Source organism: Qipengyuania sp. CAU 1752 (genome assembly GCF_054482615.1).
Window position 1 is genome coordinate 449,299 of record NZ_JBTLRE010000001.1, and the last position, 110,187, is coordinate 559,485.

General features: G+C 62.3%; 113 protein-coding genes and 2 tRNA genes (2 of these 115 cut by a window edge). 71 read left to right on the forward strand and 44 right to left on the reverse strand.

Features of this window, described 5'->3' with window-relative positions; all coding sequences use genetic code 11:
• Positions 1–85 carry the end of a GDP-mannose 4,6-dehydratase gene (gene gmd / locus ACXYL9_RS02135; protein WP_459037942.1) on the forward strand. It extends 986 nt beyond the left edge of the window, so only the last 85 of its 1,071 coding nucleotides appear in the window; its start codon lies beyond the left edge, outside the window; the stop codon is at positions 83–85.
• 19 nt (positions 86–104) lie between these two features.
• Here gmd and ACXYL9_RS02140 read toward each other — a convergent pair whose 3' ends face one another.
• A complete protein-coding gene (locus ACXYL9_RS02140) occupies positions 105–896 on the reverse strand; it encodes a class I mannose-6-phosphate isomerase (protein ID WP_459037943.1) in 792 nt (263 codons plus the stop codon).
• Positions 896–1,912 carry a mannose-1-phosphate guanylyltransferase gene (locus ACXYL9_RS02145; RefSeq protein ID WP_459037944.1) on the reverse strand — a complete coding sequence of 339 codons (1,017 nt, stop codon included), beginning with the start codon at positions 1,910–1,912 and terminating at the stop codon, positions 896–898. Before ACXYL9_RS02145 ends, ACXYL9_RS02140 begins: the two co-directional genes overlap by 1 nt.
• Before the next feature lie 92 nt (positions 1,913–2,004).
• Here ACXYL9_RS02145 and pdxH point away from each other — a divergent pair, with 92 nt between their 5' ends.
• The 3 genes from pdxH to ACXYL9_RS02160 are packed head-to-tail and all read left to right on the forward strand — an operon-like array spanning position 2,005 to position 4,378.
• Complete coding sequence (pdxH, locus tag ACXYL9_RS02150) at positions 2,005–2,631, forward strand: pyridoxamine 5'-phosphate oxidase (protein ID WP_459037945.1); 627 nt, start codon at positions 2,005–2,007, stop codon at positions 2,629–2,631.
• Positions 2,628–3,575 (forward strand): cation diffusion facilitator family transporter, encoded by a 948-nt coding sequence (locus tag ACXYL9_RS02155; RefSeq protein ID WP_459037946.1) that lies wholly within the window; start codon positions 2,628–2,630, stop codon positions 3,573–3,575. Before pdxH ends, ACXYL9_RS02155 begins: the two co-directional genes overlap by 4 nt.
• Positions 3,572–4,378, forward strand: a complete 807-nt coding sequence (locus tag ACXYL9_RS02160; RefSeq protein ID WP_459037947.1) for a PhzF family phenazine biosynthesis protein — start codon at positions 3,572–3,574, stop codon at positions 4,376–4,378. The genes ACXYL9_RS02155 and ACXYL9_RS02160 overlap by 4 nt, the downstream gene beginning before the upstream one ends.
• Here the strand turns inward: ACXYL9_RS02160 and ACXYL9_RS02165 are convergent.
• Positions 4,363–5,490, reverse strand: coding sequence for a serine hydrolase domain-containing protein (locus ACXYL9_RS02165; RefSeq protein WP_459037948.1), 1,128 nt, complete (start codon positions 5,488–5,490; stop codon positions 4,363–4,365). The two genes, ACXYL9_RS02160 and ACXYL9_RS02165, sit on opposite strands and share 16 nt — an antisense overlap.
• Before the next feature lie 14 nt (positions 5,491–5,504).
• Between ACXYL9_RS02165 and ACXYL9_RS02170 the strand changes: the two genes are divergently transcribed.
• The gene (locus ACXYL9_RS02170) at positions 5,505–5,888 is read left to right on the forward strand and encodes a hypothetical protein (protein WP_459037949.1); all 384 of its coding nucleotides are present in this window, start codon (positions 5,505–5,507) and stop codon (positions 5,886–5,888) included.
• On the opposite strand, the gene fcl is transcribed toward ACXYL9_RS02170, so the two are convergent.
• Both fcl and mnmA read right to left on the reverse strand, forming a co-directional pair.
• Positions 5,885–6,829: a GDP-L-fucose synthase gene (fcl, locus tag ACXYL9_RS02175; RefSeq protein WP_459037950.1), complete on the reverse strand. Its 945-nt coding sequence runs from the start codon at positions 6,827–6,829 to the stop codon at positions 5,885–5,887. The two genes, ACXYL9_RS02170 and fcl, sit on opposite strands and share 4 nt — an antisense overlap.
• A 5-nt stretch (positions 6,830–6,834) precedes the next feature.
• Positions 6,835–7,989 (reverse strand): tRNA 2-thiouridine(34) synthase MnmA, encoded by a 1,155-nt coding sequence (mnmA, locus tag ACXYL9_RS02180; protein ID WP_459037951.1) that lies wholly within the window; start codon positions 7,987–7,989, stop codon positions 6,835–6,837.
• 173 nt (positions 7,990–8,162) lie between these two features.
• Between mnmA and ACXYL9_RS02185 the strand changes: the two genes are divergently transcribed.
• From ACXYL9_RS02185 to ACXYL9_RS02210, 6 genes are all read left to right on the forward strand, one after another.
• Entirely contained in the window at positions 8,163–8,474 is a 312-nt protein-coding gene (locus tag ACXYL9_RS02185) for a hypothetical protein (protein ID WP_459037952.1), read from the forward strand.
• The gene (gene sciP, locus ACXYL9_RS02190; protein ID WP_459037953.1) at positions 8,471–8,770 is read left to right on the forward strand and encodes a CtrA inhibitor SciP; all 300 of its coding nucleotides are present in this window, start codon (positions 8,471–8,473) and stop codon (positions 8,768–8,770) included. The genes ACXYL9_RS02185 and sciP overlap by 4 nt, the downstream gene beginning before the upstream one ends.
• A 159-nt stretch (positions 8,771–8,929) precedes the next feature.
• On the forward strand, positions 8,930–9,193 hold the full coding sequence (locus ACXYL9_RS02195; protein WP_459037954.1) for a GlsB/YeaQ/YmgE family stress response membrane protein: 264 nt from the start codon (positions 8,930–8,932) through the stop codon (positions 9,191–9,193).
• Positions 9,194–9,438: 245 nt separating this feature from the next.
• Positions 9,439–10,644 (forward strand): efflux RND transporter periplasmic adaptor subunit, encoded by a 1,206-nt coding sequence (locus ACXYL9_RS02200; RefSeq protein ID WP_459037955.1) that lies wholly within the window; start codon positions 9,439–9,441, stop codon positions 10,642–10,644.
• Positions 10,645–10,650: 6 nt separating this feature from the next.
• Entirely contained in the window at positions 10,651–14,118 is a 3,468-nt protein-coding gene (locus ACXYL9_RS02205) for an efflux RND transporter permease subunit (RefSeq protein WP_459037956.1), read from the forward strand.
• A gap of 65 nt (positions 14,119–14,183) precedes the next feature.
• Entirely contained in the window at positions 14,184–15,392 is a 1,209-nt protein-coding gene (locus ACXYL9_RS02210; RefSeq protein ID WP_459039839.1) for a DUF445 domain-containing protein, read from the forward strand.
• 51 nt (positions 15,393–15,443) lie between these two features.
• On the opposite strand, the gene ACXYL9_RS02215 is transcribed toward ACXYL9_RS02210, so the two are convergent.
• Positions 15,444–16,295, reverse strand: a complete 852-nt coding sequence (locus ACXYL9_RS02215; RefSeq protein ID WP_459037957.1) for a sterol desaturase family protein — start codon at positions 16,293–16,295, stop codon at positions 15,444–15,446.
• Positions 16,296–16,550: 255 nt separating this feature from the next.
• Between ACXYL9_RS02215 and ACXYL9_RS02220 the strand changes: the two genes are divergently transcribed.
• Both ACXYL9_RS02220 and ACXYL9_RS02225 read left to right on the forward strand, forming a co-directional pair.
• Positions 16,551–17,354 (forward strand): archaeosortase/exosortase family protein, encoded by an 804-nt coding sequence (locus ACXYL9_RS02220; RefSeq protein ID WP_459037958.1) that lies wholly within the window; start codon positions 16,551–16,553, stop codon positions 17,352–17,354.
• Complete coding sequence (locus ACXYL9_RS02225; RefSeq protein ID WP_459037959.1) at positions 17,332–17,844, forward strand: hypothetical protein; 513 nt, start codon at positions 17,332–17,334, stop codon at positions 17,842–17,844. The genes ACXYL9_RS02220 and ACXYL9_RS02225 overlap by 23 nt, the downstream gene beginning before the upstream one ends.
• Here ACXYL9_RS02225 and ACXYL9_RS02230 read toward each other — a convergent pair.
• Entirely contained in the window at positions 17,828–18,757 is a 930-nt protein-coding gene (locus ACXYL9_RS02230; RefSeq protein WP_459037960.1) for an electron transfer flavoprotein subunit alpha/FixB family protein, read from the reverse strand. The genes ACXYL9_RS02225 and ACXYL9_RS02230 overlap by 17 nt on opposite strands.
• 31 nt (positions 18,758–18,788) lie before the next feature.
• A complete protein-coding gene (locus tag ACXYL9_RS02235) occupies positions 18,789–19,535 on the reverse strand; it encodes an electron transfer flavoprotein subunit beta/FixA family protein (protein WP_459037961.1) in 747 nt (248 codons plus the stop codon).
• Positions 19,536–19,737: 202 nt separating this feature from the next.
• Between ACXYL9_RS02235 and ACXYL9_RS02240 the strand changes: the two genes are divergently transcribed.
• Entirely contained in the window at positions 19,738–20,619 is an 882-nt protein-coding gene (locus ACXYL9_RS02240; protein ID WP_459037962.1) for a DUF6265 family protein, read from the forward strand.
• Positions 20,620–20,683: 64 nt separating this feature from the next.
• On the opposite strand, the gene sucC is transcribed toward ACXYL9_RS02240, so the two are convergent.
• Positions 20,684–21,883: an ADP-forming succinate--CoA ligase subunit beta gene (sucC, locus tag ACXYL9_RS02245; RefSeq protein WP_459037963.1), complete on the reverse strand. Its 1,200-nt coding sequence runs from the start codon at positions 21,881–21,883 to the stop codon at positions 20,684–20,686.
• A gap of 107 nt (positions 21,884–21,990) precedes the next feature.
• On the opposite strand from sucC, the gene ACXYL9_RS02250 reads away from it, so the two are divergent.
• On the forward strand, positions 21,991–22,794 hold the full coding sequence (locus ACXYL9_RS02250) for a 3'(2'),5'-bisphosphate nucleotidase CysQ (RefSeq protein ID WP_459037964.1): 804 nt from the start codon (positions 21,991–21,993) through the stop codon (positions 22,792–22,794).
• 72 nt (positions 22,795–22,866) lie between these two features.
• Here ACXYL9_RS02250 and ACXYL9_RS02255 read toward each other — a convergent pair whose 3' ends face one another.
• Positions 22,867–23,562, reverse strand: a complete 696-nt coding sequence (locus ACXYL9_RS02255) for an OmpA family protein (RefSeq protein WP_459037965.1) — start codon at positions 23,560–23,562, stop codon at positions 22,867–22,869.
• Between the two features lie 167 nt (positions 23,563–23,729).
• Here ACXYL9_RS02255 and ACXYL9_RS02260 point away from each other — a divergent pair, with 167 nt between their 5' ends.
• Entirely contained in the window at positions 23,730–25,034 is a 1,305-nt protein-coding gene (locus ACXYL9_RS02260) for a hemolysin family protein (protein WP_459037966.1), read from the forward strand.
• A gap of 42 nt (positions 25,035–25,076) precedes the next feature.
• Here ACXYL9_RS02260 and ACXYL9_RS02265 read toward each other — a convergent pair whose 3' ends face one another.
• The 9 genes from ACXYL9_RS02265 to ACXYL9_RS02305 are packed head-to-tail and all read right to left on the reverse strand — an operon-like array spanning position 25,077 to position 32,771.
• Entirely contained in the window at positions 25,077–25,487 is a 411-nt protein-coding gene (locus ACXYL9_RS02265; protein WP_459037967.1) for a DUF3035 domain-containing protein, read from the reverse strand.
• 5 nt (positions 25,488–25,492) lie between these two features.
• Complete coding sequence (gene lspA, locus ACXYL9_RS02270; protein ID WP_459037968.1) at positions 25,493–26,032, reverse strand: signal peptidase II; 540 nt, start codon at positions 26,030–26,032, stop codon at positions 25,493–25,495.
• Positions 26,032–28,872, reverse strand: a complete 2,841-nt coding sequence (ileS, locus tag ACXYL9_RS02275) for an isoleucine--tRNA ligase (RefSeq protein ID WP_459037969.1) — start codon at positions 28,870–28,872, stop codon at positions 26,032–26,034. The genes lspA and ileS overlap by 1 nt, the downstream gene beginning before the upstream one ends.
• A gap of 59 nt (positions 28,873–28,931) precedes the next feature.
• Positions 28,932–29,855, reverse strand: coding sequence for a bifunctional riboflavin kinase/FAD synthetase (locus ACXYL9_RS02280; protein ID WP_459037970.1), 924 nt, complete (start codon positions 29,853–29,855; stop codon positions 28,932–28,934).
• Positions 29,855–30,319: a dihydrofolate reductase gene (locus tag ACXYL9_RS02285; protein ID WP_459037971.1), complete on the reverse strand. Its 465-nt coding sequence runs from the start codon at positions 30,317–30,319 to the stop codon at positions 29,855–29,857. The genes ACXYL9_RS02280 and ACXYL9_RS02285 overlap by 1 nt, the downstream gene beginning before the upstream one ends.
• Positions 30,320–30,347: 28 nt before the next feature.
• Positions 30,348–31,403, reverse strand: a complete 1,056-nt coding sequence (locus tag ACXYL9_RS02290; RefSeq protein ID WP_459037972.1) for a 5-(carboxyamino)imidazole ribonucleotide synthase — start codon at positions 31,401–31,403, stop codon at positions 30,348–30,350.
• A 1-nt stretch (position 31,404) separates the two neighbouring features.
• Positions 31,405–31,890: a 5-(carboxyamino)imidazole ribonucleotide mutase gene (purE, locus tag ACXYL9_RS02295; RefSeq protein ID WP_459037973.1), complete on the reverse strand. Its 486-nt coding sequence runs from the start codon at positions 31,888–31,890 to the stop codon at positions 31,405–31,407.
• Positions 31,887–32,579 (reverse strand): 2,3-diphosphoglycerate-dependent phosphoglycerate mutase, encoded by a 693-nt coding sequence (gpmA, locus tag ACXYL9_RS02300; RefSeq protein ID WP_459037974.1) that lies wholly within the window; start codon positions 32,577–32,579, stop codon positions 31,887–31,889. The genes purE and gpmA overlap by 4 nt, the downstream gene beginning before the upstream one ends.
• Before the next feature lie 33 nt (positions 32,580–32,612).
• Complete coding sequence (locus ACXYL9_RS02305) at positions 32,613–32,771, reverse strand: hypothetical protein (protein WP_459037975.1); 159 nt, start codon at positions 32,769–32,771, stop codon at positions 32,613–32,615.
• Positions 32,772–32,873: 102 nt separating this feature from the next.
• Here ACXYL9_RS02305 and ACXYL9_RS02310 point away from each other — a divergent pair.
• From ACXYL9_RS02310 to ACXYL9_RS02320, 3 genes are all read left to right on the forward strand, one after another.
• Positions 32,874–32,948: transfer RNA gene (locus tag ACXYL9_RS02310), tRNA-Thr, on the forward strand.
• A 44-nt stretch (positions 32,949–32,992) separates the two neighbouring features.
• A complete protein-coding gene (locus tag ACXYL9_RS02315; RefSeq protein ID WP_459037976.1) occupies positions 32,993–33,562 on the forward strand; it encodes a PH domain-containing protein in 570 nt (189 codons plus the stop codon).
• Positions 33,559–35,163, forward strand: a complete 1,605-nt coding sequence (locus tag ACXYL9_RS02320; RefSeq protein WP_459037977.1) for a PH domain-containing protein — start codon at positions 33,559–33,561, stop codon at positions 35,161–35,163. Before ACXYL9_RS02315 ends, ACXYL9_RS02320 begins: the two co-directional genes overlap by 4 nt.
• On the opposite strand, the gene ACXYL9_RS02325 is transcribed toward ACXYL9_RS02320, so the two are convergent.
• The gene (locus tag ACXYL9_RS02325; RefSeq protein ID WP_459037978.1) at positions 35,160–35,471 is read right to left on the reverse strand and encodes a GNAT family N-acetyltransferase; all 312 of its coding nucleotides are present in this window, start codon (positions 35,469–35,471) and stop codon (positions 35,160–35,162) included. The two genes, ACXYL9_RS02320 and ACXYL9_RS02325, sit on opposite strands and share 4 nt — an antisense overlap.
• Before the next feature lie 50 nt (positions 35,472–35,521).
• On the opposite strand from ACXYL9_RS02325, the gene ACXYL9_RS02330 reads away from it, so the two are divergent.
• Positions 35,522–36,517: a threonine aldolase family protein gene (locus ACXYL9_RS02330; RefSeq protein WP_459037979.1), complete on the forward strand. Its 996-nt coding sequence runs from the start codon at positions 35,522–35,524 to the stop codon at positions 36,515–36,517.
• A 7-nt stretch (positions 36,518–36,524) separates the two neighbouring features.
• Positions 36,525–37,469, forward strand: a complete 945-nt coding sequence (locus ACXYL9_RS02335) for a DMT family transporter (protein WP_459037980.1) — start codon at positions 36,525–36,527, stop codon at positions 37,467–37,469.
• Here the strand turns inward: ACXYL9_RS02335 and ACXYL9_RS02340 are convergent.
• Positions 37,453–38,244, reverse strand: coding sequence for a Rossmann-fold NAD(P)-binding domain-containing protein (locus ACXYL9_RS02340; RefSeq protein WP_459037981.1), 792 nt, complete (start codon positions 38,242–38,244; stop codon positions 37,453–37,455). The genes ACXYL9_RS02335 and ACXYL9_RS02340 overlap by 17 nt on opposite strands.
• A 66-nt stretch (positions 38,245–38,310) precedes the next feature.
• Here ACXYL9_RS02340 and pepN point away from each other — a divergent pair, with 66 nt between their 5' ends.
• From pepN to ACXYL9_RS02380, 8 genes are all read left to right on the forward strand, one after another.
• On the forward strand, positions 38,311–40,944 hold the full coding sequence (gene pepN / locus ACXYL9_RS02345) for an aminopeptidase N (protein WP_459037982.1): 2,634 nt from the start codon (positions 38,311–38,313) through the stop codon (positions 40,942–40,944).
• On the forward strand, positions 40,937–41,725 hold the full coding sequence (pgeF, locus tag ACXYL9_RS02350) for a peptidoglycan editing factor PgeF (RefSeq protein WP_459037983.1): 789 nt from the start codon (positions 40,937–40,939) through the stop codon (positions 41,723–41,725). Before pepN ends, pgeF begins: the two co-directional genes overlap by 8 nt.
• Positions 41,726–41,935: 210 nt before the next feature.
• Complete coding sequence (gene petA / locus ACXYL9_RS02355) at positions 41,936–42,481, forward strand: ubiquinol-cytochrome c reductase iron-sulfur subunit (protein WP_459037984.1); 546 nt, start codon at positions 41,936–41,938, stop codon at positions 42,479–42,481.
• 20 nt (positions 42,482–42,501) lie between these two features.
• Positions 42,502–43,794, forward strand: a complete 1,293-nt coding sequence (locus tag ACXYL9_RS02360; protein ID WP_459037985.1) for a cytochrome b — start codon at positions 42,502–42,504, stop codon at positions 43,792–43,794.
• Positions 43,795–43,816: 22 nt separating this feature from the next.
• Complete coding sequence (locus tag ACXYL9_RS02365; protein WP_459037986.1) at positions 43,817–44,665, forward strand: cytochrome c1; 849 nt, start codon at positions 43,817–43,819, stop codon at positions 44,663–44,665.
• 92 nt (positions 44,666–44,757) lie between these two features.
• Complete coding sequence (locus tag ACXYL9_RS02370) at positions 44,758–45,294, forward strand: adenine phosphoribosyltransferase (RefSeq protein ID WP_459037987.1); 537 nt, start codon at positions 44,758–44,760, stop codon at positions 45,292–45,294.
• Positions 45,295–45,365: 71 nt separating this feature from the next.
• Positions 45,366–47,234 carry a cation:proton antiporter gene (locus tag ACXYL9_RS02375; RefSeq protein ID WP_459037988.1) on the forward strand — a complete coding sequence of 623 codons (1,869 nt, stop codon included), beginning with the start codon at positions 45,366–45,368 and terminating at the stop codon, positions 47,232–47,234.
• Positions 47,231–47,839, forward strand: a complete 609-nt coding sequence (locus tag ACXYL9_RS02380; protein ID WP_459037989.1) for an OmpA family protein — start codon at positions 47,231–47,233, stop codon at positions 47,837–47,839. Before ACXYL9_RS02375 ends, ACXYL9_RS02380 begins: the two co-directional genes overlap by 4 nt.
• On the opposite strand, the gene ACXYL9_RS02385 is transcribed toward ACXYL9_RS02380, so the two are convergent.
• From ACXYL9_RS02385 to cysD, 3 genes are all read right to left on the reverse strand, one after another.
• Complete coding sequence (locus tag ACXYL9_RS02385) at positions 47,836–48,570, reverse strand: 3'(2'),5'-bisphosphate nucleotidase CysQ (RefSeq protein WP_459037990.1); 735 nt, start codon at positions 48,568–48,570, stop codon at positions 47,836–47,838. The genes ACXYL9_RS02380 and ACXYL9_RS02385 overlap by 4 nt on opposite strands.
• Before the next feature lie 68 nt (positions 48,571–48,638).
• Positions 48,639–50,564: a sulfate adenylyltransferase subunit CysN gene (cysN, locus tag ACXYL9_RS02390; protein WP_459037991.1), complete on the reverse strand. Its 1,926-nt coding sequence runs from the start codon at positions 50,562–50,564 to the stop codon at positions 48,639–48,641.
• Complete coding sequence (gene cysD, locus ACXYL9_RS02395) at positions 50,564–51,502, reverse strand: sulfate adenylyltransferase subunit CysD (RefSeq protein ID WP_459037992.1); 939 nt, start codon at positions 51,500–51,502, stop codon at positions 50,564–50,566. The genes cysN and cysD overlap by 1 nt, the downstream gene beginning before the upstream one ends.
• 71 nt (positions 51,503–51,573) lie before the next feature.
• On the opposite strand from cysD, the gene ACXYL9_RS02400 reads away from it, so the two are divergent.
• Positions 51,574–52,656, forward strand: a complete 1,083-nt coding sequence (locus tag ACXYL9_RS02400; RefSeq protein ID WP_459037993.1) for a helix-turn-helix transcriptional regulator — start codon at positions 51,574–51,576, stop codon at positions 52,654–52,656.
• Positions 52,657–52,715: 59 nt separating this feature from the next.
• Positions 52,716–52,789: transfer RNA gene (locus ACXYL9_RS02405), tRNA-Gly, on the forward strand.
• Here ACXYL9_RS02405 and panC read toward each other — a convergent pair.
• Positions 52,778–53,683 carry a pantoate--beta-alanine ligase gene (panC, locus tag ACXYL9_RS02410; RefSeq protein WP_459037994.1) on the reverse strand — a complete coding sequence of 302 codons (906 nt, stop codon included), beginning with the start codon at positions 53,681–53,683 and terminating at the stop codon, positions 52,778–52,780. The two genes, ACXYL9_RS02405 and panC, sit on opposite strands and share 12 nt — an antisense overlap.
• Before the next feature lie 75 nt (positions 53,684–53,758).
• Here panC and ACXYL9_RS02415 point away from each other — a divergent pair, with 75 nt between their 5' ends.
• From ACXYL9_RS02415 to ACXYL9_RS02435, 5 genes are read left to right on the forward strand one after another with little or no spacing between them, the layout of a single operon-like run.
• Positions 53,759–54,571, forward strand: a complete 813-nt coding sequence (locus ACXYL9_RS02415) for a division plane positioning ATPase MipZ (protein ID WP_459037995.1) — start codon at positions 53,759–53,761, stop codon at positions 54,569–54,571.
• Between the two features lie 7 nt (positions 54,572–54,578).
• Positions 54,579–54,872, forward strand: a complete 294-nt coding sequence (locus ACXYL9_RS02420; protein WP_459037996.1) for a molecular chaperone DnaJ — start codon at positions 54,579–54,581, stop codon at positions 54,870–54,872.
• Positions 54,869–56,281 carry a phosphoglucomutase/phosphomannomutase PgmG gene (gene pgmG, locus ACXYL9_RS02425; protein WP_459037997.1) on the forward strand — a complete coding sequence of 471 codons (1,413 nt, stop codon included), beginning with the start codon at positions 54,869–54,871 and terminating at the stop codon, positions 56,279–56,281. The genes ACXYL9_RS02420 and pgmG overlap by 4 nt, the downstream gene beginning before the upstream one ends.
• 27 nt (positions 56,282–56,308) lie before the next feature.
• Positions 56,309–57,175: a DUF2059 domain-containing protein gene (locus ACXYL9_RS02430; protein WP_459037998.1), complete on the forward strand. Its 867-nt coding sequence runs from the start codon at positions 56,309–56,311 to the stop codon at positions 57,173–57,175.
• A gap of 54 nt (positions 57,176–57,229) precedes the next feature.
• Positions 57,230–59,671 carry a ligase-associated DNA damage response DEXH box helicase gene (locus ACXYL9_RS02435; protein WP_459037999.1) on the forward strand — a complete coding sequence of 814 codons (2,442 nt, stop codon included), beginning with the start codon at positions 57,230–57,232 and terminating at the stop codon, positions 59,669–59,671.
• 104 nt (positions 59,672–59,775) lie between these two features.
• Here the strand turns inward: ACXYL9_RS02435 and ACXYL9_RS02440 are convergent, their stop codons facing one another.
• From ACXYL9_RS02440 to ACXYL9_RS02455, 4 genes are all read right to left on the reverse strand, one after another.
• Positions 59,776–60,234, reverse strand: a complete 459-nt coding sequence (locus ACXYL9_RS02440) for an ExbD/TolR family protein (RefSeq protein WP_459038000.1) — start codon at positions 60,232–60,234, stop codon at positions 59,776–59,778.
• Between the two features lie 32 nt (positions 60,235–60,266).
• Positions 60,267–60,797 (reverse strand): ExbD/TolR family protein, encoded by a 531-nt coding sequence (locus tag ACXYL9_RS02445; protein WP_459038001.1) that lies wholly within the window; start codon positions 60,795–60,797, stop codon positions 60,267–60,269.
• A 79-nt stretch (positions 60,798–60,876) separates the two neighbouring features.
• The gene (locus tag ACXYL9_RS02450) at positions 60,877–61,674 is read right to left on the reverse strand and encodes a MotA/TolQ/ExbB proton channel family protein (RefSeq protein ID WP_459038002.1); all 798 of its coding nucleotides are present in this window, start codon (positions 61,672–61,674) and stop codon (positions 60,877–60,879) included.
• Positions 61,675–61,714: 40 nt separating this feature from the next.
• Complete coding sequence (locus ACXYL9_RS02455) at positions 61,715–62,443, reverse strand: energy transducer TonB (protein ID WP_459038003.1); 729 nt, start codon at positions 62,441–62,443, stop codon at positions 61,715–61,717.
• Between the two features lie 338 nt (positions 62,444–62,781).
• Between ACXYL9_RS02455 and ACXYL9_RS02460 the strand changes: the two genes are divergently transcribed.
• The 4 genes from ACXYL9_RS02460 to ACXYL9_RS02475 all read left to right on the forward strand — a co-directional run bounded on the left by ACXYL9_RS02460 (position 62,782) and on the right by ACXYL9_RS02475 (position 67,230).
• A complete protein-coding gene (locus ACXYL9_RS02460) occupies positions 62,782–63,651 on the forward strand; it encodes a hypothetical protein (RefSeq protein ID WP_459038004.1) in 870 nt (289 codons plus the stop codon).
• A 78-nt stretch (positions 63,652–63,729) separates the two neighbouring features.
• Entirely contained in the window at positions 63,730–65,052 is a 1,323-nt protein-coding gene (locus tag ACXYL9_RS02465; RefSeq protein WP_459038005.1) for a homoserine dehydrogenase, read from the forward strand.
• A gap of 116 nt (positions 65,053–65,168) precedes the next feature.
• The gene (gene glpX, locus ACXYL9_RS02470) at positions 65,169–66,176 is read left to right on the forward strand and encodes a class II fructose-bisphosphatase (protein ID WP_459038006.1); all 1,008 of its coding nucleotides are present in this window, start codon (positions 65,169–65,171) and stop codon (positions 66,174–66,176) included.
• 118 nt (positions 66,177–66,294) lie between these two features.
• Entirely contained in the window at positions 66,295–67,230 is a 936-nt protein-coding gene (locus ACXYL9_RS02475) for a ribose-phosphate pyrophosphokinase (protein ID WP_459038007.1), read from the forward strand.
• A 21-nt stretch (positions 67,231–67,251) separates the two neighbouring features.
• On the opposite strand, the gene ACXYL9_RS02480 is transcribed toward ACXYL9_RS02475, so the two are convergent.
• The gene (locus tag ACXYL9_RS02480) at positions 67,252–68,199 is read right to left on the reverse strand and encodes an AraC family transcriptional regulator (RefSeq protein ID WP_459038008.1); all 948 of its coding nucleotides are present in this window, start codon (positions 68,197–68,199) and stop codon (positions 67,252–67,254) included.
• Between the two features lie 90 nt (positions 68,200–68,289).
• Between ACXYL9_RS02480 and hisN the strand changes: the two genes are divergently transcribed.
• The 13 genes from hisN (at position 68,290) to ACXYL9_RS02545 (ending at position 82,555) form a co-directional block, all read left to right on the forward strand.
• A complete protein-coding gene (hisN, locus tag ACXYL9_RS02485; RefSeq protein ID WP_459038009.1) occupies positions 68,290–69,060 on the forward strand; it encodes a histidinol-phosphatase in 771 nt (256 codons plus the stop codon).
• Positions 69,057–69,806: an SDR family oxidoreductase gene (locus tag ACXYL9_RS02490; protein WP_459038010.1), complete on the forward strand. Its 750-nt coding sequence runs from the start codon at positions 69,057–69,059 to the stop codon at positions 69,804–69,806. The genes hisN and ACXYL9_RS02490 overlap by 4 nt, the downstream gene beginning before the upstream one ends.
• Positions 69,807–69,963: 157 nt before the next feature.
• Complete coding sequence (gene rpmI, locus ACXYL9_RS02495; protein ID WP_459038011.1) at positions 69,964–70,167, forward strand: 50S ribosomal protein L35; 204 nt, start codon at positions 69,964–69,966, stop codon at positions 70,165–70,167.
• Between the two features lie 27 nt (positions 70,168–70,194).
• Positions 70,195–70,557, forward strand: a complete 363-nt coding sequence (rplT, locus tag ACXYL9_RS02500; protein WP_459038012.1) for a 50S ribosomal protein L20 — start codon at positions 70,195–70,197, stop codon at positions 70,555–70,557.
• 129 nt (positions 70,558–70,686) lie between these two features.
• On the forward strand, positions 70,687–71,583 hold the full coding sequence (locus ACXYL9_RS02505) for a helix-turn-helix domain-containing protein (RefSeq protein ID WP_459038013.1): 897 nt from the start codon (positions 70,687–70,689) through the stop codon (positions 71,581–71,583).
• Between the two features lie 138 nt (positions 71,584–71,721).
• Positions 71,722–72,822 carry a phenylalanine--tRNA ligase subunit alpha gene (gene pheS / locus ACXYL9_RS02510; RefSeq protein WP_459038014.1) on the forward strand — a complete coding sequence of 367 codons (1,101 nt, stop codon included), beginning with the start codon at positions 71,722–71,724 and terminating at the stop codon, positions 72,820–72,822.
• Positions 72,819–75,218, forward strand: a complete 2,400-nt coding sequence (gene pheT, locus ACXYL9_RS02515) for a phenylalanine--tRNA ligase subunit beta (RefSeq protein ID WP_459038015.1) — start codon at positions 72,819–72,821, stop codon at positions 75,216–75,218. The genes pheS and pheT overlap by 4 nt, the downstream gene beginning before the upstream one ends.
• A gap of 20 nt (positions 75,219–75,238) precedes the next feature.
• Positions 75,239–76,783 carry a peptide chain release factor 3 gene (locus ACXYL9_RS02520; protein WP_459038016.1) on the forward strand — a complete coding sequence of 515 codons (1,545 nt, stop codon included), beginning with the start codon at positions 75,239–75,241 and terminating at the stop codon, positions 76,781–76,783.
• A gap of 32 nt (positions 76,784–76,815) precedes the next feature.
• Positions 76,816–77,391, forward strand: coding sequence for a pyridoxamine 5'-phosphate oxidase family protein (locus ACXYL9_RS02525; protein WP_459038017.1), 576 nt, complete (start codon positions 76,816–76,818; stop codon positions 77,389–77,391).
• On the forward strand, positions 77,388–78,098 hold the full coding sequence (locus ACXYL9_RS02530; RefSeq protein ID WP_459038018.1) for an endonuclease/exonuclease/phosphatase family protein: 711 nt from the start codon (positions 77,388–77,390) through the stop codon (positions 78,096–78,098). The genes ACXYL9_RS02525 and ACXYL9_RS02530 overlap by 4 nt, the downstream gene beginning before the upstream one ends.
• A gap of 129 nt (positions 78,099–78,227) precedes the next feature.
• On the forward strand, positions 78,228–78,566 hold the full coding sequence (locus ACXYL9_RS02535; protein ID WP_459039840.1) for a P-II family nitrogen regulator: 339 nt from the start codon (positions 78,228–78,230) through the stop codon (positions 78,564–78,566).
• 17 nt (positions 78,567–78,583) lie between these two features.
• Positions 78,584–79,903, forward strand: coding sequence for an ammonium transporter (locus ACXYL9_RS02540; protein WP_459038019.1), 1,320 nt, complete (start codon positions 78,584–78,586; stop codon positions 79,901–79,903).
• Positions 79,904–80,155: 252 nt separating this feature from the next.
• A complete protein-coding gene (locus ACXYL9_RS02545; RefSeq protein WP_459038020.1) occupies positions 80,156–82,555 on the forward strand; it encodes a TonB-dependent receptor in 2,400 nt (799 codons plus the stop codon).
• Between the two features lie 63 nt (positions 82,556–82,618).
• Here ACXYL9_RS02545 and ACXYL9_RS02550 read toward each other — a convergent pair whose 3' ends face one another.
• Genes ACXYL9_RS02550 through ACXYL9_RS02560 form a run of 3 tightly spaced genes read right to left on the reverse strand, consistent with a single transcriptional unit; the run spans position 82,619 to position 85,576 of the window.
• Positions 82,619–84,205 (reverse strand): GMC family oxidoreductase, encoded by a 1,587-nt coding sequence (locus ACXYL9_RS02550; protein ID WP_459038021.1) that lies wholly within the window; start codon positions 84,203–84,205, stop codon positions 82,619–82,621.
• Between the two features lie 26 nt (positions 84,206–84,231).
• The gene (locus ACXYL9_RS02555; protein ID WP_459038022.1) at positions 84,232–85,179 is read right to left on the reverse strand and encodes a sterol desaturase family protein; all 948 of its coding nucleotides are present in this window, start codon (positions 85,177–85,179) and stop codon (positions 84,232–84,234) included.
• The gene (locus ACXYL9_RS02560) at positions 85,172–85,576 is read right to left on the reverse strand and encodes a hypothetical protein (protein WP_459038023.1); all 405 of its coding nucleotides are present in this window, start codon (positions 85,574–85,576) and stop codon (positions 85,172–85,174) included. The genes ACXYL9_RS02555 and ACXYL9_RS02560 overlap by 8 nt, the downstream gene beginning before the upstream one ends.
• Positions 85,577–85,670: 94 nt before the next feature.
• Between ACXYL9_RS02560 and ACXYL9_RS02565 the strand changes: the two genes are divergently transcribed.
• On the forward strand, positions 85,671–87,095 hold the full coding sequence (locus ACXYL9_RS02565; protein ID WP_459038024.1) for an amidohydrolase: 1,425 nt from the start codon (positions 85,671–85,673) through the stop codon (positions 87,093–87,095).
• A gap of 31 nt (positions 87,096–87,126) precedes the next feature.
• On the opposite strand, the gene ACXYL9_RS02570 is transcribed toward ACXYL9_RS02565, so the two are convergent.
• Positions 87,127–87,567, reverse strand: a complete 441-nt coding sequence (locus ACXYL9_RS02570; protein WP_459038025.1) for a protein tyrosine phosphatase family protein — start codon at positions 87,565–87,567, stop codon at positions 87,127–87,129.
• Positions 87,564–88,364: a TerC family protein gene (locus ACXYL9_RS02575; RefSeq protein ID WP_459038026.1), complete on the reverse strand. Its 801-nt coding sequence runs from the start codon at positions 88,362–88,364 to the stop codon at positions 87,564–87,566. Before ACXYL9_RS02575 ends, ACXYL9_RS02570 begins: the two co-directional genes overlap by 4 nt.
• 297 nt (positions 88,365–88,661) lie before the next feature.
• Between ACXYL9_RS02575 and ACXYL9_RS02580 the strand changes: the two genes are divergently transcribed.
• From ACXYL9_RS02580 to ACXYL9_RS02610, 7 genes are all read left to right on the forward strand, one after another.
• Positions 88,662–89,414, forward strand: coding sequence for a cold-shock protein (locus ACXYL9_RS02580; RefSeq protein WP_459038027.1), 753 nt, complete (start codon positions 88,662–88,664; stop codon positions 89,412–89,414).
• Positions 89,415–89,548: 134 nt separating this feature from the next.
• The gene (locus ACXYL9_RS02585) at positions 89,549–90,742 is read left to right on the forward strand and encodes an acetylornithine transaminase (RefSeq protein ID WP_459038028.1); all 1,194 of its coding nucleotides are present in this window, start codon (positions 89,549–89,551) and stop codon (positions 90,740–90,742) included.
• On the forward strand, positions 90,742–91,671 hold the full coding sequence (argF, locus tag ACXYL9_RS02590; protein ID WP_459038029.1) for an ornithine carbamoyltransferase: 930 nt from the start codon (positions 90,742–90,744) through the stop codon (positions 91,669–91,671). The genes ACXYL9_RS02585 and argF overlap by 1 nt, the downstream gene beginning before the upstream one ends.
• Before the next feature lie 60 nt (positions 91,672–91,731).
• On the forward strand, positions 91,732–92,637 hold the full coding sequence (gene hslO / locus ACXYL9_RS02595) for an Hsp33 family molecular chaperone HslO (protein WP_459038030.1): 906 nt from the start codon (positions 91,732–91,734) through the stop codon (positions 92,635–92,637).
• Positions 92,638–92,722: 85 nt separating this feature from the next.
• A complete protein-coding gene (locus ACXYL9_RS02600) occupies positions 92,723–93,130 on the forward strand; it encodes a hypothetical protein (RefSeq protein WP_459038031.1) in 408 nt (135 codons plus the stop codon).
• Positions 93,131–93,176: 46 nt separating this feature from the next.
• A complete protein-coding gene (gene queC / locus ACXYL9_RS02605; RefSeq protein ID WP_459038032.1) occupies positions 93,177–93,881 on the forward strand; it encodes a 7-cyano-7-deazaguanine synthase QueC in 705 nt (234 codons plus the stop codon).
• 21 nt (positions 93,882–93,902) lie between these two features.
• Positions 93,903–95,504 carry an MFS transporter gene (locus ACXYL9_RS02610; protein WP_459039841.1) on the forward strand — a complete coding sequence of 534 codons (1,602 nt, stop codon included), beginning with the start codon at positions 93,903–93,905 and terminating at the stop codon, positions 95,502–95,504.
• Between the two features lie 36 nt (positions 95,505–95,540).
• On the opposite strand, the gene ACXYL9_RS02615 is transcribed toward ACXYL9_RS02610, so the two are convergent.
• From ACXYL9_RS02615 to ACXYL9_RS02635, 5 genes are all read right to left on the reverse strand, one after another.
• Positions 95,541–96,065: a superoxide dismutase family protein gene (locus ACXYL9_RS02615; protein WP_459038033.1), complete on the reverse strand. Its 525-nt coding sequence runs from the start codon at positions 96,063–96,065 to the stop codon at positions 95,541–95,543.
• Positions 96,066–96,158: 93 nt separating this feature from the next.
• Entirely contained in the window at positions 96,159–97,274 is a 1,116-nt protein-coding gene (locus ACXYL9_RS02620; RefSeq protein WP_459038034.1) for an OmpA family protein, read from the reverse strand.
• 188 nt (positions 97,275–97,462) lie between these two features.
• A complete protein-coding gene (locus ACXYL9_RS02625; protein ID WP_459039842.1) occupies positions 97,463–97,837 on the reverse strand; it encodes a DUF2793 domain-containing protein in 375 nt (124 codons plus the stop codon).
• A 377-nt stretch (positions 97,838–98,214) separates the two neighbouring features.
• Positions 98,215–99,501: a DNA-packaging protein gene (locus ACXYL9_RS02630; RefSeq protein ID WP_459038035.1), complete on the reverse strand. Its 1,287-nt coding sequence runs from the start codon at positions 99,499–99,501 to the stop codon at positions 98,215–98,217.
• Entirely contained in the window at positions 99,498–100,010 is a 513-nt protein-coding gene (locus ACXYL9_RS02635; protein ID WP_459038036.1) for a hypothetical protein, read from the reverse strand. The genes ACXYL9_RS02630 and ACXYL9_RS02635 overlap by 4 nt, the downstream gene beginning before the upstream one ends.
• A 219-nt stretch (positions 100,011–100,229) precedes the next feature.
• Between ACXYL9_RS02635 and ACXYL9_RS02640 the strand changes: the two genes are divergently transcribed.
• Both ACXYL9_RS02640 and ACXYL9_RS02645 read left to right on the forward strand, forming a co-directional pair.
• Entirely contained in the window at positions 100,230–100,892 is a 663-nt protein-coding gene (locus ACXYL9_RS02640; RefSeq protein ID WP_459038037.1) for a YqaA family protein, read from the forward strand.
• Between the two features lie 164 nt (positions 100,893–101,056).
• Positions 101,057–101,944 (forward strand): MBL fold metallo-hydrolase, encoded by an 888-nt coding sequence (locus tag ACXYL9_RS02645; protein WP_459038038.1) that lies wholly within the window; start codon positions 101,057–101,059, stop codon positions 101,942–101,944.
• Positions 101,945–101,946: 2 nt separating this feature from the next.
• On the opposite strand, the gene spt is transcribed toward ACXYL9_RS02645, so the two are convergent.
• The 3 genes from spt to ACXYL9_RS02660 form a co-directional block, all read right to left on the reverse strand.
• Positions 101,947–103,197 carry a serine palmitoyltransferase gene (gene spt, locus ACXYL9_RS02650; protein WP_459038039.1) on the reverse strand — a complete coding sequence of 417 codons (1,251 nt, stop codon included), beginning with the start codon at positions 103,195–103,197 and terminating at the stop codon, positions 101,947–101,949.
• Positions 103,194–103,439 carry an acyl carrier protein gene (locus ACXYL9_RS02655; RefSeq protein WP_459038040.1) on the reverse strand — a complete coding sequence of 82 codons (246 nt, stop codon included), beginning with the start codon at positions 103,437–103,439 and terminating at the stop codon, positions 103,194–103,196. Before ACXYL9_RS02655 ends, spt begins: the two co-directional genes overlap by 4 nt.
• 119 nt (positions 103,440–103,558) lie before the next feature.
• Positions 103,559–103,921 carry a response regulator gene (locus ACXYL9_RS02660; RefSeq protein ID WP_459038041.1) on the reverse strand — a complete coding sequence of 121 codons (363 nt, stop codon included), beginning with the start codon at positions 103,919–103,921 and terminating at the stop codon, positions 103,559–103,561.
• A gap of 58 nt (positions 103,922–103,979) precedes the next feature.
• On the opposite strand from ACXYL9_RS02660, the gene ACXYL9_RS02665 reads away from it, so the two are divergent.
• The 5 genes from ACXYL9_RS02665 to ACXYL9_RS02685 are packed head-to-tail and all read left to right on the forward strand — an operon-like array spanning position 103,980 to position 107,196.
• Positions 103,980–104,258, forward strand: a complete 279-nt coding sequence (locus tag ACXYL9_RS02665; RefSeq protein ID WP_459038042.1) for a DUF3572 domain-containing protein — start codon at positions 103,980–103,982, stop codon at positions 104,256–104,258.
• The gene (locus tag ACXYL9_RS02670) at positions 104,255–104,881 is read left to right on the forward strand and encodes an HAD family hydrolase (RefSeq protein WP_459038043.1); all 627 of its coding nucleotides are present in this window, start codon (positions 104,255–104,257) and stop codon (positions 104,879–104,881) included. The genes ACXYL9_RS02665 and ACXYL9_RS02670 overlap by 4 nt, the downstream gene beginning before the upstream one ends.
• Complete coding sequence (locus tag ACXYL9_RS02675; RefSeq protein ID WP_459038044.1) at positions 104,878–105,339, forward strand: RidA family protein; 462 nt, start codon at positions 104,878–104,880, stop codon at positions 105,337–105,339. Before ACXYL9_RS02670 ends, ACXYL9_RS02675 begins: the two co-directional genes overlap by 4 nt.
• On the forward strand, positions 105,332–106,060 hold the full coding sequence (locus ACXYL9_RS02680; RefSeq protein WP_459038045.1) for a glycerophosphodiester phosphodiesterase family protein: 729 nt from the start codon (positions 105,332–105,334) through the stop codon (positions 106,058–106,060). The genes ACXYL9_RS02675 and ACXYL9_RS02680 overlap by 8 nt, the downstream gene beginning before the upstream one ends.
• A complete protein-coding gene (locus ACXYL9_RS02685) occupies positions 106,057–107,196 on the forward strand; it encodes a GNAT family N-acetyltransferase (RefSeq protein WP_459038046.1) in 1,140 nt (379 codons plus the stop codon). Before ACXYL9_RS02680 ends, ACXYL9_RS02685 begins: the two co-directional genes overlap by 4 nt.
• 1 nt (position 107,197) lies before the next feature.
• On the opposite strand, the gene ACXYL9_RS02690 is transcribed toward ACXYL9_RS02685, so the two are convergent.
• The gene (locus ACXYL9_RS02690; RefSeq protein ID WP_459038047.1) at positions 107,198–107,536 is read right to left on the reverse strand and encodes a hypothetical protein; all 339 of its coding nucleotides are present in this window, start codon (positions 107,534–107,536) and stop codon (positions 107,198–107,200) included.
• 297 nt (positions 107,537–107,833) lie between these two features.
• Here ACXYL9_RS02690 and dksA point away from each other — a divergent pair, with 297 nt between their 5' ends.
• From dksA to ACXYL9_RS02705, 3 genes are all read left to right on the forward strand, one after another.
• Positions 107,834–108,292 carry an RNA polymerase-binding protein DksA gene (dksA, locus tag ACXYL9_RS02695; RefSeq protein WP_459038048.1) on the forward strand — a complete coding sequence of 153 codons (459 nt, stop codon included), beginning with the start codon at positions 107,834–107,836 and terminating at the stop codon, positions 108,290–108,292.
• 165 nt (positions 108,293–108,457) lie between these two features.
• Complete coding sequence (locus ACXYL9_RS02700) at positions 108,458–108,838, forward strand: PilZ domain-containing protein (protein WP_459038049.1); 381 nt, start codon at positions 108,458–108,460, stop codon at positions 108,836–108,838.
• Positions 108,839–108,882: 44 nt separating this feature from the next.
• Positions 108,883–110,187: the 5' portion of an ABC transporter substrate-binding protein gene (locus tag ACXYL9_RS02705; RefSeq protein ID WP_459038050.1), read on the forward strand. 165 nt of this gene lie beyond the right edge of the window; 1,305 of the gene's 1,470 nt are visible here — the first part of the coding sequence; the start codon lies at positions 108,883–108,885; its stop codon lies beyond the right edge, outside the window.

The window sequence follows — 110,187 nt, forward strand, 5'->3', positions numbered from 1 at the left end:
CAAGATCAGTGCGCGCGAACTGGCCCGCGAGATGGTCGAGGCTGACCTTGACGTCATGCGGAGCGACCCGATCGCAAAAGACTGACGTGCTGCAGAATTGATGGTCAGCAGGGCTGGGCGATCAAGGCCTGGCCCCGCACGCATTCTATGGCCACGATATTATCGACAAGCGCGCAGGCTCCAGCCGCGACAGGTGAGCCGCCGACGCGATAGTCGCCTTTTATCGGGACCAGCAACACCGGGCCACGATAGCGTCCAGAAAGCTCAACGCTGGGCGCGCCCTCGATCCTGACGAGCCGAAAATGCGGACCGTCGACCAGTTGCACCTCGCCGCTCGCTAAACCCGTGTGGCGAAGATCTTTGGCATAGGGTTCGGGTCTCGCCACTTCCAGCGCGAGGTCGAGATGCAGTTCGCGCGGGCGCCCGTAGTCATAGAGGCGATAGGTGATGTCGCTGTTCTGCTGGACCTCGATCAGCGAAATACCTGGCCCGATGGCGTGAATCGTCCCCGCGGGCAGGTAGAAGAAATCACCAGCCTTCACCTCGTGCCAGGCCAGTAGGTCTTCAATCGAACCGTCGAGCGCGGCGAGACGCAGCTCGGTTGTCGAGCACGCGCGGTTGAGCCCGACGGCGAGCCGGGCGCCGGGTTCGGCATCGATAATGTACCAGCATTCTTCCTTGCCGCTTGCCCCATCAGGCGCTTGTTCGCCTCCGGGATGGACCTGGACCGACAGCTTCTCGCTGGTGAACAGGTATTTCACCAGCAATTGCGGCAGGTTCGGCGGTGGATCGAACCAGATCTCGCCGGTTCGGCCATTGCCGGCCTGGCAGAAAGGCGCGGGAAGTTGGTCCCGGCCCCAGATTTTCTCGACATGGTGGGTAGACAGCAATTGCATCAGCGGCCCTGCGCCCCGGGCAGCGTGCCAACTTTCTGCGCATCCTTGGCGGTCGTGACCAGCACTTCGTCGCCATCAACCACGATAATGATGTTATCGAGCCCCACTACGGAGACGCGCGGGCCATCGCTGTCTACGAAAACGTTGTTGGCTTCCAAAAGGTCACATGTCCCGTTCAAAGCGCCGCCGCGCGCCTCGGCTAGGGCCTGCCAGTTGCCGATGTCGGACCAGCCAATGTCGGCCGGTATCATGGCCGCGCTACCGGTTGGCTCCATCACTGCGTAATCGATAGAATCGCCCTCAATGGCTTCGAATGCCGCCGGGGCCGGGCGAAAGACCTGGTCGGTCTCTCTGCCGTCGCGCGCCGCTTCGGCGACATGCTTCGCCATGGTCGGGCGATGGGTGGAAAGTTCCTCGATGAAGCGACCGGCCATGAACAGGAAGATGCCCCCGTTCCAGCTGTAGCTTCCTTCGGCAAGGAACCGCTCGGCTGTGGCAAGGTCCGGTTTCTCCACAAATTGATCAATTCGGAAACCCTGGCCGAGCGGCTCCCCGCGCTTGATGTAGCCATAGCCTGTCTCTGGCCGGTCGGGCGTTATGGAGAGGCTGACTAGATAACCGTCCCGCGCCAGAACACCGCCGGCCTTGGCCGCTGCCACGAACGCTGGGACATCCTCGATATAGTGGTCGCTCGGGCACACCAGCATGACCGTGTCAGCCGGTACGCGATGCGCTGCCAGCGCAATGGCCGGCGCAGTGTTTCGCCCGACGGGTTCGGCCACCAGCGAGAGGCTTGCCCCGGCTTGCTCGCGCACCAGCGGCACGTGGGCTTCTCCTGCAACCACCACCGGTGAAGCAAAAACGCTCTGTTCTCCCACCCGGTCGAGAGTCTGTTGGAACAGTGTCCGCTCGCCTAACAGTTGTAGGAACGGCTTCGGCTTGTGCGCGCGGCTACGCGGCCACAGCCGCGTGCCTCCGCCGCCGCACAAGATAACAGGCTGGATCAGATCGCTCATTGCGTTGGGGCAATAGCACGAAATTTCAGAATAAAAGGTTCAATTGATATGACCTGCGCGAGGGGGTAGGTCGCGCTTCGAAGGACGGTGCCGTGAGCGAACACAATACCAGCGAAATTCCTGCAACCGATCCGATCGCGCTGTTTGGCGAATGGCTGGCCGATGCGCGTGAGAGCGAGCCCAACGATCCGACCGCGATGGCTCTGGCGACCGCCACCCCCAACGGTGCGCCGTCGGTGCGGATGGTGCTGCTCAAGGGCCACGGGCCGGACGGGTTCACGTTCTACACCAATGCGGAGAGCCGCAAGGGACGCGAGATTCGTGCCAACGGCCACGCTGCGCTCCTGTTCCACTGGAAGAGCCTGCGCCGACAGATCCGCATTGAAGGCAGCTTGAGCGAAGTCGGAGCGGAAACCGCCGATGCATATTTCCACTCGCGCGCCCGCGATTCCCAGATCGGCGCGGTTGCCTCCGACCAGTCGCGGCCACTTGAAGACCGTGCCGCTTTCGTGGCGAAATTCGCCGAGGTTGAAGCGCGCTTTTCTGGGTCCGAGGTCGAGCGCCCCGCTCACTGGACCGGCTTCACGCTCGATCCGGAGCGTATCGAATTCTGGCTCGACCGGCCCAATCGCCTGCATGACCGTCGCCTGTTCACTCGTCATCCGGCCGACAGTGCCCGTGGCACTCCGCGGTGGTCCAACACACTGCTTTACCCGTGACGGATAGCGCCGACTCCCGCCGCGCCTCGCTGACCCGCTCGGCTGCCTACGCCTCGATCGCGACGGCGCTGTTCCTGGTCGGGCTGAAGGTATGGGCAACATGGCGGACCGGTTCGATGGCGATGCTCGGCAGCCTGGCTGATACCGCGCTCGACCTGATAGCCAGCATCGCCACACTGATCGGCGTCTGGATCGCTTCGCTCCCGGCCGATCGCAATCACCGCTTCGGCCACGGCAAGGCCGAATCGCTGTCGGCGATCTTCCAGGTCATGCTGATTGCGCTGTCTTCCGCTGCGATTGCCTTTCGTTCGCTGCTCAATCTGGTCGAGGGAAGCAGGGTCACAGGGGCGCAGGACGGCATCGCGGTTTCCTTGATCGCGATTGTCGCCACGTTGGCGCTGCTGGCGTGGCAACGTCACGTGATCGCCCAAACGCAGTCGGTCGCAATCAGGACCGATCATCTCCATTACCAATCGGATCTCATGCTCAATGCGGCGGTGATAGCGGCCCTGGTGCTCGACCAGTATCTCGGCCTATCCGGGGCCGATCCGCTTTTCGGCCTCGCCATTGCCGGATGGCTGCTGCTCAGCGCTTGGCGTGCCGGCGGCGAGGCGGTCGACAATCTGATGGACAAGGAGTGGCCCGAGAAAAAGCGCCAGCGCTTTGTCGAGGTTGCAGCGCGCCATCCGGAATTGTCAAACCTGCACGATCTGCGCACGCGCACGGCGGGAGCGCGCGACTTCGTGCAATTCCACGTCGACCTGCCCGAAGAGATGACCGTGGGCGAGGCGCATGACATCATCGAACGGGTAGAGGAGGACTTGCAGAAGGCCTTTCCCGAAGTCGACCTACTGATCCATATCGACCCTGCCGGCCATGTCGACGAGCCCGACAACCCGCTGGTCGAGGAAGACGAGTTTGCCAAGCTCGAGGACAAGCCATGACTGGGTCGCGCACACTACCCTATTGGCACGTCGATGCCTTTGCCGATCGGCCCTTCGCCGGCAACCAGGCGGCGGTGATGCCGCTGGAAGATTGGCTGCCCGATGATGTGTTGCAGGCGATCGGGGAAGAGAACAATTTCGCTGAAACCGCCTTTGTCGTGCCCGATGCCAGCGGCGAAGCCGATTACGAATTGCGCTGGTTTACGCCCGCTTGCGAAATACGCCTGTGCGGTCATGCAACACTGGCCTCGGGTCATGTCCTGCTCGCCCGCGATGGGGGCGAACGGGTCACCTTTCGGACCCGCAAGGCCGGCTGTCTCGAGGTCCGGCGCAGCGATGCGGGCTATGAATTGGCGCTTCCGGCCATTCCCACCGAAAAGGGACAGTGGGATGAGGCCGCCGACCTGCTCGGTGCCGCGCCGAAAGAAGTTTGGCTCAATCCCGATGGCTACGGCATTTACCTGTTCAGGGACGAGGACCAGGTGCGCGCGCTCGACCCCGATGTCCGCGGGTTGGGAATGCTCGGCGACGACCAGTTCATTTGCACCGCGCCGGGGCGCGAGACTGATATTGTCAGCCGTGTGTTCGTTCCCGGCGGCGGGGTCGACGAAGACAGCTTCACCGGATCGGCCCATGCCGTACTGACCCCGTTCTGGGCCAGTCGTCTGGGCCGCGACAGTTTCACCGCCTTCCAGGCCTCGCAGCGTGGCGGTCATGCCGCTTGCCGGCTCGACGGCACGCGCGCCTGGCTTGGCGGATCCTGCGTCACCGTGGTTGAGGGGGTGTTCTATCTTTCGGGGTAGAGCTCGATGATATCATTCATCTGGCGCAGCAATGCGCTGCGCTGCGGGCCATCGGAATGACCCAGCCGCACTATCGTCAGCCGTTGGCGCGGCGAGACCACCACATACTGCCCCATGTGCCCGATCATCGCGAACACGCCTTCAGGCCGGGAAATAGGGTGCAGCGCATTTTCGGGATCGGCGGCTCCGAAATTGAGCCATGTCTGCCCGCCATAAAACTCCGCCCGGGGGCTCGAGCCGGTCATAAACCGCACCCAGCGTCGGGGAAGGATCTGCGCCCCGGCGATCGAGCCACCGTTGCGCAGAAACTCGCCGAACTTGGCCCAGTCGCGCGCGGTCGCGTGGATGAGGCTGCCGCCGATGAGCGTGCCGCTGGCATCGAATTCGGGCACCGCCGAGGTCATCCCCAGCGGCCCGAACAGCCGCGCATCGAGAAACTCGCTTACCGCGCGGCGACGGGTTTCGGGGTCGTCGCTCCCCTTGGCAATGACCCGTGCGGCGATGTCGGCGAGGATGACAGTGGTATTGCTCGAATATTCGAACTTGGCCCCTGGCTCTGACTCGAGCGGCTGCTCCTTCGCCCAGCGAGCCATGTCGTCGCGCCCGTCGAGAAAGAGCATCCGCACCTCGGACGAATCATAAGGCGGGTCGCCGGCCTCGGTATGGCGCAGCCCGGAGCGCATCTGCAGCAATTGGCGCAAGGTGATCTCCCCGCGCGGATCTCCGGGACGGCGCCATGCAGGAAGGGGCGGGCTGTCATCGAGTTCGAGCTGTCCGTCGGCTTCCAGCAACCCGATCATCACGGCGGTTACGGTCTTGGCCATCGACCAGCTAACGAAACGGGTGTCGGCATCATAGCCGGGGGCATAGCGTTCGGCGGCGATCTCTCCACCATACATGACGATGGCGGCGCGGGTTTCTCCCACGGCTTCGTCAGTGAACAAATGGTCGAACTGGCGCGCCAATTGCTTTGTCGGGGCGCCCGGATCCTCGCTCATTGCCGCCAGCGCTTCTTCACTCAGTGGTGGTTCGGACGGTGCGGAGTCGGAGCAGCCGGCAAGGCTTGTCGCAAGCGCCAGCATGGCGATAAGGGGAACGGAGCGAAGGCGCATGGTGCGGCTTTCGCATGACGGGAATTCGATTGGCAATGGTGAAAAGATCGGCAGCTTCCAGGATCGCGCGCTCGACCCGTCCCGCGCGCCGCTGGCCGTGGGCCGCGCTGGCGCTACTAGCGGTGGTGGCTGCGCTGTTGTACTGGTTCTGGACGCCGATCACCGGTTATGCGCAGGTTTCGACCGCCTACAGCGCGCGGGTGGCTTGTTCGTGCCGCTTCGTCGCAGGACGCACACTGGATGATTGCGCCAAGGACAAGCTGGCAGGCATGGAACTGGTTTCGCTCAGCGATGACGAGGACGAACAAAGCGTTACTGCACGTTTCCTGCTCGTCGCCAGCGACACCGCGCGCCTACGCGATGGTTATGGCTGTGTGCTCGATCCTTGGGACGGCTAGGCCCTCAAGCCAGTCACGTTTTCGAGGAACCAGCGATAAGTGGCGGCCATGCCGTCTTCGAGTGAGACGCGCGGTTTCCAGCCGAGGCCAGCGATCTTCGACCCGTCCATCAACTTGCGCGGGGTGCCGTCGGGCTTGCTGCGATCGTGCTCGATACGCCCCTCGAAACCGACAGCCTTGCACACTGCCTCGGCCAGTTCGTTGATGGTCAGGTCGGTGCCGGAGCCGAGATTTACGTGGCTCTCGTCCGAGTAATTCTCGAGCAGGAAGATACAGCCGTCGGCGAGGTCGTCGACATGCAGGAATTCGCGCCGCGGTGTGCCGCTTCCCCACAGGGTGATGTTGTCCGCGCCGCTGAGCTTTGCTTCATGCGCCTTGCGCATCAGGGCCGGCAAGACATGGCTGGTCTCGAGATCGAAATTGTCGCCCGGCCCGTAAAGATTGGTTGGCATGGCGCTGATGAAGTCGCGCCCATATTGCCGGCGATAGGCCTGGCACAGTTTGATCCCGGCGATCTTGGCCACTGCATACCATTCATTGGTGGGTTCTAGCGGACCGGTCAGCAGGGCGTCTTCGCCAATCGGCTGCTCGGCATGTTTGGGATAAATGCAGGACGAGCCGAGAAACAGCAGCTTTTCCGCCTGGTGACGGTGCGCGGCCTCGATCAGATTGGCCTCGATCATCAGGTTGTCATAGAGAAACTGGGCTGGGTAGCTGTCATTGGCGAGGATTCCGCCGACCTTGGCCGCGGCCACGATCACCACATCGGGTTCGTTCTCCGCAAACCAACCGCGCACATGCGCCTGCTCGCGCAGATCGACCGAGCGATCTGCGGTGAGGATCAGGCAGGATTCGGACTGCAGCCGGCGTACCAGCGCCGAACCGACCATGCCCCTGTGTCCCGCGACGTAAACGCGCTTCCCGGCAAGGCTGTATGTCATTGTGTTCAGTCTACTTTCTGTGTGCTTTCGATCCAGCCGCCGCCAAGCACCCTGTCACCGGCATAAAGCACTGCTGCCTGTCCCGGTGCAACGCCATACTCGGGGGTCGCGAACCGGATGGTCGTGGCCAGGCCTTCACCCAGCGGTCCATCGAGAACGATTGGGACGGGCTTCGCCAGCGAGCGGACCTTGGCAGTGATGGGCGTGTCGGGCATCGGCCCGATCCGGTTGGTTTCGATAACCCGGGCGGCATTTACTGCCAGCATCGGCTTGGGACCGACCCGGACTTCACCAGCTTCTGCATCCAGCCCAACCACGTAGAGCGGTTCCGGCTGGCCGCCGATGTCGAGGCCGCGGCGCTGGCCCACGGTATAATGGATGATGCCCTTGTGCTCGCCCAGCACCGTGCCGGTGCGGGCGTGGACGATCTTGCCGGGCTGCCCGCCTTCGGGACGCATCTTGCGCACGATCTTGGCGTAGTCCCCGTCGGGCACGAAACAGATGTCTTGGCTGTCGGGCTTGGCAGCGTTGCGCAGGCCCGCCGCCTCGGCCAGCTCGCGGACCTGGCTCTTGGGCAGGCCGCCCAGCGGATAGCGCAGATAGGAAAGCTGTTCGTCGGTCGTGGCGTAGAGAAAATAGGACTGGTCGCGGGCCGGATCGATCGCGCGGTGCAATTCGGGGCCGGCCGGGCCGATCACCCGGCGGACATAATGCCCAGTGGCGAGGCAGTCCGCCCCCAGTTCGCGCGCCATGCGCAACAGGTCTGTGAACTTGGGACCCATGTTGCAGCGAATGCAGGGCACCGGCGTGCGTCCGGCGAGGTAATCGTCGGCAAACTGTTCAACCACCTCGTCGCGAAAAGCGCTTTCGTGATCATAAACATAGTGGGCGATGCCGAGCCGGTCAGCCACCGCGCGAGCATCGCGGATATCGTCGCCAGCGCAACATGCGCCGGTCCGTCCGGTGGCAGCACCATAGTCATAGAGCTGCAGCGTAATGCCGATGACTTCGGCCCCGGTGGCGTGGGCCAGCGCTGCGACAACCGACGAATCGACCCCGCCCGACATCGCCACGACGATCCGGCAATCTGCGGCCGGACGCGGCAGGTCGAACAGGTCTGCTGCCTGCGCTGCAGGGGGGAGGAGGGCGGGGGCTGTCATGATCGGCGCGCCATACACCGGGTTGCCGCCTGGATAAAGGGGGCGCTGCACCTGTATGCTGTGCCGCCCTCAAGCAGTGTTCGACAATGGTTTACGGGCCGTTCGTCAATCCTAACTGCGGGTAAACCGGCGCTTTACCCGATCTTGACGCCTGCGGGTGTAGAGCCCTGATCATGTTCGAAGGAAATATTCAATTACACGAACCCGGCCAGTCCCGCCACGGCGGCGATTTGCAGGCGGTCACGTGGCCGGATCTGGTCGCCAAACTGGCTGCCCGGCGCGATCTGCGCGGCATCCTGATGGCGCGCGGACCAGGCAGTCGCGCCGCCAGCTTCAATGCCGGGGCCGCCGCTTTGTTGGCCGGCCAACTCGACGAAATACCGGATGTTAACCGTGATGCTTTAAGCGATGGCAAATATCCGGGACCACAACAGGCCGGCGCCGCAGTATTCGGGGCTACACAGGGCGACCGAGAGACACGATGATCGAGAACCAGAAAATTCGACCGGCACAGGTAATCGGCCCGCTAGGCGAGCCGCTGACGATCGACGACCTCCCCAAGCCCAACACCAAGCGCTGGGTCGTGCGCCGCAAGGCCGAAGTCGTGGCCGCCGTGAATGGCGGGATGCTGACGATCGACGAAGTGCTCGAGCGCTACAACCTCACGCTGGAAGAGTTTGCTTCCTGGCAGCGTGCGGTTGATCGCTCGGGAATGCAGGGCCTGCGGGTCACGCGCATCCAGCATTATCGCGATCTTTACGAGCGCCAGCTCAAATACTGACGCCTGCTTTACCCACATCCAGATTAGGCGAAAGCGCGCATCTGCGCTAACCAGCGCCTTGCCTGACGGGGCCAAAAAAGGCTTCGGGAACCGGTTTGCCGGGTCCTTCGTTGGGAGAGGGACTGACCTTGGGGTCAGATAAGCAGGGAGTTTATTCGCATGGGCTGGATTATAGCAATTATCGTTGGCGGTGTCATCGGCTGGCTGGCAAGCCTGGTCATGAACCGCGATGCTTCAATGGGCATCTTCTGGAACATCGTTGTCGGCGTTGTCGGCTCGTTTCTCGGTAGGTTCATCGGATCGCTCATCGGCGTCGGTGCGACTCTTACCGAATTCAGTGTACCGGGTCTGTTGATGAGCCTTGTAGGCGCCATCGTGCTGCTCGGCATTGTCAACTTGGTTCAGCGCGGCAAGGTGCGGTAAGCACTTCGACCACGCGAGCAATATGACGGGGTCGCCCTTGTGGGCGGCCCCGTTTTGCATTGTGCCTCTCCTGTCCGGTGCTTCGTCCAGCGTATATTGCTGTTGGTAGACGATACGATTGCGCTCGCCGGGTGCCGCGACTAGGCCTTATGGAAACTGGGTTGCATTGCGCGCACTGACTTGCACTAGGTGACTTAGGCAGGTAATACAGCCCCGGCCCACTCTCGGGCAGCGACGGGAACACGATGAATCAGCAGAGCGAGATACGCGGCGATACGCCGGTCGAACTGGGCAGCGACGGGATCGACAGCGCCGCATGGAACGTGCAGCGCAAACGCCCTTGGTTGTGGGTGATGGCCGCGCTTCTGCTGATTGGCGCCATCGGCGCGGCCGGTTGGTATTTCACACAAGGTTCCGGCGCGGCTGTGCCCGCGGCTGACAAGGATGATAGCCAGGCTCCACGCATCACGGTGATCACGCCAGGCCAGGCAACCATCGAAGGCACTGTTACGGCGACCGGCACATTGGCCGCGCGGCGCGAAATGCCCGTCGGCATTGTCGGCGAGGGCGGGCGCGTCGTCGCCGTCCCTGTCGAACAGGGTCAGTGGGTACGCGCAGGCCAAGTTCTCGCTTCGATCGATCGCTCGGTGCAGAACCAGCAGGCCCGCGCGCAGGCCGCCCAGATCGAGGTCGCAAAATCCGACGCCAACCTGGCTCAGTCCAATCTCGACCGGGCGCTTCAACTTGTCGAACGCGGCTTCATCTCCAAGGCGGATGTCGACCGGCTTACGGCCACGCGCGATGCTGCACGCGCGCGCGTGCAGGTAGCGCAGGCCCAGTATAACGAGCTGCTGGCCCGCAACGCCCGTCTCAATGTCGTTGCGCCAGCCTCCGGGTTACTGCTCGAACGCAATGTCGAACCCGGCGCCACCGTCAGTGCCGGCTCCGGCCCATTGTTCCGCATCGCCCGTGGCGGTGAGATGGAATTGATGGCGCAGGTCGGCGAAAATGAACTGGCTCGCCTTTCTAGCGGGGTCAGTGCCACGGTCGTTCCGGCCGGTACCAGCAAGCAATTCAGCGGCCAGATCTGGCAGCTCGAACCGACCATCGATGCGCAGACCCGGCAGGGCACGGCGCGGATTGCCCTGCCCTATGCCCCCGAACTGCGCCCGGGCGGCTTCGCAACCGCCAGAATCGCCAGTGGCACCATCGTCGCACCGATGCTGCCGGAGTCGGCCATCCTGTCGGACGATGAAGGCAGCTTCGTCTTCATCGTCGACAAGGATAACAAGGTTCGCCGGCGGGGGGTCACCACCGGTATCGTGACGCCGGGCGGGGTGGCAGTCATCGAAGGGCTGAACGGCAGCGAGAAAATCATCCTGCGCGCTGGCGGCTTTGTCAGCGAGGGGATCGTGGTCGTGCCCCAGCTCGAAGGCAAGGGCGGGAGCTAGCCCGATATGAACTTCCGGAACATTTCTGCCTGGTCGATCCGCAACCCGGTGATCCCGCTGGTGATGTTCACCGCGCTGCTGTTCGCCGGTTTGATCAGCTTTTCGCGGATGGACGTGGTCAACAATCCAGATATCGAGTTCCCGGCAGTCACGGTCAATATCTCGCAACCCGGCGCTGCGCCGACCGAGATCGAGAACCAGATCACCCAGCGCGTCGAATCCGCCGTGCGCTCGATCAATGGCGTCAACACCATCAATTCGACCGCCAGCGAAGGCAACTCCAATACCTTCATCGAGTTCGAAATCGGCACCGACGTCAATGATGCGGTGTCCGAGGTCAAGAACGCCGTCGACGGCGTGCGCGGCAGCCTGCCCGACGGCATTCTCGAACCGCGTATCAGCAAGGTCGAGATCGCAGGCGGCTTCTTGGGCATTTTCGCCGTCGAAGCCGACGACATGACGATCGAGCAGTTGAGCTGGTTCATTGACGATTCCATCGCCAAGCGGTTGCTGGCGATCGAAGGGATGGCCGAAATCAACCGTTTCGGCGGGGTCGACCGCGAGATCGAGGTCATTCTCGACCTGCCCAAGATGCAATCGCTGGGGGTCACCGCAAGCCAGATCAACGGCGTGCTGCGGCAGACCAATATAGACGCGGCCGGCGGCGCCACCGAAGTCGGCGGCACCCGCCAGTCGGTACGCGTATTGGGCGCGACCGAGAGCGCCTACCAACTCGCGGAGCAGCCGATCCAGCTCGGCAACGGTCGCACCATCAAGCTGTCCGAAGTCGCCACCGTGCGCGACGGTTACAGTGAGCGCACCTCGATTTCCGAAGTGCGCGGCAAGGAAGTCGTCAATTTCGCCATGTCGCGCGCCAAGGGCGCATCCGACGTGACCGTATTCTACGAAGCGCAGGATGCCATCGCCGAGATCGAAGCCGACAATCCCGGGGTGCGTTTCATCCCGTTGTTCAACACGGTCAAATACACCGAAGAGCAATATGAAAGCTCGATGGCGGCAATGATCGAAGGCGCAATCCTGGCCGTGGTGGTGGTGTTCTTCTTCCTGCGCGACTGGCGCGCGACGGTCATCTCGGCCATCGCCATCCCGCTGTCGGCCATTCCGACCTTCTGGTTCATGGACCTGTTGGGTTTCAACCTGAACCAGCTCTCGCTGCTGGCGCTGGGCCTGGTGGCGGGGGTGCTGGTCGACGATGCCATTGTCGAGATCGAGAACATCGTGCGCCACATGCGCATGGGCAAGACCGCCTATCAGGCCAGTATTGATGCGGCCGACGAGATCGGCCTGCCAGTGGTGGCGACCAGTTTTTGTATCGTCGCGGTGTTCCTGCCGGTCGGCCTGATGCCGGGAATTTCGGGCCAGTTCTTCAAGAATTTCGGCATCACCGTCGTCATCGCGGTGCTGATGAGCCTGGCGGTGGCGCGCATGATCACGCCAATGCTGGCGGCCTATTTCCTCAAGGCCAAGGGTCATGCTGCGCATGGCGAGGGACCGATGATGGACCGCTATATGGGCGTGCTGCGTTGGTCGCTCAATCGCGGCAAGATGTATGCTGCCCGCGCCGACCTGCCCGGTCCGCGCAACAGGTTTCTGTATGTGCTAACGTTTATCCTGGTTCTGCTGGCGTTGATGGCAGTACCGGCGGCTGCAGTTTTCGCCGCCTGGGGCGCGCTGGCGAAGCTCGCCTATCCCACCGCCATCGCCACCGGAATCTTTGGCGATGCGGGCGAGGGGGTTGGCTTCATTCTCGACCGGCTGCTGAGCATGCTTCAGATGACCCTGGTATTGGCTCTTGGCCTCGTTGCCGGATACCTGTTTCTGAAACTGCTGGGCTTGTTGAGCCGGATCTTCGGTCAGCGCATTCGCGACGTTTGGACCTACCTCTCTGCGCGCTTTCTCGACCATCGGGTGTGGATGCTGGCGACCGGCTACTTCGCCTTCCTGCTCACCATCCTGCTGTTCATGAGCACGCCGACCCAGTTTCAACCGACCATCGATGATGACAACAGTCGCGTCGAAATCGAGATGGTGCCTGGCACCACGCTGGAAACGACCAAGCGGGTGGCCGACCAGGTCGCCATCCTGCTGCACGAACAGCAGGAGGTGGAGCGCGCGCTCAAGCGGGTGCGCCAGGGTAATGCCACGATCTATATCTCGCTGCGCGATGATCGCGAGCGGACCTCGATCGAATTCGAGCGCGATCTTGCGCCGACCCTGTCGCAGATCGCCGATGCGCGGGTGCGGTTCCAGTCGCAATCGGGTGGGTTTGGCAGCGGGCGCGACCTGACGGTAATGCTGGCCGGGTCCAATCCCGAACTGCTGGATGAAACCGCCGCCACGCTGGTCGAGCAGATGAAGGCGATCGACATGCTGGTCGCCCCGCGGATCAGCGCCGACATCAACCGGCCAGAGCTTGTCATAACACCGCGCCCCGAGATCGCTGCAGAACTGGGCGTTACTACCGCCGCGCTGAGCCAGACGATCCGGATCGCCACGATGGGCGAGATCGAGCAGAACGCGGCCAAGTTCTCGCTGTCGGACCGGCAGATCCCGATCCGCGTCAAATTGCCTGAAAGCTCGCGTGAGAACCTGGTCACCATCGAGAACCTGCCGGTCCAGACCCGTACCGGCGGCTCTGTTCCGTTGGCGCGCGTGGCCGACATCAGCTTCGGTTCTGGACCGACCGCGATCCAGCGCTACAACCAGAACCGGCGCGCGCTGGTCGGTGCCGATCTCGCACAGGGTGTGGTCAAGGGTGAGGCACAAGCGGAAATCGACAAGTTGCCGATCCTGCAGAACTTGCCTCAAGGCGTGGTGCGGGACGTCGTCGGCGAGGATGCCTGGCAGCAGGAATTGATCAACAGCCTGATCATTGCGGTCATCTCGGGCGTGCTGCTGGTCTTCGCCGTGCTGGTATTACTCTACAAGAGACTGATGAGTCCGCTGGTCAACATGACCAGCCTCGCGCTCGCGCCACTGGGTGGCATCCTGCTCGTCTGGCTGGTCGGCCAGGCGCAATCGATGCCGGTTTATATCGGCATCCTGCTTTTGCTGGGCATCGTGTCCAAGAACTCGATCCTGCTGATCGATTTCGCAATCGAGGCGATGGACGCAGGCGTGCGCAAGTTCGATGCCATCGTCGATGCCGGGCACAAGCGCGCCCAGCCGATCGTCATGACCACGGTAGCGATGACCGCGGGCATGGTGCCGATCGCCTTTTCCGGCCTGCTCGGCTCGGGCGATGGGGCATGGCGCGCGCCGATGGGCACAATGGTTATCGGCGGACTGATCATGTCGACGTTGCTTACTCTGCTGATCGTCCCCGCAGGCTTCAGCTTGGCGGACGGGCTGGAGAAACGTATGGGGCCATGGATGCGCCAACGTTTCCTCACATACCGGCCCGGTGACGACACGCGTCCGCTCGGCGAGCCGGAGGTTGCTCCAGCCGAGTGAAGCCGCTCTCTCGCCAGCCCGAAGATGTGGCCGCCGCCGACCTGCTGGCCGACCGCGCGCGGTCCATGCGGATTACAGCGACATTGATGCTGGTGGTGATGGCGGCGATCTTCGTGGTCACCCATCGCCTGCTCGATCTCCACCCGGCCTGGGGCTACGTCAACGCGTTTGCTGAAGCGGCCATGGTCGGCGGACTGGCCGACTGGTTCGCCGTCACGGCCCTGTTCCGTCACCCGCTCGGCATACCTATCCCGCACACTGCGATCATCCCGTCCAACAAGGACCGGATCGCCGACACGATGGCGCAGTTCCTGCGGTCCAATTTCCTCACCCCGGCGGTCGTCGCTCGGCGGATGCAGGCGATGAATGTCGCCCGCGGCGTCGGCGAATATCTCGTCACACCGGGTGACGAGAACCGCTCGCGTATCACCGGCGGGGCGGCCGAGCTGATGGCCGAAGTGCTCGAATCGCTCGATCCCGACCGCCTCGGCAACCAGGTCCGCACCGGGCTTGCCGGGCAGTTGGCCAAAATCGACGTCTCGCCGCTGGTTGGGCGGATGCTCGAAGGGGCGATCACCGACAATCGGCACATGCCCCTGGTGGACGGGTTCATTCGCTGGGCCGGGCTGACGCTGGAAGACAACGAGGAAACGGTGCGCGAGATCATCCACCAGCGTGCCAATGCCGTGCTACGCTGGACCGGGCTCGACGAGCGTATTTCGGCCTCGGTTCTCGATGGGCTGTACCGACTGCTGGCCGAGGTGCTGGTCGATCCCGAACATCCCTTGCGCAGCAAGATCGAAGAGGGGCTGCAAAAACTCGCCGATGACTTGCAGTCAGATCCCGAAACGCGCGCGAAGGTCGAAACGATCAAGCGCGATCTGCTGGAAAATCCGGCGGTGGCCGAGTGGTGGATGGGGGTGTGGGAGCGTATCCGCCGCTCGCTGATCCGCCGTGCGCGCGAGCCCGACAATGTGCTGGGCGAGGAAATGCGCAAAGGGTTGGCCGAACTGGGCAACGCGCTGCTCGGCGATGCCCGGCTACAGCACCAGATCAATCGCTTCGCCCGTCGCACCGCGGTCGGCATCGCCACTCGCTATGGCGACGAGATCGTCCGGCTGGTGTCGGAAACGGTCAAGCGCTGGGACGCTACCACTGTTACCGACCGGATCGAGGGCGCGGTCGGCCGCGACCTGCAGTTCATCCGCATCAACGGCACACTGGTGGGTGGGTTGGTCGGGCTGACGATACATTTTCTGGTGAAAGTCACCTGAGCCGATGGTTCGGCAGGCCTGAGATCGCCCGCGGACGCGCCGACCGTCGCGCTAATTCGCTTCGGGCATGGTTTCCGTCCGGTCGGCTCCATGTTCGCCCGGGTTGCGCAGCGGGAGCATGAGCTGGGCCAGCAGATTGCCAGCCAACCGGTCATCGAGTTCACCCAAGCCGATGCGTCGTGGCTCGCCTTCTGCCGGTTCGACAAAGCTGCCAAACAGCCGGTCCCAGATTATCAGCAGATTGCCGTAATTGCTGTTGGTTTGCCGATGCTGGGCGCTGTGATGGATGCGATGGATTTCGGGGGTTGCGAGGAACCGGCCCAGCGCCTTGGCCAACCGTGGATGCATCTGCCCGTCGATATGCTGCCAGTAATGGGCAGCCACCAGCAGCATGTCGACTATCGCCACGGCCCAAACGGGAAACCCGAACAACACCGTCACGCCGGCAAACACCGCCAGGCGGGGGACCAAATCAAGTGGATGCTCACGCAAGGCCAGTGACAGGTCGACATGCGTGTCGCTGTGATGGACCCGGTGGATCCGCCACAGGAGCGGCCAGGCATGGCTGGCCCGATGGTACCAGTATTGGGTAAGTGTCCTCACCAGCACTGCCGCGGCGAACACTGCCCACCACGGAAATGAAACGAGGTTGAACAATCCGTAGCCTGCATCCATCGCCCATGCTGCGGCAATTATGCTGCTGAACGGGATGACGAGACCGAACAGTGCCGTGCAGGCTATCAAGCCGAAATTGGCGACCAGCCGACCGTTCCCCGCAGGGTATTCCTGGTCATGACCTTTGAGAATGGCCTCGAGCAACATGGCTACAAGGAAGCAGGCAACGATAAGCAGAGCCATCGATTGCACGATCCATTCGCCAATCATCTCAAGCCCGTACTGCATGCTATTCCCTTGTCCGCCATCATAGGGTCTGCCACAAGAATGTGGCCGCGCCTAGTTGCGGGACATGGAGAGAGAATATGCAAAGCCGGATTTGTTTTGTTTTGGCCGCGGCAGCGATTGCTGCACCTGCTTCCGCCGGAGCAGCTGTACCGACACCTGAAGCTGGCGCAGGATTGCTTGCTCTTGCGGCCATCGGCGCAGGCTATGCATGGATGAGGAAGCGGACCCGCTAAACCCAGCGGCCTGTTTCAAGTGATGATTTCGCGTGCGCCAGCCTATGCTGTGGCGCTCGTTCTGCTGATCCTCAACGCCGACCCGCTCCCGATATTGTCAGCTTGGGGAACCTCGTGGAGCGAGATGACTTTCTCGTTGTTCGGGATCAACGCCATCGTCTGGCTTGCCCTGGCCACGATTCTGGTCCTGGCAACCCGCGCGAAGAATGACGATCGGCTAAGACCCGTGGACTGGTTGTTCCTGACTGGCGCAGCCATCGCATGCCTGCTGCCAATCGGGGCGCCTGCCGCAGTCGTATTGCTGGGTATTGCCGTGTGGCTGTTGTGGGACTCACCGCGCAAAGACGCCGTGTGGGGCATGGGCCTGATAGCACTGGCAGTCACCGGGCGAGTGTTCTGGAGCAAGGTCGGGCTGGCGCTGTTCGGCGGCCTGATTACCAGTGCGGAAGCCTATGTGATCCCGGCTCTGACAGGGGTGCCCACCAGCGGTAATGTCTTCTCGGCAAACGATGGCACGATGAACTTCGTGGTGATCGGTGGATGCTCTTCGCTGGCAAATCTCTCGCTGGTTGCAATCCTGGCGGTCGCGGTGACCCAGCTTTTCGATCTCAGGTTCGGGCGCGAAATGTGGATCGCGGTGGCGCTGGGCGCGATTGCCACGATCGCGATCAATGCAGTCCGGCTGGGCTCCTACGCCTACCGGCCGGATCTCTACGATTATCTGCATGTCGGGACGGGTGCGGTCCTGTTCGGCCACGCCACTTTCCTGGCCATCGGCGCGATCGTGCTCTGGGGGGCGCACCGTGCAATTCCTGCGGCTCGCTAGCATTGCGATCTTGCTTGCCGGAGCGACCCTGGCTCTCAAGCTGGAAGCGCAGGAGAACTGGTCGGCAGCCGATCAGGCTGGCCTCTATCGTGACATAGCAAAGGACATGCACGGTGACGGCTACAGTTCGGCAATCGCCCCTCACATGCTGTTCGCCTATCTCACGCTGGAGCGTGATGGCTGCCGCGCCCTCATCGCGGAAATCGACCCGGACGGAACCACGCTGGCGCGCATGCGCCGCGATGCCCGTGAGGTCGGGCCAGCTAAACTAGTGTTTCGGGGCAGCGAGGTGGACGCCATACCTCGCTTCGGCCCCCAGTTTCGTACGCTGATCCAGCGCAATGCCGCCGTGTTCGGGGTCAAGATGACGCGCGACCCGGTCTTGCTTCTTGCCACCAATGGTCGCTGCAAAGTTGGGCCGCGCGATCTTGCGGGATATGAGATAACGATGAAAAGCCGCGCCGAAGGCGTGCTCAAAGCTTCTCGGTAAGCTCCGGAACCACCTTGTAGAGGTCGGCGACCAAGCCGATATCTGCCACCTGGAAGATCGGCGCGTCCTCGTCCTTGTTGATGGCGATGATGGTCTTGGAATCCTTCATACCTGCAAGGTGCTGGATCGCGCCGGAGATACCGATGGCGATATAGACTTCCGGTGCCACGATCTTGCCGGTTTGGCCGACCTGATAATCATTGGGCACATAACCGGCATCGACCGCAGCACGGCTGGCGCCGATGCCTGCACCCAGCTTGTCGGCCAGCGGGGTGATGATCTGTTCGAAGGTCTCTGCATTCTTCAATGCACGGCCACCCGAAACAATGACCTTGGCGCTGGTCAGTTCGGGGCGCTCGCTCTTGGCGATCTCCTGGCTGACGAAGGTGGACAGGCCGGCATCGCCTGGGCCTGAAATCGCTTCAACAGTACCCGAACCACCTTCGGGGGCGGCCTTGTCGAAGGCCGTACCGCGCACGGTGATGACGAGCTTTTCATCGCTCGACTGGACGGTAGCGATGGCATTGCCGGCATAGATCGGGCGAGTGAAGGTCTTGTCGCCCTCGACAGACAAAATGTCCGAGATCTGCATCACGTCGAGCAGCGCGGCCACGCGCGGGGCGATATTCTTGCCGGTAGTTGTGGCAGGCGCGACGAAGGCGTCGTGGTGGCCCATCTGGTCGGCGACCAGCGGAGCGACATTTTCAGCCAGCGCGTGCTCATAGGCCGGATCGTCGGCGAGATGGACCTTGCCGACACCGGCAATCTTGGCTGCTTCATCGGCAACTGCCGCGCAGCCCGAGCCGGCGACCAGCAGGTGCACTTCGCCCAGTTGCGATGCGGCGGTGACGGCCGCGAGGGTCGCGTCCTTGACGCTCTGGTTGTCGTGTTCGACCCAAACGAGAGTTTTCATAACTGAATCCTTGTGTTCTGTGTCGGCCGCCTCAGGCGATGCCGAGGGCCTTGATCTTGGCGACCAGTGCGTCAACGTCTTCGACCTTTTCGCCAGCCTGGCGGACGGGCGGTTCGGCCACGTGGGTGGTGGTCAGGCGCGCAGTCGTGTCGACCCCGAAATCGGCCGCCGTCTTGGTGTCGAGCGGCTTCTTCTTGGCCTTCATGATGTTGGGCAGCGAAGCATAGCGCGGCTCGTTGAGACGAAGGTCAGTGGTGATGATCGCGGGCAGCGTCAGCTTGACGGTTTCGAGACCGCCGTCGACTTCGCGCTTCACGGTGACGGCGTCGCCTTCGACCTCGACCGTATTGGCAAAGGTGCCCTGCGGACGGCCCATCAGGGCTGCCAGCATCTGGCCAGTCTGGTTCGAATCGTCGCTGATCGACTGCTTGCCGAGCAAGACGATGCCGGGCTGTTCTTCGTCGGCGATGGCCTTGAGAATCTTGGCGACAGCCAGCGGTTCGATTTCATCATCGGTTTCGACAAGGATCGCGCGGTCGGCGCCCATGGCAAGCGCGGTTCGCAGCGTTTCCTGCGCCTTGGCCGGGCCGATCGAAACCGCGATGATTTCTTCTGCCTTGCCCGATTCCTTGATGCGGATGGCTTCCTCGATCGCGATCTCGTCGAACGGGTTCATGCTCATCTTGACGTTGGCGAGGTCCACGCCCGAACCGTCGGCCTTGACCCGCGGTTTGACGTTGTAATCGATCACCCGTTTGACGGGGACGAGGATTTTCATGGGAGTTCCTTCCTCTGGACAAAAGCTCTGGCCACGACCTAGCTTGCGTTTACGTAAACGTCAAGTAAGCCCTCGGCGCGGGGTCTATCGGTTCAACACTTGGTGAACCCCTCGCGTTCCGCGAAGCCGAGGTCAACATCTTTGGCGCTCGGATGTGCTACACTTGCTTCCGAGTCATGAAAGGGGGAAGGACGCCTTGACCATGTGGAAGGTGATTTTGATGCCGATTCTGGCGCTGTCCGGGGCCCAGGTATCAGCGCAGGAAACGCGCATGGGCGAGGAAGGCTTCGAATCGCCGCCCGCCACGATTGCGCAAATGGACTGGCTGGTCGGCCAATGGTCGGGCACCGGCATTGGCGATGCACCGGCGCAGGAAAGCTGGCTGCCCCCGGTTGGTACCACAATGGTCGGCACCTTCGTGCAGGCAGATGAGGCAGGAGCGATTCGCTTCACCGAGCATCTCTATCTGTCCGAGGAAAACGGCACGCTGGTGCTGCGGCTCAAGCATTTCAATGCCGATTTGACCGGGTGGGAAGAGAAGGACGACATGCTGACCTTCCGCCTTGTCGCAGTCGAACCGTGCGCTGCCTATTTCAACGCGCTCACCCTGCGCTGCGCCGATCCGGAGATTCCGGGCACGGGGATCGTCGCGGCGGTGCGGATGAAGAGCAGCAAGCCCGAACCGCAGGAACTGGTGTTTCGCTTTGATGCAGCGAAGGGCGCCGAACCAGCGCGTTGTCCGGACGCCATGACGACAGTCGGGATCAACGAATGCCTGGGGACGGTCATGGGCAGGGCCGACATGAGGCGCCGGCAGTATCTCGGCGCTGCCCTGGAACGTCACGGCGACAATCTCGAGCTGCGCTCCCTCATCGAGGCGAGCGGCGTCCTGTTCCTGCGTTACCGCGATGCAGAATGTCGTGCCGTGGCAGAAGATTGGCAGGAGGGAACGATTGGCACTGCCATGATACTATCGTGCTTCATCGAGATGACTGATCGACGCACGCATGCCATCTGGCAGAACTGGCTGACCTTCATGGACAACACACCGCCACTCCTGCCCGAACCGCACCCGACGCCGTAGACAGCAAAAAAGCCGCGCCGATCTCAAACCGGCGCGGCTCTTGCCGTTCGGTTGATCAGGTTGGCTAAGCCGCCTGCTTGACCTCGGCGACGATCTTGCGGGCGGCGTCGCCCAGATCGTCGGCGCTGACGATGGGCAGGCCGGAATTGTTGAGGATTTCCTTGCCCGCTTCGACATTGGTGCCTTCAAGGCGGACCACCAGCGGGACGGACAGGTTCACGTCCTTGGCCGCCTGTACGATGCCGTTGGCGATCACGTCGCACTTCATGATCCCGCCAAAGATATTGACGAGGATGCCTTCGACCGCCGGGTCCTTGAGGATGATCTTGAACGCAGCCGTCACCTTTTCGGTGGTCGCGCCGCCGCCAACGTCGAGGAAGTTGGCCGGGAAGGCGCCGTTCAGCTTGATGATGTCCATCGTCGCCATCGCCAGGCCTGCGCCATTGACCATGCAACCGATGTTGCCGTCGAGCTTGATGTAGGCGAGGTCATATTCGCTGGCTTCGACTTCGGCCGGGTCTTCCTCGGTCTCGTCGCGCATCGCCTCCACGTCCTTGTGGCGGTAGAGCGCATTGCCGTCGATGCTCATCTTGGTGTCGAGCACCAGCAGGTTGCCGTCCTCGGTTTCGACCAGCGGATTGATCTCGAGCATTTCGCAATCGAGATCGACGAATGCAGTATAGAGCTGCTTGGCCAGCTTCTGTGCCTGCTTGTTGAGATCGCCCTTAAGCTTCAATGCGAAGGCCACCGCGCGGCCGTGGTGGGGCATGAAGCCCTGCGCCGGGTCGATGGTGATGGTGGTGATCTTTTCAGGCGTCGAATGCGCGACTTCCTCGATATCCATCCCGCCTTCGGTGGAGACGATCATGCCAACCTGGCCACTGGCGCGGTCAACCACCATCGAAAGGTAGTATTCCTTGGCAATGTCGACACCGTCGGTGACATAGAGGCGGTTGACCTGCTTGCCCTCGTCGCCGGTCTGCACGGTTACCAGCGTGTTGCCGAGCATCTCCTTGGCATTCGCTTCGACATCTTCGATGCTCTTCGACAAGCGCACCCCGCCCTTGGCATCAGGGCCGAGCTCCTTGAACTTGCCCTTGCCGCGGCCACCGGCGTGGATCTGGGCCTTCACCACATAGAGCGGGCCGGGAAGCTGCTTTGCTCCCTCGACGGCTTCCTCGACAGACAGGGCTGCGTGGCCGGCCGGGATGCCGATACCGTATTTCGCGAGGAGCTGCTTGGCCTGGTATTCGTGGAGATTCATGGCGGGATCCTGTCGCTTGTGACTCGGGAGAATTCTTTCGCCGCGCCTAAGCATGGATCGGCGCGCTTGAAAAGTGGCTGCGCCGATAGCATTGCTTGGCAGTCAACATGATCGATCACACACGCCTCCAGGCCATCGTCCGCGAAGCGGGCGCTATCGCCCACGCCCACTGGCCCGGTGCTGGCCATGCCTTGGAAAGCTGGGAGAAGCGGCCGGGCGATCCGGTGTGCGAGGCCGACCTAGCCGTCGACAGCTTTCTCAAGCGCGAACTGGCCGCGCTCCTGCCTTCCGCCGGATGGCTGTCGGAAGAGACTGTCGATGCGCCCGGTCGGCTCGCCAACCGGTTGATATGGCTGGTCGATCCGGTCGACGGGACACGCGATTTCATCCGCGGCCGCAGCGGCTGGGCGGTCTCTGTGGCACTGATCAGCGAAGGCCGGCCGCTGATCGGGATGTTGTCGGCACCTGCGCGCGGCGAGGAGTGGGTCGCGGTGGCGGGCAAGGGCGCCCAGCGCAATGGCACCACCATCAAGGCTTCGCGGCGTGCCGATTTTGCCGGTGCCCGTGTCCCGGCCGACCAGTTGATGCAGGAAGACCGGGTGCTCGAAATGGTCGACAAGCCCAACTCCATCGCCCTGCGGGTTGCGATGGTCGCAGCCGGTGACGCCGATATCGTCGCCACGCTGCGATGGGGATTCGAATGGGATATCGGCGCCGCGACACTGATCGCGCGCGAGGCGGGGGCAGCCATTAGTGATGCCTTTGGCCAGCCGCTGGATTACAACAAGCGCGATCCGCGCAGCTTTGGATTGCTGGTAACGGCCCCTGCCATCCATGCCGATGCGGTGGCGCATCTGCACGATCGCGCGATGCTGATTGCTGCCAGCAAGCGTCCCGAGATCAACACCTAGCCCTCCGCAAAGCAAAAGGGCCGGCATTGCTGCCGACCCTTCGCTTGGTATCGCAAGCCTTGTTGGCTTGGCTTAGTTGCTCTTCGCCTTGCGGACATCGTCCTGGCTGACAGGAATGATCTTGATTTCAACGCGGCGGTTGAGCGGCTCGTTGATGCCGTCGCCGGTTTTGACGCGCAGATATTCATACTGCTCGCCAAAGCCCTGCGTGGCCATCCGCGACCGGGCAACCCCGCGCGCGGCGAGATAATCGGCCACGGCCTGCGCACGCTGCTGGGACAGGCGCATGTTGAAATCGGCCGAGCCGGTGGTGTCTGTGAAACCATAGACGTCCACCAAGCTGTTGGGATATTTCTTGAGGCTCTCTGCCACCCGGTCGAGCGTCACATAGAAGCCCGAGTTGATGCTGGCCGAGCCGGTCGCAAAGGTCACGCCGTCGGGCAGACGGACGAGAATTGCATCCTGGTCGCCCACTTCCTCGACTTCGACGCCGCTACCCGCGGTCTGCTCGTCGAGTTCCTTGATCTGGTCGTCGAAATGATCGCCCAGAACCGCACCGGCGGTACCGCCGATGCCGGCACCGATGATCCGTGCTGCATCGCCGCCGATGGCACCGCCGAGCAGGTAGCCAAGCGTGCCGCCCAGCGCTGCGCCTACTGCCGTGCGTGACACCTTCTTCTCGCCGGTGTTCGGATCGGTGACACAGGCCGAGGCGCCCAGCAGCGATACGATAGCCACGGACGACAGGATTTTCTTGGATGTTTTCATTGTTGAAGTCCCTCTTCCATATACGCGGGTCGTCCGCGCAGGATCGCCGACACCGCAAAGGTGCCCGATATATGTTCAACCGTCAGAACCGCGCTAAGTTCCGATTGTGCAGGTGAATGTAGCATGAGGCTGGCATGCCCTGTTATTTGTGCTAGCGCGACGGGACTGTGACACCCTTTCCCTGGCCCGACCTTTTCATCATTTCCGCGCTGATCCTGCTCAACGGGGTTTTCGCGATGTCCGAGCTGGCGATCGTCTCGGCCAAGCCGGCGCGCCTGCGGTCCAAGGCTGACAAGGGCAGCAGCGCGGCACAGACCGCGCTCGACCTGGCGGCGCATCCGGGCAAGTTCCTGTCGACCGTGCAGATCGGGATCACGCTGGTCGGGATCATTGCCGGCGCGTATTCGGGATCGAGTCTCGGCGGTCCGGTTGGAGAGCGGCTGGAAGTCTGGTTCGATCTCGACACTGCGACCGCAGCGCAGGCCGGTTTCGTCGTGGTGATCGCGCTGACAACATATTTCAGCCTAGTCATCGGCGAACTGGTTCCCAAGCAGCTGGCGCTGCGCGCTGCAGTGCCGATCGCGTTGTTGATGGCCAAGCCTATGCGCTGGATCGCGCGAATCGCCGCCCCGGTGGTGTGGATACTCGATACCTCGTCCGGCGCTATCGTCCGTTTGTTCGGCATCCGCCCCGGTGGACAGGGATCGGTCACGGCCGAAGAACTGCACATGATGTTCACAGAGGCGACCAAGACCGGCGTGCTGGAGGAGGAGCAGAGTGCAATCCTCACCGGCGTGGTGCGGCTGGTCAAGCGGCCGGTGCGGGACATGATGACCCCGCGGACCGAACTCGACTGGATCGATGTCGCTGCCGACCAGGAAGCGATTTCGCTCGCGATTGCCGAAAGCCCACATTCGTTGCTGCCAGTGGCGGATGGCTCGCCCGACAAGATCCTGGGCGTGGTGAGGATACGCGAAGTGCTGGCCCAGCAGGTCGCTGGACGCCCGGTCGATCTCTCTGCCCTGATGAAGCGGGCCGAGGTCATCCCAGACCAACTCGATGCAATGGATGCCCTGCGCGTGCTGCAACAGGCCGAGATCGCGATGGCGATGGTGCATGATGAGTATGGCCATCTCGATGGCATCGTCACCCCGGTCGACCTGCTGACTGCAATGGTCGGCGATTTCGCCAGCGACCAGGACCAGGGCGAACGGCCCGAGGTTCTTGAGCGCGAGGACGGATCGCTGCTGGTGTCAGGTGCGCTGTCGGCCGATACACTCGCTGACCGGCTCGGCCTCGACTATGGCGACGACCGCGAATTCGCAACTGTTGCGGGTTATGCGCTGGCGGTGCTCAAAAAGCTGCCGGCCGAGGGCGAAGTCTTCACCGACCAGGGCTATCGCTTCGAGGTCCTCGACATGGACGGACGCAAGATCGACAAGCTGCTGGTAAGCGAAATCACCAAGGATTGACGAAGGGGTCGCGCACCGGACGGCGCACGACCAACCTCGATATCAACCAGGGATAACAGCCTGCGCGGCCTGTCCGTCGCCTTCAGGTGCGGCGATGATGTCGCGGGTGACGCGGCCCTTGGCGACCGTGTTGGTGCCGGGATCGCCGACCTTGGAGCGAATGCCTGGCTCGGCTTCACCTGCGCGGCTCAGAGCCGAGCTTTCGACCGCCGAGCGCGGGGCGGGGCCACCGAACAACACGTCGAGCGCCTGTTCTGCCGCGGTTCCTTCAGACGGACGCGGCGCGCCGGGGGTCGGCGGTTCGAGGTTGAAATCGGGCGGTACCACCAGCGGCGCCTGCCGCTGCACGGCGAATTCATCGGGCCGGTCGCGGTTGAGGAAACCACCGCCGCCACAGGCGGACAGCATCGCGCCGCCGGTAGCGAGCAGGATCAGGCTGGAAAACTTGTTCATGGGCATCAACTCTCTGTCGGCGTCGGTTCCGACGGTTCTGGCTCGCTCTTCGCTGGCGTCTTTTCGGACAGGAAGAACGATCGGGCAAGGATTATCAGCACGCCGATGGTAATGGCGGCATCGGCGATGTTGAAGATGAGGAAGGGACGAAATGCGCCGAAATGCAGGTCGGCATAGTCGATGACATAGCCCCATTCATAGCGGTCATAGATATTGCCGAGCGCACCACCAAGGATCAGCGCCAGGCCGAAGATATCGCCCTGGGCCCGCTCGCGCAGCATCCACACCAGCACCACCACCGCGATCAGCGCGGTGCCGGCCACCAGGCCCCAGCGCATTTCCGGGCTGGTCGCCTCGAACATGCCGAGCGAGATACCGAAATTGCGGGTCCAACGCAGGTCGAAGAACGGCAGCAACTCGTATACGCCAGGCGGCTGGTTGAGCTCGAGCTGCACACGGACGATCCATTTGACCCATTGATCGACGGCGCAGATCAGCGCCGCGAGGGCGAGGCCGAGCAGGCGATTTTTCCAGACCCGGTCCATTATGCGTCCATCCCTTCAACCACATCCTCACAACGATCGCACAGGTCGCCGTCTTCCGCGACATCGGGAAGCAGGCGCCAGCAACGGCCGCATTTGGCCTCGGTCGAGCGGGTGACGGTCACCGCGTCGCCTTGCCCGCGGGTGACTGACGCGGTGATGAACAATTCGGCCAGGTCTTCATCGCTGAAGCCTTCGGGCACATCGGCTTCGGGCACGACCACGTCGGCCTCGTTGCTCGATCGGATGGTTTTTTCGCGCCGCAGCGGCTCGATCGCCTCGTTGACCCGCTCGCGCAAGGCGCGCAGCTTGTCCCACTTGGCCCCATCGGCGGTCACGCCGGGGACGGGGGGCCAGTCGAGCAGATGGACGCTGCCGCCATCGGGATAGCGCGTCGTCCACACTTCTTCGGCGGTGAACACCAGCACCGGCGCGGCATAACGCACCAATGCATGAAACAGCAGGTCGAGCACGGTGCGATAGGCATTACGCTTGGTCGAATCCTGCCCATCGCAATAGAGGCTGTCCTTGCGGATATCGAAGAAGAACGCCGACAGGTCCTCGTTGCAGAAATCGACCAGCAGGCGGGTGTAGCTATTAAAATCGTAAGCCTCGATCGCCGCGCGCAGCTTGCCGTCTAGTTCCGCCAGCAGGGCAAGGACATAGCGTTCGAGCTCGGGAACCTCGCCGCTATCGCCCATGTCTCCGACGAAGCCGTCGAGTGCGCCGAGCAGGTAGCGGAATGTGTTGCGCAGGCGGCGATACTGGTCGGCGACACCTTTGAGGATCTCATCGCCGATGCGGTGATCCTCGGTGAAGTCGACGCTCAGCGCCCACAGCCGGATGATGTCGGCGCCATATTGCTCCATCACCTTCAACGGATCGACGGTGTTGCCGAGTGACTTGGACATCTTCTTGCCCTTGGCATCCATGGTGAAGCCGTGGGTCAGCACCTGGTCGTAGGACGCGCGGCCGCGGGTGGCGCAGCTTTCGAGCAAGGAGGACTGGAACCAGCCACGATGCTGGTCGCTGCCTTCGAGATAGAGATTTGCGGGCCAGCGCTGGTCGGGCCAGCGATCGCCTTCGAGCACGAAGGCATGGGAGCAGCCAGAATCGAACCAGACATCGAGGATGTCGGTGACCATCTCGAAATCGTCGGGATCGTGCTCGGAGCCGAGGTATTCGGCCTTGCGATCCTCGGTCCAGGCGTCGACGCCCTGTTCGCGCACGGCGGCGACGACGCGAGCATTGACCTCGGGGTCTTGAAGATAGGTGCCGTCGGGACGGACGAACAGCGTGATCGGCACGCCCCAGGCGCGCTGGCGCGAAAGCACCCAGTCGGGGCGGCCTTCGACCATCGATCCGATCCGGTTACGGCCCTTGGCAGGGAAGAATTCGACCCGGTCGATCTCGCCCATGGCGCGGCTGCGAAGCGTACCGCCGCCGTCCAGTTCCTTGTCCATCGGTACGAACCATTGCGGGGTGCAGCGATAGATGACCTTGGCTTTCGAGCGCCACGAATGCGGGTAGCTATGCGCGTAATCGGCGCTTGCGCTCAGCAGCGCTCCGGCTTCGCGCAGGTCCGAACAGATCGGCCCGTCGGGGGCGTTGAAATTGGCATTGATGACCGCGCGGCGGCGTTCATCCGAGCCGCCCAACCATGGCCAGTCGTCGCGGTACAGCCCGCCATCGTCGACCGCGAAGACAGGGCCGAGACCGACGGTCTTGCACAGGTCGAAATCGTCCTCGCCATGGTCGGGCGACATATGGACGAGGCCGGTGCCGCTGTCCGTGGTGACGAAATCACCCGGCAGGAAGGGACGGGGCTCCGCATAGAACCCGCCGAGATGGTGCATCGGGTGGCGGGCGACGGTCCCGTCGAGGTCTGATCCTATGACCATATGGCGATCCGCCCAGTCCACCACGTCACTGGTAGATGCGATGCCACCCTGATCAGGAGCATCAACTATCGTCAGTCCCGTGCGGTTTAGAAACTCATCCCGAAGCTCATGCGCGACTAGGTATTTTTTGCCATCGCTCGCATGGACAAGATCGTAAGAAACGGAGGGCCCATAAGCCAAAGCCTGGTTCACCGGGATCGTCCACGGCGTAGTCGTCCAGATCACCGCATGCGCGCCAACCAGCTCGGGGATTGGGCTTTCCGTGATCTCGAAAGCCACGTCGATCTGGGTCGAGGTGATGTCCTCATATTCGACTTCGGCTTCGGCCAGTGCGGTCTTTTCGACCGGGGACCACATCACCGGCTTGGCGCCGCGATAGAGATTGCCGGCCTCGGCGAATTTCATCAGCTCGGCAACAATGGTCGCCTCGGCCTGGAAATCCATCGTCAGGTAGGGATTGTCCCAATCGCCGGTGATGCCGAGCCGCTTGAACTGCTCGCGCTGCACATCGACCCATTTCTGGGCATAGGCGCGACACTCGGCGCGAAACTCGGCCGCAGGCACCTCGTCCTTGTTTTTCTTCTTCTTGCGGTACTGCTCCTCGACCTTCCACTCGATCGGAAGGCCGTGGCAGTCCCAGCCCGGAACGTAAGGCGCGTCCTTGCCCAGCAGCGTCTGGCTGCGCACGACCATGTCCTTCAGCACCTTGTTGAGCGCATGGCCGATATGGATCTCGCCATTGGCGTAGGGCGGGCCGTCGTGGAAGATGAACTTCTCGCGGCCCGCGCGCTCCTCGCGCAATTGCTGGTAGAGGCCTTCAGATTCCCACTTGGCCAGGATGCCCGGCTCCTTCTGCGGGAGGCCGGCCTTCATGGGAAAATCAGTCTTCGGCAGGAAGACAGTATCCCGGTAATCGCGCTTGGTGGTGTTGGGATCGGACATAGTGGCTGGCCGTTAGGCGAATTGTGCGGCGCGATAAAGCCCGTTGACGGCTGCGCGCATCATCCGAGCAATCGCCGCGCTTCCTCGCAATCCTTCTCCATCTGCTCGACCAGCGCGTCGAGACCGTCGAATTTCGCCTCGCCGCGCAGGAAATGATGGAATGCGACCTCGATTTCCTGGCCGTAAAGATCGCCCGAAAAGTCGAAGAAGTAAGGCTCGAGCAGTTCCTTGGGGGGTTCGAATTGCGGGCGGATGCCGATATTGGCGGCGCCTTTCAACTCCTCGCCCGTCGTCAGGATGCGTCCGGTCACGGCATAGATGCCATAGCGCGGGCGCAGATAGCTCTCGATATGGATGTTGGCGGTGGGATAGCCGATCTCGCGCCCGCGCTTGTCGCCATGTTCAACCACGCCGCGAATGGCGAAGGGGCGGGTCAGCAGCCGGGCTGCCAGTTGCGGGTCGCCTTCGCGCAGGGCGGTGCGAATGCGGCTGGAGGAAATCACGTCGCCATCGCCAACCGGGGCGACGGTCTGGCAGGCGAGGCCCTGCTCGGCTCCGAATCCCTCGAGCAGCGCGACATTGCCTGCCGCGCCCTTGCCGAAGGTGAAGTCCTCGCCCGTCACCACGCCGTGCGCACCGAAGCGTTCGATCAGGATGTCGGTGATGAAATCCTCGGCGCTGGTGCCGGCGAGGTCGCCGTCGAAATGGAACACCAGCATCGCGGTGGCCCCGGCGGCAAGATAGAGCTCCTGCCGCTGTTCGAGCGTGGTTAGCCGAAACGGCGGCGTGTCGGGCCGAAAGAACCGCACCGGGTGCGGATCGAAAGTGGCAATGATGCTGGGCCTGCCCTCGCTATGCGCCCACTCGATCGCCTCGCCAGCCACGGCCTGGTGGCCGCGATGGAATCCGTCGAAATTGCCCAGCGCGATGACCGCCCCGCGCAAGGGTTCGGGAACGGGATTTCGATGATCGAGCCAGCGCATCAGCAGCGCTCATAGGTGATGAAGGAATAGGCGGGAAGCGGGTCTTCCGCCGGATGGTCTTGCCGTGCCACCTCGATCCAGCCCTCGCCCGGAGCGTCCATGAAGGTGTCCCCTGCGTAATCAGCATGGATCTGCGTCAGCTCGATCCGCGCGGCCTGGTCCTCGAACAGGGCGTAGATTTCCGCGCCGCCGATGATCGCGACCGGGTCGCTGCCAGCCTTGGCAAGCGCGTCAGCGGGCGTGTGGACGACTTCAGCGCCTTCGGCTTGCCAATCCGCCTCGCGCGTCAGCACGATATGGCGGCGGCCGGGCAGCGGGGCGGGAAAGCTCTCGAAGGTCTTGCGACCCATGATCATGGCATGGCCCATGGTCAGCGCCTTGAAATGCCTGAGATCGGCCGGCAGGTGCCACGGAATCGCTCCCTTCTTGCCAATCGTGCCATTGGCAGCGCGGGCATAGATCATGAAGGGGGCAAGCGACTTTGCTATCGCGCTAGTCCCAGATCAGGCGGGTCGCGTGGCCCATCTTGCGCCCGGCACGGGCCTTGGCCTTGCCATAGAGATGCAGATGCATGTCCGGCTGGTCGAGCAGCTTGGCGGCCTTGTGCGCCTCCTTGCCGACGATATTGGTCATTTCGACGCCGGGCGAGATCGTGCGCGTATCGCCCAAAGGCAGCCCGCAAATGGCTCGGATGTGGTTCTCGAACTGGCTGGTGGTTGCGCCTTCAATCGTCCAGTGTCCCGAGTTGTGCACCCGCGGGGCCATTTCGTTGAACACCGGGCCATTCCTGGTGGCGAAGAATTCCAGCGTCAGGACGCCGACATAGCCGAGGGCATCGGAAACTTGTGCCGCCAGCGCGCGCGCTTCTTCGATCTGCGCTTCGATTGCCTTGCCGGCCGGCAGGCTGGAGGTCGCCAGAATGCCGTCACGATGAACATTGGCCGGGCTGTCCCAGAACACTTTCGCGCCCGAGGAAGCGCGGGCGAGGATGACCGAGAACTCGGCCTCGAAAGTTACGAAACCTTCGTAGACACACGCTGAATTGGGCACGGCGATACCTTCGACATCGCGCGCGACATTGATGCGCCACTGGCCCTTGCCATCATACCCGTCGCGGCGAGTCTTGAGGATGCCCGGTGTACCCAGCCGCTCCACAGCCTTGCGCAGGTCTTCGCGTGAATCAACGGTGACAAAGGGGGCCGGTCGGCCGCCGAGACGCTCGATGAAACGCTTTTCGTTGAGCCGGTCTTGCGCGGTTTCCAGCGCCCTAGGATGCGGCGCCAATCGATCTTCGATAGGACGCAGCGGATCGACCGGGACGTTTTCGAATTCCCACGTCACCACGTCGCATTTCTTCGCAAATGCGGCCATCGCCTGGGCATCACCCCATTTGTTGACGAATACGTCATGGCAAAGATCGCCGACCACGTGGTCGCTTTCGGGAGTATAGGCGATGCAGCGATAGCCCATCTGCGCCGCCGCCATGGCAAGCATCCGGCCAAGCTGGCCGCCACCCAGGATCCCGATCGTGCCGCCCGGTTCGATCATCTTATTCGGGTGTTTCCGCGACCGCGTCGCTGCGCGCCGCCCGCCAGGCCTTGAGCCGGTCGGCAAGCGCATCGTCGCTGGTGGCGAGGATGGCGGCGGCAAGCAGACCGGCATTGGTCGCGCCGGCCTCGCCAATGGCGAGCGTGCCAGTCGGCACCCCGGCAGGCATCTGAACGATCGATAGCAGGCTATCCATTCCCGACAGCGCCTTCGACTGGACCGGGACGCCGAGCACTGGAAGATGCGTCATCGCGGCGACCATGCCGGGCAGATGTGCCGCCCCGCCCGCGCCAGCGATGATAACCTTGAAGCCATCCGCCTCGGCTGCCTTGGCGAATAGTGCCATTCGGTCGGGGGTGCGGTGTGCCGAAACGATGCGCGCTTCATGCGTAACCTCGAGCTCGTCCAGCACCTCGGCGGCGCAGCGCATTGTCGGCCAGTCCGACTGGCTGCCCATGATAATCGCGACCTTTGGCGCTGCACTCATTGCGGGCCGTCCTTGAGATAATAACGTTCGCCGGGCTGCATCGCGGCATCGAATTCATAGATAATCGGCTGGCCGGTCGGAATTTCAAGGCCGGTAATATCATCGTCAGAAATGTTCGAGAGGTGCTTGACCAGCGCCCGCAGGCTGTTGCCATGAGCGGAAATAATCACCGTTTCGCCGCGTTCGATCACGGGCAGGATATCGCTCTGCCAATAGGGCAGCACGCGCTCGATAGTGAGCTTGAGGCTCTCGCTATATGGAACGTCGATGCCTTCGTAGCGCGGGTCAGCCCCCGGATCGAACTCGCTCCCCGGTTCCATGTCGGGCGGCGGCACGTCAAAACTGCGGCGCCAGATATGGACCTGTTCATCGCCATGTTTGTCGCGCGTTTGTTGCTTGTCGAGCCCGGTCAGCCCACCGTAGTGGCGCTCGTTAAGGCGCCAGTCCTTGATCTCCGGGATCCACAGCCGCCCAGCCTCCTCGAGCGCCAGGTGTAGCGTCTTGATGGCGCGGGTCTGGAAACTGGTGAAAGCGATGGTCGGCAGGACGCCCTTGTCCTTGAGCAAATGGCCGGCAGCCTTGGCCTCGGCCACGCCCTTGTCGGTCAAATCGACATCCCACCAACCGGTAAAGCGGTTTTCGAGATTCCACTGGCTCTGGCCATGGCGAACGAGGATCAGTTTGGGCATGCTTGCTCCCGTGTCCTTGCAGGGCACACGGCGTTAGCCGCGCCCAACGGGCTTGGAAACCCCGCTTTCGCCCGATTCGCCCGCATTGCCGTCCAATTCGCGCGCCTGTACCTTGCGGCGACGCAGATTCTCGCGCAATTTGGCCGCCAAGCGGTCTTCGCGAGAGACATTGCTATCCTTGTCCTGACTCATGTCGGTTGCATTGCCGAGATTGGCCGGCAAAGGCAATTGGGCCGCAAGCTTGGCTTGACAATACCGCCCCGCGCGACAATAGGCCGCGCCTCGTTACGGAACGCTGCTGTAGCTCAGTGGTAGAGCGCACCCTTGGTAAGGGTGAGGCCGAGAGTTCAATTCTCTCCAGCAGCACCACCTCCCGGCTTGAAATCGCTACTGTCTTAGGTCATTCATACACCATGGATGACGGGACCCCCACACAGCCGACGAATGCGCCCGCTAGCGCGCCTGCTACTGCTCCGCATTCCGCGCAGGAGGTGGGCGGCCCCCCTGAAACCTTCGCAGACGAGGACGGCACTCTTACGCGGCTGCATCCAAACCATCGCAAGCACATGCGGCTGGAAGCCGGGATTTCAGCGCTGGTCGTTTCCATTGGGGCCTTCATTGCCAACGTAATCCTGCCCGTACCCCCCGGCGTTATCGTTCTGCCCGTAATCGTGCTTGCCATCCTGCTGGTCTGGCGAATGCCGCACCGGCGCTTCAGTGCGCGCGGCTATTCGATGGACCATAATAGGTTGCGGGTGGTGCGCGGTATCTGGTTCCGGTCGGACACGATTGTGCCATTCGGGCGAGTGCAGCATATCGATGTCGATCGCGGTCCGCTCGAACGCTATTTCGGCCTCGCCACGATCACCCTGCACACGGCTGGTACACACAATGCATCGGTCAAGCTGCCGGGCCTGGCGCATGATCGGGCGCTTGCCATTCGCGAGGAAATTCGCGCCCATATCAAGCGCGAGACGCTATGACAGACGTGGCGGCGATCGTGGACCCGGATATCAGGGATTTGAACGCTGCGGCCGAAGGGGCACCGCAGCGCACCGACCCGCTCACCTTCGTGGTGAAGGCGGTGGCGGTGGTCCCGCAGTTGCTCATCCCTCTCGGCTTTGTCAGCTATGGCATGTTCGACGACGGCTTGCCGTCGGAAATGATCTTTGTCGCCTTGCTGGCTTTGGTGGCGCTATCGTTGATCCTGCTCTCGGCTTGGCTGGGCTGGCAACGGTTTACATACACCGTCGGCTCCAGCGACATCAGGGTCGATAGCGGGATCCTGTCGCGAACGGCACGCTCGGTCCCCTATGAACGAATCCAGGACGTCAGCCTGGAGCAGAAATTTCTGCCGCGCCTGCTCGGGTTGGTTGCGGTCAAGTTTGAAACCGGCGCTGGTGGCAAAGACGAATTGTCGCTGACCTATCTCTCCGAAGAACGCGGCGAGGCGCTGCGCGAACTGGTCCGCGAACGGCGTGACGATGCATCGGACACGACAGTATCAGCCAGCGACCAGGTCGAAGGCGAGGGCGCGCGGGCCGAGCCAGTAACCGCGCAGCCGGAAACGCTTTTCACGATGGCGCCGCGGCGGCTGGTCACCTTTGGCCTGTTCGAGTTCTCGCTGGCGATTTTCGCGGTGCTCGGCGGCATGGCCCAGTATGCCGATACCGCATTGGGGATTGAATTATGGGATCCTGACCTTTGGAGCGACTGGCTGAGCATGCCGAGTGGCTGGTTCGTGGGGCTGGGCATGGCGGCGCAGGTTATCAGCGCGGTGGCCGGTCTGGTGCTGCTGGCGGTGGTTGGCCTTGCCACCGGTCTCATCCGGACGATCCTGCGCGATTGGGAATTCCGCCTCGAAAAGACGGCCAACGGTTTCCGCCGCCGGCGCGGGCTGCTGACGCGGACCGACGTGGTCATGCCTGCCCATCGTGTCCAGGCAGTAAAGACCGCGACCGGACTGGTCCGCCGCCGCTTCGGTTGGCACAGGCTCAGCTTTGTCAGCCTCGCACAGGATTCCGGATCGGCCAGCCATGTCGTGGCTCCCTTTGCGCAAGAGGAGGAAATCGCGCCGATCATTCGCGCCGCCGGCTTTTCTCCCGCATCCGAGGGGTTGGATTGGCAACGGCGCAGTGCAAGTCACCGTACGATCAGCATGATCGGAGCCGGCATAGGGCTGGCGCTGGTGGCCTTGGCGCTAATGGTTCTGACTTCCAGCGACAGCGATGTGTTCGGAGGGCGCAGCTATCTCGTCTCCCTTCCGCTGGCGGCGGGTGCGTTTCTCGTGGTCCGACAGTTCTACCTCTGGCGCTTTTCCCGCAATGCGGTCGATGCGGAGCAGATCTATCGCCGCGAAGGCTGGCTGGTCCCGTCGACGCTGGTCGCCAACCGGGTGAAATTGCAATCGGCCGAGATCCGGCGGGGGCCGCTCGCCCGCTTGCTGGGATATGCCGACCTGCACCTGGGGCTGGCGGGCGGCACCTACAAGATGGAAGGCCTGCCCCTAGCCCGGGCGCGCGACTTGCGCCGGGCCGTGCTGGCAAGCATTGCCCAGACGGATTTCTCACGGCTCAATCGCTAGGCCTTGAATTCGCTCCAGTCCGGGTTTTCGTCGAATTTCTTCGCCACATAGGAGCAGCGCGGCACGATCTTGAAGCCTTTTTCACGGGCATCCTCTATCAATCGCTCGACCAGAAGAGCAGCAATGCCGCGACCGGCGATCGGCTCGGGCACGATGGTGTGGGTCGCAACCCGCACGTCGTCGGCACCGCCGCGTGGCTCCCATTCCAGCTTGCCCTGGTAATCGCTGCCATCGATATGGGCGATGTAGACTCCACCTTGGCCCTGGACGTGGTGAGTGATCGAAACTTCCTGCTTGGTAACGCTCATGCTTCAAAGCTCCTTCTTGCAACCAACGCCGGGAGCGTTAGGGGCGTTCCATGCGCTTTCTGTCCGACAATGCTGCCAGCGTGCATCCCAGGGTATGGGAAGCGATGCGCGCCGCCGATTCTGGCGACACCCCTTATGATGGCGACGTCTTGTCGCAGCAACTCGACGAAGCGTTCGGCGCGCTGTTCGGGCGCGAGGTCGCTGTGCTGTGGGTGGCCACCGGAACCGCCGCCAATTGCCTTGCGCTTGCCAGCATGGTCCCGCCACATGGCGGCGTAGTGTGCCACCGCGAAGCGCATATCGAAATGGACGAGGCCGGCGCGCCGGGATTTTACCTCCACGGCGCCAAGCTGATGCTGGCAGAAGGCAAGGGTGCCAAGCTGGACCCGGCCGCGATCAGCGAAGTGATCGATCCGATCCGCGACGATGTCCACCAGGTCCAGCCGCACGCGATATCCATCACCCAGGCCAGCGAATACGGCCACGCATATCGTCCCGACGAAATCACCGCAATCGCCGCGCTGGCGAACGAGAGAAACCTCGGCCTGCATGTCGATGGCGCACGCTTCGCAAACGCGGTGGCGTTCCTTGATTGCACGCCTGCCAGCGCGGTTGGCCCGGCGCAGGCGCTGAGTTTCGGCTGCGTCAAGAACGGCGCGATGAACGCCGAGGCGATCGTTTTCTTTGCGCCTGAACTGGCCGATGTCGTCCGCTATCGTCGCAAACGGGCCGGGCACCTGCAGAGCAAGGGGCGCTTCTTGGCGGCGCAATTGCTGGCCATGCTCGACGGCGATCTGTGGCTCGAGAACGCCCGCGCTGCCAATGCCGCGGCGCAGGCCATCGTTGGCGAGGCTAGCGACCGGCTAATGCACCCGGTTGAAGCCAACGAAGTGTTCATGCGGCTGACGCCTGCCGAGCGCGAGACGCTGCGCCAGCTGGGGTACGAGTTTTACGACTGGGGCGCCGATGCTGCGCGCTTCGTCGCTTCGTGGGACAGCGACCAGGACGCAGCCCGTACGCTCGGTCGCACGATTGCAAACTTGTGATGCCGCGGTGAGCGGGCAATCTTCCGGCGGCGCGAGCCTGTTCGAGCCGCGCAATCTGGCCTCCTTCCTGCTGGTCAGCCTGATTTGGGGCGGCACTTGGCTGGTGATCCGCGACCAGATCGCCACCGTCCCCGCGCAATGGTCGATCAGCTATCGCTTCATGGTAGCGACGGCAGGCATGTTCATTCTCGTCGCTATCCGGCGTGAACCGCTGGCCATGCCGCGCGCGGGGTGGAAGTGGGTAGCACTGCTCGGCCTGCTGCAGTTCGTGCTCAATTTCACCTTTGTCTACAATGCGGAGGCCTACATCACCTCGGGATTGGTCGCGGTGATGTTTGCGCTGTTGATGGTACCCAATGCGATCTTCGGACACTTCCTGCTCGGCCAGCCGATCCGTCGCGCTTTTGTGGTCGGGACCATGATCGCTGCGGGCGGGATCGCGTTGCTGTTCGTCCATGAATATCGCGCCTCGCCAGCGAGCCTTGCCGAAGTGTTGATCGGCGTGGCCCTCACAGCCGGCGGCATCTTGGCGGCATCAGGCGCCAATATCGTGCAGGCGATGGAGGGCGCGAAGAAGCTGCCGTTTCTGACCCTTCTGGCCTGGGCGATGCTGGCGGGCACGCTGATGAATACGCTGGCCGCTTTCGTGCAATTCGGTCCGCCAACCTATGATCCGCGCCCGGCCTATACGCTGGGCATCCTCTATCTCGGTTTGCTCGGGTCGGTCTGCACCTTCCCGCTCTACTACCGGCTGGTGCGCGAAGTGGGGGCGGGTACGGCCGCCTATTCGAGCGTGCTGGTGCCGGTGGTGGCGATGACGCTCTCGACCATGTTCGAAGGGTTCGTGTGGAGCTTGCTGCCCGCTGCCGGCGCGGTGCTCGCGCTCAGCGGGTTGCTGGTGGCGATGCGATGGCGTCCTTCACCGCCGCGCCGTGCTACGCCCGAGCCATGATGGCAGCGAGGCCTGCGCGGTAGTCTTGATAGAGTAGGTTCCACCCCAGTACGCGCTTGGCCCTGCCATTGGCGACCCGGCGGTTCTCCGCATAGAAGCCACGCGCCATGGCGCTCAAATTCGCCTCCTCGAGGCTTTGTAACTCAGGCGCATCAACACCGAGGAGGCGGCAGGCTTCCTCGATCACCGCATTGCCGCTCGCAGGCACATTGTCGGACAGGTTATACGCACCCGCAGGCGCGTCGCTTGCCAGGGCGGCCATTACGCCGCCAACGATATCGTCGACATGCACGCGGCTGAAGACCTGCTCCGGCAGGTCGATCCGACGCGCCCGGCCCTCTCGCACCCGGTCGAGCGCACTGCGGCCCGGTCCGTAGATCCCGGGCAGGCGAAATACCCGCGCACCGTTTTCCAGCCACCGCCGGTCGCATTCGGTGCGGGCCGAGCGTCGGCCACCACCTGTCGGAGTCGATTCGTCGACCCATGCACCCTCGGTATCGCCATAGACTCCGGTGGACGAAAGATAGCCAAGCCAGCGATCGCCTAGCGCGTCGCCATAGACGGTCAACACCGGGTCTTCTCCTGATTGACGGTCCGGCGGAACAGACGACAGCACGTGGCTCGCCCCTGCCAATGCAGCGCGGACCGCCATGTCATCGTCAAAATCCAGCGTCCCGGCGCTTCCGGTGGCGACGACCTGCCACCCGTCTCGTTCCAGCGCAGCGGTAATCCGTTTGGCCGTGTAGCCGAGGCCGAAGATCAAGAATTGCTTCATTGCATCGTTCTAACGCCTAGATGGGACTACGAAAGCCCGCAGAAAAAGAGTAGGTTTACCTGTATTATGGATGTTGTTCGCAATCCCGAAATGGCTGACGCAGCCCCGACGCCGCACGAACCGCCGGTAATTCGGCGCGAGGATTACCAGCCCTTTGCCTGGCTGGTGCCGGAGGTCCGGCTTCACTTTGACCTTGGGCTGGACGCGACAAGAGTGGTCTCCAAGCTGACCGTGGCCCGTAATGGCAAGGCCCCGCCTTCCGATTCGATCCGCCTCAATGGCGACGGTCTGGAACTGGTTTCGATCACGGTCGATGGCGAGCCGGTTAATAGCTGGTCGATGGATGGCGACGATCTGATCCTGCCGCTGACGAGCGATGCCCACGAGATCGAGATCGCTACCGAACTCGATCCTGCCGCCAACAGCCAGTTGATGGGGCTCTACGCCTCCAACGGGATGCTTTGCACCCAGTGCGAAGCGGAAGGGTTTCGCCGGATAACCTTCTTCCCCGACCGGCCCGATGTGCTGTCGACCTATTCGGTGCGGATGGAAGGCGATGCAGGGCAATTCCCGGTCCTGCTGTGCAATGGTAACAAGGTGGACAAGGGCGAGACGGGGAATGGTCGGCACTTTGCCGAATGGCACGATCCATGGCCCAAGCCGAGCTATCTGTTCGCGCTTGTGGCAGGCAATCTGGTCGCCAATTCCTCAACCTTCACGACCATGGGCGGGCGGGAAGTCGAACTCAATGTCTGGGTCCGCGAAGGCGATCTGGCACGCACCGACCACGCGATGGAATCGCTGAAGAAGTCGATGCGCTGGGACGAGGAAACCTTCGGCCGCGAGTATGACCTCGACCTCTACAACATCGTCGCGGTGAGCGATTTCAACATGGGGGCGATGGAGAACAAGGGCCTCAACGTCTTCAATACAAAGTATGTGCTGGCCGATCCGGATACCGCCACCGACTCCGATTTCGACGCGGTTGAGGGCGTGATCGCGCACGAGTATTTCCATAACTGGTCGGGCAATCGCGTGACCTGCCGCGACTGGTTCCAGTTGAGCCTCAAGGAAGGCTTCACGGTCTTGCGCGACCAGCTTTTCAGCCAGGACATGCAGGGGGAAGCGGTCAAGCGGATCGAGGATGTAAGGATCCTGCGCTCGGCCCAGTTCCCAGAGGATTCAGGGCCGCTGGCGCATCCGATCAGGCCCGATTCCTACCGTGAAATCAGCAATTTCTATACCGCGACCGTTTATAACAAGGGCGCCGAGGTGATCCGGATGATGCGCACCATGGCCGGACCCGATGCCTTTCGCAAGGCCTGCGATCTCTATTTCGAGCGCCATGACGGCGAGGCAGCGACTTGCGAGGATTTCATCAAGGCCATGGAAGACGGCGCCGGGCTAGACCTGGCCCAGTTCCGCCTGTGGTATTCGCAGGCCGGCACGCCCAAGGTCGACATCGCGCTTACCCACGATGGCGAAACCGCCACTCTCAAGCTACGCCAAGTCGTGCCGCCTACGCCCGGCCAGCCGGCCAAGCGCCCGGTTCCGATCCCGTTTCGCTTCGCCCTGTTCGATCGCGACACCGGCCAGCATGGGGGCGAGCAGCTCGCGATCCTTGATGCGGCCGAGAAGACGATCAGTTTTGAAGGCTTTGCCAAGCCTCCCGTGCTATCGATCAACCGCGGCTTCACCGCGCCGGTCGCGATCGAACGCGACACGCCACGCGAGGACCTCGTGTTCCTCGCCGCGCGCGACGATGACAGTTTCGCCCGCTACGAAGCGATGCAGGAACTGGTAGTCTCGCACCTGGTGACGGCGCTTGGCGACGGGCTGGATGAAACCCAACGCGCTGCTGGGCAGGAAGCGATCGCAGAGGCATTCGGTGCGATCCTGGCCGACGACGCGCTCGACGATTCAATGCGCGGTGAGTTGATGACACTGCCGAGCCAGACCTATCTGATGGAACAGATGCTGGTGGCCGATCCGGCCCGCATTCACACCGAACGCGAGGCTTTGAAGGCCTTCCTTGGCCAGCAGTTCAAGGATCGGTTCGAAGCATTGCATGATCGCGCCAGCGCGGTTCCCTACAGCATGGACAGTGCGGCGCGCGGCGCCCGCAAAGTCAAAACCATGGCGCTCACCTTCCTTGCTGCGGCTGACCCTCAGGCCACCGCCGAGCGTGCCCGGACGCAATTCGACCGGGCCGGCAACATGACCGATCGGCAGGGCGCTCTGATGGTGCTCGCCGGGCTGGAAGGCGAACAGCGGACCAATGCCCTGCTCGATTTCTACAATCGCTACCAAGGCAATGACCTGGTGATCGACAAGTGGTTCCTGTTGCAGGCACTCTCGCTCCACCCGGATGCGCTTGAACATGTCAGGGCTTTGGCCCGGCACAGTGATTTTACGCTGCGCAATCCCAACCGCGTGCGCTCGCTCTACATGGGGTTCGCGGGTAATCCGCACGCTTTCCATCAGGCCGATGGCGCAGGCTATACAATGCTCGCGGACCTGATCCTGGCGCTCGACCCGCTCAACCCGCAGACCGCGGCCCGCTTCGTGCCGGCATTGGGCCGGTGGCGACGGATCGAGCCGCAGCGCGCCAAGATGATGCGGGCCGAGCTGGAGCGAATCTCGCAGGCCGACAACCTTTCGCGTGACACCTTCGAACAGGTCACCCGCAGCCTTGGTTGAGCACGGCGCAAACAATGCGCTGGATTTGATTCACTCGCCTGCGCTTGAGGGGACGCCTCATGCCTTTCTGGGGCGCGGGGGCGGTGTGAGCAGCGGAGAAGTCGCAGGTCTCCAGTTCGGGATGGGTGCCGGCGATGATCTGGCCAATGTGGCAGAGAATCGCCGCCGCGCGGTAGCCGCGATCCTGCCGGGGGCGGAGCTGGCGATGCCGTATCAGGTTCACTCACCCGACGTGGTGATCGCGCAGGCGGCGTGGGCGCATGAAGATCGGCCACGAGCAGATGCGGTGGTGACCGATGTGCCGGGGCTGCTGCTCGGCATAGTGACCGCCGATTGCGCGCCTGTCCTGTTGGTGGATCATGAGGCCAGGGTCGTCGCCGCTGCCCATGCTGGCTGGCGCGGAGCGCAGGGCGGGGTGGTCAAGGCGACATTGGCGGCGATGGAGAGCCTCGGCGCGCGCGCCGATCGTGTCGCCGCGGCAATCGGACCCTGCATCGGGCAGGCCAGCTACGAGGTCGATGCCCCGTTCCGCGAGCATTTCGATCAGGATGACGCTCGCTTTTTCGCAGAGGGCCGGGCGGGGCACTGGCAGTTTGATCTGGAAGGCTATGTCGCATCGCGGCTTCGGCGTGCGGGTGTCGCTGTAATCGATCCACTGGGCCTCGACACCTATGGCAATGAAAGCGGTTCGCCGCCGCGCTTCTATTCCTACCGCCGCGCAACCCATCGCGGCGAGGCGAATTACGGACGACAGGCCTCGCTCATCGGCCTCGCCGCCTGAGTTGCATGGAACTGCACAATTCCTGCCCAAAACACCATTGGCATTATCCCGCAATCGGGCTAGGAGCGCGCCCAAACAGGCGTAGGCCCTCACTCGGGTTATACGACGGGGCCGGCTTCTAGCAGAACTGACGCTATGGCTCCGCACGTCTGGAAGACGAGTATCAGGACGGGTCGCGCGCAACGTGCGGCTATTGTTAAGGCAGGAATGATGGCTGACACTACGGTTCCCGCAGATGGCGTAGACCGCCGGGACTTTATCAATATCGCCGCCGTGAGCGCCGCTGGCGTTGGCGGTCTGGCAGTGGTCTACCCGTTGATAAGCCAGATGGCGCCTTCGGCCGACGTGCTGGCCGAAAGCACGACCGAGCTGGATGTTTCCGCAATCGAGCCCGGCCAGTCGATCAAGGCCGTGTTCCGCAAGCAGCCGCTGTTCGTCAAGCGACTGGCTCCGCAGGAAATCGCTGCGGCCAATGCGGTCGACGCCTCCAGTCTGCGCGATCCGCAGACTTTGGCCGAGCGGACCAAGGAAGGTCATGCCGACATCCTCGTCACCATGGGCGTATGTACGCACCTTGGTTGCGTGCCGCTGGGCGCGGTCGAGGGTGAGAACAAGGGCGAGTTCGACGGTTATTTCTGCCCCTGTCACGGTTCGCATTACGATACCGCAGGGCGTATTCGCAAAGGTCCTGCGCCGACCAATCTCGAAGTGCCGGACTACGAATTTACGTCCGATACCACCATTACTGTCGGCTAAGGATTGAAAGAGACCGCATCATGAGCTTTCCCTGGGCCAAGGAATACAAACCCGCCAACGACTTCACCAAGTGGGTCGATGAAAAGCTGCCTTTGCCGCGGCTGGTCTACAACGCGGTAGGCGCCGGCTATCCGGTGCCGCGCAACCTCAATTACATGTGGAATTTCGGCGTATTGGCCGGTTTCTGCCTGGTTTTGCAGATCATTACCGGCGTCGTGCTGGCAATGCATTATGCCGCCAATGCCGAAGTCGCTTTTGCCACGACCGAGCACATCATGCGCAACGTCAACTGGGGCTGGATGATGCGCTACATGCACGCCAATGGCGCCAGCTTCTTCTTCCTCGTGCTCTACATCCACATCTTCCGCGGCTTCTTCTACAGCTCGTACAAGGCTCCGCGCGAGATGATCTGGCTGCTGGGCGTGGTCATCTTCCTGCTGACCATGGCGACTGCCTTCATGGGTTACGTCCTGCCATGGGGCCAGATGAGCTTCTGGGGTGCCAAGGTCATCACCGGCCTGTTCGGGGCGATCCCGCTGGTGGGTGAGCCGCTGCAGATCTGGCTGGTCGGCGGGTTCGCGCCTGACAATGCCGCGCTCAACCGCTTCTTCAGCCTGCACTTCCTGTTGCCGTTCGTAATTGCCGGCGTCGTTATCCTGCACATCTGGGCGCTGCACATCCCTGGTTCGTCCAACCCCACCGGGGTCGAGGTGAAGCAGGAATCGGACACTGTGCCGTTCCACCCCTATTACACTGCCAAGGACGGCTTCGGCCTTGGCGTTTTCCTGATCCTCTACGCCGCGTTTGTGTTCTTCCTGCCGAACCTGCTGGGCCATGCCGACAACTATATCGAGGCCAACCCGCTGGCGACGCCGGCGCACATCGTGCCGGAATGGTATTTCTACCCCTTCTACGCGATCCTGCGCGCCTTCACCTTCGACTTCGTCCTGTCGGCGAAGCTGTGGGGCGTGCTCGCCATGTTCAGCTCGATCCTGCTGTGGTTCCTGCTGCCCTGGCTCGATCGCTCGCCTGTTCGCAGCGGTCACTATCGTCCGCTGTTCCGCAAGTTCTTCTGGTTCGGCCTGATCCCGTGCATGGCGGTGCTGTTCGTATGCGGTGGCGCACCGGCCGAAGAGCCCTATGTGATGCTCAGCCAGATCGCGACCGCCTACTACTTCATCCACTTCCTGGTCATCATCCCGATCGTCTCCTCGATCGAGAAGCCGGAGCCGTTGCCTTATTCGATCACCGAAGCGGTGCTGGGCTCCGACAAGGATGCCGTGCTGGGTGAAAACACGACGCCCGCGACCTGAAGCGAATAGGAAAGACAAGACTATGATCCGCCTGTTTTCCATCGCCGCCGGGCTCGTATTCGCCCTCGTTGTGCTGGTCTCGTTCGGCAACGGTGCCTACACCGCCGCAACCGAGACACCGGTCAAGGATGCCGCGCACGAATTCTACCAGAAGCCGAAAGCGCCCGCCGGCGGGTTCTCCTTCGACGGCCCAGTGGGCAATTGGGACATTGCCCAGTTGCAGCGCGGGCTAAAGGTCTACAGCGAAGTGTGCGCTGCCTGCCACTCGCTCAAGTTCGTGGCCTTCCGCAATCTCGAACAACTCGGCTATTCCGAAGCACAGGTGAAAGCATTCGCCGCGTCCAAGACCGTTCCGGGCATCGATCCGAACACCGGCGAGGCGACCACTCGCCCCGGCCTTCCGACTGACTATTTCCCGTCGCCTTATCCCAATGCCGTGGCTGCGGCAGCTGCCAACAACAACGCCATCCCGCCTGATCTCTCGCTGATGACCAAGGCACGCAACGACGGTTCGAACTATGTCTACTCGCTGCTGGTAGGCTACGGCCAGCCACCGGCCGAGCTGAAGGCCGAGTTCCCCAATTTCGAAACGCCGACGGGTCTCTATTTCAACAAGTACTTCCCCAACCTCAACATCGCCATGCCGCCGCAGCTCAATGCCGGCCAGGTGACGTATGACGACGGGACCGAAGCGACCGTCGACCAGATGGCGCAGGACGTCGCGGCATTCCTGACCTGGACGGCCGAACCGACCCTGGTCAAGCGCAAGCAGACCGGCTGGGCAGTGCTCGGCTTCCTCCTTTTCGCCACCATCCTTGCCTATTTCGCCAAGCAGCAAATCTGGTCGGCAGTGAAGCCGAAAAGGGCGTAGGCGGCCGGCAACTTGCCTCTTTCAATTCTCTCAGGGCGCCCCTCCATCCCCGTGATGCGAGGGGCGCTTTGGTTTTGGCCACGGAGCACGCGATGACCGCAGAAGAACTCAAGGGTCTGGTACGCACCGTGCCTGACTTCCCGGCACCCGGTATCCAGTTCCGCGACATTACTACCTTGCTCAGCAATGGACCCGGGCTTGCGGTGACGATCAAGCATCTGGCGCGCAAGGCCGAACAGGCTGGCGCGCAGGCTATTGCCGGGATGGAGGCGCGCGGTTTCATTTTCGGCACCGGGGTCGCGGTCGAGCTGGGCATCGGTTTCGTCCCGGTGCGCAAGCCGGGCAAATTGCCGGTCGAAACCATCAGTGCCGACTACGACCTAGAATACGGAACCGACCAACTGGAGCTCGATCCGGGGGCTGTCGGGCAGGGCCAGAAGGTTGTCATGGTCGATGACCTGATTGCCACCGGCGGGACCGCGATGGCGGCTGCCGATTTGCTGCGCCGGGCCGGGGCCGATGTCAGCCAAGCGCTGTTCGTTATCGATCTACCTGAGTTGGGCGGTGCTGGCCGCTTGCGTGCAGCCGGGGTGAATGTGGATGCCTTGATGGACTTTGCAGGGCACTAGCTGTTCGGGATACAAGCAGGAATTCGTTCATTCGTTTGCGTATAAGACCTTTGGGGGCGTAAGCACTTATCATGGAATCGCAGGCTCTAGTGATCGCCACGATCGGCGTGCTCGGTGTTGGCGCGCAATGGGTTGCCTGGCGGACCGGTTGGCCGGCAATCGTTTTGATGCTGCTGGCCGGTTTCATCGCCGGACCGGTACTCGGTGCCTTCGAAATGCGCCTGCTCGACCCCGAAGCTACCTTTGGCTCGTTGCTTGACCCGATGATCGGTATCGGCGTGGCACTTATCCTGTTTGAAGGCGGCCTCAGCCTCGACCTGCGCGAACTGCGCCATTCGGGATCAGCTGTCTGGCGACTGGCTACGATCGGCGTGCTGGTCGGCTGGTTTCTTGGCGCTTTGGCCGGTTTCTATGTTGCGGGGCTAGTCTGGCCCGTAGCCATCCTGTTTGGCGGCATATTGATCGTGACAGGTCCGACCGTCGTGATCCCGATGCTGCGGCAATCCAATATACAGCCACGCCCGGCCTCGATCCTCAAGTGGGAAGGCATAGTCAACGATCCGATCGGTGCGCTGTGCGCTGTCATCGCTTACGAGTATTTCCGCAAGGTGGCCGAGAGCCCTGGTGCTTCGCTATTCGAAGTCGTTCCGCCACTGATCATCGCAGCGTGTCTTGCCGGGCTAATCGGATATGCCGCAGCCAAGGCTGTCGCCTACCTTTTTCCGCGCGGCGCGATCCCCGAATATCTCAAGGTGCCGGTGCTGTTCATCACAGTGATCGGCGTGTTCGTCCTGTGCAACAAGATCGAGCACGAAGCCGGCCTAGTCGCGGTTACGGTGATGGGCATCGCGCTTGCTAACATGAACGTTTCATCCTTGCGCAGCATCCACCCGTTCAAGGAAAACATCGCGATCCTGCTCGTCTCGGGAATTTTCATCGTCCTCGCATCGAGCCTGCAGGTCGAGGATCTGCAATACGTCAATTGGCGGTTCGCTGCCTTCCTCGCAGTGCTGTTGTTCTTCGTGAGACCGGCCACGGTGCTGATCAGCATGCTCGGTAGCTCGGTGCCCTGGAACGAGCGGTTGTTCGTCGCCTGGATCGCCCCACGCGGCATCGTGCTGGTGGCCATCTCGGGCCTGTTCGCGTTGCGCTTGAGCGATCTCGGCTACGCCGATGGCAATGTCCTGATTGGGCTAAGCTTCGCCGTGGTGGTCGCGACCATCGTCGCGCATGGTTTCTCGGTCGAGTTCGTTGCCCGCTTGCTCAAGATCAAGGGCGAGAGCCGGCCTGGCCTGCTGATCGTTGGCAGCACACCGTGGACGATCGCGCTGGCCAAGCAGATGCAAGCGCGCAAGACCCCGGTCATCGTGGTCGATCCGAGCTGGCAGCGTCTCGCCCCGGCCAGGCGCGAGGGCATCCCCTATTATCATGGCGAAATCCTCAACGAGGCGACCGAGCACAATCTCGACCTGTCGCCCTACCAGGTGCTGGTCGCGGCGACCGATAACGAGGCTTACAATGCGCTCGTCTGCAACGAATTCGCCCACGAGATCGGTCGTGACAGCGTTTACCAGCTCGGCGAATCAGCCGACGACGACCACCGCGCCTTGCCCGAGAGCCTGCGTGGCCGAGCGCTGTTCGAAAGCGGGTTTGGGGTTTCTGACGTGCACGAACGCCAGCAGCAGGGCTGGGTCTTCCGCAGAACCCGGCTGACCAGTGAATATACTTTCGAAGATGCCTTGCGCGACCTGCCCGAAGACGCGCACCTGCTGATGCTGTTGCGCGAAACCGGGACCATGCGCTTCTTCACCCATGCCGCCCGTCCAGAGCCCCGCTCGGGCGACACCGTCATATCCTTCGTACCGCCACAGCCGCGAATGCCGGAAGAGAGCGCCGCCCGCAAGCCGGGCGCCCGCGGCCCGGATGTGCAGCCAGCATGAGACTTTTTGGAGACGATTTGATGATTCGCCGAGTGACCCCTGCCTTTCTGCTCTTGCTTTCCGCGTGCGGTGGCCAGTCTGACCAGGCGGGGGAACCGAAAGACGGTGCAACGCCAACGCCCACCCCGACCGAACCCGTTTCCATCATCCGACCCGAAATCGAAGAGGCGGCCGAAATCCCGCTCGAATCGCTGAACGTTACCATCGGTTTCCCCGATGGCGGTGCCGAGCTTGACGACAAGGCCGTAGCCGCACTCGAGAAACTCATTCAGTCGCGTCAGCAGCGTGAAGGTGTGCCCATCATCCTTGGTGGCCACAGCGATGCCGGCGGTCGAGATGAGATCAATCTGCGCGTTTCGCGCCAGCGAGCCGAGGCCGTGGCCGAATGGCTGGTGGAGAACGGGGTTGCCGAGGGCCGCATCACCGTCATCGCTTTTGGCGAGCAAAACCCGATCAAGCCCAATGCCTTGCCCGATGGCTCTCCCAATGAGGTCGGGCGGGCGGCCAATCGGCGGGTTGTGGTCCGGCTTCAGGTGGCTGAAGGTGCCATGGTGTCGCCCGAGCCCACGCCCGAACCGAGTGTCGCAGCAGGGTCTGCAAACTAGATTTCGGACAAGGCCGTGAAAACGCGCTCCACCCATTCCTGCCGGCAGATCATCAGGTCGGGAAGATAAGTGTCGGCCTGATTGTAGCGCAGCGGCGACCCGTCGATGCGCGAACAATGCAGGCCATGGGCCTCGGCCACCGCCACCGGTGCGCAATTATCCCATTCGTACTGGCCGCCCGAGTGCAGGTAGATTTCTGCCTCGCCGCGAACCACCGCCATCGCCTTGGCACCTGCGGACCCCAATGGCACCAGTTCAGCGCCGATCATTTCGGCCACCGCTACCGCCTCGGCAGCGGGGCGCGTACGGCTGACGACCATGCGCGGCGTTTGCGCCATCTCGGGCAGGCTGGTCGGCTGGTCTGAACGCAGGACAATGCCCTCACCAAGCCCAGGCAGCGCTACAGCGCCGACTTTCGCTTCGCCGCCGATGGCCAGTCCCACATGCACCGCCCAGTCGCTGCGCGCCTCGCCGTATTCGCGCGTCCCATCCACAGGGTCGATGATCCAGACCCGGTCCTTGGCCAGGCGTTCCTCGGTATCCTTCAATTCCTCGGACAGCAGCCCGTCATCGGGCCGCTGCTGCCTTAGCGCGTCGACAAGGAACTGATTGGCGGTCTGGTCACCTGCCCGGCCAAGCGCCTTGCCTTCGACGAGACCGCTCTCGCGTACCTGCAACAGGATTCGACCTGCAAAATGGGCAAGGGCGGCGGCAAGATCGGCGTCGGTCATCAGGCGAGCTCCGGGACGTGTGGGCTAGGGAACCGTATCAGTTGGACAAAGGACAGGGTCAGCGGGGCTTACTTTAGCGGCAGGATTTGCGCGATGATGTGGTCAGCAGCCTCCTCGACCGACATTGCGACCGTATTTACGCGAATCTCGGCGCTGCGGGGTTCCTCATAAGGACTGTCGATCCCGGTGAAGTTCTTGAGCTCGCCAGCGCGGGCTTTTTTGTAAAGACCCTTCACATCGCGCCGTTCGGCCACTTCAAGCGGTGTGTCGACGAAAATCTCGATGAACTCGTCCTCGTCGAACATTTCGCGCACCATCTGCCGTTCGGCCCGGAACGGACTGATAAATGCGGTCATCACGATCAAGCCGGCATCAACCATCAGCCGGGCGACCTCACCCACCCGGCGAATGTTCTCGATCCGGTCGGCCTCGGTGAATCCCAGATCCTTGTTGAGCCCGTGCCGGACATTGTCACCATCGAGCAGGAATGTGTGCCTGTTCATCAGGTTGAGCCTGGCCTCGACCGCATTGGCGATGGTCGACTTGCCGGAACCCGAGAGGCCCGTGAACCACAGCAGGCGCGGTGTCTGGTTTTTCATCACCGCGTGATGCTCGCGGGTGATGGTGGTCGGCTGCCAGTGGACATTGTCAGCCCGGCGCAGGCTGAAGTTGAGCATACCCGCAGCGACGGTGGCATTGGTGATCTTGTCGATCAGGATGAAACCGCCCAGTGCCCGGCTGGTGGCATAGGGTTCGAACACGATCGGCTTGTCGGTGTGGACCTCGGCAACGCCGATCGAATTGAGTTCGAGCGTCTTGGCCGCAAGATGATCGAGCGTGTTGACGTTCAACTCGTACTTGGGGACTTGCACGCTGGCCGAAACATTCTGCGTGCCGAGCTTGAGCCAATAAGCCCGTCCAGGTTTCAGCGCCTCTTCGCTCATCCAGACGAGCGTCGCTTCGAACTGGTCAGACACCTGCGGCGGATCGTCGGCCGCGGTGATCATGTCGCCGCGCGAACAGTCGATCTCGTCGGCCAGCCTAATGGTGACGGACTGGCCTGAAACGGCCTCGTCGAGTTCGCCACTCATGGTCACGATCGATTTTACCGTGCTGTTCCTACCCGAAGGCACCACGCGCACCGTGTCACCCGGCTTGACCGTTCCATCGGTGATGAGGCCCGAGAACCCCCGGAAGTCGAGGTTTGGCCGATTGACCCACTGCACCGGCATCCGGAATGAACGTTTCTGCGCCGCGACATTGGCAATCTCGACCGTTTCGAGATGATCTATGAGGCTTGGCCCGTCATACCAGGGCGTATTGGCCGAGGGCGCAGTGATGATGTTGTCGCCGCGAAAGCCCGACAGCGGGATCGCGGTGAATTCCAAGACGCCGAGCTCCTTGGCGAAATCACTGTAATCGGCGACGATCTTGTCGAAAACCTCCTGACTGTACTCGACCAGGTCCATCTTGTTGACCGCCAGCACCAGATGCCGGATGCCGAGCAGGTGGGTGATGGTCGAATGGCGCTTGGTCTGCACCAGCACGCCTTTGCGCGCATCGACGAGGATGACCGCGAGATCGGCAGTGGAGGCACCGGTCACCATGTTGCGGGTATATTGCTCGTGGCCGGGCGTGTCGGCGACGATGAACTTGCGCTTTTCGGTCGAGAAAAAGCGATAGGCGACGTCGATAGTGATACCCTGCTCGCGCTCGGCAGCCAGGCCGTCGACCAGCAGGGCAAAATCGATCTTCTGGCCTTGTGTCCCGACCCGCTTGGAATCGGCTTCGAGCGAGGCCAGCTGGTCCTCGAAGATCATCTTGGAATCATACAAGAGGCGGCCGATCAGGGTCGACTTGCCGTCATCCACGCTGCCGCAGGTGATGAAGCGCAGCAGCCCCTTGTTCTGGTGCTGGTCGAGATAGGCGTCGATGTCTTCGGCGATCAGGCTGTCGACTTCGTAGGCAGGGTCTTTTCCGGTCGTCTCGGACATCAGAAATAGCCCTCCTGCTTCTTCTTCTCCATTCCGGCGCCGCCTTCATCCTGGTCGATGACCCGACCCTGGCGTTCGCTGGTGGTGGTCAGCAGCATTTCCTGGACCACTTCGGCCAGGGTCGAAGCCTCGCTCTCGACCGCACCGGTAAGCGGGAAGCAGCCGAGCGTACGGAACCTGACCGAACGTTCGGTGATCTCGGGCTTCTTGCCTATGACCTGCTCCAACCGATCGATATCATCGGCCATGAACAGCCCGCCTTCATGGATGAAGGTCGGACGCGGCGCGGCGAAATAGAGCGGCACGATCTCGATATTCTCAGCCATGATGTATTGCCAGATGTCGAGCTCGGTCCAGTTGGACAACGGGAACACGCGGATGCTCTCTCCCTTGGACTTGCGGGCGTTATAGACATTCCACAATTCGGGGCGCTGGTTCTTGGGATCCCAACTGTGGCTGGCGGTGCGGAAGGAGAATATGCGCTCCTTGGCCCGGCTCTTTTCCTCGTCACGGCGGGCGCCCCCGAAAGCGGCGTCGAAGCCATAATGGTCGAGTGCCTGCTTGAGCCCCTCGGTCTTCCACATGTCGGTATGCAGCGGCCCGTGATCGAAGGGATTGATGCCGCGCTCCTTCGCCTCCGGGTTCTGCCACACCAGCAATTCCATCCCGGCCTGCTCGGCCGAGCGTTCGCGCAGGGCGTACATGTCCTTGAACTTCCACGTCGTATCGACGTGCAGCAAGGGGAATGGGGGCGGCGAGGGGTAGAATGCTTTCTTGGCGAGATGCAGCATGACCGCTGAATCCTTGCCGATCGAATAAAGCATGACCGGCTTTGTGGCCTCGGACACCACTTCGCGCATGATGTGGATGCTTTCGGCTTCAAGCCGTTGGAGGTGGGTCAGGCGGCGCATGGCGGTTTTATGGGTCTCCCGGGGCATCGGAGGGATCGGAAAGATGTGCATGGCAGCCCGAGCTTGTCCCCACAGTTCCCATATGGGATATACGAGAAATGGCGGTTACTCTTCTCGAGGCGCAGGATCTCGTCGCACTGCTCCACCGCGGCACTCTGGCGAGCGATCCCTGGCAGGATTTCCTCATTGCCTTGCGCCGCCGGCTGGGGGCGCGGGAGGTGCTGCTGTTTCTCGCCGCAGGCGATGTCAGTGGCGGGGTGCTGCAACTGGCCCCGGGCAAACTGCCGCGAGTGGTGGAAGAAACCGAGATGGCACGTCTCGCCGCGAGTGACGGACCCTTGCGAGCCGCGCGGGTATTTTCGCGCGAGGAATCTCGGGACCATATCTCGCTCGCGCAGCGCGAGGCGCTGGATCAGGCGCTGACAGGGCTGGGGCTCGAACATGCCCGGATGGTGCGAGTTGACGAGCCGGGTGGCGCTTCGTTGCTGCTGCTGGCGGGGCAGGGCGGTGAGGATTTCACAGGCGCCGATGTCTCCTTGCTGGCTACACTGGCCGATCACCTCGAGATCGCCCTGCGCACGTGGAAGGCGCTGGAACAGGAACGCCTGCGCGCGGGCATCTCGGGGGAAGCCGTCCGGAGGCTCAATTTTGGCTGGTTCGTGCTTGATACACGCGGAGTAATTATCGACCATAGCGAGGAAGCCGGGCTGCTGTTGCGCCAACGGCGCGCGGTCCAGCGCAGTTCGACGGGACGGCTCGTGCCCGAGTTGCGTAGCGCACAAGGGGCCTTGAGGCGCTATCTCGAGCAGGTTGCACGCGGGGAGGCGGGATCGCGCGCTATTCACCTCTCGGACGAGCCATGGCTCGACATGCTGTTGACCATGCGACCGGCCGAGCGGGCCGGGTCGCCGCCGGTGGTGGCGGCCTACGTGCACGGCGAACAACCGACCAGCACCGAGCGCAGTGCCCAGTTACAGGACTTGTTCGGCTTGACCGCGAAGGAAGCGCAACTCGCATTGCTGATCAGCCGCGGCGTAAGAATTGCCGAGGCTGCCGGCCAAATAGGCCTCACCGTCGAAACCGCACGGCTTTATTCGAAACGTGTCTATGCGAAGACGGGAACGAGGGGGCAGGCCGACCTCGTGCGACTGGTGCTGGCGAGCATCGTCGCGCTGGGTTGAGTAAGGGCGATGTTGACGAATCCTGCTCGATGGGGGAAAGGCGCTTTCACGCTGGATACGCGGGTATAGCATAGTGGTAATGCTCCAGCCTTCCAAGCTGGCTAGAGGGGTTCGATTCCCCTTACCCGCTCCAGTGATTTTCTGTCCCGCCGCCTCGCTGCTGGAAGACGGATTCCCCCACCGCCAGATTATCGATCAATCGCGTTCCGCCAATGCGCGCGGCGACGAGCAGGCGCGCCGGTGTGTTCGCCAAATTGTCGATCCGAGACAGGCTGCGGGCGTCGGCGAGGGCAGCGTAATCGACGCTGTCGAACCCTGCTTGCAACAGCGCTGCTTCGAGTGAAGCGAGCGATGGAGCCGGCTCTGCCCCGCGTTCGATTGCCTCCACGGTTTCTTTCATCGCGCGCGGCAAAGTCGCGGCGGCGGCGCGGTGCTCGGGCGACAGGTAGCGATTGCGGCTCGACATGGCGAGGCCATCGGCTTCGCGCACGGTTGGCACGCCATAAATGGCATCGACATGCGGACGGGTCAGGTCGAGATCGCGAGCCATCGCGCGGATGACCGCCAGCTGCTGGAAATCCTTCTCCCCGAAAAACGCCATGTCGGGCAGGACCTGGTGGAACAGCTTGCACACGATGGTGGCGACCCCGTCGAAATGGCCGGGCCGCGATGCTCCGCAGAAATCCGCGCTGACATCTGTGACGCTGATGTTGGTCGCAAAACCTTCCGGGTAGACCTCACTTTCGGGTGGGGCCCACAGCATCTCGACACCTTCTTCTGCCAGCATGGCGCTATCCTCGGCCATCTGGCGTGGATAGGCATCGAGATCCTCGTTCGCGCCAAACTGGGTGGGGTTGACGAAGATCGACGCGACCACGTGATCTGCCGCCTCGCGCGCCTTGCGCACAAGCGTGAGATGGCCCTCGTGGAGCGCGCCCATTGTCGGCACCAGCGCGACTGAACCGCCGCCCTTCCGCAGTGCGGCGACGGATTTTCTCAACATGTCCAGCCGGTCTATGGTTTGCACGGCTCGCGGCCCTCCCGTATGATTTCGCGCAATCGTCCTAGCGCCCTGCATCCAGCCCCGAAAGGCCTTCTCCGCGTGTCATCCCATCAGCCTCACCGCATCGTCTTCGCCAACGAGAAGGGCGGTACGGGGAAATCGACCACTGCGGTGCATATCGCGGTGGCGCTTGCCTATGGCGGTGCACGGGTCGCGGCCATCGATCTCGACCATCGCCAGCGCACGCTGCATCGCTATTTCGAAAACCGCGCCGAGACCGAGGGGCGGCGCGGCATCACTTTGCCCGGCGCACATTGTGATGTTTATGGCGAGGGCGATATCGATGGGCTGGAAAGCCTGACCGAAAAACTCGGCCGCGATGCCGATTTCATTATTTTCGACACCCCTGGCCGCGACGATCCGCTGGCGCGCCATGCAGCGACCGAAGCTGACACGCTGGTCACGCCGATGAATGACAGCTTCGTCGATTTCGACCTCATCGGCCAGGTCGAGGGCGAGACCTTCAAGGTGAAGAAGCTGAGTTTCTATGCCGAGCTGATTTGGGAAGCTCGCCTCAAGCGGTCGCGGGCGACTGTTGAAACGCAGCGGCGCGAGATGGACTGGGTCGTGGTGCGCAACCGCACCGGCTATACCGAGGCGCGCAATATGCAGCGAATCGAAAAAGCCCTGACCGAGCTTTCGAAGCGCGTCGGCTTCAGGGTTACTGCCGGCTTGTCAGAACGCGTCATCTACCGCGAACTCTTTCCCTCCGGGCTGACGCTTCTTGACAAGGGGCAGCTGGGCGATCTGGGGACGAGCCATCTGGTTGCCCGGCAGGAACTGCGCCAATTGCTGCTCGGCCTCAACCTGCCCATGCCCACCGCCGCGCAACGCTCCCTCGAACTCGCCTGAAGCGCGGATGCTGCGTCTCCTCGTCATCGCCGCCATCCTCGCGCTGGCGTGCCGATGGATATCTGGCAAATGGCCGTGGGAATATCTCGGGGCGGGCACGACCCGGCACCAGGCCGTGCAACGCGCAAGGCGCTTGCTTGCCGTGCGCCCCGATGCCAACAGGACCGACATATTGTCCGCGCACAAGCGCCTGATCGCCATGGTCCATCCCGATCGGGGCGGCTCGAACGAGCAGGTGCACGAAGCCAATGCTGCGCGTGACCTGTTGCTCGACGAATTGCCGGAGGAATTGCCAAAGTGAAGAGCCACGATTTCGATCCGTCCATCCTGCGCGAATACGATATTCGCGGCGTTATCGGCGAGACGTTGTCGGTCGATGATGCCCGGGCGATCGGGCGCAGCTTCGGTTCGATGCTGCAACGGGCCGGCGGCAAGACAGTGGCAGTGGGGTACGATGGCCGAGTCAGTTCGCCGACGCTCGACGATGCACTTGTCGAAGGCCTGGCTGCCACCGGCTGCGATGTCGTGCGGATCGGCATGGGACCGACCCCGATGCTCTATTTCGCCGAAGCGTCAGCCGAAGAGGTGGATGGCGGCATTCAGATAACAGGCAGCCACAATCCCGCCAATTACAACGGCTTCAAGATGGTATTTCTTGGTCGCCCCTTCTTCGGATCGGATATCCAGGAACTGGGTCGTGTCGCCGCCGCCGGAGACTGGCTCGACGGAAAAGGTGCGGTCAGCGAACGCGACGTCAACGACATTTACGTCGACCGCATGCTCAAGGCCCTCGACGGGATCGACCGCGATGCACTCGCGTCCATGAAGGTCGGCTGGGATGCGGGCAACGGGGCCGCTGGCCCGGTGCTGGAGTCGCTCGTCGCGCGGCTTCCCGGAGAGCATCATCTTCTGTTTACTGAGGTCGATGGCCATTTTCCCAATCATCATCCTGATCCAACGGTGGAAGCCAACCTGGCCGACCTGAAGGCACTCGTCGCCGAGAAGAAGCTCGACTTCGGAGTGGCTTTCGACGGCGACGGCGACCGCATCGGCGCAATCGACGGCGAAGGCAGGGTCATATGGGGGGATCAACTACTGATGATTTATGCCGAGGACCTCCTCGTAAGACTACCTAACGCGACGGTTATCGCCGATGTGAAGGCCAGCCGCGCGCTGTTTGAGCACATCGAACGCCACGGCGGAAAGCCGATCATGTGGAAGACGGGCCACTCGCTGATTAAGTCCAAAATGAAGGAAGTTTCTTCGCCGCTGGCCGGTGAAATGAGCGGACATGTCTTTTTCGCCGACACCTATTACGGTTTCGACGATGCGCTTTACGCCGCGCTGCGGCTGATGGCGGCGTCGGCCCGGCTGGGTAAGTCGGTGACGCAATTGCGCAGCGAGATGCCCGAAATGGTCAACACGCCGGAAATGCGTTTCCAGGTCGACGAAAGCCGCAAGTTTGCTGCCATCGACGAGGTCAAGGCGCGGCTTGCCAATGCGGGCGAGGGTATTGATGTCGACGATACCGACGGCGTTCGGGTGACCACCAAGGATGGCTGGTGGCTGCTGCGCGCCTCAAACACACAAGATGTGCTGGTTGCGCGCGCGGAGGGCGACAGCAAGGAAGCGGTCGAGCGGCTGATGGCGCAGATCGACGAGCAACTGGCGCTGTCCGGCCTCGAGCGGGGCGAGCAGGCCGGCCACTAGTAAGGATACAGATTGGGGGGAATGGAGATGCGTAAACTCTTGTTCGGCACACTGCCGGCGATGGCCTTGGCAACAGCCGCTCCGCTGAGCGCACAGCAATCGGCACCGCAGATCGAAACCACCCAGGCTGATGAAAGCGAGTCCAGCGAAGAAGCTGAAATGGCCGAAGCGATGGCTATGCTCGGTGCGATGTTCGCGGTCGAGCCGCTTACGCCGGAGCAGGAGGCACGATTGCCGCTGGCGACCACCATCATTGCCAAGATCATGCCCGAGGGCGCGATGGCCGAGATGATGGACGGCATGTTCAACGGCATGCTTGGCGGACTGATGCAGATGGGGGACGAAGCTCCGGCCACCAGCGTCCTGGCGAATAGCCTCGGTATCTCGGCCGACGAAATGGATTTGAGCGAAGACCAGGCGGCCGAACTCGTGACACTGCTCGATCCTGCTTGGCGCGAACGTCGCGAGATCGAGAAGGCGATGCTGCCGGAGATGATGAAGACCCTCATGTCTGCCATCGAGCCGGCGATGCGCAGGGCCATGTCCGAGCTTTATGCTATCAACTTCACCCAGCCCGAGTTGGTGGGCATCGACGCCTTCTTCTCGACCGAGACCGGCGCAAAATATGCTCGCAAGTCTTTCACCATGGCGAGCGATCCGCGGGTTATGTCGGCCAGCATGGAGGCCTTTCCGGCTATGATGGGGACCTTCGAGGACATGGAACAGCGGCAGAAAGAAGCGACTGCGCATTTACCGCAAGTTCGAAGCTATTTCGAACTCGAACCGGCGGAGAAGGCCCGCATCGCTGCGGCGACCGGTTATACCGCCCAGGACCTCGAAGCGATGAGCTCGGTCCAGACGGCTGCCCCTGAACTGGAGGACGAAGTCGAATAGGGCCTCGCTCCACGGGTTTGGTCCCATGCTCGCGCATCAAGCGTTGAGCCAGCGATGAGCGCGCGCGTCCCACTCGAAATCGAAAGCTGGTTTGCCGGTCGGGGCTGGCAAGTACGGCGGCACCAGGCTGATATGCTCGCCGCTGCCGACAGCGGCAAGCACGCGCTGCTGGTGGCGGACACCGGAGCGGGCAAGACGCTGGGCGGGTTCCTGCCTACGCTGGCTGATTTCTGTCCTTCGCGGCTGGGCGAGGAGAAGCCACCCGAAGGGTTGCACACGCTCTATGTTTCGCCATTGAAGGCGCTGGCCCACGACGTGCAACGCAATCTTCTCACCCCGGTCGAGGAGATGTGCCTGCCGATGCGGATCGAGACCCGCAGCGGAGACACGCCCTCGGATCGCAAGCGGCGGCAGCGCGCCAGGCCGCCGCATGTGCTGCTGACGACGCCTGAATCTCTCTCGCTGTTGCTGAGCTATCCTGACAGTTTCGACCTCTTCGCATCCTTGAAGCGCATCGTGGTGGACGAGGTGCACGCCTTTGCCACCGGCAAGCGCGGCGACCTGCTGGCGCTCGGCCTGGCGCGATTGCAGGCGATTGCGCCCAAGCTGCAACGGGTGGCTCTCTCGGCCACGCTCGCAAATCCGGAGGGTTTCCGCGAATGGCTCTCGCCTTGGGGCGAGATCGACGAGGTCGCGCTGGTAGAGGGCGAGGAAGGCGCACCGGCCGATGTCGAGATAATGTTGCCACAGGAAGAGCGCGTCCCGTGGGGCGGCCATGCCGCGACCTGGGCGATCCCGCAGCTCTACGAGCTGGTAAAGTCCAACCGGACCACGCTCATCTTCACCAACACGCGCTTCCTTGCCGAATACACCTTCCAGAATCTGTGGGACGTCAACGAGGACACGCTGCCCATCGGCATCCACCACGGCAGTCTCAGCCGCGAGGCACGGCGCAAGGTTGAAGGGGCGATGGCGCGCGGTGAATTGCGGGCGCTGGTGGCAACCGCCAGCCTCGATCTGGGCGTCGACTGGGGCGATATCGACTGCGTGGTGCAGATGGGGGCACCCAAGGGCTCCTCGCGGCTTCTGCAGCGGGTGGGCCGGGCCAACCACCGGCTCGACCAGCCCAGTCGGGCGGTGCTGGTGCCGGGCAACCGGTTCGAGTTTTTGGAGGCGCAGGCGGCCAAGGACGCGGTCGATGAAGGTATGCGCGATGGCGAGGACTTCCGACCCGGCGGGCTCGATGTACTTGCCCAACATGTAATGGCCTGCGCCTGCGCTGCGCCATTCGATGAAGACGCGCTGCTGGCCGAAATTCGTTCTTCGCTGGCCTATGCCTGGGTCGACGACACGATCTGGCAGCGCGTGCTCAATTTCGTCGCCACCGGCGGCTATGCGCTCAAGGCCTATGACAAGTTTCGCCGCATCGTCCGCGACCGCAGCGGCGTGTGGCGCCTGACCCATCCCGAACTGGCCGCCAAGCATCGCCTCAACGCCGGCATCATCATTGATGGCGAGATGATCCAGGTCCGGTTCCGCAACGGGCGCTCGCTGGGCAAGGTCGAGGAACGCTTTGCCATCGCATTGCGGCCAGGAGATACTTTCTCCTTCGCCGGACAGGCGCTCGAGGTCGAGCAGTTGCGCGACATGGAGATCGTGGTGCGCGCCACGTCGAAGTCGGCGATGATCCCTTCCTATGGCGGCGCCCGGATGCCGCTGACGACCCACCTGGCGGACCGCGTACGGGCGATGCTGATCGATCGCGCAGGCTGGGCGCGCTTTCCCGACGATGTGCGCGAATGGCTGGAGGTGCAGGACTGGCGCAGCCAGATGCCGGGGCCGGACAATCTGCTGGTCGAGAGTTTCCCCCATGCCCAGCGACACTACACGGTCTATTATACTTTCGCCGGGTGGAATGCGAACCAGTCGCTCGGCATGCTCATCACCCAGCGGATGGAGGACCGCGGCCTGTTGCCCGGTGGCTTTGTCGCCAATGACTATTCGCTCGCGGTGTGGGCGCTCAAACCGGTCAAGGACCCGGCACCATTGTTGTCGCCGGAGATCCTGACCGAGGAATTCGTCTCCTGGGTCCAGGATTCGCACCTGCTCAGGCGTTCCTTCCGCGAGGTCGCGGTGATCGGCGGGCTGGTCGAACGCCAGCAACCCGGCAAGCGAAAATCGGGTAAGCAGGTGACCTTCTCGACCGACCTCATCTACGACGTGCTGCGCAAATATGAGCCCGACCACGTCCTGCTAGAAGCAGCCTGGGCCGATGCGCGCGAACGGCTGACGGACATCGGTCGCCTGCAGGAGGTGCTGGAACGTTCGGCCGAGCAATTGCTCCATGTCGAGCTCGAGCGCGTCAGTCCTCTGGCTGTACCGGTGATGGTGGTGATCGGGCGCGAGCGTACCCCGCAAGGGTCGGTTGACGACGAACTTCTGCTCGAGGCGGAGAGCCTGGCGTCCGCGGCCATGCGGGTCGACGGCTTGCCGTAAAAGACTTGCGGTGAGGCTGCCGCCCCATATGTGCGCGTCTAAGCCGGACACAAAAAAGGGGCAGATCGCTCCGCCCCTTTTTCATTATCCATGGTGGACCGAGCTTACTGCTGGCCGCCGCCCTGTCCGGACTTGCCGAACACGCGGAACTGTTCGTTACCCACGAAACCGAACTTGGTAACGCCCGAGCCCTTGATGATCCGCAGCACTTCGGCCGAGAGCTGGTAGCTCGTCTGTGCCTCGGGCTCGAATTGCAGTTCAGGCTCGGGAACCATGTCCCGGGTGATATTCAGGTTACGAACCAGTTCGCCCTGGTCGATGACTTCGCCGTTCCACAGGATCTCTTCCTGCTGGGTCAGCACGATCTTGTTCTTGATCGGTTCAATCATGTCCGGCGGCGGAGGTGAATCGTCCGGCTGCGGAAGGTCGATATCGATCGAGTGAGTCGCGACCGGGATGGTGATGATGAACATGATGAGGAGCACGAGCAGGACGTCGATCAACGGCGTCATGTTCATGTCGTTCATCGGTAGGCCGTCGTCTTTGCCGCCTGCCATTGCCATGAGTCAGTTACTCCTGTTTCTCGTCTCGCGGCTCAGCCGTTGGGATCGACCGGGTTGGAGATGAATCCAACGGTTGGATAACCAGCTCGCTGAACGTTGTAGATCGCGCCAGCCACGCAGCGCCATGGGGCGTTGACGTCGCCGCGAATATGGACCTGTGGAATAAGGTCGGGATCCTCCATGATCGCATCTTGGCCACCGGCGCGGCGCACGATGGCGTCGAGACGTTCGAAGGCCTGGTCATAAAGCTCTTCCGAGGAGACCGGGGCGATATTGTTGAAATAGACCCGGCACTCGCCTTCGCGGGAGGCCCCTTCGAAGCCCGAATCGCCAGCGCTTCGGCCGGACGTATCGGTGGTGCTTACCGTAAGCAGAAGGTTCTCGACCTTGTCCTTGGACTCGACCGATTCCAGTACCGGAATCTCGAGCTTCTCGATCGTCTGGATCGCGACCGGAACCGCGATGAGGAAGATGATCAGGAGAACCAGCATCACATCCACCAGCGGGGTGGTGTTGATGTCGGACATCGGCGTTTCGCCGCCGCCTCCCGTGGAAATTGCCATGACTACATCCTATCCGTCTGTGGTCGTTTAAATGCTCTGGACGAGGGCGGCCACGCCGAAACGGGCCGCCCTGTCAGACTTACTTCTTGATCGGAGCACCGCCAGCGGTGGTAGCCGGCTTTGCAGGAGCAGGTTTGGCAGCCGGCTTGCCAGCAGGCGCATGCACGGTCGGCTTCACCTTGCCGTCCGAGCTGATGTAAGCCAGCACGTCGGTCGAGAAGCCGGTCAGCATTTCGGCGATCCGGCGGTTGCGGCTCTGCAGCCAGTTGTAGGCAAGCACGGCCGGAACCGCGACGAGCAGACCGATGGCGGTCATGATCAACGCCTCACCAACCGGACCTGCGACCTTGTCGATCGAGGCCGAACCGGCCAGGCCGATGTTGATCAGGGCGCGGTAGATACCGATCACCGTGCCGAGCAGGCCGATGAACGGCGCAGTTGCACCCACAGAAGCCAGGAACGGCAGGCCGCCCGCGAGCTTGGCATTGATCGTGTCTTCCGACGACTGCAGCGAGCCGTGCAGATAGTCATGCGCTTCGCGCTGGTCGACCATCTTGGAGTGATCTTCGTCGGCCTTGAGGGCATCGTCAACGATCTGGCGCCAAGCGCTGTTCTTTTCCAGCTTGACGGAGCCATCACGAAGGTTCGAGGCCTTCCAGAAGTTGCCACGCACCTGCGAATTGTACTGGCGCATGATCTTGGCCTGTTCGAGCAGCTTGGTGATCAGGATGTAGAACGAGCCGATCGACATGATGACAAGCACGGTGAAGATGGACCAGGCGATTACACCGCCCTGCTCCATTGCTTCCATAAAGCCGAAGGCTTGCTTCGGTGCTGCATCGTCTGCAGCAGCGACGGTAAGAAGTTCGATAATCATTTTGCGAGTTCCTCTCGAAAAATACGGGTGTCAGGATGAATTATTGCGGGATCTGCCAACGGACCGACTGGGTATAGGTGCCACTCACCTCGTTCCCGTTGCTGTCGGTTGCCGGGTTGAACCGGGCGCGACGCTGCATGTTCTTGCAGGTAGCCTCGTCGAGGCGTTCATGCCCGCTTGAACCCGTAACCCTGCAGCCGTCCACCCGGCCATCAGCCCCGACCGTCAGCGTAACAGTGGTCACGCCTTCTTCCTCTTCACGCAGCGAGCGCGAGGGGTAGTCGTTGGTGGTGACCCAGCGACCGGCATTGCCGCGCGGTGTGGGGTCCTTCGGTTGGGTGAAGGTCGGGCAGTTCGCATTGACCGGAACCGACTGGCCACCAGGACAAGACTTCATCTGCGGCCCACAAGACGCGCTGGCATCGACAGTCCGGCCATCGGCACAGGTCTTCGTTGTCGCACGCTGTACGGGCTGCGGAGGCCGTTCGACCGGGTCACGCGACGTATCGCGCAGCCTGTTCGGATTGGGCAACTGGATGGGTGCCGGGGGAACGACGACCGGCGGCGGTGCCGTGTCCGGAACTTCCTCTGGCGGGGGCGGGGGCTCTTCCTCCGGCTCGGGTTCTTCGGGCTCTTCGATGTCGACGGTCGTAACCCGCTCAACGACGCTTTTCGCCGCTTCGTAGGCAAGACCGGTGACGAGCGTATACCCGATCAACACGTGGAGAAGAGCAACGATGATAATTGCAACAACGCGGTTGCTACTCATCTGTTGGTCAGCATAGGCCATGCAGTCGCATCACTCCGTCTGCGCCGGTGATCCCGGCTTCTCATGTCCGGCGCCTGCACCGGACGGCGATCCATTCATCCATCTCGAAGGAGCCGCAAACCGTCGAATCGACAATGCGCCGACCGCCTGGCCCCCCTAAACGGATTCAATCCGGGTAGATTGTTCTTTCTCTCCAGCCCCGGACCGTCCGACCCTTAGCTATTGTCCAATGCTGGCGCAAACGCTTTATCGGTTAAGGGTCGATTCACAGGTCGGAACCGAGCATAGGGGCGAACGGTTCCGCAGCCGCGACCAACCGTAGAACGAAAGTCCACCTCATGCCGATCCCATCGATTCGCCTAGCCCTGACCGCGACAGCCGCGCTGGCCGTTTCTGTTGCTCCGCCCATCGGGGCCGCTCACGCGATGCAGCAGGGCGAAGCTACCAGCACGCTTACATGGACCGACATTGCCGATCTTTCCGATGCGGCGAAAATGGTGGTCCGCGTCAAGATCAAGAAGCAGGCCGAGCTCAAGCCCGAGCGGGCACCCGGCCTCGCCCCTGGCTACACCAGGCTTTATATCGAGGCCGAAACGCTTGCGCTGATCGCAGGTAGCGCGCCCGTAGGCGAATCGCTGCGCTATCTTGTCGACGTGCCGCTCACCGCCAAGGGCAAGGCACCCAAATTGAAAAAGTCGGAGTTCGTTCTGTTCGCCCGGCCGGTGCCGACAAGGCCTGGCGAGATTCAATTGGTCTCGCCCAATGCCCAATTGCCGTGGACGCCCATGCTCGAACAACGGCTACGCCCGGTTCTCGCCCAATTGGCGGCGCCCTCGGCTCCGCCAGTGGTGGTCGGGATTCGCGATGCCCTTTCGGTGGCTGGCAATCTCAGCGGCGAGTCCGAAACCCAGATCTTCCTTGCCACAGCCAACGGCGCCCCGGTCGCACTGAGCGTGGTGCGACGTCCCGGTTCGCCACCGGCATGGGGGGTTTCCTATTCCGAAATCGTCGACCAGGCGGTGCGAGCACCGCAGCCGCAAACGCTCAACTGGTATCGTCTTGCCTGCTTCCTGCCCCGCGAGCTGCCGGGTTCAGCTCATCTGAGCCAGGACCGGGCCGATCGCGCCCGTGCCGATAATGATTATCGCTACGTGCTCGAACAGCTCGGCACGTGCAACCGGACGCGGATGCCCCCGCCTGCAGCGTGATCGCGTAAGGCCAGCTAGCGCCATACCAAGATTAACTGGTTCCCCCGCCCGGGCGAGCAGCGCTAGAGCCTTGCGGCCATGAACAAGCCGTCTTCTTTGTCGCCCTTACGTGTAGGTCTTGCCGGTCTCGGCACGGTCGGCACCGGAGTGATCCGCCTGCTCGAACAGAACGGCACGCTGGTGGAGCAACGGGCCGGTCGGGCGATCAAGATTACCGCCGTTTGCGCTCGCGAGCGTCACCGGGATCGCGGCGTCGATCTGGCTGGCTACGCCTGGTGCGACGACATGGCCGAACTTGCTTCGCACGACGATGTCGACGTGGTGGTCGAGCTGGTCGGCGGCTCTGACGGACCGGCACTGACGCTGGCACGGCAGACCCTGGCAGCGGGCAGGGGCTTGGTCACAGCTAACAAGGCCATGGTGGCCCATCACGGTATGGAACTGGCGCAGATGGCCGAGGCGCACGGTAGCAGCCTGCGGTTCGAAGCTGCGGTTGCTGGCGGTATCCCGGTCGTCAAAGGGCTGCGCGAGGGCGCTGCGGCCAATGTCATCGAGCGGGTCTACGGGATTCTCAACGGGACCTGCAATTATATCCTGACGGCCATGGAGGCGAGCGGCGCTGACTTCGGCGAGACGCTGGCCGACGCACAGGCGCACGGATTTGCCGAAGCCGATCCGGCCTTTGATATCGACGGCGTCGATGCCGCACACAAGCTGGCCATCCTGGCTGCGCTGGCATTCGGCACAGAAATCGATTTCGACAGCGTGGAAGTTGAGGGCATCAGGCAGGTGCGGGCGGTCGATATCGCGCAGGCCGATGCACTCGGCTACGTAATCCGGCTGATTGGCGTCGCTGATATGGAAACCGCCGCCGATGGATTTCGCCTGCTGCAACGCGTGCGACCGTGCCTGGTGGCCAAGGATCATCCGCTGGCTCCGATTGCCGGCCCCACCAACGCTGTTGTTGCCGAGGGCAATTTCGCGGGCCGGCTGCTGTTCCAGGGCGCCGGAGCAGGTGATGGGCCGACCGCGAGCGCGGTCGTGGCCGATCTCATCGATCTTGCACGCGGTGAAAGCGGGGCGCCGTTCTCGGTCCCGGTCGCGTCATTGGCTGTTGCGGCAAAGGCCGACAGCGGCGCACGCAAGAGCCGGTCCTATATCCGCTTTATGGTCGCCGACCGACCAGGGGTGCTGGCCGAAATCGCTGCGGCGATGCGCGATGCCGGAGTGTCGATCCAGAGCCTGATCCAGGAAGGCGAGGCTAATGGCGAGGGCGGCGTGCTCGTGGCGATGGTTACCCATACAGGTCCAGTTCGCAATGTCCGGCAGGCCGTCGCTATGCTCGAAGGGTCCGACAATCTGGTGGCTGAGCCGCTGGTCATGCCCATCCTGCGCAGTTGAATTGGGCGATTTCGGTAAAGCCGTTGCGAATAGCGACAATTGCGCCCTCGGCGTATCGACATTGCCACAAGGCCGGTCTAGGCGACGCCCCGAACTTCTGAAGGAACTGCGTCGCCATGAATACCGCCACCGGATCGATCTCTGCAACCAAGGCCAGCTCGGTCCTCGATCGCGTTTTGGTGATGGAAATGGTCCGCGTGACAGAAGCCGCCGCCATCGCCGCTTCGGACCTGATCGGTCGCGGTGACGAAAAGGCAGCCGATGCCGCTGCGGTCGAGGCCATGCGACGGGCCTTCGACGAGCTTTACATGGATGGCACCGTCGTTATCGGCGAAGGCGAGCGCGACGAAGCACCGATGCTCTATATCGGTGAGAAGGTCGGCGGCGCTCCGGGCAAGGGGCCCAAGATCGACATCGCGCTCGACCCCCTTGAAGGTACCACCATCACCGCCAAGGCCGGCCCCAACGCATTGGCCGTGCTGGCGGCGGCTGAGGAAGGCTGCCTGCTCAACGCGCCCGATACCTACATGGACAAGCTGGCAGTCGGCCCGGGCTATCCCGATGGCATTATCGATATCGCCAAGAGCCCGACCGACAACGTCAAGGCAGTGGCCGAGGCGAAAGGCGTGCAGCCGTCCGATATCATCGTCTGTGTCCTAGATCGCCCACGCCATGCGGACCTGATTGCAGAATTGCGCAGCCTGGGTTGCGGCGTGGTGCTGATCGGCGATGGCGATGTGGCCGGCGTAATCGCGGTGACCGACGAGGACACCACGATCGACCTTTATATGGGCCAGGGCGGCGCGCCCGAAGGTGTGCTTGCCGCCGCCGCCCTGCGCTGCGTCGGCGGCCAGTTCAATGGCCGGCTGGTGTTCCGCAACGAAGACGAGAAGGCGCGTGCGCGCAAATGGGGGATCGAAGACCTCGACCGTATCTACAAGCTCGAGGATCTGGCCAAGGGCGATTGCATCTTCGCCGCCACCGGAGTTACTTCGGGCTCGCTGCTCGATGGCGTCAAGCGAAAGCACGGCATTGGCGGTGCGCGGGTGATGACGACCGAAAGCGTGGTCATGCGCGCATCGAGTGGTACCGTGCGCTGGATTCGGGGCGAGCACCGCATCTGAGCAGCGTGCCGCAGCGGGGAGAACGTCCGCGCATTATGTTGCAATAGGATGTCAGGCGGCTAATCCGGGGCAAATCCGAGTCGCATAGGCTGGCTCGCAACATCCGGGGACCGCTTAAATGAAAATCATGGCCGGCAATTCGAACCTGCCGCTTGCCCGGGCGATTGCCGCCTACCTCGAAATCCCGTTGACCGATGCCAGTGTCCGGCGTTTCGCGGACGAGGAAATCTTCGTCGAGATACATGAGAATGTCCGCGGCGAGGACGTATTCCTCGTCCAGTCGACGAGCTATCCCGCCAACGACAACCTGATGGAACTGCTGATCGGGATCGATGCGCTGCGCCGCGCCTCGGCCAAGCGGATCACCGCGGTGGTGCCCTATTTCGGTTATGCCAGGCAGGACCGGAAGCCCGGGCCGCGCACGCCGATCTCGGCCAAGCTGGTAGCCAACCTCATTACCGAGGCTGGCGCCGACCGCGTGCTGGCGGTCGACCTGCATGCCGGCCAGATCCAGGGCTTCTTCGATATTCCGACCGACAACCTTTACGCCGCACCGACCATGGCAGCCGATATCCAGGCCCGCTACGGCGAGCGCGAACTGATGGTGGTCTCTCCTGATGTCGGCGGCGTGGTCCGCGCCCGCGCACTGGCCAAGCGGCTCGACAACGCCCCGCTGGCGATCGTCGACAAGCGTCGGGATCGGCCCGGCGAAAGCGAGGTCATGAACATCATCGGCGACGTCAAGGGACGCCACTGCGTGCTGATCGACGATATCGTCGATTCGGGCGGTACGCTGTGCAATGCGGCCGAAGCTTTGCTGGAGCAGGGGGCCAGCTCGGTTGCAGCCTACATCACCCACGGCGTGCTGTCGGGCGGAGCGGTCGCGCGGGTCAACAGTTCGGCCCTCACCGAGCTGGTCGTTACCGACACCATCGGGGCCACCGACGCCGCTACCGACGCCGAGAAGATCCGCTATCTTACCATCGCTCCTCTGATCGGAGAGGCCGTGCGCCGTATCGCAGATGAAAGCTCGGTCAGCTCGCTGTTCGACTAGGCAATTCCTGCCCCAGGCGAGCTATTGCCAGGGGCGTTTCTCGCCTTGCTCGATCCGGTCGAGTTCTTCCAGCCGCCGGGCTTGGCGTGATTCGAGCGTGATCGTCAGCAACGGCTGGCTGGTGTTGAGGAACCGCCGCGGAGTCATCCCGAACATGGCCGTGAATTCACGGTTGAGGTGCGACTGGTCAAAATAGCGCAGCGCAAGTTCCTGTGCTTCGGTGTCATCCGCCACGCCGCATAGATGCGCGGCCAGATCGAGAGCTCGGGCGCGGCGGAGCACCCGTTTGGGCGACAGGCCAAAATCGCGCTTTACGACCCGCTCCAATCGCCGCTGATCGACATTCAGCCGCTCGGAACACTCGGATACCGCAATATTCGGGTCTTCGAGGGCAAGGCGGTGAAATCCGGCCGACACCGGGTCGGGTTTCTTTCGCCCTGCTTGCTCGACCAGTGCTTCAATGAAATCTTCAATCGTCGTCATCCAATCTTCGGCGCTGGTGCCGGATCGCAACTCGTCCAGCAGGGCAGGGTCTGCCAACGGCAAGGCACTATACGGCACAATGCGGTCCAGGAGATCCGGCGAAGGTGGTCCACCCAGCGCGTGAATAGCGCCCGCACGCAGTGACAGCCCGACCGATGCGAACCCTCCGCCAACGCTCACCGGCATGCGTTTGGACTGCGGGCCGAACAACAGGACCTCGTCATGATAAGCCCGGCTGCCGTCCGCTGACTGGGCTTGCCAATCGCCGTGCAAGAGAGCTCTCAACATGGGTGCATCGGTGAAGATTCCGCAGGCGACGAGCGAACTCTTCGGGGCGCCCAGTTCCATGCCGTAAACATGGCCAACCCACGGCCTCAGGCTCTCGCGAGGCTGTCGGTTGATGGAAATACGGTGACCGTCACGCGTAGTGTCGTATTGTGCACCGGTGGGTCGCGTCTGCCCCTGCCTCTCATCGGTTGTAGCCATGCGTATCCCCTTGAGATTTATCTAGGATGCTTGTCGGCGCACGGCAATCTCGCTCTTGACCAAGACGTTCGCTCCGCCCATCGCCGCGCCATGAACCTGTCTGCCGAAATCGCCCTCGCCCACCGTCTCGCCGATGTTGCGCGCGAGGAAATCCGTCCCCGCTTCCGCAAGATTGGCGCCGAACGCAAAGCCGATTCATCGCCCGTGACCGAGGCCGACCGCGCCGCAGAGGAGGCGATGCGTCGCATCCTCAAGGCCGAGTATCCGCAAGACGGCGTGGTCGGCGAAGAGTTCGGGACCGAAGAAGGTCGCAGCGGACGGCAATGGGTACTCGACCCGATCGACGGAACCACCAACTTCCTTGCAGGCCGTCCGTTCTTCGGCACGCTCATCGCCCTGATGAAAGACGGGTTTCCCGTACTCGGGGTGATCGACCAGGCAATCATCGGTGAACGATGGGTCGGCGTGGCGGGGCAAGGAACTACCTTGAACAACCGGCCCGTCACCGCGCGCACTTGCAAGTCGCTCGAGGAGGCCACGCTCGCCACCACCGGACCGCATTATTTCACGGTCGAACAGGGCAATCGGTTCATGGCACTGGCCGGGCACACCGACCACAAGCGAATGGTGATGGGAGGAGACTGCTATAACTACGCCATGCTCGCGAGCGGACATATCGACATTGTCGCCGAAGCCGGGCTGAAGCTGCACGATTTCGCGGCATTGGTGCCAGTGGTGGAAGGAGCAGGCGGGGTCATGGCCGACTGGAATGGCGACCCGCTCCATGCCGCCAGCGACGGACACGTCATCGCCCTCGGAGATCCCGCCCGGCTGGAAGACGTGATCGAAGCACTGGGATGAGCGGCAATGGCGACCTTGCGGGACGCACCGCGCTGGTCACGGGTGCCGGGCGCGGACTCGGTTTTGCCATAGCCGAACAGTTGGCACGGGATGGCGCAAAGGTCTGGTTGGGCGGTCGCGATCGCGCAGGCCTTGAGCGGGCAAGTGCAAAGATCGGGGGCGCTGCCGCCGCTCTGCCTTTCGATATCACTGACGCCGACGCTGTCACCGCTGCGCTCGGCACGGTCGAGGACAGTGGCGGGCTCGACATTCTCGTCAACAATGCCGGGATGCGCGACCGCCGCCCACTTGCCGAGGTGGACCGCGTGGACATGCGCGACTTGCTCGAGGTCAATCTGGTGGCGCCGTTTGACCTGGCGCGGCGGGCTGGCGCTGCGATGTGTGGGCGCGGCTGGGGCCGGATCGTCAATATTACTTCGATCGCCGCCCGAATTGCCCGCGGCGATGCGCTATATACCGCCAGCAAAGGCGGCCTCGATGCGCTTACTCGCGCTCTGGCAGCTGAATTTGGGGCGTATGGCGTGACCGTCAATGCCGTCGCGCCGGGCTATTTCGCGACCGAGGCCAACAAGGAAATGGTGCAGGATACGCAGGTTGCCAAACATTTGCGCCGCCGCACATCGCTCGGCCGTTGGGGACAGCCGGGGGAGATCGCCGGCGCGGTCGCTTTCCTCGCTTCGGACCGGGCCTCCTACATCACCGGCGAGACGATCAATGTCGACGGTGGATACCTCGCGCATTTTTAAGTCGCGACAGGCGGCCGCGCAGTCGCAGGAACCGCTTGCATTTTGCTGCCCAGCCGCTAAATGCGCGCACCTTCACTGACACGTGATTCATTAGCCTGCCTGGCGACAAGGGCTGCCAGGGCCGGTTCGGACGTGTCTCTGTCTATAGGAGATGAAAATGCCCAAGCTGAAGACCAAGAGCGGCGTTAAAAAGCGCTTCAAGATCACCGCCACTGGCAAGATCAAGCATGGTGTCGCTGGCAAGCGCCACCGCCTGATGAGCCATAATGCGAAGTATATCCGCCAGAACCGCGGCACCTCCGTCCTGTCCGATGCGGACACTGCGACGGTGAAAAAGTGGGCCCCTTACGGGCTCAACTGAGCGCGCTGGATTTCAAGGAGATAAACTATGCCTCGCATTAAACGCGGCGTTACCACGCGCCAGAAGCACAAGCGTCTACTCGACCAAGCCAAGGGCTATCGCGGTCGGCGCAAGAACACCATTCGTGTTGCTCGTCAGGCCGTCGAAAAAGCCGGCCAGTACGCCTATCGCGACCGCAAGGTTAAGAAACGCAGTTTCCGCGCCCTGTGGATCCAGCGTATCAACGCCGCCGTTCGCGCAGAAGGCCTGACCTATTCGCAGTTCATGCACGGCGTGAAACTCGCTGGTATCGAACTTGACCGCAAGGTCATGGCCGACCTCGCCATGAACGAGGAAGCAGCCTTCAAGAGCGTGATTACGCAGGCCAAGGCAGCTTTGCCGAGCGCGTGATCGCTTCGTAATTCGATGGAATAAAAAAGGGGGCGCTGCGGCATGTTCGCAGCGCCCCCTTTCGTTTGTGGATTTGCCTGTCGGACGGCGACAGTCTAATCCGATGGGCGAAGGGCGGACGGAATCGGCGTGATTGATCTTCAATTTTTTCCAATTCCCGGCAGATGGTCTGATCATCTGACCTCGATCTATCGGCTTGAGGTCAATCTTCCTGCGGGTAAGATTGTGTCCGACGTGCTGCTCCCCGAGTGGGGGAATGTCCGCTTCTTCGATGATCGCGGGCGAAGCGCTGGACGTCTTGCCGGTCTGACACTCGAGGATAACGGATTTCTTGCTACCGGCCCTTCGGCACGGCCGGTGCGATTCTCGATCGGGGCGTGCAGGCTATGGGGTATCGGCCTCTTGCCCCTGGGATGGGCGACTTTCGTCCGCGCGCCGGCCAGGTCCCTTGTCAACAAGGCCTTCAATGGCGCGACCCACCCCGCCTATGCCCATTTTACGACACTGTCGCGGCAGCTGGACGGGGCGGGCCACGACGATTGGAAGCAGTACCGCCTTGTATGCGACTGGCTCAAAACGCATGCCAAGCATCCCCGCGATGAAGACCGCTTGTTGGCGATGCAGAATGCAGTGATGGATCGTTTCATGATCCAGATTCCCGATTTTGCCGAGCGGGCGGGGGTCAGCGTGCGCACGCTGGAGCGGCTTTCACTCAAGTATTTCGGTTTCAGCCCCAATGTCGTTTTGCGCCGCCAGCGGCTGATACGCAGCCTGACCTCGTTCATGATCGACGGTGATGGCAACTGGACCCAGTCGATCGACCGCAATTACCACGACCAGCCACATTTTGTGCGCGAGTTTCATAACTTCATCGGCATGAGTCCGACCGAGTATGCCGCTTTGGATCATCCGATCATGAATGCCTTCATGGAACACCGGCAAAAGGTATGGGGCACGCCAGTGCGTGCCCGCGATGTCAGGGCAAACGAGACCCGGGCAGCCGATGGACTGTCGGTTACAGCCTAGACTGACTCGACGTGAATACCGGGCACTGGATATCCCCCGACGCCGCGCGGCGAATTGGGGCTTGGGACTTGTCCCTTGTCCCGCTAGAGGCCTCCCTTCGACAGCAAGGCCAAGCCTCCGACGGGGGCCGGATGGGACATGAGTACGGTAGACGATCTAAAGAACGAAGCGCTCGCGCGGATTGCCGCAATCGGCGATGCCGACGCGCTCGAAGCGCTGCGGGTGGAATTTCTCGGCAAGCAGGGATCGATTTCGGCGCTGCTCAAGACGCTCGGCAAGATGACGCCGGAAGAGCGGCAAGTCGAAGGGCCGAAAATCCAGGGCGCCCGCGCCGCCGTTGCCGATGCAATTGCTGCCCGCAAATCCACCTTCGAGCAGGCCGAACTCGAAGCCAGGCTGGCAACCGAGACCCTCGACTTGACGCTGCCGGCTCCGCGCACGCCTGCCGGATCGGTGCATCCGGTCAGCCAGGTGATGGACGAGCTGGCGGAAATCTTCGCCGATCTCGGCTTTGCCGTCGCCACCGGTCCCGAGATCGAGGACGACTGGCACAATTTCACCGCGCTCAACATGGCCGAAACCCATCCGGCCCGTGCGATGCACGACACTTTCTATTTCCCCGACCGCGACGCTGACGGCAACCGGATGCTGCTGCGCACGCACACTTCTCCGGTGCAGATCCGTGCGATGCAGGTACAAGGTGCGCCGATCCGCATCATCGCGCCGGGGCGGGTCTATCGCAGCGACAGCGATGCGACCCACACGCCGATGTTCCACCAGGTCGAAGGCTTGGTAATCGATCGCAATATCCATCTCGGCCATCTCAAGTGGACGCTGGAAACCTTCCTCAAGGCTTTCTTCGAGCGCGATGACATCGTCCTGCGCCTGCGTCCGTCATATTTCCCCTTTACCGAGCCTTCGGTCGAGGTCGATGTCGGCTATTCGCGTGACGGCGGCCGCCGCGTCGTCGGCGGAGATGGCGATGCCGAAGGGCATGACTGGATGGAGCTGCTCGGATCGGGGATGGTCAACGCCCGGGTGATCGAGATGGCCGGGCTCGACCCGGCCGAATGGCAGGGCTTCGCCTGGGGCCTCGGCGTCGACCGGCTGGCCATGCTCAAATACGGAATGGACGATCTGCGCGCTTTCTTCGACGGCGATCCGCGCTGGCTGGCGCATTATGGCTTTAGCCCGTTCGACCAGCCGACCCTTTCCGCAGGTGTGGGGGCGAAGGCATGAAGTTCTCCACCACCTGGCTCAAGGATCATCTCGAGACCGATGCGAGCCTCGAAGAAATTGTCGCCACCCTCAATCGCATCGGCCACGAGGTCGAGGGCGTCGAGGACCCGGCCGAACGGCTGGCCGGTTTCCGCGTTGCGCAAGTCCTGACCGCAACCAAGCATCCTGATGCCGACAAGCTGCAGGTGCTCACCGTCGATACCGGCGAGGGAGAGCCGCTTCAGGTTGTTTGCGGCGCGCCCAATGCGCGTGCAGGTATGAAGGGTGTGCTTGGCCTGCCGGGCGCTGTCGTGCCCGCCAACGGGATGGAATTGCGCAAGAGCGCCATCCGCGGTGTCGAAAGCAACGGCATGATGTGCTCGGTCCGCGAGCTCGAACTTGGCGACGAGCACGACGGTATCATCGAACTGCCTGCTGCCGCGCAGGTGGGCGAAAGCTTTGCCGATTATCACGGCGCGGCCCCGGTCATCGACGTGGCGATTACCCCGAACAGGCCCGATTGCATGGGCGTGTACGGCATTGCCCGCGACCTTGCCGCAGCTGGCCTCGGCACCCTCAAGCCAATTGCGATTTCGGCTTTCGATGCCAAGGGCGATTGCCCGGTCGAAATCCGCACCGACGACCCTGATGGCTGTCCGGCATTCTATGGCCGCGTCGTTACCGGTGTGACCAATGGTCCTTCTCCCGACTGGCTGCAACAACGGCTGGTCAGCGCGGGCCAGCGCCCGATCTCGCTGCTGGTCGACCTGACCAACTTCCTGATGCTCGCTTATGGCCGGCCGGCTCATGCTTATGACCTTGCCAAATTGTCTGGCGCAGTCGTTGCCCGGCGGGCCAAGGACGGCGAGCAGGTACTGGCGCTTAACGAGAAGACCTACACGCTCGACGACAGCATGACCGTGATTGCCGACGACAGCGGCGTTCACGACATTGCCGGGATCATGGGTGGCGAGGATTCGGGGGTCACCGACAGGACGACCGACGTCCTGCTCGAAATCGCCTATTTCAACCCTGAACGCATCGGCGTGACAGGGCGCAAGCTGGGCCTGGCGTCCGATGCCCGCACCCGCTTCGAACGCGGGGTCGATCCGGCCTTCCTGCAGGACGGTCTCGACCTGCTGACCGGTCTGATTATCGATCTGGCTGGCGGCAAAGCGTCTGAAGCCGTGCTTGCAGGCGCCCCGCCAAGTGAGCCGCTGGTCATCTCTTTTGATCCTGCTCTGACGCTGCGGCTCGGCGGGATCGAGGTTGCCCAGGACGAGCAGAAGCGCATCCTCCAAGCGCTCGATTTCAAGGTGGAGGACGACTGGCAGGTAACCTGCCCGCTGCGTCGGCACGATATCGAGGGTCCGGCCGATCTGGTCGAGGAAGTGGTTCGCAATATCGGCCTCGACAAGGTTGAAAGCGTTGCCTTGCCGCGCCTTGATGGCGTCGCGCGTCCGACCGCATCGTCGTTGCAAACGCTCGAGCGCAAACTGCGCCGGGCAGCAGCGGCAGGCGGCCTGCATGAGGCGGTAACGTGGTCCTTTCTGCCGATCCCGCAGGCCGAACATTTCGCTGATGGCGCCGAGCTTTGGGTGCTTGAGAACCCGATCAGCGAGGACATGAAGGCGATGCGTCCCTCGCTCATCCCGGGCCTCCTCGCAGCAGCCAAGAACAATGCCGACCGCGGTGCCGATGGCAGCCGCCTGTTCGAAATTGGGCGGCGCTATTTCCGCGGCAAAGGCGGCGCCAGCGATGAGAAACCGACGCTCGGCGTGGTGCTGGCGGGAGAGAAATCGCAACGCGGCTGGGACCAGCGCAGCAATGGCGGCAAGGCGCGAGGGTTCGACGCTTATGATGCGAAAACCGTTGCCGAGACGTTGCTCGAAGCGGCTGGCGCTCCAGTCGACAGGTTGATGGTGATGGGCGAGGCGGGCGAACAGTTCCACCCCGGCCAGTCTGCCACCTTGCGGCTGGGTCCCAAGAATGTGCTGGCTCGCTTCGGCGCGCTGCATCCGGCAACGCTCAAGTCATTCGACGTGGATGGCCCGGTCGTCGCGGTCGAGCTGTTCCTCGATGCCATCCCGGCGCGCAAGAATGCCGGCTTCGTGCGGCCCGCCTATGCGCCTCCCGCCTTGCAGGCGATTACCCGTGACTTCGCGTTCCTGGTCCCCGCCGACCTGGTCGCCGGGGAATTGCAGCGTGCTGTTCTCGCCGCCAACAAGCAGTCGATCACCGAGGCGCGCATTTTCGACGTTTTTGCCGGCCAGGGCGTACCCGAAGGGCACAAGTCGGTCGCGCTTGAAGTGACGCTGCAGCCGGATGAAAAATCGTTCAAGGATGACGAGATCAAGGCAATCTCCGACAAGGTGGTAGATGCCGCCAAAAAACTGGGAGCAGAACTGCGCGGCTAAGTCGAGCGCACCCGAATATCATGTCCAATCGTCGTACCTTCGCCATCATCTCGCACCCCGATGCGGGTAAGACCACCCTGACCGAGAAGCTGTTGCTGCAGGGCGGCGCGATCCATCTCGCCGGCGAGGTCAAGGCGCGTGGCCAAGCCCGCCGCGCCCGCAGCGACTGGATGAAGATCGAGCAGCAGCGCGGGATCTCGGTTACCTCCAGCGTGATGACCTTCGAGAAGGAATACGCCACCGACAACGGCACCGAGACGATTACCTTCAACCTGCTCGATACGCCGGGCCACGAGGATTTCTCGGAAGACACCTACCGCACGCTGACGGCGGTCGACTCGGCGATCATGGTGATCGATGCGGCCAAGGGGATCGAGCCGCAGACATTGAAACTGTTCGAGGTCTGCCGGCTTCGCTCGGTGCCGATCATAACCTTCGTCAACAAGGTTGACCGCGAAGGACGCTCGGGCTTCGAACTTCTCGACGAAGTGGCCGACCAGCTTGCGCTCGACGTATCGCCGCAAAGCTGGCCAATCGGCATGGGTGGCCAGTTCGAAGGCGTGCTGGATTATGCCACCGGGCATGTCGCCCGGCCAGAAGGCGCATCGAAGGAATTTCTCGGGACACGAGATGAAAACCCGGAGATTCCCGAGCAATGGGCCGAGGAGGCCGAGCTGGCTCAAATCGGGTATCCCGAATTCGATCTCGAAGCTTATCGCAACGGTGATCTAACCCCGGTATATTTCGGCTCGGCGCTCAAGAATTTCGGCGTGGCCGAATTGATCGATGCAATTGCGCGCCATGCGCCACCGCCGCGTCCGCAGCCGAGCGAGACAGGGCCAATCGCGCCGACCCGCGACGAGGTGACCGGCTTCATCTTCAAGGTGCAGGCCAACATGGATCCCAATCACCGTGACCGGATCGCATTCATGCGGCAGGTATCGGGCACCTTCAAACGCGGCATGAAACTGACTCCCTCGGGACTGGGCAAGCCGATTTCGGTGCATTCACCGATCATGTTTTTCGCCCAGGATCGCGAGATTGCCGATACTGCGGAAGCTGGCGATATCATTGGCATTCCCAACCATGGCACGCTGCGCGTGGGCGACACCTTGAGCGAGAAGAACGAGGTTCGCTTCACCGGGCTGCCCAATTTCGCGCCCGAGATCCTGCGCCGTGTGGTCCTGGCGGACCCGACCAAGACCAAGCAATTGCGCAAGGCGCTCGACGATTTGTCGGAAGAGGGTGTGATCCAGGTCTTCTATCCGGAGATCGGCGCGCAATGGATAGTCGGCGTGGTCGGCCAATTGCAGCTCGAAGTGCTCGTTTCGCGGCTGGCCGCGGAGTACAAGGTCGAGGCGAGCCTCGAACCGGCACCCTTCGCGACCGCCCGTTGGGTGCGCGGCGAGGGCAAGGCAGTTGAAGAGTTCGAGAGTTTCAACCGCGCAAATCTCGCTCGCGATCGCGACGGCGACCTCGTGTTCATGGCCAAGAGCCCGTGGGACGTGAACTATCAGGCTGAAAAGAACCCCGACCTGACCTTTTCCGCAACCAAGGAGCGGTGACAAGCCGCCGCGCCGCGCCTAGCATTGCGAGCATGGCGGATTTCTTCGAAGCGCTCGAGCCTGCGCATGTGGCCATGATCGAAAATCAGCCGGTTTTCTTCGTGGCAACCGCGGCTCCCGATGCGCGGATCAATCTCAGCCCCAAGGGCTATGACGCAATTCGCGTCCTTTCGCCTCGCCAGATCGCCTATCTCGACCTGGCTGGTTCGGGCAATGAGACCCATGCCCACCTCGCCGCCGATGGACGCATTACTTTGATGTTCTGCAATTTCCAGCAGCCGGCTCTGATATTGCGTATATACGGCCACGGACGCGCAGTCCTGCCGCAGGACGAAGGGTGGGACGCGCTCGCCGAGCACTTCACCATGATGCCCGGCACGCGCCAGATATTCGTGGTCGATATCGACAGCGTCCAGACAAGCTGCGGATGGGGCGTCCCCTTGATGACACTGGAGGATGAGCGCACCACTTTGCTCAAGGCTCACACAAGGATCGAACCGCGCGCCTGGGAAGCCAAGGTCAGCCTTGCCGCAGGCAGTATTGACGGGCTTCCGACGCGCACGACCGATCGCTATATCGCGGGCGATGCCAGCATGAGGCCCGATTGAGCGCGACGCTGACCTTTGCCAGTTACAATATTCACAAGGCCGTCGGCACCGATGGCGTGCGCGATGCCGCGCGCATCCTCACCGTGCTGCGCGAGATCGACGCCGACGTGATTGCGCTGCAGGAGGCGGACCTGCGCTTCGGCCAGCGTGTCAGCGTTCTGCCGCGCGCAGCGCTCGACGACAGTCCGTGGAAAGCGGTGCCGGTGGCGCGGCGTGCGCGCTCGCTCGGCTATCACGGCAATGCCTTGCTGGTACGGCGCAATCTAGAAGTGGTGGAAGGCTCCTCGCTCGACATCCCGACACTCGAACCGCGCGGTGCGGCCAGTGCGGTTATCCGCCATCAAGGCGCAGAGTTCCGTGTGATCGGCACCCATCTCGACCTGTCAGGCCTGCGACGATCGGACCAGATCCGCTCTATCCTGCGATACGTCGATCGTTGCGAGAAGAACTGTCCCACGATCCTTCTCGGCGATTTCAACCAGTGGACCATACGCTGGGGGGCGATCCGCCGCTTCGCTGACGATTGGACGGTTTGCGCCCCTGGCCCGAGTTTCCCCAGCCGTCGTCCGATTGCCCGGCTTGACCGGATTGCGTTCTCCTCCGGCTGGCAGCTGCTCAAACAGGGTGTTCACCACAGCCACCTCTCGGCAGAGGCCTCGGACCACCTGCCCATCTGGGTCCGCGCCCAAATTAACGGCACTGCCTAAAAAAACAGCATAATTCTCGATTGAAAAGCCGGCGCTCATCGCTGGGGCCGGGGGTGGCGCCGTTTTGGCACGCCTCTTGCTGCAGTTGCGAAGTCCGGGATGATCCGGGCCGCAGCCAAGGGGGACAAGGTGAAGTTCATCATCGCCGTCATCAAACCGTTCAAGCTCGACGAGGTGCGCGAAGCGCTGGGCCAAATTGGCGTTGCGGGCATGACCGTAACCGAGGTCAAGGGCTTCGGTCGCCAGAAAGGCCAGACCGAGATTTACCGTGGGGCGGAATATTCGACCAACATGCTTCCCAAGGTAAAGCTCGAGATTGCCGCGCGTGATGATCTCGCGCCGCAAATCGTCGAGACTATCCAGTCCACCGCCGCCACCGATGCCATCGGTGATGGTAAGATTTTCGTCCTCGATCTCGCCAGCGCGACCCGCATTCGCACCGGCGAGACCGGCGATACAGCTCTGTGATCCGGGGGAAACCGAACATGATCCGATCGCTTCTTCGCAACGCCGGGGCGGTGACCGCCACCGTCCTGCTGTCGACTTCCGCATTCGCGCAGGACGCCGCCGCGGCCGCGCCTGTTCCCAATCCTGGCAACAATGCCTGGATGATGACCTCGACCGTTCTTGTCCTGCTGATGATCGTGCCGGGCCTGGCCCTGTTCTATGGCGGCCTGACGCGGTCCAAGAACATGCTTTCGACCATGACCCAGATCGGCGCCACTGCCGCGCTGGCAATGCTGGTCTGGGTGATGTGGGGCTATTCGACTGCTTTCGGGCCTGAAGGCAATGCCTTCTTCAGCTGGGGCGTGCCGTTCCTGGCCGGCATCACCGCCGACAGCACCGCCGCAACCTTCACTGACGAGGTCATCAGTGAATACGTCTTCATCTCCTTCCAGATGACCTTTGCCGCCATCACCGCTGCGCTGATCCTCGGCGCGACGGCCGAGCGGATGAAGTTCAACGCGGTCATGGCTTTCGTCCCGATCTGGCTGACGATCGTCTATTTTCCGATTGCCCACATGGTGTGGGCGGGCGGTGGCCTGTTGTTCGAAGACGGCGCGCTTGATTTCGCCGGCGGGACCGTCGTCCACATCAACGCCGGTGTCTCGGGACTGGTCCTTGCCTGGTTGCTGGGCAAGCGGCGCGGCTATCCGGCCGAACCCATGCCGCCACACTCGATGACGCTGACGATGGTCGGCACCGGCCTGCTGTGGGTTGGCTGGTTCGGCTTCAATGCCGGCAGCGCGCTGGAAGCTGATGCCTCTGCAGGTCTCGCCATGATCAACACCTTTGTTGCAACTGCAGCAGGTGCGTTAACCTGGATGGTGATCGAGCGCGGCGCCGGTCACAAGGGGTCGGCACTGGGCTTCTGCTCTGGCGTAATCGCCGGTCTGGTCGCAGTCACTCCGGCGGCAGGCAATAGCGGTCCGTTCGGTGCGATCCTGCTTGGCATCGTGTCTGCAGCAGTGTGCTACTACTTCGTCGCCAAGGTCAAAACGAAGCTCGGCTACGACGATTCACTCGACGCATTCGGTATCCACGGGATCGGCGGGATCGTCGGCGCAATCGGCACTGGCCTCGTCTACCAGCCCTTCCTCGGCGGACCGGGCGACGGCTCTACCGCGCTTGGCGCGCAGTTGTGGACCCAGACCTTTGGCGTGCTCGTCACGATCGCCTGGGCCGGGATCGGCACGCTGGTTGCCGCCACCATCGTCAAGCTCCTGATTGGCCTCCGCGTCGATCCGGAAACCGAAGTCGACGGGCTCGATATCTCCGAACACGGAGAACGCGCCTACAACTGATCACCTGAATTGGCGGGGCGGTTTTCCTCTCCCGATCGCCTCGCCAACCCATGTTCCTCCTGCGAACAACACCTTTGAAGGGGCCGGAACCACCCGTGTTTCGGCCCCCTTTTTAGCGCCGGGCCGAATGTGACTCCTGCGCCACACAGTCAGGCAATTCTGAGAAATGGTTTCGATTGCGAATTGTTTTGAAGCGCGTGGCGATTCAATCGGGCCGGAAGGGCAAATATGCCCGGGCAACAGGAGAGAACCATGCATTACCCCCACACGCATTCGATTGCGCGTATGCGCCGCGCGCTGCTCGCAAGCTGTGTCCTCGGCTTCGCAGCAGTTCCCGCCATGGCACAGGACAGTGAGGAGCCGGTCGCGCAGAACCGTCAGACAAGCAGCAATGTGATTGTCGTCACCGCGACCAAGCGCGCCACCACTGTCCAGGACGTGCCGTTCTCGATCAACGCCCAGACCCAGGAAGACATCCAGAAGTCAGGCGCAGTTACGCTGGAAGACCTGTCGCGCAATGTCGCCGGTCTTTCGGTGCAGAACCTCGGCCCAGGCCAGAGCCAGGTTTCAGTCCGTGGCGTTTCTGCCGGCCAGGTCGTGCGTGACCAGCCCGGCGTGAAGGAGCAGGTCGGCGTCTATCTCGACGAATCGGTCATCTCGCTTTCGTTGTTCACCCCCGACCTCGACCTGTTCGATCTCAACCGCGTCGAGACGCTGCGCGGCCCGCAGGGCACGCTGTTCGGCTCGGGCTCGGTCGGCGGCACGATCCGCTACATCACCAACCAGCCGCAGATGGGCGTCGTCGAAGGCACGGCAGAGGCTAACGTCAACATGATCGACGGCGGCGACCTGGGCTGGCACGCCAAGGGTGCGATCAATCTCCCGATGGGCGAAATGCTAGCCGCCCGCGTGGTCGGTTATTACACCCAATACGGTGGCTTCATCGACGCGATTGGCCCGGCTGGTGGCGAGAACATCAACTCGGGCGAACGCTATGGTGGTCGCATCGCTGTGCGGATGGACAGCGGCACCGGCTTCGCCGTGACGCCGCGCGTGGTGTACCAGAAGGTCACTGCCGACGGGTTCAACCGGCAGGAAATCTTCAACCTTTACGCCAACCCGTTCATGACCAATCCGGTCCAGCTTGGCGAGCGCGAGCAGTATCTGCGCCTGCGCGAGGGGTTTGAGGATGAAACCTTCCTCTTCGACCTGACGATGGAGGCCGACCTTGGCCCCGCAACGCTCACCTCGGTCAGTTCCTACATCAACCGCGACATCCTCGTGAGCCGCGATGCCAGCGCTTTGACGGGCTCGGTCTCGGTCGATCTGGGTTACCCTGCCTCGGCGGTGATGTTGCCTTCGAACCTGCGTGACACGACGGATCTCGAAACCATCACACAGGAAGTCCGGCTGTCGTCGAATAATTCGGGCATGTTCCAGTGGTTGATCGGGGCGTTCTATTCGGAAGCTGACCGGGTTTACGCCCAGCGCCTTCCGACCCCTGGCTATGCTGCGGCAACCGACGCTGCATTGGGTGCCGGAACTTCGGCGGCCGTTTCCAATGGCTTCGACCTCGACTCGCCGTTCAACTCCGACCTGCCGTATGACATTTCGCAGATCGCGGTGTTTGGCGAGGTGAGCTTCGACCTTACCGATGCGCTGACCGTCACGGCCGGCGGACGGTATTACGATTTCGAGGAGAAGCGGACAATCACCACGGGCGGCCTGTTCGCCAATGGCGATACCGATGTGGTCGACCGGACCGCTTCGAACGGCTTCACCCCGCGCCTGCTGCTCAGCTACGAGGTGGCGCCCGACGTTACCGTCAATGCGCAGGCCTCCAAGGGCTTCCGCCTTGGCGGCGTCAACGATCCGCTCAACGTGCCGCTCTGTAATGCACAGGACCTGGCGCTGTTCGGCGGTTTCCAGTCCTATGACGACGAAACCTTGTGGAACTACGAACTGGGCGTGAAGTCGCAAGGCGATGGCTTCACCTTCAATGCTGCGGCGTTCTACAACGACATTAGCAATCTGCAGGTCACGCTTGATGCCGGCAGCTGTTCGTCGCGCATCGTCTTCAACGTTCCCGACGCACATTCGGCAGGGGTCGAGGCAGAACTGGGCCTGAACCCCGCACCGGGCCTCAATTTCAACCTGTCGGGCAGCTTCATTGAAGCCGAGTTCGACACCACCCTGCCGGGCGCACTGGCCAGCGCAACGGGTATTCGCGAAGGCAATCGCCTGCCGTCCGTACCCAAATTCCAGATCGCTGCCAGCGGCAGCTACGAATGGCCGGTTTCCAACGGCGCCGACGCTTACATCGGTGCCTCGGTGTCCCATGTCGGAACGCGCTATACCCAGCCCGCTGACCAGGAAGGCAATCCGCGCACCTTTGTGCACGGCCTGCCGTTCGCCGGTGCTCCTGCAAGCGCCTCGACCACGGTCGACCTGCTGCTCGACAGCTACGAACTGGTGAACCTGAGCGCCGGCCTCGAATTCGAGAACGGGTACAGCTTCACGGTGTACGTCAACAACGTGCTCGACGAAAACGCCCTACTGTCGTTCGATCGCGAACGCGGTGGTCGCGCTCGCCTGGCCTACAGCGTCGGTCAGCCGCGCACCTTCGGGATCACCGCCCGCAAGGAGTTCTAAGCGGACCGCAACGAAACGAGGGGCCGGGAGCATGCGCTTCCGGCCCCTTTTTTGTGGCTGCCGTCAATGTTCGGCGCTGAGAATAAAGTCGGCACAGCGTTCGCCGATCATGATGCTGGACGCGTTGGTGTTACCGCTGACGATCTTCGGCATGACCGAGGCATCGGCGATCCACAAACCGTCGACCCCACGGGCCTTGAGCCTGGTATTCACGACCGCGTCTTCGTCCGCGCCCATCCGACAGGTGCCGACCGGGTGGTAGACAGTGTCGGCACGGTTGCGGATCAGCTCGTCGAGCTGCGCATCGTCGGCAAGGTCGATCGGGTGGCGATCAGTCGGTTGGTAGAATTGCAGAGGATCACCTTCGACGATGCGGTGCGAAAGTCGCACGCCTTCGCGCAGGGTGGCGATGTCCCGCTCGTCATCGAGGAAATTGGGATCGATGAGGGGCGGCGCGGCGGGATCGTTGGAGCCGAGCCGTACCGTGCCCCTGCTTTCGGGCCGCAGCACGCAGGCATGGAGCGAGAAGCCGTGTCCCTTGACCTTCTCGCGGCCATGATCCTCCAGCACGGCAGGGACGAAATGCCACTGCACGTCGGGCGCTGGCGCATCGTTCATCACCTTCCAGAAGCCGCCAGCCTCGGCATAGGGCGTGGTCATGATCCCGGTACGCTTGCGGCGATGTTCGATAATTGCCCGCGCCATCCGTGCGGTGCCTTCCAACGAATCGCCGATCGGCACGGTGCTGGTGGTTTCCCAGCCCGAGACGTAGTCGATATGGTCCTGCAGATTGCTGCCGACGGCAGGTCGGTCGAGCCGGACCGCGACCCCGTGATCCTTCAAATGCTCGCCCGGCCCGATGCCTGAAAGCATCAGGATCTGGGGCGAATTGAATGCGCCGGCAGAAAGGATCACCCCGCGCCGCGCGGTCAGTATCTCGCTTTTGCCGCCGCGGCGCACCGCGACACCCGTAACCCGGCCTCCGTCGATGATCAGCCGCTCGACCAGCGTTCGCGTGCGAATATGGAGATTGGGCGCATCGCGCACCGGTTCGACATAGGCGCGCGATGCCGACCATCGCTCGCCCTTGCGCTGGGTCACCTGGTACAGGCCGAAGCCTGCCTGGCGCGCGCCGTTGAAGTCGTCATTGCGCGGCAGCTGCAATTGCGCTGCCGCTTCGACAAAGGCGTGGCTGGTGGGGTTAGCGTAAGCCTGGTCGGACACGAACAGCGGCCCGCCTGCGCCGTGATGGTCGTCGGCCCCGCGTTCGTTGGCCTCGGCCTTTTTAAACCAGGGCAACACGTCGTCATAGGCCCAGCCGTCGCAGCCCATCGCGGCCCAATTGTCATAGTCCCAGGTATTGCCACGGATATATACCATGGCGTTAATTGCACTTGATCCGCCAAGGCCCTTGCCGCGCGGCTGGTAGCCGACCCGGCCGTTCAGCCCTTTCTGCGGAACGGTGTCATAGCGATAATTGGTGTTCTTGAGCAGGAAGGGCATGAAACCCGGCGTCTTGATCAGCATGTTGTTATTGCGGCCGCCGGCCTCGACCAGGCAGACCTGGCGCGAGCCGTCGACTGCCAGCCGTCCGGTCACGGCGCTCCCGGCGCTGCCACCGCCGATGACGATGTAATCATACTGGTTCATCCGCTCACTCCTCTGAAGGATGAGCGTTAGGCAGCCTGCTCCTTGGCTGCAATCGGCTTCTTGCCGTCCGCCGGTTCCTCCCCACCGCTGCGTTCCCGCCAGCGTGCGCGGATGGTGTCGGAGGTGTCGCGGCTGTTGTCATGGGTCCAGCCCGGCTCGCGCAAAAGGTAGGAAAGCTTGTGCTTCCACGGACTGCGCCAGATGTCCTGCAGCATCCCGATCCATTCGTGAAACACCGCCCACAGCAGGTTGAAGCTGCCGAGCTGTCGAACGATTCCGTAACGAATGGTCTCGTCGTTGCACTCTGGTTCGAAGGTGCCGAACAGCTTGTCCCAGACGATGAATACCCCGGCGTAATTGCGGTCGAGATACCGAGGGTTGGTGGCGTGGTGGACACGGTGATGGCTGGGTGTATTCATTACCGCTTCGAACCAGCGCGGCAGCCTGTCGATCGCCTCGGTATGGATCCAGAACTGATAGATCAGGTTAAACCCGGCGCAGATCGCGATCATGACCGGGTGGAAGCCAAGCAACACCAGCGGCAGCGCGAAAACGAAGCCCAGGGTGAATGCCCCGGTCCATGTCTGCCTGAGCGCGGTGCTGAGGTTGTAGTGTTGGCTCGAGTGGTGGTTGACGTGGCTGGCCCAGAACCAGCGCACCCGGTGGCCGGCGCGATGCACCCAGTAGTATTTCAGATCGTCGAGCACGAAGCACAGCGGCCATGCCCACCAGACCGCCCACCACTCTGGCCCGAAATCGAACAGCCGATATTCCCACGCCGCGATGAAGACCAGCAGCGCAAAACCGCCGAATAGTGCCCCGGCAATCGTGCTGCCGAGGCCGAAGGCCAGGCTGACTAGGGTATCGCGCGGCTCATAGGCATCCGGCCGTCGTCGCCAGGCCCAGATCATCTCGATCAGGACCAGCAGCACGAAGCCGGGCACTGCGTATTGAGTGGGGGAAAAGTCAGGCATCGCATGCGCCTTTTAGCCGATCGATCGTCTCTTCCCAATACGCCGCGTCTTCGAGTGCGAGGGTGACCTTGCCGAAACGACGCTCCCCGCCGTCGATGGTGAGCGTATTGTCGGCACGGTTGGCTCGCGCAACAGGTCCAAGCAGTCGCCCGGCGAAGAAATTGCCATGCGGTTTAAGCAGCAAGATGCGTCCCTCGGCATCTTCCAACAGTGCGCCCCTACCATCTTGATCGAGCCCGCATCGCAGTGGTTCAAAGCCGTCGAACGCCTCGTCGGCGGCACGCCGCGCTGCATCCTCATCGGCCAGCCGCGGTTCGCGGCCCAGCCCCAGCCATCGAGCCAGTCCGGCCAAGGCCACGATTGCGACAAGAGAGCCAACGAGCTGCAACGGATCCATGGGTGGCGCGATTGCCACGTTGGCGGGAATGTGTCGAGCGCGCCTTCCCATTTGGTGCCCCACGCGGCAAGAAGGCGGCTGAGGAGATTGCCCCATGAAATTGACTGGTTTCGCTTCCCTTTGCGCGCTCGCCGTCGCCACCCCAGCCTTGGGTCAAACCGTCACCGACCCCGTCGATGCGGTCGAGGCGGAGGCCGAACGGACCCAGCGGGTGGCAAAGCAGATCTGGGATTGGGCTGAACTGGGCTATCTCGAATTGCGCTCGAGCAACCTGCTGCAGGACGAGTTGCGGCGCGAGGGATTTTCGGTAACCGAAGGGGTCGCCGGTATTCCGACCGCCTTCGTGGCCGAGTGGGGCAAGGGTGGACCCGTGATCGGGCTGCTGGCCGAATATGATGCTCTTCCGGGAATTAGCCAGTCGTTGTCGGCCAGCCGCGAAGTCATGGAGGACAAGGGTGCAGGCCATGCCTGTGGTCATAATTTGTTCGCCGCCGGCTCGCTGACCGCGGCGATCGCGCTCAGGAACTGGCTCGAGGCGACCGGAACACCAGGCCGCATCCGGCTATACGGCACGCCCGCAGAAGAAGGCGGATCGGGCAAGGTCTACATGGCCCGTGCCGGACTGTTCGATGATGTCGACGTGGCGATTCACTGGCACGCGGCCGACCGCAACAGTGCAGCAGCGCGCACCAGCCTAGCCAATCGCTCGGCCAAGTTCCGCTTCAAAGGCGTCAGCGCCCATGCCGCCGGCGCGCCGGAGCGCGGTCGTAGCGCGCTCGACGGGGTTGAGGCGATGAACATGATGGTCAACATGATGCGCGAGCACACCAGCATGGATACGCGCATCCACTACGTCATTACCCAGGGCGGCGCGGCGCCCAATGTCATTCCCGACTTTGCCGAATCATTTTATTACGTCCGCCATTCGGATGCTGACGAAGTGCGTGCCTTGTGGACCCGCCTGGAAGATGCCGCGCGCGGGGCGGCGCTGGGCACCGGCACGCAGGTCGAATGGGAAATCATTCACGGCAATAACCCGCTGCTGGTCAACGAGACGCTCGCCAAGGTGATGGATGCCAAACTGCGCGAGGTTGGCGGGGTCGAGTACACTGCAGAAGAGCGTGCCTGGGCTGCGAAAATCAGCGAAAGCTTGGGCGAGGGCGCCTTGCCGCTCGATTCGGCGTCCGAGATCCAGCCTTACGGCAAGACCCTCGGCTATGGCTCGACCGACGTCGGCGACGTATCATGGGCCACGCCCACGGTCGGGGTCAGGACCGCAACCTGGGTTCCCGGCACCAGCGCACATAGCTGGCAAGCGGTGGCGGCAAGCGGGCATTCGATCGGCGCCAAGGGGACGCAAGTGGCGGCCAAGACGATGGCGCTGATGGCGGCCGAACTGTTCACCAATCCGCAATTGGTGGCTCAGGCGAAGGCCGAGTTCGAGGCGTCGCGAGGCGAAAACTACGAGTATGTTTCGCTGCTCGGCGACCGTGACCCGCCGTTAGACTATCGCAAGTAGGTAGCGGGCCGGAACTTCCCGGCGCTGCGGTTCAGCCCTTGGCTTGCGCGGAGAGCATGTCCATCGCTTGCCGCACCGGGCCGACATCGTAGCCGGCTTCGCGGGCAGCAGCGGCGATCTCTTCCGGGTCGTCACCAGCGCTGGCACGCGCCAGCGACCACAACAATGTGGATCGCGTGCCCGAGCGGCAATAGCCGAGGACCGGCCCCTCGGCGGCATCGAGCGCCTGCCGCATGGCTTCGACCTGCGGATGGCTCAGTCCAGCAGAGGTGACCGGGATGGCAGTATAGTTGATCCCGGCGTCCCGTGCGGCCTGCTCGATCTCGGCGCCTGCCGGCTGGCCCGGTTCTTCTCCGTCGGGCCGATTGTTGACGATCAACACCACGCCCGCTTCCTTCGCTGCCGCGACATCGGCGGCGGTGATCTGCGGACTGGCAAGCATCGTGTCCGAAAGACGACGAAAATCGCTCATGCCGGTGCCTCCGGGGTCAATTTTCGCAAGCGGTTGCGCTTCCAGATGTTGAGGACTTCCACCCCGACCGAGAAGCCCATCGCAGCGTAGATATAGCCCTTTGGTACGTGGAAGCCGAAGGAATCGGCAACCAGCACCACGCCGATCATGACCAGGAACGCGAGTGCGAGCATCACCAGCGTGGGATTGTCCTCGATGAACTCGGCGAGCGGATCGGCTGCCACCAGCATGATGCCCACCGTGATTACGACCGCCGTAATCATGATCGGCAGTTCATCGGTCATGCCTACTGCGGTCAGGATCGAATCGATCGAGAACACCATGTCGAGAACGATGATCTGGGCGATGGCGGCACCGAATGTGAGCTGCACTGCGCTCTTGTGCTTGTTCAGGACATTGTCGCTGTGCTCGGTCGGTTCCATGTTATGGTGGATTTCCTTGGTCGCCTTCCACAGCAGGAACAGGCCGCCTGCCAACAGGATCAGGTCGCGTCCCGAAAAAGCCGTCTCGAAGGTTGGCGTACCGGAATACTCGCTGATGCCGCCCTGGATGCCGAGATCGAACAAGGGGGTCTGCAAGGTCACGAGCCAGCCGATCAGGGTGAGCAATCCGAGCCGCATGACAAGGGCCAGTATAAGCCCGATCCGCCGCGCTTTCTGCTGCTGATGCTCGGGCAGCTTGTTCGAAAGAATGGCGATGAAAATGAGGTTGTCGACCCCGAGGACCACCTCCAGCACGATCAAGGTGAGGAGAGCAGCCCAAGCGGTGGGGTCGGAAAGCAATGCCATGATATCCATGCCGAGGCTCTTGCCCAAGCCAGCTTCGTTACGCAAGCATGATTGGTCGTGAATGGCGTCAGGCGGGTTGGTGTCGTGGGTATCGGATCGACACGTTACTTCGCGATACTGCGCTGCAATGTTAAATCGTTCGCGTCCAAGACCATTCTTCGCTATGGTTTGCCCGAACCTGGGTGGGAACTTGGGAGGTCTGGAACCTCCATGGCTTGCACCTGACCGGATCGGGGGTGCCATGTCGCCCGACTCCCCGATCTTCGAAAACAGACTGGGCGATCGAAGTAAGGTACTGATTTAATTATGGGTTACGACAGAGGACGTCGCGGTCGTGGGCGCGACAAGCGGGACGGTTTCGGCGAAGAAACATTTGATCCCTTCGGTGGCGGCGGCGATTTTGGAAGCCCCTCGTCTGACCGGCCCGGCAACAGCTCCGGCTATGGTGATCGCGGCGGTGGCGGCAATCGCGGTGGATTCGGCGGCGGCGGCGGCTTCGGTGGCGCATCTCGAGGCGGCCCAGGCGGCGGCGGCGGCGGCGGCGGTGGTGGCGGTTTTGACCGCATGCCCGCGCAGGTCGTTGGGACCGGCAAGGGGACCGTCAAGTTCTTCAACAGCCAGAAGGGTTTCGGCTTTGTCCAGCAGGAAGGCGGCGGCGAGGACGTGTTCGTCCATATCAGCGCCGTCGAACGCGCTGGGCTCGAAGGTCTGGCCGAAGGGCAGGAGCTCGAGTTCAATCTGGTTGATCGCGGCGGCAAGGTGTCGGCGCAGGATCTGCAGATTGTCGGCGATGTGATCGCGGTCGAACAAAAGACCGAAGCACCGCGCCGTGAACTGACCGGCGAAAAAGCTACCGGGACGGTGAAGTTCTTCAACTCAATGAAGGGCTTTGGCTTCCTCACACGTGATGACGGCCAACCCGATGCGTTCGTGCACATCAGCGCCGTTGAACGCTCGGGCCTGAGCGCCATCAACGAAGGTGAACGCTATGAATTCGACCTCGAGGTCGACCGACGTGGCAAGCATTCGGCGGTCAATCTCGTCCCTGCCGGCGAGTGATCCCCGACGCTGGCCGGAGGGCGTTTGACCGCCCTTGGCAAAGCGCATAGAGACTACGAAATGGCGGCTCCGACGGGGTCGCCATTTCTCTTTGAAATCGCATTTCGCAAACGCATATTCGAGGAACAGCTTTGATGGCCATTTCAGCCCTGATGCCGGTTTATCCGCGCTGCGGTGTCCGCCCAGTACGCGGCGAGCATTGCCACCTGATCGACGAAGACGGCACGCGCTATCTCGATTTTGCCAGCGGGATCGCCGTCAACCTTCTCGGCCATAGCCACAAGGGCCTGATCGGTGCGATCCAGAAGCAGGCCGAGACCTTGATGCATGTCTCCAACCTCTATGGCAGCCCGCAGGGCGAAGCCCTGGCGCAGCGGCTGGTCGACAAGACATTTGCCGACACGGTGTTCTTCACCAATTCGGGTGCAGAGGCGGTCGAGACAGCGATCAAGACCGCGCGCGCCTATCACCAGCATGAAGATGGCGATGCCGAACGGACCGAGCTGATCACCTTCACCAGCGCCTTTCACGGCCGGACCATGGCAACCATCAGTGCCTCGAATCAGGAAAAGATGCACAAGGGCTTTTTGCCCTTGCTGGCAGGCTTCAAGTATTGCGAATTCGACAATCTCGAAATGGCGAAGAGCATGGTCGGTCCGAAGACCGCCGGCTTCCTGGTCGAGCCGATTCAGGGTGAGGGCGGTATCCGCCCGGCGTCGGACGAGTTCATGAAGGGTCTGCGCACGCTGTGCGACGAGCACGACCTGATGCTGGTCCTCGACGAAGTGCAATGCGGGGTTGCCCGTACCGGCACCCTTTATGCTTATGAACAATACGGCATCGAACCCGACGTGCTGGCAAGCGCCAAGGGCATTGGTGGTGGTTTCCCGTTCGGGGCCTGCCTGGCGACCGAGAAAGCAGCTCGGGGAATGGGCTTCGGCACTCATGGTTCGACCTATGGCGGCAACCCGCTGGCCATGGCAGCGGGGATGGCAGTGATGGACGCTATCGCCAATGACGAGTTCCTCGCGGAAGTGCGCGACAAGGGCGAACGTCTGCGCGCGCGGCTCGAGCAGTTCATTGGCAATTATCCCGAGCTGTTCGAACTGGTGCGTGGGCGCGGCCTGATGCTGGGCATCAAGATGAAGGTCGAAAGCCGTCCCTTCTTTGTCCACCTGCGCGACAACCACCAGTTGCTGACAGTTGCCGCTGGCGACAACACGTTGCGAGTATTGCCGCCGCTGGTCATTGGCGATGCCGAAATGGACGAGTTCTTTGACAAGCTTTCGGCCGGTGCAGCCAGCTACAAGGTGCCGGAGCCTGCCTGATGGCAGTGCGGCACTTTCTCGACCTGGGTGATGCCGGCGGCGACGCCATCGCCGCGATGATCGGCGATGCGCAGGACCGCAAGGCAGCCCGCGCGGCTTGGCCGAAGGGTCAGCCAGATGCAGACGCGCCATTGGCAGGACGCGTGCTGGCAATGATCTTCGAGAAAAGCTCGACCCGGACCCGCGCAAGCTTCGATATCGCCATTCGCCAGCTAGGCGGCAGTTCGATGATCATGGAGGCCGGTTCCATGCAACTGGGTCGCGGCGAGAGCATTGCCGACACTGCCCGGGTGCTTAGCCGGATGGTAGACGCGATCATGATCCGGACTGACGACCATGCCAAGATCGAGGACATGGCGCGGCACGCCAGCGTGCCAGTTATCAACGGGCTGACGGATCGTTCGCACCCGTGCCAGATCGTCGCCGACCTGTTGACCATCATCGAGCAGGGCAAGGCGTTGCCGGGTCTCGAAGTCGCCTGGCTTGGCGACGGCAACAATGTGCTGCACTCCGTTCTTGAAGCAGCTGGCCTGATGAAGTTCAATGTCCGGGTCGGTACCCCCGCCGGCTTCGCGCCGCAGGACGAATTTGTCGCCCAAGCTCGTGCCGGGGGTGCGCAGGTCACCCTGACCGCCAATGCTGACGATGCCGTGCGCGGTGCCGATGTCGTTATCACCGACACCTGGGTTTCGATGGGGCAGGAACACGCGGCCGAAAAACTCGCTGCCATGGCCCCGTTTCAGGTCAACGAACCCCTGATGGCGCGGGCGGAAAGCGATGCGATATTCCTGCACTGCCTGCCGGCCCATGTCGGTGACGAAGTCTCGGAGGGTGTTTTTGAAGGGGCGCAATCGGTCGTTTTCGACGAGGCCGAGAACCGCATTCACGCGCAGAAATCCATCCTTCTGTGGGCGTTCGACAAGCTTTGAATCGGGTAGGCCGGGACCGGCCCCTTATTTTTGCCGCCAACACTGCCCATATGGCGCGCCATGAGCGAATATCTGATCGATGACGGCGAGACCCGCGAAGACCAGCTGCTGAACTTCACCATCACCTCGCGTCATGCGCGCGGGCGTGTGGTGCGCTTGGACAATGTGCTCGATACCGTCCTGTCGGCGCATGATTACCCTCCGGCCATCACCCTCCTGCTCGCAGAGGCTCTGGTCCTTGCTTCCTTGATCGGCAGCTTGATCAAGGATGAGGAAGGGCAGATGACGATGCAGGCCCAGACCAAGGGCGGAATCGTCAAACTTTTGGTGTGCGATTACAAGGCCGGGGCCGTCCGCGGCTACGTAGATTTCGACAATGACCGGCTCGAAACAATAGGCGCCAATCCCGGCCTTCATGCGCTGTTCGGCGAAGGCTATCTGGCTGTCACCTTCGACATGAAGGGCAAGAACGGACGCTATCAGGGCGTGGTGCCGCTTGAAGGCGAGAGCTTGTCCGAGGCATGCGAGAGTTATTTTGCGCAATCGGAACAGCTTCCGACCCTTATACGGGTAGCTGTATCTTCAGGCGCGCATGGCGCGAGCGCTGCGGGACTGCTGGTTCAACATTTGCCCGATGGCGAGCAAGGTCGTGAACGCTTGCATGTTCGACTGGATCATCCGGAATGGGAACATGTGGCCGTTCTGGCGGGCAGCATCCGGCACGAAGAATTACTTGACCAAGACCTGACAATGGAAGCGCTGGTTTGGCGGCTCTTCCATGAGGAAGACGAGGTTAGGGTCGAGCGCGGAGCGAGGCTGGTGCGCGGTTGCCGCTGTTCGGTCGAACATTACCGGGATGTCCTCGCCCGCTTCCCGGAAAGCGAACTCCAGGAGATGCGCAATGAAGATGGCGTCATCGCCGTCGACTGCGCCTTTTGCTCGCGTCAGTTCGCGATCGAATTGTAATGTATTCGCCTCACCTGTTCACATCGCCGCAAATATTGTATTCCTATTGGCAGTCCGGGGCGGGTCGCGAGCTCAGGAAAGTTTAATGACAGTACCTTCGTTCATCCGCCCGCTAGCAGTCGCCTGCATCATTGCGGGATCAGTCTCTGTGCCCAGCGCGGCGCAAGCGCCGACGCTGGCAATGCTTGATCGGTTGCAGAGCGGGGAGTGGGAAATCCGCTACCGCGAAGATGTACCCGCGCGCCGTCTATGCGTGCGAAGTGGGCGCGACCTGTTGCAACTGCGCCATCCTGACCAGACCTGCAACCGCTTCGTGGTCGAGGACGGCGATGACATGGTGACGGTGCAGTACACTTGCAAAGGCAATGGCTACGGCCGCACCAGCATCCGGCGCGAAAGTAATGGTCTGGTGCAGATCGAATCCCAGGGAATTGCCGGAGGGCGTCCGTTTTCCTTCACCGCCGAGGGTCGACGGGCTGGCAGCTGCCGCTGAACATTTTGCGCTTGGGAGGGGGCGGCCTTTGCGCTAGCTCATCCCGATGCAGTCAGATTCACCTGGGGCCGCGGCGATCCTGCTTTCTGGCGGACTCGATTCTATGGTCACAGCGGGGCTCGCGCGAGAGCAGGGTTTTGTCCTGCACGCCCTGACGATCAATTACGGTCAGCGCCACATCGTCGAATTGCAGGCCGCCCGGGCAATCGCCAGCCGGTTGCAGGTCGCGCGCCATGTCGAGCTTTCGGTCGACCTGCGTGCGCTGGGAGGATCGGCGCTCACGGACAACATCGATGTGCCCAAGGACGGGATCGGGAATGATATCCCCGTGACATATGTGCCGGCCCGCAATCTGGTGTTCCTGTCGCTGACCACCGCTTTTGCCGAAGCGTCGGGAGCACGCGACATTTTCATCGGCGTCAATGCTCTCGATTATTCCGGTTACCCTGACTGCCGGCCCGAGTTTATCCAGAGTTTCATGGAAACGGCCAACTTGGCGACCAAGGCAGGTGTCGAGGAAGGTTCTCCCTTCCGGATTCACGCACCGCTCCAGCACATGGGCAAGGCCGATATCGCGCGCGAAACAGATCGGCTGGGGCTCGATTCGGCTCTGAGCTGGTCTTGCTACGATCCAATGCCCTCAGGCGATCCGTGTGGATCTTGTGATAGTTGCCGACTGCGTCGCAAGGGGTTCGCAGATGCCGGCCTGACTGATGGTTTGAATTACCCCGCCAATGCACCGGCGGTTTAAGGGAGATACCGGGTGACGACGATAACTGAACAGCCTGCGGCGACTGCGAAGCCCGATCCCAATGCACCGGTGCCGCCCTATAGCTGGTACGCGCTCGGCGTCTTGGTGCTGATCTACATTCTCAACTTCATCGATCGGCAGATACTCTCGATTCTTGCCAACGACATCAAGGCCGATCTGGGTGTGAGCGACGCCTACCTTGGCTTTCTCTACGGTACCGCATTCGCGATCTTCTATTCGCTGTTCGGGATCCCGCTCGGCAAGCTGGCCGACAGCTGGCACCGCGTCCGATTGATGACAATCGGACTTAGCTTGTGGTCGGCCATGACTGTCCTGTCAGGATTTTCGAAGAACGCCGGCATGTTGACAGGAGCCCGGATCGGCGTGGGTGTGGGTGAAGCGACGGCGAGCCCGTCAGCCTACTCGCTCATTTCTGACTGGTTTCCCGCCCGTCTCAGGGCCACGGCTCTCGCGATCTATTCCTCTGGACTTTACCTTGGTGGCGGCATGTCTATCCTCATCGGCGCAGTGGCGCTGGAATGGTGGAATGAAACCTATCCCGGTGGAGGCCCAATGGGGCTGGTCGGCTGGCAGGCCGCGTTCATCGCCGTGGGCCTGCCAGGCTTGCTGTTGGCACTGTGGGTGGTCACGCTGAAGGAACCGGTGCGTGGTCTGATAGATGGGATCCCGTCCCAACCTGTCGCGCATCCATTTCGAGAGTTCTTTGATGAACTGTTCCAGATCATCCCACCGCTGACACTTGTCGGTGCTGCTCGCAGGGGCGTTTTAGCCTTTGCATTGAACATCGGGGTCTTTGTCGGTGCGTTTCTGGTCGCGTGGTTTCTCACCTGGTTCGTAGGTTCGGGCGAAGGAGCGATCATCTCGGCTATATCCGATCAGTGGTTCCTGCTCGCAATCGGCTATTATGCCATCTACTGCTGGGCCGCAGCACTGCGCTCACGTGATCCCGCGACCTTCGCCTTGACCTGGGGCTCGCCTGCATTTCTTTGCACGATCCTTGGCTATGGCATCGTCGCATTCATGGCGTATGCGACCAGTTACTGGAGCGCGCCTTACGCAGAGCGAGTTTTCGAAATTAGCAAGATACAGCTTGGCTGGTGGCTTGGAATGCCCACCGCCGTAGCAGGGTTTCTCGGCGTTATCGCGGGAGGTCGCATGGCCGACTTTTTCTTCACCCGGTTTGCATATGGCCGCATCCTCGTGACGATGTTCGGCCTGCTAGCACCGATTCCGGTCATGTGGTTCATGTTTACCACCAGCGACATGACGACGTTCCTGTTCCTGGCCGTCATTGCCCAGTTCTGCGCCGCCAGCGCGCTAGGCGGAGCTGCGGCAACCAGCCAAGCTTTGGTGCTTCCACGGATGCGCGGGGTGGCGACTGCGACGTTCTTCCTCGCCACTACACTGGTGGGGCTCGCTCTGGGCCCATATACGGCCGGTCTCGTCTCGGCGAAGAATGGCGACAACTTGGCGCAGGGCATGTTGGCGACGCTATGGGCAGCGCCGGTCGGACTGGTGCTTTTGACAGCCGCCATCATACTGGTGCCCGCCGCAGCCGTGAGCGTTGTCGAGAGGGCGCGTAATGCTGGCGAGAGAATTTAACCCGCCAAACGTTTACGTGGTCCGTCGTCTGTAAGTTCAGTTGGCCTCGAGTACGCCGCAGGCGACGCGCTTGCCTGCATTGCCGGATGGCTCGCTCGTCCCATCGTCGGGATCGGCATGGATGACGATTGCGGTGCCATCGGCATCGAACAGCGCGTCGAGAACATTGGCGCGGCTGCCACGAAGCTCGACCGTCTTCGTTGCGGTTCCCGAGCCGGAGACAATCAAATTGGGCAGATCGCCCAGGTGACTGCCATCGTCATCGTCAAGGCCATGCCCAGCGCCGGCGGGGTTTAAATGGCCACCAGCGGATGTGAAGTCGGGACGGTTGCAGCGGCCTGTGGTGTGGAGATGAAACCCATGCTCTCCGGGGGTGAGGCCGGTCACTGCGAGCGTGAGCGAAACCGTGTCGCCGCTCCCGAGCAACTGGGCCGTGCCTGCTGGCACCCCATTGGCCAGGGTCAGTCGGGCGCTACCAATCTGCTCGGTCGGTATGCTTCCGATCGTTTCACATCCTGCGAGGGACAATGCGGCGACGGTAGCAATGACGGCGATTTTCATGGCGGTACTCCTCCGTAAGACAGACACTAGTCCCAACGAAAAAGGGGCCGGATTGCTCCGACCCCCTTCCCGAAATATTTGCGGTGGTTCCGCTTACATGCCCGAACCGGGGCCGTAAGTGATCTCCACGCGACGGTTCTGCAGTTCACGAACGCCATCGGCGGTCGGGACGCGGGGACGGCTTTCACCGAACGCTTCCGACGACATCCGGGCTTCCGGAATGCCGCGACCGGCGAGGTATGCGCGGACCGAACGGTTACGACGTTCGGACAGGCCGACGTTGTAGGTCTGCGGACCGGAACGGTCAGCGTGACCTGCCAGCATCACCGAAGCAGTGCCGCAGTTGGCGTAAGCCGTGACAGCGTTGTTCAGGATGTTGGCTGCGTCAGCCGTGATGTCCGACTTGTCCCATTCGAAGAACACGATGTACGGACCAGTGTTGCACGGCGGCGGCGGCGGCGGAGCCACTACCGGCGGCGGAGCCGGACGCGGCGGCGGCGGCGGAGCCACTACCGGCGGCGGAGCCGGCGGTTCGCCGAAGTTGTAGGTCAGCGTGCCGAGGATCGAGTGCGAACGGAAGTTGTCGTCCACAGTACGGCCTGCGCGATCGATCAGCTCGACGCTGTCGACGTTGAAGAGGCGGTACTTCAGACCAATGTCCCAGCGATCGCTAAGCGGAGCGCGGACACCGGCAAGGAGCTGCCAAGCGAAACCACTGTCCGAATCGTCGAGACCGGGTTCACCACGTTCCGTGATACGAGCGTTAATGTCGGTACGGGCAACGCCCAGACCGCCACCGACGAAGCCCTGCAGACCATCGTCCGGGCCGAAGTCGGCCAGTGCGTTGACCATGAAGCTCAGTGCGCTGGCATCACCGCGAGCGGCATAGATACCCGAAGCCGACGGGAAGCCCGCTGCGTTCGGGAAACCACGATTACCGGCGGCAACTTCGTTGATCGCAGCTTCACGATAGCTTGCTTCAGCTTCGAGGCGAACCGGACCGAAGTCGTAGCCAACCACGCCGCCGAAATCGTAACCTTCGTCGGTTGCGATGGTCAGATCGTCAGTGTTGCCATTGATGTTAAGATCGATATCTTCGACGATCATGACACCGCCGTCGACCTCAACGTACCAAGCATCATCACGAGCGAGGGCCGGCGATGCAAGGGCCGTGGAGGCCATCGCCATTCCGATGACGAGATTCCTCATTATAATATTCCCCTTCTAATAGCGAATTGGAGCCACCAAGAGCCCCCCATCTAACTTTTCCCCTAGACAGTGGCAAGCTGGCAAAGACATCAATCTGTTGCAAGAATGTCGCATATCAGGGGGGCGGTCAGCAATCTTACTACATTCTCGTCATTTCGTTCCAATAGCAGGAGAAAAAATTGCGGTTCTCAAGGACTGACGATGCCACTTGCCTGGAGCGCCGCAATCATCTCTTCGATTGCTTGACGCGCCTCAGCATCGATCGTCGCTCCGCCGGTCGGGGAAGCCGGGCTTGCAGCGGCTGACCAAACGGAATCAAAGTGGATGAAACGCCGGTCGGCGACGTGCCAGCACCGCATACCGTCGGTAGGTTGCAGGAAAAGCCAGTCGCCGCTGGAAAAGAGCGCGACCTTGCCAGCATTGTCGGCCCATTCGCTGGTCGGGGCCGAACCGACGATCCAGGCTTCTCCAGCGGCAGGGCTTGAGGGTGGTGTATCGGCCTCCGCCTGGACTGCCAGGTGCAAGAGAGCATCGACCCGAACGAGGGCTTCGTTGAATTGCAGGTGATATTGCGATCACCGTTGGCCCCCGCGGAATTTGCGGAAGGGGTAAATCTTTTAGCGGGGTCGAGCCTCTGGCCATTCGCGTCGGGTGCGGTCGGTGGGGCCAAGTTCGGCCGACTTTTGTTACGGGTCCAGAACCCACCTATCGATCACAACGCCAGGCCGATCCTTGCCTGGCGCCTCGAAGACGAATTGGGGGCAACAAGGTTTGTCGGCCGGTACCGCTCGTCGCATTGGATCAAGCTTTTCTTCGTGGTCTGGTACTCGATACTCGCCAGTATTTGCGCCGCTGTTTTTATCACGTGCATTCGCGATCAATCGGTCCTGCCGATTGCCGGCGTTTCGCTCCTGCTCCTGATCGCCCCAGCGGCTATGCACTATGCGTTCAATCGAAAAGCTAAGTCGGAACTGGAGGAAATATTGTACTTCCTGTATTCACCGCCGGCCATCAATCCGCACAACTCATCTTCGAGCCGCGCGAACAAGCCTGCATGAGTCACACGCCCTGCTTCATACAGCGCCGCGACCGGCTCGGCCCGGGCGACCTTGCCGCGGCTTGCGTGGACCAGCTTGACGGGCAGGGTGATGTCGGCGGCGCGCAATACGCTGGCGACCATTGCGCCGCCCTGGTTGGCCTCGGCAATCACCCGGTCGGCATCCCAGGTCTTGGCTGCGCGGGCGACGGCGCGAGCCCAGCTTTCCGGGCTCGGCTTGAGCACCGAGCAATCGCCCAAAACCCGGGCCGTCCCGTCCGCCAGCCGTGCTGCGACCACGATCCCGCAGGCATCGCCATGGGCTGATGCCGGGGGATCGACCCCGACCACGATCCGCGCCGCTTCGCTTGCGCTGCCATCGGAGCGGCACCTTTCGAGCAAGGCGCGGCTCCACAATGCGCCTTCGACTTCGGCCAGCATCTCGCCATCGAGCTCCTGCCGCCCAAGCGTCGTGCGTCCGAATTGGCGGCGCATCTGGCGCACGAAGCGCTGCGGCAGGTTGGCGCTGTTGTCATAGGTGCTGCCGGTGGTGAGGACCGTGCCTTCATCCTTGGTAGCTTCGTCGAGAAGCCGCTGCATCAGCGGGGCCGCACGCGGGGTGGTGGTGGCCATCACCCGCGGCGCGTGACCGAGGCGCAGGCCCATCAGCAAATTGTCCCAGGTCCGAGTGGCCCGCTCTGCCCCGGCATCCCATTTGGCGATTTCGTCGCACCAGGCGTGGCTGTGCTGCGGCCCGCGCAGGCTCTCCGGCTCGGCTGCCGAGTACAGATAAGCCTGCGCGCCATTGGGCCATGTCAGCCGCCGCAGGCTCGGCTCGAACAAAGGCATCCGGTCGGGCGGCGAGACCGCCAGCAAACCGCTCTCGCCTTCGACCATGACGCTGCGCACCTCGGCCAGCGAAGCGCCCACCAGGGCGATGCGCGCATCGGGATCGCGCCGCGCCACCAGCCGGACCCATTCGGCCCCGCAGCGGGTCTTACCAAAGCCGCGTCCGGCCATGACCAGCCAGCAGCGCCAGTCGCCGTCCGGCGGCCATTGTTGCGCGCGCGCCCATAGTTTCCAGTGAAAGCGCAGGCGATCTTTTTCGCTCTGTTCGAGCGTGGCGAGATAGGCGAGGCGTTTATCGCGGTCGAGCGCAAGCAGGTAGCGCAGGTGGTCGAAGGAATTCACGACTTGCCCGGCGCTTGATCGTCCGCCCCCGGCCTGGCGGGGACGTGGTAATTGCCATCCTCGTCCTGGACCACTTCGCCCAAGGCAAGGCTGTTCTGGCGCATGGCTTCCAGCTTGGCGTCGATGGAAGCGAGAATGGCCTCCTCGTCTTCATCATCACGCAGGGCGCGCTGCCGGCCAACTGCGTCGCGGTGCGCGGCGAGCAGGCGGAAGGCGATGGCATTGTCGTATTTGCGGCGTGCCCGGTCCTTGGCCTTGCCGCCTTCGAGCTCGCCATCCCGCAGGCGCCGCAGCAATTCCATTTCCAGATTGTCGTATCCTTCGGCCAGCGCTTCCTGCCACAGGCTGGCGAATGCCCGGTCGCCGCGGCGCGTCTTGTAGATCGTGCCGGTGTCGACCCCGGCTGCACGCGCGGCCCGGCTGACATTCGACGATTGCGCCAGTTCGGCCAGGAACAGATCGCGCCAGTTGCGGGGTGGTGCCCCGGCTTTCCCACGCTTTGCGCCCATTGTTTCGACCCCATATTGGTGCGTGCAGAAACGCGAACGGGCGACGCTGCGTGATGCAGGCCGCCCGGTTCGAATCGGTATTTTGCGATGTTCCGTTTCTCTAACCAAACAGCGTTACGATGTCAATACAAAAGTGCCATATAGGTTAAACAGGGAATGGTTGCGCCTGTGTGCATGCTGCCGTAAATGCGCGGTCACAACTTCGGGACGCCCCTTGAAATGCTGATGAAACCGCTGCGCCGGCTGTATGATTGGACGATGGAAAAAGCGGCCCATCCGGCAGCCGAATGGTGGCTCGCGCTGTTCTGCTTCGTCGAGGCCAGTTTCTTTCCCATCCCGCCGCACCCGCTGCTGGGCCTGATGTGCCTGGCAGAGCCGCAAAAGGCGTTGCGCTTCGGGATCATCGCCACCGCAGCCTCGGTCATCGGCGGGCTGTTTGGCTACTTCATCGGCTGGGGCATGTACGACCTGGTCGGGGCGCGGGTGATCGAAGTCACCGGGTTGACAGACAGCTTCCCGCAGGCGGCCTGCTATCTCAACGAATATGACTGGGAAGCGATCATCCTGGCCGGATCGACTCCGATCCCGTTCAAGCTGCTGACCATCACCGCCGGTTTTGTCGGCATGAACCTCGTCACCTTCGTGCTGGCGAGTATTATCGGGCGCGGCATGATCTTCTTCACGATCGGTGCGCTGTTCCGCATCTTCGGGGCACCGATCAAGCGCTTCATCGACAAGTATCTCGGCTGGGTGACCACCGCTTTCGTCGTACTCGTGGTCGGCGGCATCATCGCCATCACGCAGTTTGGCGGCAATGGCGAAGGCGAGGCTGATCCGTGTGCCGACGCGACGCTCGAGAGTGTTCACCAGTCTGGCGGCTAGGCACCGAGGACATGGGCGGCGCATCGATAAGCAGTCCATGAGATGCCGTTCGGGATGGCATCGCTCTGGAAAACCGTCGGAACCTCCTTACTTGCAAGGGAGTTGGATGAACGTTGTCTACAGCGTTTCAGATCGCCGGAACACGCTTCCAGGAGAATGTTCGAATGACCCCCGCCGAACCGCAAGTCCGAGCCTTTTTTGACGAGCCAACCAACACGGTGAGCTATCTCGTATGGGATACCGAAACCATGCGCGGCGCGGTCATCGACCCTGTGCTGGATTTCGATATCGCATCCGGCGAGGCGGATGTGCGGTCGGCCGAAGCAATCCTTGCCGCGGCCAAGGACGAGGGAATCAAACTCGATTGGGTGCTCGAAACCCACGCCCATGCCGATCACCTCTCGGCCGCTCCCTTCATCAAGCAGCAAACTGGTGCCCGGATCGGGATCGGTGAGCATATCAAGGACGTGCAGAAGATCTTCCGGCCGGTTTTTGCAGCCGATGACCTGAAACCGGACGGGTCGGACTTTGACCACCTGTTCAAGGATGGCGAACGCTTCAACATCGGGTCACTCGAAGTCGAGGCCCTGCATGTTCCGGGCCACACGCCCGCCGACATGGCTTTCAAGATCGGCGACCAGCTGTGGGTCGGCGATACGCTCTTCATGCCCGATTTCGGCACCGCGCGTGCCGATTTTCCCGGCGGCGATGCGCGGCAGCTATATCGTTCTATCCGCAAGCTGCTGGAGTTGCCCGATCACACGAAGATCTACCTGTGCCATGATTACAAGGCTCCGGGACGTGACGAATATCGCTGGGAAACTACCATTGGCGAGCAGCGCGAAAACAGCGTCCACATCCGCGATGGCATCAGCGAAGACGAATTCGTTGCGATGAGGGAGGAACGCGATGCCACCCTTGCAGTGCCGCGATTGCTGCTTCCGTCGATCCAGGTCAACATCCGCGCCGGCCGCATGCCAGAAGCAGAGGACAATGGCGTCCAGTACCTCAAGATCCCGATCAAGCCGGTTCGCCACCGGGTTGGCGAGTAGTCCTAGATAATCCCGGTCGCCTTGCCGGCCCGTTCGAACATGCCAAGTATGGTCTGCACTTCCTCGTCGCTGTGCTCTGCGCACAGCGAGCAGCGCAGCAGCGTCATGTTGGCAGGCGTGGCAGGTGGGCGCGCCAGATTGACGTAAAGCCCTTCGGTGAGCAGTGCTTCCCACATCGCCGCGCCTTTTTCGAGGTCGGGCATGATGACTGCGATGATCGCGCTTTCCGGCGCATCGGTGCCGAGCTGGAATCCAAGATTCTTGAGGCCCAGGTGCAGCGCCTTCGAATTTTCCCACAGATGGGCGCGCTTGTTTGATCCGTGCATCAGCTTGCGGATCGAAGTGGCCGCGGTCGCCACTACGCTGGGGGGCAGCGAAGCGGTGAAGACATAGGGACGGCAAACCAGCCGCATGATCTCGAACTTCGGGTGATTGGACACGCAAAAACCGCCGACGGTGCCGACACTTTTCGAAAATGTGCCGATGATGAAGTCGCAATCATCGATCACGCCAGCCGCTTCGCAAACCCCGCGGCCGTTCTCGCCGATGAAGCCCATCGAATGGGCCTCGTCAACCAGCACCATGGCGCCGTATTTCTTCGCTACGGTGACCATTTCGCGCAATGGCGCGATATCGCCGAGCATCGAATAGACACCTTCGAGGATGACGAGCTTGCCGGCCCCCTCGGGAACGCGCTTCAGGCGCTTCTCCAGCGCTTCGACATCATTGTGCTTGAACGGCACGACCTCGGCATTGCCCATCGCGCAGCCGTCCCAGATGCTGGCATGGCTGTCGATGTCGAGGATGATGTAGTCACCCTTGCCGGCGATGGTGGAAATGATGCCCAGGTTGGCGAGGTAGCCGGTCGAAAAGACCATGGCATGATCCATCGCGTAGAATTCTTTCAGCGCCTCCTCGCACTCCTTGTGCCCCTGATAGGTGCCGTTGAGGACGCGGCTGCCGGTGGTGCCGGTGCCGAAGTCGCGCATGGCCTGCACGCCAGCGTCGATGACCTCCGGATCGAAGGTCATGCCCATGTAATTGTATGTGCCCAGCAGGATCGTGTCGCGCCCGTTGCAGATCGCCCGGGTCGGCGAAATGACTTTCTCCATCACCAGGTTGAACGGGTCTTCCTGCCCGCTCGACAGCAGGCCCTCGCGCAAAGCGATGATGCCGTCGAACTTGGAAAACAGGTCGGGGGTGCCGCCGTCGATCTCTTCCGGCTGGTCGGGTTGCGAAATGCCTTCGCTCATGCGTCTTTCGCCATGGCATGGACGGCATCGACGAGGTGGCCATAGTTCTCGATCTCGGCCTGTTGGTTCATACTGATGATGATGTCGAACTCGTCCTCGATCTCGGCGACAAAATCCATCACGGTCAGGCTGTCAAATTCAAGATCGTTCTGGAATGTCGTGCTGTCGGTAATGTCGACGCCCTTCTTGTTGAAGGGTTCGAGCTTTTCGCGAATGCGTTTGTCGACTTCGGAGCGGTCCATAAGGCCTAGTCCCTGGCTGCATGGGGCGCGTGCGCCCCGTGGAAAATAGTGCGGGTGGGAAAGCGGGAATGCGCCGCCAATGTCAAGCTTGGCGAAAGTGCCGCTACGGGGCTCTGTTGCTACAGCAGGCGTTCGACTGCAGCCATGAACGGACCGATGGAGACGGGCTTGGAAAGATAATCCGCCGCGCCTGCATCGCGGATTTTTTCCTCGTCTCCCTTTCCGGCATAGGCCGTCACGGCGAGTACGGGGATGGCAGCCAGCATGGCGTCCTTTTTCATCGCCGCTATCAATTCGACGCCTGAAATATTGGGGAGCTGGATGTCCATGATGGCGAGGTCAGGGCCGAAATCGCGTGCCGCGCCAAGGACCGCATTGCCGTCGGCGCAGGGCAGCACTTCGTGCCCCCTCGAGCGCAGCACGTCGCAGAACAGTTTCCGGTTGAGGTCGTTGTCCTCGACAACCAGTATTCTCTTTGCCACTGGGGACGCTCCTTCAGCGGCCTCCTTTAAGCCACACCACGGAGCCTTGCCAATTATCATGCGGCCACCTTCCCCCGATCACTCGCCCCAGGATGCCGATGCGCTCGCGCTCAAGGCACTTGGCTGGGTGCTGACTGAGGATACGCGGGCCGAACGCCTGCTTGCATTGACCGGGCTCACTCCCGATATCCTGCGCGAACGCTTGACCGACCCGGTGGTACTCGCTGCCGTGCTCGATTTTCTAGCCAATCACGAGCCGGACCTGATGCTTGCAGCCGATGCGCTCGGTGTGGAGCCGCAGGTCCTGCTCGATGCCCGGGAGCAACTCGTGCGATGAATCGCCCGCTGGTCATATCAGACTGCGACGAAGTCCTGCTGCGCATGGTCGCGCATTTTCGTGACTGGCTGGGCGAGGACCACGCGATCGATTTCAACCTAGATAGCGGCGATTTCGCCAGGGCGCTGGTGTGGCGCGACAGCGGAGAGTTTCTCGAGCAGCGCGATATCTGGAAATATCTCAACCTGTTCTTCGACCACGAAATGGATCGGCAGGACCCGATCGCCGGCGCGGTCGAGGCGATCAACACAATCTCGAAGCATGCCGACGTGGTAATTCTCACCAATCTTCTCGACAACCGTCGCGACAAGCGTGCCGAGCAATTGCTGCGCTATGGGATCAATGCCCCGGTCTATACCAACCAGGGGCCAAAGGGACCGGCGCTGGCGCGAATCCTGGAGGAGCGCCAGCCTTCGCGTGCACTGTTCATCGACGACCTGGCCCAGCACCATGGCTCGGCCCAGGAAGTGGTGCCCCATGTAACGCGGCTGCACCTCTGCGGCGAGCCGGCCATCGCCCCGCACATCACCTGCGGCGAAAAGGCTGGCCATGCCCACGCCCGCATCGACGAGTGGGAACACGCCTTGCCCTGGATTCTTGAACGACTGGAGGAAACAGAATGAGTATCGAAGCCCGGCTGAATGAACTGGGGATCATCCTGCCCGAAGCCGCTGCCCCCGTGGCGAGCTATGTGCCGGTGGTAGTCCATGGCGGTTTTGCCCATGTTTCGGGCCAGTTGCCCTTCATCGACGGCGAACTCGTCAAGGGGCGTCTCGGCGACGATGTTTCGCTTGAGGACGGCATGGCCGCGGCGCGCGCTTGCGGAATGATGATCCTGGCCCAGCTGAAAGCGGCACTCATTCCGCTCGACCGGGTCGACCGGGTCGTCAAGCTGGGTGCCTTCGTCAATTGCACCCCCGATTACACCGACCAGCCCAAGGTCGCTAACGGCGCATCCGAACTGATGTTCGATGTCTTTGGCGAGAAGGGCCGCCATGCGCGGGCCGCAGTGGGCGTGCCTGCCTTGCCACTTGGTGCGGCGGTCGAGGTCGACGCGATTATCGCGCTTAGCGGTGACTAGGCGCACCGTTCCGGAATGGTTGACGCGGTGGGAATACGCCCATCGCGGCCTGCACGGGCAAGGTGTTCCTGAAAACTCGCTAGCCGCCGCCAGCGCCGCCATCGCGGCTGGGCTGGGCGTCGAATGCGATATCCAGCGCAGCAGCGACAATTGGCCGATAGTCTTTCATGACTGGGACCTGTTGCGGCTGACCGGAACCGAGGGTTTGACCGAAGGGCGCACCGCGCTGGAACTGCGCGAATTGCGCTACCTCGACAGCGACCATGCCCCCGCCACGCTGATCGATCTGCTCGAGCTCGTCGATGGTAAGGTGCCGTTGCTGATCGAACTCAAATCCAAGCGCGGCTACGACGTGGAGGCGAGTTGTGTACGGGTGCGAGAATGCCTCGCCGACTATCACGGCGATCATGCGGTGATGAGTTTCGATCCAAGGGTCGCGCGCTGGTTTCGCCGCAATGCTCCCGACTTCACATGCGGCCTCGTGATGCGCGAGGATGAGCATGGTTATACGCAGAAGCGCTGGCAACGCCGCCTCGCGCTGGCGATCGCGAAGCCCGATTTCTTGGCCTATCATATTGCCGCGCTGCCCAGTCCATGGGTTGCGGACCTGCGCGCCGGAGGGTTGCCGGTCCTGACCTGGACCGTCAATTCGCCGGCGATGAGGGAGCGGGCACTGGTTCATGCTGATGCCCTCATCAGCGAAGGGGCTGGGCTGGCGTGAGCGCGGCGGAATTCACTGCGCGAATCCTGTCGGGTGTGACCGAGGTTGACCCGGCGCACTGGAATGCACTGGGTGGGGCCGACAATCCTTTCATGAGCCATGCATTCCTCAGCGCGATGGAGGATTCGGGCAGCGTAGGCCCCGGCACGGGATGGCAGCCAGCCCCGATCGTGATCGAAAGCGAGAGCGGCATCCCTCTGGCCGCGCTGCCAGCCTACCTAAAGGGGCATAGCCAGGGCGAATTTGTCTTCGATCATGGGTGGGCAGATGCCTATGAGCGGGCCGGCGGCAATTATTATCCCAAGCTGCAGATCGCAGCGCCGTTCACGCCTGCGACCGGCCCCCGGCTGTTGCTGGCGGACGAGGCGCTTGGCCCTCCATTACTGCGCGCGGCCGAGGAATTATGTACACAAAACCATATCTCGAGCGCTCATGCGACATTCGTTGATCCTGCACAATTGCCGGTATTCGAGCAGGCCGGCTGGTTGCTGCGCAGCGACATCCAGTTCCACTGGTCCAACCAGAACTATTCTTCTTTCGACGATTTTCTCGACGATCTCGCCAGCCGCAAGCGGCGCGCCTTGCGCAAGGAGAGGGCACGGGCTCAGGCCGAAGTAGAAATCCGCCATCTGGCCGGCGATGCCATTTCTCCGACGGATTGGGATGCGTTCTGGGAATTCTACCAGGACACGGGTGCGCGCAAATGGGGAACACCCTACCTCACCCGCGAGGCATTCGATCTGCTGGGCGAGCGGATGGGCAAGCAATTATTGCTGATTATGGCTTACCGCGATGGACGCCCGGTTGCGGGCGCGCTGAACGTGATCGGGAAGGATGCGCTCTACGGGCGCTACTGGGGATGCAGCGAGACGATCCCGTTCCTGCATTTCGAACTATGCTACTATCAGGCGATCGATGTAGCCATCGCCCGCGGGCTGGACCGGGTCGAGGCCGGGGCGCAAGGCGGCCACAAGCTCGCCCGTGGCTACGCGCCGGTTCAGACATGGTCGGCGCATTGGATCGCCGATCCGGGCTTTCGCGAAGCGATTGCCGATTTCCTCGATCGCGAGCGACAGGGGGTGGCAGTCGATCAGAACTACCTCGAGCGACGCACCCCGTTTCGGAAGAGGAGTTAGCTCAGGCGACCTTGCGTTCGGCTACCAGCCAGTCGCGTGCGCGGCGCTGGGCCTCGGCGATTTCGCGGGCGGTCATTTCGTCGGAAATATCGGCCCGGCACCAGGCCGCCTCTTCATGACCGCGTGAGGCGGCCAGGTTGAACCACTTATGCGCTTCGGTGAGATCATACTCCGCGCCGTGGCTGCCGGTCGAATAGATGACCCCGAGATCATAGAGCGCGATGGTTTCCCCGGCTGCTGCTGCTGCCAGGCACTGCGCGATAACCAGATTTTCTTCGCCGGCTTTGGTGCCGACTGTTTCGTTGGCCGTCAGGCCGCCTTGGATCGGAGTGAGCTTCATGTCTTGTACCCCCAGTTTTCCAGCGAGATCGCGCTGGCCTCATCCGTAGGTTCAAGCGTTTTATGGTAAAAACTTCGTTAACCACGTCAGCAGTTTCTTGATCAGCGCGGGGGTTTTTAACGCGCTGTTCGGGCTGCCTTAAGCTTTAACGTGCTTATTCGCAGCGCGATTAGGATTGCGCCTTGTGTGTAATCCACCCGATCATTATAGGCGCGCTCATCGGGCAGGCCCGGCTACCGTAATGGCGGGGCCGCAGGGTTCAAGGGGCCGACCGGGAAGTGCTGCGAGAGGATGACGATGGCCGTTTCGGCGCATGACGAAACCGAAGTTCTGAAAAAGGCAAAGGACAAGCTGGGGGAAGATTACATTCCCACAGATGACGAGCCATATATGAATGAGAAGCAGCAGGATTATTTCCGTATGCTGCTCTTGGAATGGAAAAAATCAATCCATTCGGCTGCCGGGGCGACGCTGCAATCGTTGCAGGATGGCCCGATCCGCGATTCAGATCTCAACGACCGCGCTTCGAGTGAAACCGACTGGAGCATCGAGCTGCGCACGCGCGATCGCCAGCGCAAACTGATTGGCAAGATAGACAGCGCCCTGCGCCGCCTCGATGCAGGCGATTACGGTTATTGCGAAGTAACCGGCGATCCGATCGGCCTCAAGCGACTGATCGCGCGTCCGGTGGCGACCATGACCGTTGAGGCGCAGGAAGCGCATGAACGCCGCGAAAAGATTTCGCGCGACGACTGACCCCTTTTTGGACGGTTTGTGCCCGGCACTGGCCTTTTGCCTTAAATCTTCTTTAGGGGAGTTCGGCTAAGCCAGATGAACGGCAGCCAGCCCATTCCATCGGGTTGGCTGAAATGTTCCATCCGGCCGCTGATTTTGGCCCCTGGGAAAAGGACTGCGCCTTCAATGCCTGCCGTCGATACGCGCAATATATCACGCGATAGCCTGTTCTTGATGGCCGAGCTGCGTCTTGAAGGCGCCGAAGCGGTCGAGCGGGTCAAGGTGCGTAATCTGTCAGCTGGCGGAATGATGGCCGAAGGTCCGGTCCGGGTGGTGCGCGGTGCTCGTCTTTCGGTGAAACTGCGCAATATCGAATGGGTCGATGGCAACGTGGCCTGGGTGCAGGACAACCGGTTCGGTATCGCCTTCGATACCACGATCGATCCGGCTCGGGCGCGCGCCTCTTCAGCACCTGCGGACGAGACATCGTCTCCGCGTTTTACTCGCCCGATCGGTTACATGTCGGGCCATGCGTCGGCCGATGCGTCCAAGATACGCAAAATCTGATCGTTTTCGCTGACCGCTCCGGCCAAGCCTGCTAGGCAGCCGCGATGCGCTTGCTCGCCATCCCTGCCATCCTCATCAGTCTCGCGTTGGCGGGTTGTTCGTCGCGTGCCAACGAAGGTGCCGTCTCGATTGCGGTGATAGGCGCCGAGGACGCCCCGTTCGAATCCGGGAGCCGGCTTTCCTATGCCGGGCAGCTCGTGCGGGAAGGGACCAGCGAGGGGCTCGTGGCGATCAACGCTCAAGGCGAAGTCATTCCCGCCATTGCCGAACGCTGGATTTTCACTGACGATGGGTTGAGTTTCTTTTTCCGAATCCGCAACGCCGACTGGCCCAGCGGCGAGGATCTCGATGCAGCATCGGTCAGGCAGGCCATGCTTGATACTATCGGCAGACTCGATGGCACGTCGCTCGGTCTCGACCTCGAGAAGATTGACGAGATCAGGGTGATGGCGGACCGGGTCCTCGAAATCCGGCTCAAGAGCCCGATGCCCGAATTCCTCCAATTGCTCGCGCAGCCCGAACTGGGCCTGCTGCGCGAAGGGCGCGGGACCGGCCCGATGCGTCGGGTGGAGGCGGAAGGCGTCATTCGATTGCAGGCTGTTCCGCCGCAGGACCGCGGCCTTCCTGAGCGGCGCGGCTGGGAAGACAAGGTGCTCGACGTGGTCGTCCTGGGGATGGAGGCCGAACGGGCAGTTGAGGCATTTCGCAATGGTGAAGTCGAGGTCGTCCTCAACGGCCGGCTGACTACTTTCCCTCTGTCCGACCTCGGCCCCCTTTCTGGCGGCTCATTGCGGCTCGATGCCGCCCTAGGCCTCTTCGGTCTGTCGTTCCGCCATAATGACGGCGTGCTTGCCAGCGCTGCGCGGAGAGAAGCCTTGTCGATGGCGATCGATCGGTCGAGCCTGCTCCAACCGTTCAACGTCACCGGCTGGGAGCCTTCGTCGAGTGTCGTTCCGGCCGGTTTCTTCGCCGAAGGAACGAGCATCCAGCCGGCATGGGTGAGCCAATCGCTTGAACAGCGCCGCGCCATAGCTGCGGCTCGGATAGCCGCTTGGGAACGAGACGAGGGCAAACCCGCCTCGCTCGATATCGCCTTGCCCACTGGACCCGGTTCCGACTTGTTGTTCGGCCAATTGCTACGCGATTTCGCCGCCATCGGAGTCCAGCTCGTGCGGGTCGAGCCGGGCAAGAAGGCCGACCTCGCGCTGGTCGACAAGCTGGCCCGCTACGCCGGCGCACGGTGGTATCTGAACCAGTTCAATTGCGATGTTTCGAAGGTAATCTGTTCGCCCGATGCCGACGTCCTGGTCGATCAATCGCTTTATGCATCGACCCCTGCCGAAGGTGAT

Excerpts from the sequence above, each read along its gene's own strand:
- ACXYL9_RS02465 (WP_459038005.1), top strand. The coding sequence starts at position 63,730 with ATGAACAAGCCGTCTTCTTTGTCGCCCTTACGTGTAGGTCTTGCCGGT.
- ACXYL9_RS02340 (WP_459037981.1), bottom strand. The coding sequence starts at position 38,244 with ATGAAGCAATTCTTGATCTTCGGCCTCGGCTACACGGCCAAACGGATT.
- ACXYL9_RS02565 (WP_459038024.1), top strand. The coding sequence starts at position 85,671 with ATGAAATTGACTGGTTTCGCTTCCCTTTGCGCGCTCGCCGTCGCCACC.
- ACXYL9_RS02645 (WP_459038038.1), top strand. The coding sequence starts at position 101,057 with ATGACCCCCGCCGAACCGCAAGTCCGAGCCTTTTTTGACGAGCCAACC.
- ACXYL9_RS02320 (WP_459037977.1), top strand. The coding sequence starts at position 33,559 with ATGACAGACGTGGCGGCGATCGTGGACCCGGATATCAGGGATTTGAAC.
- ACXYL9_RS02585 (WP_459038028.1), top strand. The coding sequence starts at position 89,549 with ATGGCCATTTCAGCCCTGATGCCGGTTTATCCGCGCTGCGGTGTCCGC.
- ACXYL9_RS02440 (WP_459038000.1), bottom strand. The coding sequence starts at position 60,234 with ATGGCAATGGCAGGCGGCAAAGACGACGGCCTACCGATGAACGACATG.
- ACXYL9_RS02450 (WP_459038002.1), bottom strand. The coding sequence starts at position 61,674 with ATGATTATCGAACTTCTTACCGTCGCTGCTGCAGACGATGCAGCACCG.
- ACXYL9_RS02550 (WP_459038021.1), bottom strand. The coding sequence starts at position 84,205 with ATGAACCAGTATGATTACATCGTCATCGGCGGTGGCAGCGCCGGGAGC.
- glpX (WP_459038006.1), top strand. The coding sequence starts at position 65,169 with ATGAATACCGCCACCGGATCGATCTCTGCAACCAAGGCCAGCTCGGTC.
- ACXYL9_RS02370 (WP_459037987.1), top strand. The coding sequence starts at position 44,758 with ATGACCGCAGAAGAACTCAAGGGTCTGGTACGCACCGTGCCTGACTTC.
- ACXYL9_RS02185 (WP_459037952.1), top strand. The coding sequence starts at position 8,163 with ATGTTCGAAGGAAATATTCAATTACACGAACCCGGCCAGTCCCGCCAC.
- ACXYL9_RS02315 (WP_459037976.1), top strand. The coding sequence starts at position 32,993 with ATGGATGACGGGACCCCCACACAGCCGACGAATGCGCCCGCTAGCGCG.
- ACXYL9_RS02210 (WP_459039839.1), top strand. The coding sequence starts at position 14,184 with ATGCGGATTACAGCGACATTGATGCTGGTGGTGATGGCGGCGATCTTC.
- ACXYL9_RS02280 (WP_459037970.1), bottom strand. The coding sequence starts at position 29,855 with ATGCGCTGGCTCGATCATCGAAATCCCGTTCCCGAACCCTTGCGCGGG.
- pepN (WP_459037982.1), top strand. The coding sequence starts at position 38,311 with ATGGATGTTGTTCGCAATCCCGAAATGGCTGACGCAGCCCCGACGCCG.
- ACXYL9_RS02160 (WP_459037947.1), top strand. The coding sequence starts at position 3,572 with ATGACTGGGTCGCGCACACTACCCTATTGGCACGTCGATGCCTTTGCC.
- ACXYL9_RS02690 (WP_459038047.1), bottom strand. The coding sequence starts at position 107,536 with ATGAAGCTCACTCCGATCCAAGGCGGCCTGACGGCCAACGAAACAGTC.
- ACXYL9_RS02400 (WP_459037993.1), top strand. The coding sequence starts at position 51,574 with ATGGCGGTTACTCTTCTCGAGGCGCAGGATCTCGTCGCACTGCTCCAC.
- gpmA (WP_459037974.1), bottom strand. The coding sequence starts at position 32,579 with ATGCCCAAACTGATCCTCGTTCGCCATGGCCAGAGCCAGTGGAATCTC.
- petA (WP_459037984.1), top strand. The coding sequence starts at position 41,936 with ATGGCTGACACTACGGTTCCCGCAGATGGCGTAGACCGCCGGGACTTT.
- ACXYL9_RS02545 (WP_459038020.1), top strand. The coding sequence starts at position 80,156 with ATGCATTACCCCCACACGCATTCGATTGCGCGTATGCGCCGCGCGCTG.
- ACXYL9_RS02380 (WP_459037989.1), top strand. The coding sequence starts at position 47,231 with ATGAGACTTTTTGGAGACGATTTGATGATTCGCCGAGTGACCCCTGCC.
- queC (WP_459038032.1), top strand. The coding sequence starts at position 93,177 with ATGCAGTCAGATTCACCTGGGGCCGCGGCGATCCTGCTTTCTGGCGGA.
- ACXYL9_RS02235 (WP_459037961.1), bottom strand. The coding sequence starts at position 19,535 with ATGAAAATCCTCGTCCCCGTCAAACGGGTGATCGATTACAACGTCAAA.
- ACXYL9_RS02455 (WP_459038003.1), bottom strand. The coding sequence starts at position 62,443 with ATGAGTAGCAACCGCGTTGTTGCAATTATCATCGTTGCTCTTCTCCAC.
- ACXYL9_RS02620 (WP_459038034.1), bottom strand. The coding sequence starts at position 97,274 with ATGAGGAATCTCGTCATCGGAATGGCGATGGCCTCCACGGCCCTTGCA.
- cysD (WP_459037992.1), bottom strand. The coding sequence starts at position 51,502 with ATGCCCCGGGAGACCCATAAAACCGCCATGCGCCGCCTGACCCACCTC.
- ACXYL9_RS02240 (WP_459037962.1), top strand. The coding sequence starts at position 19,738 with ATGTGGAAGGTGATTTTGATGCCGATTCTGGCGCTGTCCGGGGCCCAG.
- ileS (WP_459037969.1), bottom strand. The coding sequence starts at position 28,872 with ATGTCCGATCCCAACACCACCAAGCGCGATTACCGGGATACTGTCTTC.
- ACXYL9_RS02520 (WP_459038016.1), top strand. The coding sequence starts at position 75,239 with ATGTCCAATCGTCGTACCTTCGCCATCATCTCGCACCCCGATGCGGGT.
- ACXYL9_RS02640 (WP_459038037.1), top strand. The coding sequence starts at position 100,230 with ATGCTGATGAAACCGCTGCGCCGGCTGTATGATTGGACGATGGAAAAA.
- ACXYL9_RS02255 (WP_459037965.1), bottom strand. The coding sequence starts at position 23,562 with ATGAAAACATCCAAGAAAATCCTGTCGTCCGTGGCTATCGTATCGCTG.
- ACXYL9_RS02435 (WP_459037999.1), top strand. The coding sequence starts at position 57,230 with ATGAGCGCGCGCGTCCCACTCGAAATCGAAAGCTGGTTTGCCGGTCGG.
- ACXYL9_RS02430 (WP_459037998.1), top strand. The coding sequence starts at position 56,309 with ATGCGTAAACTCTTGTTCGGCACACTGCCGGCGATGGCCTTGGCAACA.
- ACXYL9_RS02265 (WP_459037967.1), bottom strand. The coding sequence starts at position 25,487 with ATGAACAAGTTTTCCAGCCTGATCCTGCTCGCTACCGGCGGCGCGATG.
- ACXYL9_RS02330 (WP_459037979.1), top strand. The coding sequence starts at position 35,522 with ATGCGCTTTCTGTCCGACAATGCTGCCAGCGTGCATCCCAGGGTATGG.
- ACXYL9_RS02555 (WP_459038022.1), bottom strand. The coding sequence starts at position 85,179 with ATGCCTGACTTTTCCCCCACTCAATACGCAGTGCCCGGCTTCGTGCTG.
- ACXYL9_RS02170 (WP_459037949.1), top strand. The coding sequence starts at position 5,505 with ATGACGGGAATTCGATTGGCAATGGTGAAAAGATCGGCAGCTTCCAGG.
- argF (WP_459038029.1), top strand. The coding sequence starts at position 90,742 with ATGGCAGTGCGGCACTTTCTCGACCTGGGTGATGCCGGCGGCGACGCC.
- ACXYL9_RS02230 (WP_459037960.1), bottom strand. The coding sequence starts at position 18,757 with ATGAAAACTCTCGTTTGGGTCGAACACGACAACCAGAGCGTCAAGGAC.
- ACXYL9_RS02215 (WP_459037957.1), bottom strand. The coding sequence starts at position 16,295 with ATGCAGTACGGGCTTGAGATGATTGGCGAATGGATCGTGCAATCGATG.
- spt (WP_459038039.1), bottom strand. The coding sequence starts at position 103,197 with ATGAGCGAAGGCATTTCGCAACCCGACCAGCCGGAAGAGATCGACGGC.
- rpmI (WP_459038011.1), top strand. The coding sequence starts at position 69,964 with ATGCCCAAGCTGAAGACCAAGAGCGGCGTTAAAAAGCGCTTCAAGATC.
- ACXYL9_RS02420 (WP_459037996.1), top strand. The coding sequence starts at position 54,579 with ATGCTGCGTCTCCTCGTCATCGCCGCCATCCTCGCGCTGGCGTGCCGA.
- ACXYL9_RS02675 (WP_459038044.1), top strand. The coding sequence starts at position 104,878 with ATGAGTATCGAAGCCCGGCTGAATGAACTGGGGATCATCCTGCCCGAA.
- mnmA (WP_459037951.1), bottom strand. The coding sequence starts at position 7,989 with ATGACAGCCCCCGCCCTCCTCCCCCCTGCAGCGCAGGCAGCAGACCTG.
- ACXYL9_RS02480 (WP_459038008.1), bottom strand. The coding sequence starts at position 68,199 with ATGGCTACAACCGATGAGAGGCAGGGGCAGACGCGACCCACCGGTGCA.
- ACXYL9_RS02290 (WP_459037972.1), bottom strand. The coding sequence starts at position 31,403 with ATGATCGAACCGGGCGGCACGATCGGGATCCTGGGTGGCGGCCAGCTT.
- ACXYL9_RS02560 (WP_459038023.1), bottom strand. The coding sequence starts at position 85,576 with ATGGATCCGTTGCAGCTCGTTGGCTCTCTTGTCGCAATCGTGGCCTTG.
- fcl (WP_459037950.1), bottom strand. The coding sequence starts at position 6,829 with ATGACATACAGCCTTGCCGGGAAGCGCGTTTACGTCGCGGGACACAGG.
- cysN (WP_459037991.1), bottom strand. The coding sequence starts at position 50,564 with ATGTCCGAGACGACCGGAAAAGACCCTGCCTACGAAGTCGACAGCCTG.
- ACXYL9_RS02205 (WP_459037956.1), top strand. The coding sequence starts at position 10,651 with ATGAACTTCCGGAACATTTCTGCCTGGTCGATCCGCAACCCGGTGATC.
- ACXYL9_RS02325 (WP_459037978.1), bottom strand. The coding sequence starts at position 35,471 with ATGAGCGTTACCAAGCAGGAAGTTTCGATCACTCACCACGTCCAGGGC.
- pheS (WP_459038014.1), top strand. The coding sequence starts at position 71,722 with ATGAGTACGGTAGACGATCTAAAGAACGAAGCGCTCGCGCGGATTGCC.
- rplT (WP_459038012.1), top strand. The coding sequence starts at position 70,195 with ATGCCTCGCATTAAACGCGGCGTTACCACGCGCCAGAAGCACAAGCGT.
- ACXYL9_RS02575 (WP_459038026.1), bottom strand. The coding sequence starts at position 88,364 with ATGGATATCATGGCATTGCTTTCCGACCCCACCGCTTGGGCTGCTCTC.
- purE (WP_459037973.1), bottom strand. The coding sequence starts at position 31,890 with ATGAGTGCAGCGCCAAAGGTCGCGATTATCATGGGCAGCCAGTCGGAC.
- ACXYL9_RS02165 (WP_459037948.1), bottom strand. The coding sequence starts at position 5,490 with ATGCGCCTTCGCTCCGTTCCCCTTATCGCCATGCTGGCGCTTGCGACA.
- ACXYL9_RS02665 (WP_459038042.1), top strand. The coding sequence starts at position 103,980 with ATGCGGCCACCTTCCCCCGATCACTCGCCCCAGGATGCCGATGCGCTC.
- ACXYL9_RS02700 (WP_459038049.1), top strand. The coding sequence starts at position 108,458 with ATGCCTGCCGTCGATACGCGCAATATATCACGCGATAGCCTGTTCTTG.
- ACXYL9_RS02655 (WP_459038040.1), bottom strand. The coding sequence starts at position 103,439 with ATGGACCGCTCCGAAGTCGACAAACGCATTCGCGAAAAGCTCGAACCC.
- ACXYL9_RS02365 (WP_459037986.1), top strand. The coding sequence starts at position 43,817 with ATGATCCGCCTGTTTTCCATCGCCGCCGGGCTCGTATTCGCCCTCGTT.
- ACXYL9_RS02475 (WP_459038007.1), top strand. The coding sequence starts at position 66,295 with ATGAAAATCATGGCCGGCAATTCGAACCTGCCGCTTGCCCGGGCGATT.
- ACXYL9_RS02195 (WP_459037954.1), top strand. The coding sequence starts at position 8,930 with ATGGGCTGGATTATAGCAATTATCGTTGGCGGTGTCATCGGCTGGCTG.
- lspA (WP_459037968.1), bottom strand. The coding sequence starts at position 26,032 with ATGGACCGGGTCTGGAAAAATCGCCTGCTCGGCCTCGCCCTCGCGGCG.
- ACXYL9_RS02670 (WP_459038043.1), top strand. The coding sequence starts at position 104,255 with ATGAATCGCCCGCTGGTCATATCAGACTGCGACGAAGTCCTGCTGCGC.
- ACXYL9_RS02220 (WP_459037958.1), top strand. The coding sequence starts at position 16,551 with ATGATTTCGCGTGCGCCAGCCTATGCTGTGGCGCTCGTTCTGCTGATC.
- ACXYL9_RS02460 (WP_459038004.1), top strand. The coding sequence starts at position 62,782 with ATGCCGATCCCATCGATTCGCCTAGCCCTGACCGCGACAGCCGCGCTG.
- dksA (WP_459038048.1), top strand. The coding sequence starts at position 107,834 with ATGGCCGTTTCGGCGCATGACGAAACCGAAGTTCTGAAAAAGGCAAAG.
- sucC (WP_459037963.1), bottom strand. The coding sequence starts at position 21,883 with ATGAATCTCCACGAATACCAGGCCAAGCAGCTCCTCGCGAAATACGGT.
- hslO (WP_459038030.1), top strand. The coding sequence starts at position 91,732 with ATGAGCGAATATCTGATCGATGACGGCGAGACCCGCGAAGACCAGCTG.
- ACXYL9_RS02570 (WP_459038025.1), bottom strand. The coding sequence starts at position 87,567 with ATGAGCGATTTTCGTCGTCTTTCGGACACGATGCTTGCCAGTCCGCAG.
- ACXYL9_RS02490 (WP_459038010.1), top strand. The coding sequence starts at position 69,057 with ATGAGCGGCAATGGCGACCTTGCGGGACGCACCGCGCTGGTCACGGGT.
- ACXYL9_RS02305 (WP_459037975.1), bottom strand. The coding sequence starts at position 32,771 with ATGAGTCAGGACAAGGATAGCAATGTCTCTCGCGAAGACCGCTTGGCG.
- ACXYL9_RS02635 (WP_459038036.1), bottom strand. The coding sequence starts at position 100,010 with ATGGGCGCAAAGCGTGGGAAAGCCGGGGCACCACCCCGCAACTGGCGC.
- ACXYL9_RS02600 (WP_459038031.1), top strand. The coding sequence starts at position 92,723 with ATGACAGTACCTTCGTTCATCCGCCCGCTAGCAGTCGCCTGCATCATT.
- ACXYL9_RS02375 (WP_459037988.1), top strand. The coding sequence starts at position 45,366 with ATGGAATCGCAGGCTCTAGTGATCGCCACGATCGGCGTGCTCGGTGTT.
- ACXYL9_RS02360 (WP_459037985.1), top strand. The coding sequence starts at position 42,502 with ATGAGCTTTCCCTGGGCCAAGGAATACAAACCCGCCAACGACTTCACC.
- ACXYL9_RS02140 (WP_459037943.1), bottom strand. The coding sequence starts at position 896 with ATGCAATTGCTGTCTACCCACCATGTCGAGAAAATCTGGGGCCGGGAC.
- ACXYL9_RS02525 (WP_459038017.1), top strand. The coding sequence starts at position 76,816 with ATGGCGGATTTCTTCGAAGCGCTCGAGCCTGCGCATGTGGCCATGATC.
- ACXYL9_RS02445 (WP_459038001.1), bottom strand. The coding sequence starts at position 60,797 with ATGGCAATTTCCACGGGAGGCGGCGGCGAAACGCCGATGTCCGACATC.
- ACXYL9_RS02145 (WP_459037944.1), bottom strand. The coding sequence starts at position 1,912 with ATGAGCGATCTGATCCAGCCTGTTATCTTGTGCGGCGGCGGAGGCACG.
- ACXYL9_RS02250 (WP_459037964.1), top strand. The coding sequence starts at position 21,991 with ATGATCGATCACACACGCCTCCAGGCCATCGTCCGCGAAGCGGGCGCT.
- sciP (WP_459037953.1), top strand. The coding sequence starts at position 8,471 with ATGATCGAGAACCAGAAAATTCGACCGGCACAGGTAATCGGCCCGCTA.
- pheT (WP_459038015.1), top strand. The coding sequence starts at position 72,819 with ATGAAGTTCTCCACCACCTGGCTCAAGGATCATCTCGAGACCGATGCG.
- ACXYL9_RS02615 (WP_459038033.1), bottom strand. The coding sequence starts at position 96,065 with ATGAAAATCGCCGTCATTGCTACCGTCGCCGCATTGTCCCTCGCAGGA.
- hisN (WP_459038009.1), top strand. The coding sequence starts at position 68,290 with ATGAACCTGTCTGCCGAAATCGCCCTCGCCCACCGTCTCGCCGATGTT.
- ACXYL9_RS02580 (WP_459038027.1), top strand. The coding sequence starts at position 88,662 with ATGGGTTACGACAGAGGACGTCGCGGTCGTGGGCGCGACAAGCGGGAC.
- ACXYL9_RS02540 (WP_459038019.1), top strand. The coding sequence starts at position 78,584 with ATGATCCGATCGCTTCTTCGCAACGCCGGGGCGGTGACCGCCACCGTC.
- ACXYL9_RS02200 (WP_459037955.1), top strand. The coding sequence starts at position 9,439 with ATGAATCAGCAGAGCGAGATACGCGGCGATACGCCGGTCGAACTGGGC.
- ACXYL9_RS02285 (WP_459037971.1), bottom strand. The coding sequence starts at position 30,319 with ATGATCTATGCCCGCGCTGCCAATGGCACGATTGGCAAGAAGGGAGCG.
- ACXYL9_RS02385 (WP_459037990.1), bottom strand. The coding sequence starts at position 48,570 with ATGACCGACGCCGATCTTGCCGCCGCCCTTGCCCATTTTGCAGGTCGA.